Genomic DNA, 114,309 nt, shown 5'->3' with positions numbered 1-114,309 from the left:
CGAGCGCACCGCGAGAACCCGGGAACTGTTCCCGACCTGGGTCGGCGCCAACATCAGCGTGCTCCTGCTCACCATGGGCGCGAGCCTGGTGGTGGCGTACCGCCTGAACATCTGGCAGGCACTCGTGGTCGCGGTCACGGCGCCCGTCGTGTCGTACGGCCTGGTCGGACTGATCGGCATCGCGGGCAAGCGCGGCGGGGCGCCCGGTATGGCGCTGTCGCGCGCGGTGTTCGGGCAGCGCGGCAATCTACTGCCCGGAGCGTTGATCTGGGTCGCCCGCTGGGGCTGGGAGACGATCAACGCGGTGACCGGCGCCTACGCGATGCTCACCATCCTGGACCTCGCGCTGGGCATCAAGGCGAACAGCGTGCTGGACATGGTGATGCTGCTGGTCTTCGTCGTCGCGACCTTCGCGATCTCCGGGCTCGGCATCAACGCCGTGCAGAAGTGCAACAAGTACGCGACCTACTTCTTCGGCGTCTTCTCGGTCCTCGTGCTGGTGTACCTGGCCGTGCACACCGACTGGTCGAAGGTGACGGACCGCAGTGCCGGTTCCACGTCCGCGGTGATCACCGGTGTCGGCATGATCGCGGCGGGCGGCGTCAGCTGGATCCCGTCCGCGCCGGACTTCACCCGCTACCTGCCGCGCACGGCGTCGTCGAAGGCGATCGTGGGCACGGCCGTGGGCGGCGCGGGCATCGTCGTCCTGCCCATGGTGCTGATGGGCGCGGTGATGGCCGTGTCCACGCCGGACCTGGCCTCGGCCTCCGACCCGGTCTCCTTCCTCGGCGAGATCTTGCCGACCTGGATCGCGGTGCCCTATCTGCTGATCGCGCTGATCGGCATGCTGCTGATCAACTCGATGTCGATGTACTCCGCGGGCTTCACCGCGCAGACCCTCGGCTTCAAGGTGCCGCGGCACTGGGCGGTCTCGGTCAACGCCGTGATCTCGCTGGCCTTCGGCGGGGTGCTGATGCTGGTGGCGACCAGCTTCCTGGGCTCCTTCATCGCCTTCCTGTCCCTGCTCGCGGTGGCCTTCTCCGCCTGGGTCGGCGTCTTCGGCGCGGACATGCTGCGCCGCACGGAGTACGACGGCCGGGCCATGACCGACACCACCCGCACCAGCGCCTACTGGTACCGGGGTGGCTTCTCCCCCGCCGCCGTGGCCGCCTGGGCGATCGGCCTGGTGGCGGGCCTGATGTTCACCACCTCGGACTGGTTCACCGGCCCGCTGGCGAAGAACAACGTCATCGGCGAGTACGGCCTCGGCTGGGTCGCCACGATCGTCGTCTCCGGCCTGCTGTACCTGGCACTGCCGAAGCCTGCGGTGGTCACGCCGCAGGCGGCCGACAAGGCCGGGGAGCCGGAGAAGGCCGAGCAGTCCGAGGAGTCCGAGCCTCTGGCTGTCTGACGCATCGTCAGCTAACGTCCCCCTCCACCGAGTCGCACCGGAGGGGGACTTCCCATGCCCGTCACGGTCGTACGTTTCAACCTCGTCGCTCCCGGAGCCACCCCCGCGGTGCTCGCCGCCCGCTACCGGGCCGCCCTGGAGATGGCCGCGTACGCGGACGAGCACGGGATCAGCACCGTGCAGACCGAGGAGCACCACGGCGCCGACAACAACTGGCTGCCCTCGCCGTTCGCCTTCGCGGGCGCGGTGTTCGGGGCCACCCGGAACATCGCGGTGACGGTGTCGGCGGTGATCGGCCCGCTGCACGATCCGCTGCGGCTGGCCGAGGAGATCGCGGTGCTGGACCTGCTCGGCGGCGGCCGGCTGGTCACGGTGGCCGGGATCGGCTACCGGCCCGAGGAGTACGCCCTGTTCGGCGTCGACTGGCAGCGCCGGGGCCGGCTCCAGGACGAGCTGCTGGAGACCCTGCTGAAGGCGTGGACCGGCGAGGAGTTCGAGTACCGGGGCCGTACAGTACGGATCACCCCGCGCCCGTACACCGATCCGCACCCCCTGCTGCTGGTCGGCGGTTCCTCGAAGGCCGCCGCCCGCCGGGCCGCCCGGTTCGGCCTGCCGTTCTTCCCGAGCGCGCATCTGCCGGAGCTGGAGGCGTACTACAAGGAGCAGCTCACCGTCCACGGCACCGACGGCTGGACGATGATGCCCGCCGCCGAGACACCGCTGCTCCACCTCTCCGAGGACCCCGACCGGTCGTGGGCCGAGTACGGGGGGCACTTCCTGCACGAGGCGCGGACGTACGCCTCCTGGCAGTCCGGAGACATCCGCTCGGCGGTGAAGTCCACGGCCACGACGGTCGAGGAGCTGCGCGCCGAGGGCGTCTACCGGATTCTCACCCCGGAACAGTGTGTGGCCCAGGGCCTGGACAGTCTCGTCCTGCATCCGCTGGCCGGCGGGATGCCGGTGGAGGAGGGGTGGCGGAGCCTGCGGCTGCTCGCGGAGCTGGTTCTTCCGGCGCTGGGGAACTGACCTGCGGCACCCCGCACGAGATCGTCCTTTTGTGTGCCCCCAAAGACCGCTGCCCCCGCTCGGGCAGTGACCGAGCGGGGGCGGCGGACGGTACGAGGAGAAGGGCAGCGGGGACTTGGCCCGTCTCCTCGGGACGGTGGGGCCTCAGCCCATCTCCTCCAGCGACTTGCCCTTCGTCTCCTTGACGAACTTCAGGACGAACGGGACGGAGAGCGCGGCGAAGACCGTGTAGATCACGTAGGTGCCGGACAGGTTCCAGTCGGCCAGCGACGGGAAGCTCGCGGTGATGGCCCAGTTGGCGATCCACTGCGCGGCGGCGGCCACGCCCAGGGCAGCGGCGCGGATCTTGTTCGGGAACATCTCACCGAGCATGACCCAGACGACCACACCCCAGGAGAGGGCGAAGAAGAGGACGAAGATGTGCGCGGCGACAAGGGCGGTCCAGCCCTGCGTGGTCGGCAGCTTGCCGTCGACCAGGTCGTAGGAGAAGGCCCAGGCCTCCAGTGCGAGGCCGACGACCATGCCGATCGAGCCGATGAGGGCCAGCGGCTTGCGGCCGATGCGGTCCACGAAGATCATCGCGATCACGGTGCCGACGATGTTGATGATCGACGTGGTGAAGGAGTAGAAGAACGAGTCCGTCGGGTCGACACCGACCGACTGCCACAGCGTCGAGGAGTAGTAGAACGCGACGTTGATGCCGACGAACTGCTGGAAGACCGACAGGCCGATACCGATCCAGACGATCGGCTTGAAGAAGAAGCCGCCGCCGAGCAGGTCCTTGAAGGTGGACTTGTGCTCGCTCTTCATCGCGTGCTCGATCTCGGCGACACGGGCGTCCAGGTCACGGTCCTTGCCCTCGACCTCGGCGAGGATCTCGCGGGCGCGCTCACGCTTGCCGACGGAGATCAGGAAGCGCGGGGACTCGGGGATCGCGAAGGAGAGCAGGCCGTACAGGACGGCCGGGACGACCATCACGCCGAGCATGACCTGCCAGGCCTCCAGGCCCATCAGCTTGCCGCGCTGGTCACCGCCGGCGGAGTTCAGCAGGCCCCAGTTGACCAGCTGGGAGATGGCGATGCCGATGACGATCGCGGCCTGCTGGAAGGAGCCGAGGCGGCCGCGGTACGCGGGCGGGGCGACCTCGGCGATGTAGGCGGGGCCGATGACGGAGGCCATGCCGATGGCGAAGCCGCCGACGACGCGCCACAGGGCGAAGTCCCACAGCGAGAAGGGCAGTGCCGAGCCGACGGCGCTGACCGTGAACAGCAGGGCGGCGATCTGCATGACCCGGATGCGGCCGATCCGGTCGGCTATGCGGCCGGCGGTCGCGGCGCCGATGGCGCAGCCGATCAGGGCGATGGCGATGACCTGCGCAAGGGCCGCGGAGCCGATGTCGTAGCGGTCGCGGATGGCCTCGACGGCGCCGTTGATGACGGAGCTGTCGTAGCCGAAGAGGAAGCCGCCCATGGCGGCCGCCGCCGCGATGAAGATGACATGCCCGAGATGTTCGGGGTGAGCCGTCCTGGCTCCTGACTGAGGTGCCTGCGCTGTGCTGGTCACGAAAAACTCCTGGGGCCACGGCAACGCTGCCGGGTGGGGGTGAGCCCTTCAACCTGAAGGTAAAAGCAACGTTGCAGAGACTATGCCTTCAAGTTTCGAAGTCAATACCTCAAGTGATGTGACTTTTTAAGGCACAGAACGACCATTGAGTTCAAGAAGTGAAGCAAACGGGAAGCGCAGGTGAGGATAGGTGCAAGAGGCACGGGTCTAGCGAAGGCGCTGGGAGATGACCTTCGACACACCGTCGCCCTGCATGGAGACGCCGTAGAGCGCGTCGGCGACCTCCATCGTGCGCTTCTGGTGCGTGATCACGATCAGCTGCGAGGCCTCCTGCAGCTCCTGCATGATCCGGATCAGCCGCTGGAGGTTGGTGTCGTCCAGGGCGGCCTCGACCTCGTCCATGACGTAGAAGGGGCTCGGCCGGGCCTTGAAGATCGACACCAGCAGCGCCACCGCGGTCAGCGAACGCTCGCCGCCCGACAGCAGGGAGAGCCGCTTGACCTTCTTGCCCGGCGGCCGGGCCTCGACGTCCACGCCCGTGGTGAGCATGTTGTCGGGATCGGTCAGCACGAGGCGTCCCTCGCCGCCCGGGAAGAGGCGGCCGAAGACGCCCTCGAACTCCCGGGCCGTGTCCCGGTACGCCTCGGTGAAGACCTGCTCGACGCGCTCGTCCACCTCCTTCACCACCTGAAGGAGGTCGGCACGGGTCTTCTTCAGGTCCTCCAGCTGCTCGCTGAGGAACTTGTGCCGCTCCTCCAGCGCCGCGAACTCCTCCAGCGCCAGCGGATTGACCTTGCCCAGCTGCTGGTACGCCCGCTCGGCGGCCTTGAGCCGCTTCTCCTGCTCGGCCCGCGCGAAGGGCCTGGGCCGGTTGCGCGGGTGCTCGGGGTCCTCCGGCAGCTCCTCGCCCTCGGCGGGCAATGAGGGCGGCACGAGCTGGTGCGGGCCGTACTCCGTCACCAGCCCCGCCGGTTCGACGCCCAGCTCCTCCAGCGCCTTGGCCTCCAGCTGCTCGATCCGCAGCCGCTTCTCGGCGCCGAGCACCTCACCCCGGTGCACCGAGTCCGTCAGCTTGTCCAGTTCCGCCTTGAGTTCACGCCCCGCGGTGCGCGCGGCGGTCAGCTCCTGCTCCCGCGCGGCCTTGGCGGCCTCGGCGGCGGCCCGCTCCTGTTCGGCACGGGTCAGGGACACCTCGACGTGCGCGAGGAGCTGCCGGGCGCCCGAGGCGACGGCCTCGGCGACCGCGGCCTCGTGCCGCAGCCGGGCCCGCCGCTGTTCGGCACGCGCGCGTGCCTCGCGCTCCGCGCGGGCGGCCCGGTCCAGCGAGTCGGCCCGCCCGGCCAGCCCCTTGACCCGCTCCTCGTGCGTACGGACCTGAAGGCGGGCCTCCATCTCGGTCTGCCGGGCGTTGGCACCGTCGGCGGCGAGCCGGTCCCGCACCGAGGTGTCCGGCTCCTCCTCGACCGGCATCTCCTCGGCAACGGCCAGCCGTTCGGCCAGTTCCTCGGCCTCCTGTACGGCCTTCTCCAGCGCCTCCTGCGCACGTGCGGCGGCCGCAGCCGACCGCTCGGCCTCGCCGGCCGCGCCGCGCGCCTGTCCGGCGAGCCGGCCCAGCTGCTGGGCCACGCCCGACTTCTCCCGGTCGGCGGCCCGCCGCCGCTCCCCCAGCTCCTCGACGAGGGCGGCACATTCCGTGCGTCGCTCGGCGGCCGCGTGCTGCGCCTCGGTGAGTTCCTCGCACCGCACCGCCAGTTCCTCCAGCTCGGCGGCGGCCTCGTCCACGGAGGCCTGCACCTCCAGGAGGCTGGGTGCGCCGGCCGACCCGCCGTGCGCGAAGTGCGCGCCCAGCAGGTCGCCCTCCGCGGTGACGGCGGTGAGGTCGGGGCGCGCGTAGACGAGATCCTCGGCGTCTTCGAGCGCACCCACGACGACGATCCCGCGCAGCAGGCGGCGTACGGCGGGCATGAGGTCGGCCGGGCCGCGGACGAGGTCGGCGGCGAAGAGGTGCCCGGCGGGGCGGGGCTCACCGGAGGCGTGGGGCTCGGGGGCGGCCGCGGCATCCGGTGAGCGGTTCTCGCCGGGAGCTGGACCTGCGCCCGCCGGTGAGCGGTTCTCGCCGGGAGCGGCGAGCGGGCCCATCGTTGAGCCGTTCTCGCCGGGAGCGGCGAGCGGGCCTTCCAGCGCATCGGCGGCGCCGGCCGTACCGGGCGCGGTGCCCGATGCGGCCGCCGAAACGTTCGCGGCAGGGGCGGGAGGCCCTGAGTCCACCGGTGCACCGACCGCACGAGCCGCACCCGGCACAACCCCCGACCCAGCCGCCCCAGCACCCGAGGCAGGGGCAGGAGGCGACGAGTTCTCCGGTGCACCCGACAGCAGGAGTGCCGCGCGCCCTCCGTCCTGCTTGCGCAGCAGGCGGATCGCCTCGGCCGCCGATGCCGGTGTCGTCACGGCGACGGCGTCGGCCGCCGCGCCGAAAGCGGCGGCGAGTGCGGCCTCGTGGCCCGGGGTCACCGTCAGCAACTCCGCCGCAGGACCCAGTACTCCGGTGAGCCCGTCGCGGGCCCCCAGCAGTATTCCGGTGCCGTCCTTGCGGCGAAGGCCCAGCGCCAGCGCCTCGCGGCGGGCCTGGGTCGCGGCGCGCCGGCGTTCGGCCACGGTGGCCGCCTCGCGGGCCGCGCTCAACGCGGACTCGGCCTCGCCGAGCTGCCGTTTCGCCGCGTCGTGCTGCTCGGCCAGGTCCGCGTCGTCTGCGTCGAGCCCGTCCACCTCGGCCTTCAGGACCTCGTACTCCTCCTGGGCCGAGGCGGCGCGTTCCTGGGCCTCGTCTCGGGCGGCGGCCAGCCGGTCGATCTCGGCCTGGGCCGAGGCGGCGCGCGAGCGAGCCGCGTTGACCTGCCCGGAGAGGCGGGCCAGTCCTTCGCGGCGGTCGGCGATGGCGCGGGCGACGTCCTTGAGGCGGCGCTCCTCGACGGCCAGTTCCCGCTCCAGCTCGGCGCGGTGCGCGACCGTGTCGTCGAGCGCGCGCTGGGCCGCCTCCAGAGCCGCCTCCAGCTCGGCCTCCTGCTCGCGGATGCGGGCGGCCTCGCGCTCCATGTCCTCGGGGTCACGGCCGCGCCGTTCCTCGGGCGGTGCGGAGGTGGCGCTCTTGACCCGGGCGTCGGCCAGCGAGACGGTGCCGCGTACACGTTCGGCCAGCTGGGACAGCTCGTACCAGGTCTGCTGGGCGCGCTGGAGGCGCGGCGTGAGCTGCCGTACCTCGTCCTCCAACAGGGCCTCCCGCTGGAGCGCCTTCTTCAGTTCCTGCTCGGCGGCTTCCTTGCGCTCCTTGAGCGCGGCCTCGTCGGCGATCTCGGTCTTCAGGGCCTCGCGCAGTCGTACGAGGTCGTCGGCGAGGAGGCGGAGGCGGGCGTCGCGGAGGTCCGCCTGGATGACGGCGGCCCGGCGCGCGACCGCCGCCTGGCGGCCGAGCGGCTTCAGCTGGCGGCGCAGTTCGTCGGTCAGGTCCTGCACGCGCGCGAGGTTGGCCTGCATCGCGTCCAGCTTCCGCAGCGCCTTCTCCTTGCGCTTGCGGTGCTTCAGGACACCCGCGGCCTCCTCGATGAAGGCCCTGCGGCCCATCGGATCCGCGTGCAGGACGGAGTCGAGCTGCCCCTGGCCGACGATGACGTGCATCTCGCGGCCGATGCCGGAGTCGGACAGCAGGTCCTGGATGTCCAGCAGGCGGCAGGTGTCACCGTTGATCTGGTACTCGCTGCCGCCGTTGCGGAACATGATCCGCGTGATGGTGACCTCGGCGTACTCGATGGGCAGCGCCCCGTCGGAGTTGTCGATGGTCAGGGACACCTCGGCGCGGCCCAGCGGCGGGCGGCCGGTGGTGCCGGCGAAGATGACGTCCTCCATCTTGCCGCCGCGCAGCGACTTGGCGCCCTGCTCGCCCATGACCCAGCTGAGTGCGTCCACGACGTTGGACTTGCCCGAGCCGTTCGGACCGACGACACACGTGATCCCCGGTTCGAACCGGAGCGTGGTGGCCGAGGCGAACGACTTGAACCCGCGGAGGGTCAGGGCCTTGAGGTGCACGCCGCTGGACTCTACCTGCCGCCGCTATCTCACTCCACGAACACTCGCAACCCCACGGTTTCGCCGTTGAACATGCAGGGCACACCAGACGTTAAAGACGGTGAAAGGATGCACGGGGGAAAGAAAGAAGGGACGCCGAAGCGTCCCTTGCAAACTCTGACGGCTGGGTTTCAGTCGTCTGGCAACTGTGCGGTTGATAGAGGCTGCCCAACCGCTGCGACTGCTGTCGTGGAGCGATGCAGCGATCAGGTGAGCGCAGGCTCCGCCTGGTGTGCGTCGATGCTCTCCATGATCCTGTCCTGAGAGGCGGCAGCCGTCAGCTCGTCGTTCTCCGCCTGGATCCGTACGAGCTCGGACTCCAGGTCCTGGACGCGCTGCTGCAGCCGTCGCATCTCGGCGAGGAGTCGAGGGTCGGAGCCGCCGACGTAACCGAGAAGCGCCTTTGCCATGATGGATGGTCCTCCACACTGAGTGACCGACCGATGCGGTGTGGGTCGTGAGGGATTCGCACCCGCGGTGCTTGACACACTGGGTTTGCTCTGCCGTTCTTACATGCCAAACAGCTAAGGTGCGCGGGGCTTTCAGCGTCTCACCAAAAAGTTTGACGGTCAACACGATCACGCCCTGTATTGGCGGGCAAACCCGGGGCGCGCGGCCGTAGGACGGCGACGCGGCGTCTCCTGCGGGACCCTCAGGGCGTGACGATCAGCTGTATCGGTGGAGCCTCCCATGCCGCGCCCTTCTTGGCAACCACCAGCTCATTTCCGCTTCGGGCAGGTGCCCGTGGCAGGTTCCGGCAGCCCGACCTGCGGGGCTTCACGGAATCGGCTCAGCGGATGGCGAAGCCGTCGTAGCCGCCGCGGGGTGTGTCCCAGATCTCGGTGACACCGTCCACACTCCCGGGCGTGTCGCCGGCCTGGAGCCAGTCCAGCAGCCCCTCGCACCCGTCGCGTGCTCCCTCCGCGACCACCTGGACGCGGCCGTCGCCCAAATTGAGAGCAAAACCACTCAGACCGCCGATCTCCAGCGCCTTGGCCCGCGTGAACCAGCGGAAACCCACACCTTGGACGCGTCCGCGGACCCAGGCAACCAGTCGAACATCCTCGCTCATGACTGCAACCTAACGGGCCGATGTCGCGCACGACACTTCCTCCCTCGGCGGCATGCGGTACCGTCCGAACCCAATGAATCTCATATGAAACTCACTCGATCGAGTGAGTTGGTTCGACCCCCGAGGAGTCACTCACCGCCGAGGCGCCAAGGCGCCGGGTCCGCCGGGTCGACCGCGAGACGAGGAAGAAGGCAAGGACATGGGACGCCACCGACGCTCCGCCGCCGGCCGCGCCGCCACGGGCCGCGCCACGGGGGTCACACACGCGCACGGTTCCGTCACGGGCGGCGAAGACCCGCAGGACTCGTACGCGGGCGACCGCTCCCCGATGGGCATCGCGCCCTATCTGAACCCTGAGGCCTACGCCGAGAGCAACGCCAGAAGCACGGCGTACCTGTACTCGGTGGACGGCGAGTCGGGTCCGGCCGCTTCCGGCGGCAGCGGCTTCACCCCGGACGGCGGCCCCTCCCATGACCACCGGCGCAGGAAGAAGGCCGCGAAGCCGGTGCGCACGGGTCTGCTCGGGGTCTCCGCCGCCGTCGCCCTCGGCACGGTCGCGGTGGCCACGGGCGTGATGCCCGGACTGGAGAACTACCAGCTCGGCGGCAGTACGAGCACCACCGGCGCCGACCGGGTGCAGGCCGCGGACTCGCCCAGCAACACGGCCGCCGAGCAGGGCGGCACCTCGGGCCGCGCGGACACCCCGGGCGGTGGCGCCTCCACGAGCAGCGGTGCCGGCCACTCGACCTCGCCGAGCACCCCGTCCCCCTCCGCTTCCCCGTCAGCGTCCGCTTCCGCCTCGGCGTCCGGCTCGGCCTCCTCCGCGCCGGCGAAGGCGCCGTCGAAGAAGCCGAAGCCGGCCGCCACGGCCGCCAAGCCGACTCACGCCCCGAAGCACAGGGCGACCAAGGCGCCGAAGGCCGGCTCCGCACCGGTGACGGTGTCGGCGCAGGCTGCCGCCGAGGCGGAGGTGCTGAAGCTGGTCAACGAGGAGCGGGCGAAGGTGGGGTGCAGCGCGCTGGCGGCGAACTCCTCCCTGACCGGACTGGCCGAGGCCTTCAGCGACGACATGGCCGCGCGGGGCTTCTTCGACCACACCGACCCGGACGGGGCCACCCCGTGGGACCGGGCCGCCAAGGCCGGCATCACCGACCTCGGCGGCGAGAACATAGCCCGCGGCCAGGCCGACGCGGCGGCCGTGATGGAGGCCTGGATGAACAGCCCCGGCCACCGTGCCAACATCCTGAACTGCGACTTCAAGACCCTCGGAGTCGGTGTGCACCTCGGACCGGGCGGCCCTTGGTGGACGCAGGACTTCGGTTACTGAGAGAACCGCAGGTCCCTGGCGGAGCGGGCACGCAGGCACGTAAGTCCTGATGATCCGGAGCCACGGTGGGGTTCACCGACCGCCACTGGTCTCGATGTGGATCCTCGTCAGCGCAAACAGGATCAGAAGGTCGATCGTCATCACCGGGATGGCCCACGCCGGGTAGTACGGAACGAACATGAACTGGGTGATCAGGCTGATCCCTGCCGCCGCTGCGCCGGCCCCGCGACCCCAGCTCTGGTTCGTCAGGACTCCCAGGCCGGCGATGACGAGTGCCACTCCGACCACTAGGTGAATCCAGCCCCAAGCGGTCGGGTCGAACCGGTAGGCGTACCGGGACGCGGCGAACAAGGTGTCCTGTGCGATGCCCGAGGCGCCCATAAGAATGCTGAGCGGTCCACTGAGCATCATCATGGCCCCGGCGAACAAAGAGGCGCCGTTGATCGTTTCGCTGCCGTCGGGCCCCCCGTGCCCGCGCCCTGCCCTGTTGGGCATCGTTGTCATGGCCGCAGCCTTCCTGTACAGGGCGGCCAACCGTCGCACGCTGCCCGTACGAAGCCGGCCACGCTCCCCTGACAGCATCACCGTGATCCGTCGGCACCGCGACTGCAGCCCGCGTCGCCCTCACAGCATTGCCGCAGGTGGCGGAGGGTGCACCCGCACCCCTGCTGCGCTGTGCGTCCTATGCCGCGGCGCGGCCCCGGGCGAACAGCCGCGCCGTGTCCGTCACCCGGCGGCCCAGGTGCTCGGCGGTGGCGACGTCGGCCTTGTGCACGGCGTCGGGGCCCTCGTCCACGTTGGTCTGGGCGGCCGCGCCCGCGAAGACGCCGAGGCGGTTGAGGTCGTGCTCGGAACCCTCGCTGTTGTTCCAGCCGGGGAGCAGGCCGAGGTTGACCCAGTGCATGCCGTGCTGGCCGGCGAGGATCTGGAAGAACTGCAGGGTGTGCAGCTTGTCTCCGCTCTTGGAGCCGGAGTTGGTGAAGCCGGCCGCCAGCTTGTCCTGCCAGTCCTGCCCGAACCAGCGCTTGGAGGACGCCTCGGCGAAGACATGGAAGGCGCCGGACGCGGTGCCCATGTAGGTGGGCGAGCCGAAGACGATCGCGTCGGAGCGGTCGAGCGTCTCCCACTGCTCGTCGGTGATCTCGTCGACCTTGATCAGGTGCACCTCGGCACCGGCCTCGACGGCACCGGCGCGGACTGCCTCGGCGAGCACGGCGGTGTGGCCGTAACCGGAGTGGTAGGCAATGGACACGACAGGGGTGGTCACGATGATGGCTCCTCTGGATACTCGGCTAGCCGCACCCGAGCAACCCGAATAGGCAGCTCAGGAGCAGTAACCTCAGGAAAGCACTAACTTTTAGATAGTGCAATCTGCTGGCTGGCGCTGTGCTCGAGTAGGCTTGGGGATATGACCGTCATGCCCGAGGAGCAGCAGGAGCAGGACGACCTTGCGTACGACGTGTTCGCCAAGGCGTGCCCATCGCGCGGCACGCTGGAGCACGTCACGGGCCGCTGGGGCGGACTGACGCTCGGCGCGCTGTACGAGGGCTCGCTGCGCTTCAACGAACTGCGTCGCCGCGTCGACGGGGTGAGCGAGAAGATGCTGTCCCAGACCCTGCACGCGCTGGAGCGCGACGGTCTGGTGCACCGCGAGGCCCAGCCGACCAACCCGCCCCGCGTCGACTACGAACTGACTCCCCTGGGCCGCCAGGTCGCCGAGCGGCTGCTCGCCCTCATCCACTGCGTGGAGGGCTCCATGGACGATGTGCTCGCGGCCCGCGAGACGTACGACGCCCGGCAGCCGTCCTAGACCGGCCGGGCCTCGGCCCTACGACCGGCCGATGTCAGTCCTCGTCGCCGAAGCCGCGGTAGGTGCCCGAGCCGTCCGCGGCGTCCGCGAACTCGGCGAAGTCCATGTTGGCGATGACGAGGTTGGCGGAGATGTCGGCGAACCACCGCGGCGGCACCCGGAACGTCCGGCCGGGCTGGTCCCCGAGATCGACGGCCAGGAGCCGCCGCGCCGGGTCTGCCATGGTCGTCGCGTCCGCGAGGAACACGTAGAAGACCTTCTCCCGGTCCTCGGCGGCGGACTCCTCGTCGATCAGTGCCTGTACGCCGACCCCGGCGAACCGGGGATCACTCACGAAGGCGGCGGTGGAGAACTCCTCCGCCGCGTCGACCGCTGCACACACCGCCTCCCACGCGGCGTCGTCGCTGAAGTCGGTACGCAGCACCAGGGAGGTCTCGTCGCCGTCGCCGGGCAGCGCCATACGGGTTCCCCTCAGCCCTGACCGGCGTCGCGGGTCCGCGGCGGCCGCTGGCACTTCGGGCAGAAGTAGCTGGACCGGTTCATCCAGGGGCGGCGGCGCATGGGGGTGCCGCAGCGCTTGCAGGGCAGACCCTCGCGGCCGTACGCGTCCAGGGACCGGTCGAAGTAGCCCGACTCGCCGTTGACGTTGACGTACAGGCTGTCGAAGCTGGTGCCGCCGACGGCGAGGGCCTCGTTCATCACATCCCGGACGTGACCGAGGAGTCCCGCCGTGAGCGGGCGGGTGAACGTCGCGGTCGGGCGCTCGTAGTGGACGCGGGTGCGCCACAGGGCTTCGTCCGCGTAGATGTTGCCGACGCCGCTGATCAGCGACTGGTCCAGCAGGGCCCGCTTGATGGTGGTCCGCTTGCGCCGCAGGGCCTGGTGGAAGGCCTGGTCGTCGAAGAGCGGATCCAGGGGGTCGCGGGCGATGTGCGCGATGACGTCGGGCAGGCCCTCGGGGGTGTTGTCGTGCAGCGACAGACCGCCGAAGGTGCGCTGGTCCACGAAGCGCAGCTCGGTGGCCAGGTCGTCGGCGAAGCGGACGCGGATGCGCAGATGTTTCTCGTCCGGCGCCTCCTGCGGCTGCACCAGCAGCTGGCCGCTCATGCCGAGGTGGGCGAGGACGGACTGGTTCGTTTCCTCCAGCGGCAGCCACAGGTACTTGCCGCGCCGGCTGGGCGTGCCGATGTGGTGGCCCTTGAGGCGGTGCGCGAAGTCGTCGGCGCCCGCGAAGTGCCGGCGCACGGCGCGCGGGTGCAGCACCTCGACGTCGGCGACGGTGCGATGGGCGACCCACCGCTCCAGACCCCGCCGGACGACCTCGACCTCGGGCAACTCGGGCACGACGGCACTCCTTCGGGTGGCTACGGAAGAGCACGGATGAGCCGAGCGCCCGTTCCCGCCGGACGGCGGGAACGGGCGCTCGGGTGTTGCTTCAGTCAGGCGGGCGTGGACGACGTGTCGTCCTTGGCGGCCTCCTTGGCCGCCTTGGCGCGCTCGTCCGCCGCGGCCCGGATGGACCGCCAGGCGGACTCGGCGGCCTGCTGCTCCGCTTCCTTCTTGCTGCGGCCGGTGCCGGTGCCGTACGAGACGCCTCCGACGCGGGCGGCAGCAGTAAAGGTCTTCTCGTGGTCGGGGCCGGTCTCCGTGACCAGGTACTCGGGCACGCCGAGCCCCTCGATCGCGGTCAGCTCCTGGAGACTGGTCTTCCAGTCCAGGCCGGCTCCGAGGTTGGAGGACTTCTCGATCAGCGGGTCGAAGAGCCGGTGCACCAGCTCGGACGCCGCGTCGAGGCCCTGGTCGAGATAGACCGCGCCGATCACCGCTTCAAGGGTGTCGGCAAGAATGGACGCCTTGTCCCGGCCGCCCGTGCCCTCTTCACCGCGGCCGAGCCGGATGAAGGCGCCCAGGTCGAGCCCACGGCTGACCTCCGCCAACGCACGCGAGTTGACCACCGCGGCCCGCAACTTGGCCAGTTGGCCCTCGGGCAGGTCGGGGTGGGTGCGGTACAGCGTGTCCGTGACGACGAGGCCGAGCACGGAGTCCCCGAGGAACTCCAGACGCTCGTTCGTCGGCAGACCGCCGTTCTCGTACGCGTAGGAACGGTGGGTCAGCGCTCGCACCAGAAGGGCGGACTCGAGCTGGTAGCCGAGCCGCCCTTCCAGAAGCGTGTGGGACGAGGCCGTGTTGTCCGCCTTCTTCTTGGCGGGCGCGTCCGCCTTGGCGTCTTCCGCCTTCTTGGGACTGGACACAGTGCCTCTCACCAGCCCGCTCAGACTTCGAGGACCTGGCGCTTGTTGTAGGTGCCGCAAGACGGGCACGCAATGTGCTGCTGCTTGGGCTCGTGGCAGCGCTCGCACGCAACCAGGGTGGGGACCGCAGCCTTCCACTGCGACCGGCGGTGGCGCGTGTTGCTGCGCGACATCTTCCGCTTCGGAACAGCCACGGCTACTTCTCCTGCTTCTCGTCGGCGTGCGCTGATGGAAGCGCGCCGCCGCTCATCTCGTCCTTCTCGCCGTCCGTCGTCGAACCGGCGAGTCCCTGCAAAGCCGCCCAACGGATGTCGACGGCGTCGTGGTGGTGGTCCGGGTCGTCCGCGAGCCGCACTCCGCACTCGGAGCACAGACCAGGGCAGTCGTCCAGGCACACCGGCTGCATCGGCAGTGCGAGCACCACCGCATCGCGCAGCACGGTTTCGAGGTCGATCAGACCGTCCTCGACGTAGAGCCTGTCCTCGTCGTCCTCGGCGTCGTCGCCCGGTTCCGCGATCACGCGGCCCCGGTCGTCGGCGTCAGGGTACGAGAACATCTCCTGGAAGTCCGCTTCGAGCTCCAGCCCGACCGGCTCCAGACACCTTACGCACTCCCCCTCGGCCTGTGCACGGGCGGTGCCTGTGACGAGCACCCCTTCCATGACCGACTCGAGCCGGAGTTCGAGTTCCACCGGGGCGCCTTCCGGCACTCCGATGACTCCCTGGATACCGAGGTCCCTGGGGGCGTCGATCGTGCGGGTCAGGCGCTGCAGCGCGCCAGGACGCCGACCCAGCTCGTGCGTGTCGAACACGAGGGGGTTGCGGTGGTCGAGGCGAGCGTGGGGAGCCATTCCTGCTTTCGATCTTCGAACTCGGAGGGACGCCACCCGTCGGCGTTACCGGGCAGCGTTGATCGCGGACGTACGCGCGACCGAAGAGCCAGGATACTGGACCTTTCGCTCAGGGCCCAATCCGGCACCCGGCTACAGGCCCCGCCCCTGCTCGTACGCCCGCAGCTGCTCCGCGCTGATCATGCCCGTGTCGAAGAGGCTGGTCTCGTCGAGAGCGTATCCCTGCTGGTGCTGGGGCTGGTGCTGGGGCTGCTGGGGGTCGTAGGCCGCCTGCTGGGGCTCGTAGCCCTGATAGGCGTACGGGTCGGCCTGCTGGTAGCCGTACGGGTCCTGCGGGGCGTAGTCCGGCTGCTGCGGGAAGCCCCCGTACGGGTCGGGCTGCTGCTGGTAGCCGTAGGCCGGCTGCGGCTCGTACGACGGTTGCGGCTCCTGGGGCTGCTGCGGCTGGGCCGGGCGCTCGGCCGGGGTGTCGGCGAGGGCCGCGAGGTCGGCGAGGTAGTCGGCGTCGCTGGAGTGCTGGAAGGTCGTCGTGTCGTCGGCGAGCGCGCCGAGGTCGTCCGTGGCGATCCGGCCGTGCAGCTTCTGCCGGCCGCGGCCGACCGCCTCCAGGGTCTTGGCGAGGACCGCCTCGAAGGCGCCCAGCTTGGCGTCGACGTAGGCGTCGGCGTTGTGGCGCAGGGTCTCCGGGTCCTGGCTGCGCTCGGGGGCGTCCTCGTCCTCGTAGCCGTTCTCGTCCAGGCCGGGGCCGGTGCCGAGCAGCTTCTCGCGGCCGCGGCCGACCGAGCCGAGGGTCTTGGTGAGGACGACCTCGAAGTTGGCGAGCTTGGAGTCGACGTAGTCGTCGGCCTCGACGCGGACCTCCTCGGCCTCCTTGCGGGCCTCGGCGAGGATCCTGTCGCCCTCGGCCTGGGAGCGGCGGGCGATCTCGGTGTCGGAGATCAGCGAGCCACGCTCGGCATGTGCGTTCCCGATGATCCGCTCGGCCTCCACACGGGCCTGCTCGACCATCTGCTCACGGTCGCCGATCAACTCCTGCGCCTGCGCGAGGGAGCCGGGCAGGGCCAGGCGCACCTCTTCGAGGAGCGCGAGCAGCTCGGCGCGGTTGACCACGCACGAGGCCGACATGGGCATGGACCGGGCACCGGAGACCGTGGAGACGATCTCGTCGAGCTTCTTCTGGACGTCCACCTGTGCTCGCCACTCTCTACCGCTGTGTTGGAGACGGACGGGACGACTGTACGACCCTGAGGTGACCGGCGGACACCGGGTGACGGCTTGTCACCTTCCGGCGGGCTTGCCGCACTGCCCCCGTGGCGCGGTCAGCTCTTCTTCAGCCGGTCGGTCAGGACGGCCAGGACCTGCGGCGGCACCAGGTGGGAGACGTCGCCGCCCCAGGCCGCGACCTCCTTGACGAGGGAGGAAGAGAGGAAGCTGTAGGTGGGGTTGGTGGGCACGAAGAGCGTCTCGACCCCGGTGAGGCCGATGTTCATCTGGGCCATCTGGAGTTCGTAGTCGAAATCGCTGACCGCGCGCAGGCCCTTGACGATGGCCGGGATGTCGCGCTGCTTGCAGAAGTCGACGAGGAGGCCGTGGAAGGACTCGACGCGGACGTTGGCGTACTCGGCGGTGACCTCGCGGATCAGCTCGATCCGTTCCTCGATCTCGAACAGGCCCTTCTTGGACTTGTTGATCATCACCGCGACGTACACCTCGTCGTACAGACGGGAGGCGCGGGCAATGATGTCGAGGTGTCCGTTGGTGATCGGGTCGAACGACCCGGGACAGACGGCACGGCGCACTTGTGATCCCTCGCTCTCCGGTCCGGTCATCGTGCGTCTTCGCACGTAGAGGCGGCGCGACCGTACCAAAACGTTCCCTCGCCGTAGCGACGGGACCGGAGCGCCTCGAAGCCGTCCGGCCAGCGGAATTCGCCGCCTCTGGTGCTGCGCTCCACGGTGACGAGGGCTTCGTCGGCGAGCCAGCCCTCCGTGCGGAGTGTGAGCAGAATCTCCCGAAGATCGTCGTCTCCGACGGCGTACGGGGGGTCGAGGAAAACGAGGTCGTACGGTTCGCCCGGGGGCGGGGTTCTGATGATCTGTTCCGCTTTGCCTGCTCTCACCTCGGCGCCGGGCAGGCCCAGGTTCTTCACGTTCTCCCGGACGATCCTGGCCGCGCGGGCGTCGGCCTCGACCAGGAGGGTGTGGCTCGCGCCCCGGGACAGGGCCTCCAGGCCCACGGCGCCCGAGCCGGCGTACAGGTCGAGGACGCGTTCGCCGTCCAGGGGGCCGCCGAGGAGGGACTGCCAGGTGGAGAAGAGGGCCTCGCGTGCGCGATCGGAGGTCGGGCGGGTTCCGGTGCCGGGCGGTACCGAGAGGCGGCGTCCGCCGGCCGTACCGGCGATCACGCGGGTCATTTCGAGGTCCTTCTCCGTGGGCGGCTTTACGGGGTCAGTTTGGCAGGCGGCCGTTCGGGGCGCCTGGTGCCCCGGGCTCCGGGGGCGCGGCCGCCCGCACGGCTCGGGTCTCGGGGAAAGCCCGTGGGCGGCACGGGCGTGCGATGGCAGCATCACTCTGCACCGTACGGAAGACCGGGGGGTCCATGGCCAACGAGCTTGTCACCGTCTGCCTGCCGCCGGCCGCCGACTCGGATCTGCGGGCCTCCCTCGCCACGGCTCTTGCGCCCTTCGACATGAACGGGAACCACAAGCCCTATCAGGGTGAAGGGGACCAGTGGCGGATCGGGCGGCCGGGCGCGGAGTTCACGGTGGTCTCCGGGCGCGAGGACGACCCGCGCCTGGTCCGGGACCCGACGCCCTTTCGCGGCGAGCCTCGCGACCTGGTTCCCGGGTTGTGCGACGGCGGCCCCCGCGAGCTGCTCGACTTCGCGGCCATGCGGGCGCAGGCGGGCTGCCCGATCCGGTCCGTGGCCACGGACCACCTGCTGACGCTCGACGGGGTCTGGACCTGCGACTACTTCCTGACCGACTCCCTGGACATGGACTCCTGCCTCGACGGTCTTCCCCCGCACACCCTCGTGGTGCGTCTCAGGATCCACTGCTGACCGCGGGCGTCAGCCCTTGTCCAGGTACTGCTCCCGCTCCTCGTCCAGCAGGGCGTCCAGGGCCGTGCGCAGGGCGGGGAGGCCGGTCAGCTCCGGGTCGGCCGCTACGATCTGCGCCGCCTCCTCCCTCGCCTCCGCGATGACCTCCTCGTCCTCGATGACCGCCAGGACCCGGAGGCTGGAGCGCGCGCCGGACTGGGCCTGGCCGAGAACGTCGCCCTCGCGGCGCTGTTCCAGGTCGATGCGGGACAGTTCGAAGCCGTCGAGGGTGGAGGCGACGGAGTTCAGGCGCTGGCGGGCCGCGCTGGCCTCGGGCATCTCGGTGACCAGGAGGCAGAGGCCGGGGGCCGAGCCCCGGCCGACGCGGCCGCGGAGCTGGTGGAGCTGGGAGACGCCGAAGCGGTCGGCGTCCATGATCACCATGGCCGTGGCGTTGGGGACGTTGACGCCGACCTCGATGACCGTGGTGGCGACCAGGACGTCCGTTTCGCCTGCCGCGAAGCGGCGCATGACGGCGTCCTTGTCGTCGGGGTGCATACGGCCGTGCAGGACCTCGACCCCGAGACCCTGGAGGGGGCCCTTGGCCAGTTGGTCCGCCACGTCGAGGACGGCCAGGGGCGGACGCTTCTCGGCCTCGTCCTCGGGGGACTTCTTCGCCTTCTTCGGGTCGGCCGCCTCGTCGATGTCGTCACCGATCCGGGGGCAGACGACGTACGCCTGGTGGCCGTTGCCCACCTCCTCGCGCACGCGCTCCCAGGCGCGGGCCAGGAAGTGCGGTTTGTCGGCGGCCGGGACCACATGGCTGGCGATCGGGGAGCGGCCGGCCGGGAGCTGGTCCAGGACGGAGGTCTCCAGGTCGCCGAAGACGGTCATCGCGACCGTGCGCGGGATGGGGGTGGCCGTCATGACGAGCAGGTGCGGGGGCTGCCTGCCCTTGCCGCGCAGGGCGTCGCGCTGTTCCACGCCGAAGCGGTGCTGTTCGTCGACCACGACCAGGCCGAGGTCGTGGAACTGCACCTTGTCCTCGATCAGGGCGTGCGTGCCGATCACGATCCCGGCCTCTGCGGTGACGAGGTCGAGCAGCGCCTGGCGCCGGGCGGCCGCGCCCATCGAGCCGGTGAGCAGCACCACCTTGGTGGCGTGCTCGGCGCCGCCCAGCATGCCGCCCTCGGCCAGCTCGCCCATCATCTCGGTGACCGACCGGTGGTGCTGCTGGGCGAGGACCTCGGTGGGCGCGAGCATCGCGGCCTGGCCGCCCGCGTCGACCACGGCGAGCATGGCGCGCAGCGCGACAAGGGTCTTGCCGGAGCCCACCTCGCCCTGCAGCAGCCGGTGCATCGGATGCTCGGTCGCGAGGTCGTCGAAGACCTCCTTGGAGACCTTCTGCTGGCCCTCGGTGAGGGTGAAGGGCAGCCGGTCGTCGAAGGCCGTCAGGAGGCCGCTGGGCTTCGGTGTCCGGGGCACGGCCGGGAGCTGGGTGTCCGCGTACCGGCGGCGGGCCAGGGCGACCTGGAGGACGAAGGCCTCGTCCCACTTCAGGCGGGCGCGGGCGTCGGCGATGTCGGCCTTGGTGTGCGGGCGGTGGATCTTGAGCAGGGCCTCGGGGAGGGGGACCAGCCCCCGGCCCTCCCGGAGGGAGGGCGGCAGCGGGTCGAGGGCCTCCTGGGCGCTGGGCAGCACCGTCTGGACAGCCTTGCCGATCTTCCAGGACTCCAGCTTGGCGGTGGCCGGGTAGATCGGGATCAGGGCGCCGGCCCAGGTCTCGGCGGTCTCCTCGCTGTCGCCGCGCAGCAACTCATAGGCAGGATGCGCGAGTTGGAGACGGCGGTTGAAGACGGAGACCTTGCCCGCGAACATCGCGCGCGTGCCCGGCAGCAGCTCCTTGTGGGGCTTGTGAACGCCGGCGCCGAAGAAGACCAGTTGGAGCCGGCCGCTGCCGTCCGTGATGGTGACCTCCAGCCGCTGCCCCTTGCCGCGCGGGGCCTTGGCCGAGGCGAAGGTGTGCAGCCGGGCGTCGGCGACCTGGGCGACCACCGTGACGTGCTCGTCCATGGGGAGGTCGGCGAGGTGGGTGAGCTGGCCGCGCTCCTCGTATCTGCGCGGGTAGTGGTGCAGGAGGTCGCCGACGGTGTGCAGGCCGAGGTGCTCGGCCATCACCTTCGCGGTGGCGGGGCCGAGCACTGACTTCAGTGGCTGTTTCAGTGGTTCTTCCAGTGCGGGCACGAGATCCATTGCACACCACCGCACTGACAATGCCGTAGACGTGCCCCTCGGGTTCGTGGCGCCGTACCGTATCCGTGCCCGGAAGCCCCTGGTCAGGGCGGCTGTTCCGGCTCTAGGATGGCGCGCTCCGGCCATCCCCCGCGGTCACCGCCCCATCCGGGACCGCCCGACCCCGCGCCGAACCGATGCTCCCCCCACCGGCGCTGCGACGATGGACTCCCAGACCTCACAGTCATCCCAGTCACCTCATACGTTCCAGGTCGACCTGCGTGGTCTGGTGGACCTGCTCTCCCATCACCTCTACTCCAGCCCCAAGGTCTACCTGCGCGAGCTGCTGCAGAACGCGGTCGACGCCATCACCGCCCGGCGGGCCGAGGAGCCCGGCGCCCCGGCCCGGGTGCGGCTGCATGCCGCGGACGGTGCGCTGCGGGTGGAGGACAGCGGCGTCGGGCTCACCGAGTCGGACGTGCACAGCCTGCTGGCGACCATCGGCCGCAGCTCCAAGCGGGCGGACGGCCTGCAGGAGGCCCGCTCCGACTTCCTCGGCCAGTTCGGCATCGGCCTGCTGGCCTGTTTCGTGGTCGCCGAGCGGATCCGGGTGGTCAGCCGCAGCGCCCGTACGCCCGAGGCCCCGCCCGTGGAGTGGACGGCCCGCGACGACGGCTCGTACACCGTGCGCACGCTGCCGGACGCCGAGCGGCCCGAGCCGGGCACCACCGTGCACCTGGTGGCGCGGGCCGGTGCGGCCGAGTGGCTCTCGCCCGAGCGGGTCCTCACCCTGGCCCGGGACTTCGGCTCCCTGCTGCCGTACGACGTCCGGGTGGGCGAGGAGGAGGTCACGGACCTCCCCGCGCCCTGGGAGCGTTCCTATCCGAGTCCCGCCACGCGAAGGGTGGCGCTGGCCCGGCACTGCCACGAACTCTTCGGTTTCACCCCACTGGACTCGATCGACCTGGACGTGCCGCTGGCCGGGATCCGCGGGGTGGCCTATGTGCTGCCGTCGGCGGTCAGCCCGGCGCAGCGGGCCTCGCACCGCGTGCACCTGAAGGGCATGCTGCTGACCGAGCGAGCCGAACAGCTGCTGCCCGACTGGGCGTTCTTCGTGCGCTGCGTCCTGGACACCGACAGCCTGCGGCCCACGGCCTCGCGCGAGTCGCTGTACGAGGACGAGACCCTCGCGGCCGTACGGGAGGCGCTCGGCGAGCGGATCCGGTCCTGGCTGACCGGGCTCGCGGCCGGCGACCCGCACCGGCTGGCCGCGTTCCTCGCCGTGCACCACCTGGGCGTGAAGTCCCTGGCCCGGCACGACGACGACATGCTGCGCACCATGCTGCCGTGGCTGCCGTTCGAGACGACCGACGGGCAGCTGTCCCTGGAGGAGTTCGCACAGCGGCACCCGGTGGTGCACTTCACGCGGACGGTCGAGGAGTACCGGCAGGTGGCGCCGATCGCGTCGGCGCAGGGCGTCGGGGTGGTCAACGGCGGTTACACGTACGACAGCGAGCTGGTCGAGGCGCTGCCGTCGGTGCGGCCGGGGACGGTGGTCGCCGAGCTGGACGCGGACACGGTGACCGCGCACCTGGACACGGTGGACGCGGCGGAGGAGCTGGCGCTGTCCGGCTTCCTGGCGGCCGCGCGCGCGAAGCTCGATCCGCTGGGCTGTGACGTCGTCCTGCGCGCCTTCCACCCGCTGTCCGTGCCCGCACTGCACCTGGACGACCGGGCCACCCGGCACGAGCAGGCGCGGGCCGAGGCCGAGGAACAGGCCGACGACCTGTGGGCGGGCATCCTGGGCTCGCTGCGCGGCAGCGCCCCGCGCGCGCGTCTGGTGCTCAACCATCTCAACCCGCTGATCCGCAGGATCAGTTCGCTGCAGGACCCGGAACTGATCGGCACCGCCGCCGAGTCGCTGTACGGGCAGGCGCTGCTGATGGCGCAGCGGCCGCTCAGGCCGGCCGACTCGGCCCTTCTCAACCGGGCGTTCATCGGCCTCCTGGAGTGGGCCACACACGGGGGGAACGGTCGCTGATGGAGGGAATCGACGGGGGCGACGGGATGGACGGGATCACCGGCTTCGAGGCGCTGCGCCGGGCGATGGCGGACAACTCCGAGCAGCCGGAGGGTCCCGCACGCAACGCGCGCGCGGAGCAGCTGCTCGCCGAGGCCGAGAAGCTGAACATCCCGCTCGCCGTGATCGAGGCGCTCGGCCACCAGCTGAAGGTCTACAACTACAGCTCCGAGAAGGACCGGATGTTCGTCCCGTTCGCGCGGCTGCTGCGCCTGTGGGACGAGCGGCCGGAGGACTTCGACGAGTACGAGGCGCACTCGCTGCACTGGGTCTTCAAGTGGGTGTCGGCGGGCATGCTGGACCAGCCGCACATCCCGCTCGCCTCGATCGAGCAGTGGCTCGGCGAGATGGAGCACCGCTACCGGCTCGCGGGGTACTCCGAACGGGCCGTGCACAGCGCCGAGTTCAGTGTGGCCGCGCACATCGGGGACCTGGAGCGCGCGGAGCGGGCGTACACCGCCTGGCTGGCCGCGGACCGGGACCGGATGGCCGACTGCCACGCGTGCGAACTGCACGGGCAGGGCGCCTGGCAGGTCAAGGCGGGCAGCGACGCCCAGGCGCTGCAGCTGTGGCGGCCGGTGCTGGAGGGCGAGTACAGCTGCGCCCACGAGCCGCACACGGTCCTCGCCTCCTCGCTGGCCCCGCTGCTGCGGCTGGACCGTGCGGACGAGGCCCGCGCCCACCATCTGCGGGGCTTCCGCCTGGTGCGCCCCATGGAGAGCATGCGGGGCGCCTACGCGGACCACGTGGAGTTCTGCGCGCTGACCGGCAACGAGGCGCGCGGTCTGGAGCTGCTCGCCCAGCGGCCGGCGTACTTCACGGACACCGGGCATCCGCGCAGCCGACTGGACTTCCTGGCCGTGGTGACGCTGCTGACGGACCGGCTGACCGAGCTGGGGCTGGGCGAGCAGCGGGTGCCGGGCCCCGCCGGGCGGTCGTGGACGGCGCGGGAACTGGCCGCCCACACGCGCGGGGAGGCGCTGGAGCTGGCCGGGCGTTTCGACGGGCGCAACGGCACCTCGTACGTCGGCGACCGCGTCCGCGCACGCATGGCCCAGCGCCCGCTGGTGGACCGGCTGCCGCTGGGTGTCCGTACGGTGCGCTCCGCGCCGCCGCCGTCCGTGCCCCCGCCTCGGGTCCCCGAGGCTGCCGCGGCCACCGGCGAGCCGGACCTGTCCGCCCTGCTCGCCGAGGCGCGCCGGCTCTCCGACACCCTGCAGCCCCACGCCCTGGAGGCGTGGGCGGCGGTCGCCCGGGCCGCCGAAGGCGTCGAACTGGACGCGCGCGACCGCGCGGAGATCGCCGACCACGAGGCGATGGATCGCGGTCCCGAGGGCATCGCCCTCTTCGACCGGGCCGCCGCGCTGTACGCGGAGGCGGGTGACCCCGGGGAATCGCTGGCGGCACGCGCGCGTGGCGCGTACGTACGCGCACTGACGGGCGAGGTGGACGCGGCCCTGACAACGATCGGCGGGCTGTACGACGAGGTACTCGCGCTGTACGCCGAGGAGGCCACCGGAGTACGGCAGACGGCTTCGGTCGTGATGAGCCGGGCGCGGATCCTGATGCGGCGGGTGGACCAGGCCGCCGAGGAGGCGCAGAGCCCGCAGCCGCCGGCCGGGGCGGGCCCGGACACGGGTGCGCAGGGACCGCTCGCGGACGTGGAGCCCGCGGTGCGGGAGGTGTTGGCGCTCGTCGACGGGCGCGTGGGCGGCGACGTGCGGCTGGCGGCGCGGGCCGCCGAGGCGCGGGCGATGCTCGCCACGCTGGCCGAGCAGTCCGGGGAGCCCGGGCGCGCGGCGCAGCTGTTCCGGCAGGCTGCGGCCGAGTACGTGGGCGCCGGGCTGCCGTGGTTCGCGGTGGAGTACGAGGTGCAGGCCGCCGCGCTGGCGCACCAGCTCGGCGATCCGGCCGAGGCCGAGGGGGCGCTGCGGTCCGCCCTGCAGCACGGCGGAGCGTACGTGGAGGCGATCGGGCGCGCCCAGCTGCATCTCCAGCTCGCCGAGGTGATCGGCGGCCGGGGCGAGGCCGGCGAGGCGGCGGAGCACGCCCTGGAGGCCGCGCACTGGGCCGACGAGGCGGGCGAGAGCGCCACGCTGGGCGCGTGGGCGCGGCACCAGCTGGGCGGCTTCCTGCTGCGCCAGGGGCGGTGCGCGGAGGCCGCCGAGGTGCTGGAGTCGGCGCTTCCCGACCTGTCCGCCGAGACGCACGGTGACGGGGCCGTCGTCCAGGCGCAGTGGTGGCTCGGGGACTGTCTGAGTGAGCTGGGCGAGCACCGGGCGGCCGCCGAACGCCGGCTCCAGGCGGCCGAGATCGCCCGGGACTGGCCCGAGCAGCAGGACCACGCCACGCTCGCCCACCTCGCCGCCGAGTCCCTGAGCAGCGCCGAGCTGCCGGAGGAGGCGGACCGGGCCTACGCGCGCGCGGGCGAGCTGTGGCGCTCGCTCGGCAACCCGCACTTCCTGGTCCGCTCGCTGCGCGCCCGCGCCTGGCTGGCCCTGCGCGGGGAGGCCGGAACGGAGGGCGCGCGGGAGCTGATGGCGGAGGCGGTGCGGGAGTGCGAGAGCGCGCTGGAGACCGCCGGGGACCCGGCGGCCCGGGGACAGCTCGTCGCCGAACTCGGCAACACCCATCGCCAGTTCGGTGACCTGCTGGCCCGCTCGGCGGCCGAGGAGCCGGATGAGGCCGACGAGCCGGATGAGGCCGAGGATCAGGTGATCCAGGGCGCGTTCGAGGCGGCCCTGGCCCAGATGGACCGCGCTTCGGCGCTGTTCGGCACGCTCGGCGCGGACGGCCTGCACAGCCGTACCGGTGCCGAAATCGCCGCGGGCTGGCTGGAGGCCGACCTCGGCCGCTCCGCCGAGGCGGTGGCACGCGCGCGTGGTGTGCTCGCGGCCTACGAGGGTGCCGACGAGACGGACGAGACCGTCCGGGCGCGGCGGGCGGAGGCGGCGCAGATGCTCCAGCTGGACCAGGCAGGGGAATGACCTGGGGGCGGTTCACTCCACGCCGATGAGCAGCAGCGCTCCCTGCCGGCCGCCCCGGTACACGACGGTGTCCACCGCGAGGTAGGCCTCGCGTACCCGTGCCTCCAGGCGGTCGGCGACGCTCTCGGGCGCCTCGTCGCCGACGACGAGAGTGACCAGCTCGCCGCCGGCCTGGAGCATGCGGTCCAGGACGGTCTCGGCGGTGGCGGTGACGTCGGGCCCGATCACCGCCACGTCCCCGTCGATGAGGCCCAGGACGTCCCCGGCCTGGCAGATGCCGGCCGTCGTCCAGGACTGGTGCTCGGCGACGACGACCTCGGCGTACCGGGTGGCGCCCGCCGCCGAGGTCATCTGGACGACGTCCTCGTCGAACCGGCGCTCCGGCTCGTGCACGGCGAGCGCGGCGATGCCCTGGACCGCCGAGCGGGTCGGGATCAGGGCCACCCGGATGCCCTCGGCGCGGGCCTGCTCGGCCGCGGCGGCGGCCGTGTGGCGCAGCTCGGCGTCATTGGGCAGCAGGACGACCTCGCGCGCGTGGGCGCGCCGTACGGCCTGCACCAGCTCCCCGCTGGCGGGCGGCTCCCCGGGGCGCGCGAGAACGGCGGTCGCGCCGGCCTCGGTGTACAGCCCCGCCAGGCCCTCGCCGGGCACGACGGCGACGACGGCCCGCTGGGCGCGCTCGCGCGGCGGACGCTCGCCGCCGGTGTGCACGTCGCCGAGCCCGAAGTGCGTGATCCGGATCCGGTACGGCCGCCCGGCCTCGACACCCGCCTCCACGGCGGCGCCCGCGTCGTCCACGTGCACATGCACGTTCCACAGCCCGTCGCCGCCGACCACGACGAGGGAGTCCCCGAGGGTGTCGAGCCGCTCCCGCAGCCGGCCCACGGCCTCGTCGCCGGCCTCCAGGAGATAGATCACCTCGTAGGCCGGGCCGCCGTCCTCGGCGCCCTCGGCGCACAGATCCGCCTCGGAAACGGCCCCCACGCGCGCGTGAACGTCGGAAACGGCCTCGCGGACAGCTTCGGACACGGCTTCCGGCGCCTCCGGGACCTCGCGCGGTACCGCCTCGCGCACCACCTCCCCCGTGAACGCCTCCACCAGCGCCCCCAGCACCGCCACGAGCCCCCTGCCGCCGGCGTCCACCACCCCGGCCCGTGCCAGCACGGCCAGCTGGCCCGGAGTCGCCGCCAGGGCCGCGCCGGCGCCCTCGTAGGCGGCCCGTGCGACCGTCCCGCAATCCCCCTCGGTCGCCTCGGCGGCGTCCGCCGCGGCCGAGGCGACGGTCAGCACCGTGCCCTCGACGGGGTGGGCCACGGCCTCGCGGGCGGAGTCGGCGGCGTGCCGCAGGGCCAGCCGCAGCCTGGTGCCGTCGATGGGGGACGCCTCACCGGCCTCACCCTCGGCGAGTACCTGGGCCATGCCCCGCAGCAGCTGGGCGAGGATCGTCCCGGAGTTGCCCCGGGCCCCGATGAGCGCCCCGTGGGCCATCGCGCGCACCGCGTCCGCGAGGGAGGGCTCCTGCGCACCGGTTCCGTACCCGGCGAACACGGCCTCCACGGCGGTCGCCGCCGACTCCAGGGTCAGGTAGAGATTGGTCCCGGTGTCCCCGTCGGCCACGGGATAGACATTGATCGCGTCGATCTCCTCGCGCGCCCGCCCCAGTGCCCCCAGTGCCAGACCGCACCAGGTGCGCACCGCAGGAGCATCGAGAAATGTCTGCGGCACCTGCGCCACCTGCGCCTCCCTGGCTGGCTGGACGTGGACGCAGCGTAGACCCCGGAGCGGTGTGTTCCGGAAGAGGGCCGGGAGCGGGCCCCTGAGCTGCCATGGTAGTTTCGTTGTGCTGGCGCAGTCGTTGTATGCTGCTCCGGTTGCCCGATCCCGATCGGGCCATTCCCCCTGGCAACGCCACTCAAGATCTCACGTCTTATGATCTCGATCCCGGCATGCCGGGATCAACCGTAAGTGCATCTGAAGTCTTTGGAGTGACCCGTGGCTGCCAACTGCGACGTCTGCGGCAAGGGGCCGGGCTTCGGCAACAACATCTCGTTTTCGCACCGCCGTACGTCCCGTCGCTGGAACCCGAACATCCAGCGTGTGCGTACCGTGGTCGGCGGGACGCCGAAGCGCGTGAACGCCTGCACCTCGTGCATCAAGGCCGGCAAGGTCTCGCGCTGACGCACAGCTAAGCGCGCGGCCACAGCTGGTTCGCTGCACTGAGCCGGTCCACCTCCGGGTGGGCCGGCTCTTTGCTGTGCCCACCCGGATCACACCCGCCCGAGGTCAGTTCCTGAACCGCCAGCCATGATCCACCGGCCCGATCCCCGCGCCCAGGGCGAACCCTGCCTCGATCGCCCCGGTGACGTACTCCTTGGCCGCTGCCACCGCGACCGGCACGGAGAGCCCCTTCGCCAGCCCCGACGCGATCGCGGAGGCCAGCGTGCAGCCCGTGCCGTGGGTGTGCCGGTTGTCGTGGCGGGGCGCGCGCAGCAGGTACTCGTCGGTACCGTCCGTGAGCAGGTCGAGGGCGTCTCCGGGCAGGTGGCCGCCCTTGATCAGCACCCAGCGCGGCCCGTACGACAGCACGGCCACGGCGGCTCGTCGTAGATCGTCCTCCGACGCGACCCTCACCCCCGTGAGTTGCGCCACCTCGTCGAGGTTCGGGGTGGCCACGGTCGCCACCGGCAGCAGCTTCGTGCGGACCGAGTCCAGCGCGGAGGCGGCCAGCAGCGCATCGCCGTGCTTGGAGACGCCCACCGGGTCCACCACGGCGGGCGCGTCCGTGCCGGAGATCAACTCGGCGACCGCCTCGACCAGTTCGGCCGAGGCCAGCATCCCGGTCTTCACGGCCTGTACGCCGATGTCGTCCACGACGCTGCGGTACTGCGCCCGCACCGCCTCCACCGGCAGCTCCCAGGCCCCCTGCACACCCAGCGAGTTCTGCGCGGTCACGGCCGTGATCACGCTCATCCCGTGCACACCGAGCGCCAGCATCGTCTTCAGGTCGGCCTGGATGCCCGCGCCGCCGCCGGAGTCGGAGCCCGCCACCGTGAGAACCCGGGGAATCATGACTCGATGTCCCCGAAGTGGTCCCAGCCGCCCTTGCTGGTCCAAGGGGCCCCGTCGACCGTCACCTGGGGCAGCGCCGAGGGGTTGAGGACCTCGCCGATGACCTTCCAGCGCGCCGGCAGCTTGGCGTCCGGCGGGAAGGTCGCCACGATCGCGTGGTCCTCTCCCCCGGTCAGCACCCACTGCAGCGGGTCCACGCCGACGGCCTGCCCGATGTCGTGCATCTGCGTGGGGATGTCGATCGCGCCGGAGCGGATGTCGATGCGTACCTTGCTGGCCTCGGCGATGTGCCCGAGGTCGGCGATCAGCCCGTCGCTCACGTCGCACATCGCGGTCGCGCCGAGCGCGGCGGCGGCCGGGCCCGCGTGGTACGGCGGCTCGGGGCGGCGGTGGGCCTCCACGAAGGCGCGCGGGGAGCGGAAGCCGCGGGAGAGCACCGCGTACCCGGCCGCGGACCAGCCCAGCCAGCCCGTGACGGCCACGAGGTCGCCGGGCTGGGCGCCCCCGCGGGTCACCGGCTCCTGGTTGCGCAGATCACCGAGCGCGGTGATCGACACCATGATCGTGTCCCCGCGTACGACGTCCCCGCCGACCACGGAGGCACCCGCGACCTGGCACTCGTCGCGCAGCCCGTCCATCAGCTCGCTCGGCCAGGTGACCGGGAGTTCGGCCGGTACGACCAGACCGAGCAGCAGCGCGGTCGGTACGGCGCCCATCGCGGCGATGTCCGCGAGGTTCTGCGCCGCCGCCTTGCGCCCCACGTCGTAGGCCGTGGACCAGTCACGGCGGAAGTGCCGCCCCTCCAGGAGGATGTCGGTGCTCGCCACCACCCGCCGGTCGGGCGCGGCGACCACCGCGGCGTCGTCGCCGGGGCCGATCCGGACCGCCGGGGTGGTGGTGAGACGGGAGGTGAGCTCCCTGATGAGCCCGAACTCCCCTAGCTCACCGACAGTGCCCTTCATGACCCTTACTCCCCTTTTCTGTCCCTTGCTGTGCCCGGTCGCGCGTCATCAGTGTCCCCGATACGGTCGAGATGACCGTCAACTTCTGTCGTGCCTGCACCCTGGCGCGCAAGCCCGGTTCCCGCAGGTCTCCCCGCGGGGAGCGGCGACGCGATACCGTGGCGTTCCTTTTCCCCACATGATCCTCGTGGCCGCTCTGGAGGTTCCGTGGTACAGGCGTACATCCTGATCCAGACCGAGGTCGGCAAGGCGTCGACCGTCGCCGAGACGATCAGCAAGATCCCTGGAGTGATCCAGGCCGAGGACGTGACGGGTCCGTACGACGTCATCGTGCGCGCCCAGGCCGACACCGTCGACGACCTCGGTCGCATGGTGGTCGCGAAGGTCCAGCAAGTGGACGGCATCACCCGCACCCTGACCTGTCCGGTCGTGCATCTGTAGCCCCCGTCTACCCTTGGCCGGTGAACAACTTCCGTCACCGGCCCCTCGGCCTGCTCGCGCCCGCGCTGCTGATCGCGGTCGCGGGCTGCTCAACAGCAGACGACAGCGCGGCAGCGGCGGTTCCCAGCCCCGACGCGAAGACGGCGAAGGTGTGCCGGGATCTGCACCGGGTGCTGCCCGAGAAGCTTGACGGACGGGGCCGTGACGACCCCGAGCCCCGGTCCGCCTACACGGCGGGCTGGGGAAGCCCGGCGATCATACTGCGCTGCGGTGTCGTCCGGCCGCCGAAGATGGTCGACCCCAAGGTGGCCGAGGGCGGCGACGCGGACGCCCTCCCTGGCGGGGTCAACGGCGTGGACTGGCTGCTGGAGAAGCAGGGCGACGACACCTGGCGGGTCACCACGGCCAACCGCGAGGCCTATGTGCAGGTGAGCCTGCCCGAGGGAATGTCCGCACCGGACGCCACACCGGTGCTCACCGGCCTCGCCACCTCCGTGAAGAAGGCGATCCCCAAGGGGATCGCCTCCATGAGATGACAGTGACGGTACGGGTCAGCGCAGCCCGGTCGAGCGGCGCAGCGCGGCCTGCACCAGGCGGTCCACCAGCTCCGGGTAGCTGATGCCGGTGGCCTGCCACATCTGCGGGTACATCGAGATGGGCGTGAAGCCGGGCATGGTGTTGATCTCGTTGATCACGAACTCGCCGTCCTCGGTGAGGAAGAAGTCCGCGCGGACCAGGCCCTCGCAGGAGGCCGCCTCGAACGCCTCGACCGCGAGGCGCCGCACCTCGGCGGTCTCCTCGTCGGTGAGCGGCGCCGGGACGATGCCGGGCGTCGAGTCGATGTACTTGGCCTGGAAGTCGTAGTACGCGTGCGCGTCCGGCGGCGGGATCTCGGCCGGCACGGAGGCGCGCGGCCCGTCCTCGAACTCCAGGACGCCGCACTCGATCTCGCGGCCGCGCAGCGCGGCCTCCACCAGGATCTTCGGGTCGTGGCGCTGTGCCTCGGCGATCGCCTCGTCCAGGCCGGAGGGATCGTCGACCTTGGTGATGCCGATCGAGGAACCCGCGCGCGCGGGCTTCACGAACAGCGGCCAGCCGTGCTCGCCGGCGAAGTCGACGATCTTCTTGCGGGCGGCGGCACCTTTGTCCCCGTTCGGGGCGGACTGCTCCCACTCGCGGGGGCGGATCACCACGTACGGGCCGACCTTGAGTCCGAAGGAGGTGAACACCCGCTTCATGTACTCCTTGTCCTGGCCGACGGCCGAGGCGAGCACGCCCGAGCCCACGTACGGCACCCCGGACAGCTCCAGGAGGCCCTGGAGGGTGCCGTCCTCGCCGTACGGGCCGTGCAGCACCGGGAAGACCACGTCGACCTCGCCGAGGGCCTTGGGCACCGATCCGGGCTCGCTGTAGACGACCTCGCGGTTCGCGGGGTCGACGGGGAGCACCACGCCGCCCTCGCTCGACTCCGCCAGGTCCGCCACGTTGGGGGTGCGGCGGTCGGTGATGGCCATCCGCTCCGGCTCGTCGGCCGTCAGGGCCCAGCGGCCGTCGGCGGTGATACCGATCGGCAGGACGTCGTACTTCGTCCGGTCGATGGCCCTGAGGACGGCGCCGGCGGTGACCACGGAGATCCCGTGTTCGGAGCTGCGCCCGCCGAACACGACGGCCACGCGCGGCTTGCGGGACGGCTGCTCAGGGCTCTGGGGGAGGTTCTCGCTGCTCATATCGCGTTGAGAGTACCCGTTGGTAGAGCCCTGATACAGCGGCGACGGGCCGCCGAAAAAGGGCGTCGCTCAGCGTCGCTCGGGCTTCGCGCTGCGCGACATCAGCTCCTTGAGGGCGACCACCGGCGGCTTGCCCTCGTGCACGATGTCCACGACCGTCTCGGTGATCGGCATGTCGACGCCGTGCCGGCGGGCCAGATCCGCCACCGACTCGCAGGACTTGACGCCTTCGGCGGTCTGCTTGGTGACCGCGATGGTCTCCTGCAGGGTCATGCCCTTGCCGAGGTTGGTGCCGAAGGTGTGGTTGCGGGACAGCGGCGAGGAGCAGGTGGCCACCAGGTCGCCGAGGCCCGCGAGTCCGGAGAACGTCAACGGGTCGGCGCCGAGCACGACACCGAGCCGGGCGGTCTCCGCGAGGCCGCGCGTGATGAGCGAGCCCTTGGCGTTGTCGCCGAGCCCCATGCCGTCCGCGATGCCGACGGCGAGACCGATGACATTCTTCACGGCACCGCCCAGTTCGCAACCGACCACGTCCGTCTCCGTGTACGGCCGGAAGTACGGCGTGTGGCAGGCGGCCTGGAGCCGCTGGGCGACCGCCTCGTCGGTGCAGGCCACCACGGCGGCGGCGGGCATGCGCGCGGCGATCTCCCGGGCCAGGTTGGGTCCGGTGACGACGGCGATGCGGTCGGCGCCGACCTTGGCGACGTCGTCGATGACCTCGCTCATCCGCATGGCCGAGCCGAGTTCGACGCCCTTCATGAGCGAGACGAGCACGGTGCCGGGCGCGAGCAGCGGGATCCACTCGGCGAGGTTGGCGCGCAGGGTCTGGGAAGGGACGGCGAGGACGGTGAAGTCCGCGTCGCGCAGGGCCTCGGCGGCGTCCGCTGTGGCGTGCACGCTCTCCGGGAGTTCGACGCCGGGCAGGTAGTCGGGGTTGGTCCGCGTGGAGTTGACCGCCTCGGCCAGCTCGGGGCGGCGGGCCCACAGGGTGACCTCGCAGCCCGCGTCGGCGAGGACCATGCCGAAGGCGGTGCCCCACGAGCCGGTGCCCATGACGGCTGCCCGGACAGGCTTGCTCACTTGCCGCTCTCCTCTTCCGTGGCGCTCCGCGAGACTTCTGTACCGCTCCGCGAGACTTCCGTGCCTGCCTGGGCGCGGGTCTTGCGCCGCTGCTCGATCCGCTCGCGGCGCGGGTCGTAGGGCCGCTCGGGCGCCTTCTCGCCGCGGATCTCCTCCAGCTGGCGGGTGATGGCCGCCATGATGACCTCGGTGGCCTCCCTCAGGAGGTCGGCGGTCATCTCCTTGTCGTAGAAGCGCGAGAGGTCCACGGGCGGGCCCGCGAGGACATGGTGGGTCTTGCGCGGGAAGAGGTGGGGCTTCTTGGCGTAGGGCGGCAGCAGTTCGTTGCAGCCCCACTGGGCGACCGGGATCACCGGGCACTTGGTCTGCAGGGCCACGCGGGCCGCGCCGGTCTTGGCGGTCATCGGCCAGCCGTCCGGGTCGCGGGTGAGGGTGCCCTCGGGGTAGAACGCGACGCACTCGCCACGGTCCACGGCGTCGATCGCGGCCCGGAAGGCGCTGAGCGCGTCCGTGCTCTCGCGGTAGACGGGGATCTGCCCGGTACCGCGCATCGCGGCGCCGACGAATCCCTTCTTGAAAAGTCCGCTCTTCGCGAGGAATCGCGGAACCCGTCCGGTGTTGTACTGATAGTGCGCGTACGCGAAGGGGTCCACGTGGGAATTGTGGTTCACCGCGGTGATAAATCCGCCGTCGGCCGGAATGTGCTCCATTCCACGCCAGTCCCGCTTGATCAGAACCACCAGTGGCGGTTTGCAGAGGACCGCTGCGAAGCGGTACCAGAACCCGATTCTGCGGCGGGACACGCGGACACCTTCCTCTAGGACTTGCTCCGGGCCCGGGGGCCGCACAAGTGTCGCCCCAGGTTGCCGGTCTGTCGAGAACACCGTACGCCCCGCGTTCCGTCGTGCCGGATGCACCGGGTGACAATGGGCGCGACAAGGGAGGACGGTACGCCGGTGCAGTGGACCTTGGTCATCCCGCTGAAGCCTCTGGCGCGGGCCAAGAGCAGGCTCGCGGACACCGCGGGGGACGGGGTGCGGCCCGGGCTGGCCCTCGCGTTCGCGCAGGACACGGTGGCCGCGGCGCTGGCCTGTCCGGCGGTCGAGGATGTGGCGGTCGTCACGGACGACACGCTGGCCGGCCGGGAGCTGGCGGCACTGGGCGCCCGGATCGTCCCGGATGCGCCGGGAAGCGGCCTGAACGCCGCTCTGCGGCACGGCGCGGCCGTCGTACGGGACCTGTGCCCCCGTGCCGCGGTCGCGGCCCTGAACGCCGATCTCCCGGCCCTGCGCCCGCAGGAATTGTTCCGGGTACTGGACGCTGCGGCCGAATTCCCGCGCGCCTTTCTCGCGGACGCGGCCGCACTCGGCACCACCCTGCTGGCCGCGGCTCCCGGCCGGGAATTGCACCCGGCTTTCGGCACGGATTCCCGGAACCGGCACGGCACCTCCGGTGCGGCGGAACTCGCGCTCACCGGCGTCGATTCGGTACGGCAGGACGTGGACACCGGCGAGGACCTGCGCGCGGCACTGGCGCTCGGCGTGGGCCGGCACACGGCGGCGGCGAGCGCGCGGCTGCTGATTCCCGGGCAGTAGCCGGGCGGTGGGGTCACGGGCGGAGCAGTAGGCTGCCGTCATGCAGGCGACCGCATACACGTACGACCCCGAGACCCGCAGCGGGCAGGTGCTGCTCGACGACGGCACTCCGGTGCCCTTCGGTACGGCGGCGTTCGACGCGGGCGGGCTGCGGCTGCTGCGGCCCGGGCAGCGGGTGCGGATCGAGACGCAGGGCGCCGGGGACGGCCTGCGGATCACGCTGGTGACCCTGCAGACGTTCTGAGGCGTCCCGGAACACACCGCGGGCCGGGCTCCCGAGGGGAGTCCGGCCCGGCGCGTGAGTGCCCTGGCGGCCTTACGACGCCTTGCGGGCGGTGGCCTTCTTGGCGGTGGTCTTGCGTGCCGTCGACTTCTTGGCCGGGGCCTTCTTGGCGGTGACCTTCTTCGCCGGGGCCTTCTTGGCCGTCGTCTTCTTGGCGGTGGCCTTCTTCGCGGCGGCCGTGGTCTTCTTCGCGGCGGCGGTGGTCTTCTTGGCGGTGACCTTCTTCGCCGTGACCTTCTTCGCGGTGACCTTCTTCACCGGCGCCGCCTTCTTCGCGGTGACCTTCTTCGCGGCGGCCTTGGCGGTCTTCTTGGCCGCGGCCTTCTTGACCGTCGCGGCAGCGCCTCCGGTCAGGCTGCCCTTGGGCGCCTTCTTGACGGCGACCTCGCCGCCCCGCGGCAGCTTCTTCGAACCGCTGACCAGGTCCTTGAAGCCCTGGCCCGCACGGAAGCGCGGCACGGAGGTCTTCTTGACCCGAACCCGCTCTCCCGTCTGCGGGTTACGGGCGTAACGGGCGGGACGGTCCACCTTCTCGAAGGACCCGAAGCCGGTGACCGAGACCCGGTCGCCCGCGACGACCGCGCGGACGACTGCGTCCAGGACCGCGTCGACAGCATCGGCGGCCTGCTGGCGGCCGCCCATCTTGTCGGCAATCGCTTCTACGAGCTGCGCCTTGTTCACGTCTTCCCCTTCGGAGACATCGCCAGAACGAAAGTGTTCAAGCTTTTTCGCACGTTAGGCAGATATATACCGCAAATCAAACACGAAACGGGCTTATCACCCTTGTGCCGCAACGGACTCGGTTGTCACGGGCTGTTCAGCGGTCCTCGTCAGGGATCCGACCCTCGTCGAGGTCCTGGGTGAACCGCTCGAGCCGCCTTGCCGCATCGGCGAGATCGTGCTTGGCCGCGGCCGTAATGACCAGCAGCTTCCGGGTCAGCGCCATCCGTACGCCCTCCGGGACTTGCAGTGCGCGCACTCTTGCGTGCGCTTCCTTCAGTCGGACCGCGACCGCCGCATAGAGCTCGAGTTGGCCGTCGTGTTCCATGCACAGATTGTGCCATCTGGGGCGAGTTGTCGCCTGCGCAGGGTGTAACTGCCGCCTCAAATGGCCTTCCGGGCACTTGCGGAAGCCGCGGTCTCGGCACTCACGTACCCAGGCAACAGCCTTAGTAACGTGGGGAGTTGGGCGGACGTGCGGGAACGTGCAGAGCCGTTCGGGTGCAGACATGGCTGTACCCCCAATCGTGGCGATCGGGGGTACAGAAGAGGTGCTGCGGTGGCCGAAATCTGACGTGGATCAGACCTGGCCGGGATCCGGATCAGACCGGGAGCGTCCGCGGCTTGTACGAGGGCCGCTTGGTCTCGTAGGCGGCGATGTCGGCCTCGTTCTGGAGGGTGATGGAGATGTCGTCCAGGCCGTTCAGCAGCCGCCAGCGGGAGTTCTCGTCCAGCTCGAAGGAGGCGGTGACGCCCTCGGCGCGCACCTCGCGGGCCTCCAGGTCGACGGTGATCTCGGCCTGCGGGTCCCGCTCGGTCAGCTCCCACAGCGCGTCCACGACCTTCTGGTCGAGAACCACGGTGAGCAGGCCGTTCTTCAGCGAGTTGCCCCGGAAGATGTCCGCGAAGCGGGAGGAGATCACGGTCTTGAAGCCGTAGTTCTGCAGCGCCCAGACGGCGTGCTCACGGGAGGAGCCGGTGCCGAAGTCGGGGCCGGCTACCAGCACCGTGGCGCCCTGCCGCTCGGGGAGGTTGAGGACGAAGGTCTCGTCCTTGCGCCAGGCCTCGAACAGACCGTCCTCGAAGCCGTCCCGGGTCACCTTCTTGAGCCAGTGAGCAGGGATGATCTGGTCGGTGTCGACGTTGCTGCGGCGCAGCGGGACGGCCCGGCCGGTGTGGGTGGTGAAGGCTTCCATGGTTCTCAGACTCCAGCGGGCGCGGGGGCGTCGGACAGGTCGGCGGGCGAAGCCAGGTGGCCGAGGACGGCGGTCGCGGCCGCGACCTGCGGCGACACCAGGTGCGTACGGCCGCCCTTGCCCTGCCGTCCCTCGAAGTTGCGGTTGGAGGTGGACGCCGAGCGCTCACCGGGGGCCAGCTGGTCGGGGTTCATGCCCAGGCACATCGAGCAGCCCGCGTGCCGCCATTCGGCGCCGGCCTCCTTGAAGACCACGTCCAGGCCCTCGGAGACGGCCTGCAGACCGACCCGCACGGAGCCCGGGACGACCAGCATCCGTACGCCGTCGGCGACTTTGCGGTCCTTGAGGATGTCGGCGGCGGCGCGCAGGTCCTCGATACGGCCGTTGGTGCAGGAGCCTACGAAGACGGTGTCCACCTTGATGGAGCGCAGCGGCTGGCCGGCGTCCAACCCCATGTATTCCAGGGCCTTTTCGGCGGCCAGGCGCTCCGAAGCGTCTTCGTACGAAGCCGGATCGGGGACGCCGGCCGAAAGCGGCGCGCCCTGGCCGGGGTTGGTGCCCCAGGTGACGAACGGCGACAGCTCTTCGGCGTTGATGACGACCTCGGCGTCGAAGACGGCGTCCTCGTCGGTGCGCAGGGTCTTCCAGTACTCGACCGCCGCGTCCCAGTCGGCGCCCTCGGGGGCGTGCGGACGGCCCTGGAGGTAGGCGAAGGTGGTCTCGTCGGGGGCGATCATGCCCGCGCGGGCACCGGCCTCGATCGACATGTTGCAGATGGTCATGCGGGCCTCCATCGAGAGCTTCTCGATGGCGGAGCCGCGGTACTCCAGGATGTAGCCCTGGCCGCCGCCCGTGCCGATCCTGGCGATGATCGCCAGGATCAGGTCCTTGGCGGTGACGCCCTCGGGCAGCTCACCCTCGACGGTGATGGCCATGGTCCTGGGGCGGGCCAGCGGCAGCGTCTGGGTGGCCAGCACGTGCTCGACCTGGGAGGTGCCGATGCCGAACGCCAGCGCGCCGAAGGCACCGTGCGTGGAGGTGTGCGAGTCACCGCAGACGACCGTCGTACCGGGCTGGGTCAGACCCAGCTGCGGGCCGACGACGTGCACGACACCCTGCTCGACGTCGCCGAGCGGATGCAGCCGCACCCCGAACTCGGCGCAGTTCCTGCGCAGCGTCTCCAGCTGGACGCGGGAGACCGGGTCGGCGATGGGCTTGTCGATGTCGAGGGTCGGGGTGTTGTGGTCCTCGGTCGCGATGGTGAGGTCCAGGCGACGCACCGCGCGACCGTTCTGCCGCAGCCCGTCGAAGGCCTGCGGGCTGGTCACCTCGTGCAGCAGGTGCAGATCGATGAAGAGGAGGTCGGGCTCGCCCTCGGCGCGCCGGACGACGTGGTCGTCCCAGACCTTCTCCGCGAGTGTCCTACCCATCTGCGTTCCCTCCGGCCGGCGATCGTCCACCGGCCCAACTAGAGATCTTGAGGAGACGGCGCCCGCGCCCCTGTTCGGGCGTCTGCCGCCAGGCCCTTTGGTTCACGGGCCGCTGTGTGATTCCAGGGTGGCGCGTTCCACGGAAAATTGAACTTGCGTTTCACAGAGTGAGACGTGAGTATCGTTGCATGGACAACAGTAGCGGCGTCGGCGTTCTGGACAAGGCGGCCCTCGTCCTGAGCGCTCTGGAGTCCGGTCCGGCCACCCTCGCGGGTCTGGTCGGGGCCACCGGACTGGCACGACCCACGGCCCACCGCCTGGCCGTGGCCCTGGAACACCACCGCATGGTGGCACGCGACATGCAGGGCCGGTTCATCCTCGGCCCGCGCCTGTCGGAACTCGCGGCGGCGGCCGGCGAGGACCGCCTGCTCGCCACGGCGGGCCCCGTGCTCACCCACCTCCGCGATGTCACCGGCGAGAGTGCACAGCTCTACCGTCGCCAGGGTGACATGCGGATCTGTGTGGCCGCGGCGGAACGCCTGTCCGGCCTGCGGGACACGGTCCCGGTCGGCTCCACGCTGACCATGAAGGCCGGCTCCTCGGCGCAGATCCTGATGGCCTGGGAGGAGCCCGAGCGCCTGCACCGCGGCCTCCAGGGCGCCCGCTTCACGGCGACGGCCCTGTCGGGCGTCCGGCGGCGCGGCTGGGCCCAGTCCATCGGCGAGCGCGAGCCGGGCGTCGCGTCCGTCTCCGCGCCCGTACGCGGCCCCTCCAACCGCGTCGTGGCCGCGGTCTCCGTCTCCGGCCCCATCGAGCGCCTGACCCGCCACCCGGGCCGTATGCACGCCCAGGCGGTCATCGACGCGGCAGCCCGCCTCTCGGAGGCCCTGCGCCGCTCGGGCTGAGCCGGGCTGTCCGGAACACCGAGGAGGGCCTGCCTCAACGCCGCGGCAGGCCCTCCTCGCTCCCCCGCTCCCCCCTCGCCGTCAGCCGGCCTTCTCCGCCGCCGGCGCCTTCTGTGACCGGTACGCGAACCGGTCCTTGGCATACCGGCCCCGCTTCTCCAACGGCACCTGGCCGTGCGCCGCAGCCAGCCCGAACGCCGGCATGTCCCCGTAGATCGCCTCGTACGACCCCTCCGGCACGACGTACGACTCGTGCCAGATGCCCACCTGCCCCCGCAGCTTCCCGGCCCGCTCCTTCCGGTTGAGCAGCGCCCACGCCTTGTGGTGGAGGGCGTCGGGTGCGGTCGCGTAGGCGTACAGCTTCTCCTTGGACTCCCAGTACTGCACGACGTAGTACGTCCGTGGCGACGCGGTGAGCATCACCCGGCTCCGCAGCCCCCGCTCAGGGGCCCGCTCCAGCTCCCGGAGCATGCGGAACATCGCGAGCATCACAGGCAGCCACAGGTGCACGGCCCAGAAGCGGTTGATCCGCATGCCGATCAGCAGGACGACGACGTCGCCCTTCGCGTCGGCGGTCGTACGGGACACCATGACTTCCCCCTCGTTGGTGAGCGACGCTATCCAAGTACGGATGCTTGGATAGTGCCCTTATCCAAGAAGGAGCGCAAGACATGCGGCTGGCCGAGCTGAGCAGACGCAGCGGTGTGTCCACCGCGACGATCAAGTACTACCTGCGCGAAGGACTGTTGCCGCCGGGCCGCCAGATCAACACGACGACGGCGGAGTACGACGACGAGCACTTGCGCCGGCTGCGGCTGGTGCGCGCGATGATCCAGGTCGGCAGGCTCCCGGTGGCCACGGTCCGGGAGGTGCTGCGGAACGTCGACGACGAGTCCCTGGGCCGCGCGATCCGGCTGGGCGCGGCCCTGTGGGCGCTGCCGCAGGTGCCGGAGCCGGACGAGGAGGACGACTTCGTGCGGGCCGCGCACCGGGAGGCGGACGAGCTGCTGGAGACGCTGGGTTGGTCCAACGCCCGGCTGCTGACGACCATCTCGCCCGCGTACCGCTCCCTGGTGGTGGCGGTGGCCGCGTTCCGCCGGCTCGGCTACGACTGGGGCGCCGAACTGCTGGTGGCCTACGGGAAGTTGATGCACGAGGTCGCAAAGCTTGACGTGGACTTCGTGGAGACGCATCCGTCGGAGGCAGAGAGGGTGGAGACAGCGGTGCTCGGCGCCGTACTGACCGAGCCGATGCTGCAGGCGCTGCGCCGGCTGGCCCAGGAGGAGGAGTCGGGCCGACGGTACGGCTTCGAGTAGGTCCGGGTACGACGAAGGCCCCCCACCGAAGTGGAGGGCCTTCCCTGTGCGTACCCCCGACCGGATTCGAACCGGCGCTACCGCCTTGAGAGGGCGGCGTGCTAGGCCGCTACACAACGGGGGCCTGGACTCTGCGTTTCCGCAGGTCCGAGCTGGTCTACCTGGACTCGAACCAAGACTAACTGAACCAGAATCAGTCGTGCTGCCAATTACACCATAGACCAATGATGGCTTAGACCAGTCAGTACCCCCGACCGGATTCGAACCGGCGCTACCGCCTTGAGAGGGCGGCGTGCTAGGCCGCTACACAACGGGGGCCCTAGCGATCCCGACAAGATCAGGATCAGTACCCCCGACCGGATTCGAACCGGCGCTACTGCCTTGAGAGGGCAGCGTGCTAGGCCGCTACACAACGGGGGCTTTGCAGATGAGCTCTGCGAGCTGGCCTACCTGGACTCGAACCAAGACTAACTGAACCAGAATCAGTCGTGCTGCCAATTACACCATAGGCCACTGGAACTCAAGCCCCTGAGGGGATCTCGTTCTAGTTTGCTCCCCCGGGTTCCGGCCTTTCGGCCCGCTCCCCGGCGGCGCAGGAAGAACATTACCCGAAGGTGGACGGGGCTCCAAAACGAGTATCCGAGCGCACCAGCGCGGGGAGTTCGGCGAGGGTCGTGATCCGGTGGGCCGCCACGGCGTCCGCGCTCTGCGCGTACACCCCGCCGCGGTCGATCCAGACGGACAGCAGCCCGGCCTCCGCGGCGCCCCGTCCGTCGATCTCCGGGTGGTCGCCGACGTACGCCACCTCGTGCGAGGGCAGGCCCAGCGCCTCCAGGGCCGCGCGGAACGCCCCGGCCTCCGGCTTGGAGACGCCCAGCTCGGCGGCGCACAGCACGCTCTCGAAGCGGTCGCGGACACCGAGGGTGCGCAGCTTGTGTTCCTGGACCGTGAGGCTGGAGTTGGACAGCACCGCGTGCCGGTGGCTGGCGGCGAGGGCGTCCAGGGCCGGCAGCACGTCCGGGAACAGGCTCCAGGCGGCCTCGTAGTGACCGATGTAACGCCGGAACCAGGAGTCGGCCTCGGTGTCGGACAGCTCCTGCTCCAGGAAGGCCCGTACACGGTCGCGCCGCTGCCCCTCGAAGGAGACCTCCCCGGCGGAGAAGCGCGCCCACTGCCGGTCGGTGATCTCCCGCCACCGGACGAGGGCCTGCTCCGGCGTGTCGTACCCGGCGAGCAGGCCCTCCGTCGCGAGATGGGCGCGCATGCCCTCGCGATCGGCGGTCGTGTAATCGAAAAGGGTGTCGTCCACGTCCCACACGACAGCTCTGATCGTCATGGCACCGACCGTACCGCCCGCGTGCCCTCAGCCCAGGGTCGTCGTGCCGGTCAGGGTCAGGTTCCGGCCCTGGCCGTCGCGGGGCTGGGCGATGAGCTTCCAGGTGTACGTGCCGGGCACGACCCCGGCGCCGCTGTCGGTCGTACCGTCCCAGGCCGGGCGTACGGCCGCTCCTGTGGAGGCTCCGGTCAGGGTGCGCAGGACCTTGCCCGAGGCCGTGGCGAGCGTCAGGGTCCAGGTGGACGGCTTGTTCAGCTGCCACACCGGCGACCACGGCATCGACCTGCCGATGACGGACGGCGAGTAGACCTGCGCCTCCATCTGCGCGAGCGGGGAGGCGGGGACGCCGCTGGGGACGATGACCACCCGCCCGTAGGTCGCGGTGAGGTAGGCGATCTGACCGCCGAAGCGGTCCACGGCCCAGCGGCCGTTGACGGCGCCGGTGTTCTGGTCCGTCGTGGGCAGGACGGCCACGGTGCGGGTCTTCGCGGTGCCCGTGTGGACATCGGTGAGCAGGAGTTCGTGCGTGGTCCGGTTCTCGCGCACCAGGAAGCCGTCGCCGAGGCGGGCCGGGGAGGAACCGGCGGGCACCGGGATGTTCCGCTCGGCCGCCCGGTCGTAGATCCCGGCCGGGCCGGCGGAGCCGCAGCTCCAGTAGAGCCAGGTGTTGACGGCCTGGATGTCGGTGGGCGTGCACCGGGCGTCGGTGGCGACGATGGTCGTGGTCCTGCCGGCCTTCAGATCGCGGCCGGTGATCGACCCCTTGGCGCTGCCGGGCGTCCACAGGACCTGGCCCCACAGGGCAGCGGCGGTGCGGCTCCGGCTGAGCACGGTCTCGCCGGACGTGGCGCCGCGCGGGAAGTCGGCGATCTTCTGCACGCCGGGCGTACCGCCGTTGTAGAGAACGTAGCGGCCGGTGCCGCCGGCGATGCGGCCGCGGGAGTCGCCCGTCGGCACGCTCGCCGGAGTGCCGGTGTCGAGGCCGGTCTCGGCCACCGACTCCTGGCCGGAGTCGTCGGAGGTCAGGAAGGCGACCTGTCCGTCGCCGAGGGCCTCCATCTGGGGGCAGGCGGCGTCGCCCGTGAGACAGGACGGGTTGCTCAGGACGCGGCTGCGCCGGGTCTGGGGTCCGGCCGGCCGGCCGGCGGCGTCCAGTGCGAAGCCGAAGAACCGGTGGCCGTTCCCCTGTCGGCCGTCCAGGAACAGCTCGCCGCCGGCGAGAGCCAGTCCCTCCACCCGTACCCGGTCGGCCGGGATCTGGACCACCTTCTCGGTGGCGGTCCCGCCGGCCCCGGTGGGCGTGATGCGGTGGACGTTCCAGTCGAGGCTGGAGGGCCCGGCGGTGGCGAGCGCGCCGCCGTCCGGGGTCGGTGCGAGCGCTCCGGAGGAGTCCGCAAGCACGGTGGAGGTCTCGCCGGTGACCAGCGAGCGGGCGGTCAGCGCGGGCTTGGTGCCGGCCTGTACGAAGGTCGGGTTGCCGATGAGGAGTTGGTCACCGACGACGGCCACCGGCTCGGCGCCCCAGCGGGTGAGCCGGGTGGGCTCGGTGCCGGGGGCGGCGTCGGTGCGGACGTACCTCCAGTCGGCGACCAGCCAGCGGTCGTTGAAGCGGACCGGCGGGGCGGCGTCCACCCCTGTGACGTAGGTACGGAAGGCGCCGTCCCGCAGGTCCACGAGGCCCACGGAGGTCGTCCCGCCCAGGGTGTAGACGATCGCGACCCGGCGGACCGAGCCGCCCGGGACGTAGCCGGTGGGCTCGGCACCCGCGGGGAGCCCGGTCACCGGGTGGTCCGTGGTGGAGCCGTCGGCAGCGGCGCGCAGGACGTGCGGGGTGCCGGAGATGTCCTGGGTGAGCACGCTCCAGCCGGACGTGGTCGCGTAGGTCTGGCCGGCCGGGATCGTGACGGTGGCGGTCACTCCGGTGGAGCGGTGCTTCTGCGTGACCGTGGCACCGTTCCTGGTGCTGACGACGTCGGTGCCGGTGGCCAGGTCGTCCGGGCCGGCGTGCGCGGGCGGGACGAAGTCCGGGTAGCCCACCCAGGTGCCGAAGCCGGCGGCGTTCCGCGCACGCCACTGGAACCCGGACGCCCCCGTCCACAGGTAGTCGACGGCCGTCGGCTGCTCCGACCTGAGTGTGACGGTGCCGGCCGGTGGCGGCAGGACGATGGGCCCGGCCTGCGCGGGCGCGGTCGCCGCGGCGCAGGTCAGAGCCACTGCTCCGGCGACGACGACCGTGGCCAGTCTTCGCGAACGGATCACTTCGTTTCGTGAACGGGTCACGTCCCCCACCCCCTGCACAGGTTGCGCATGCACATCACGTGCACAGGGGACATCCAACGTCCGCTCAGGAAGCGGGACTTGGCCGCTGGGGTTAACTCTCGGCGACGGCTCGGTGGATGCGCGAAGGGCGGCGCCCGAACCGGACGCCGCCCTGTCTCGACCTCGCTGTACGAAGACCCGCTACGCGGAGAGCTTGGCCAGTGCCGCGTCGATGCGGGCCAGCGTCTTCTCCTTGCCCAGGATCTCCAGGGACTCGAAGAGCGGCAGGCCGACGGTGCGGCCGGTGACGGCCACTCGGACGGGAGCCTGCGCCTTGCCGAGCTTGAGGCCGTGGGCCTCGCCGGCGGCCAGGACGGCCTCCTTGAGGGACTCGGCCGAGGTCCAGTCCGCGGACTCCAGCTTCTCGCGGGCCGTGCGGAGCAGGGCGTCCGAGCCCTCCTTCATCGCCTTCGTCCAGCTCGCCTCGTCGAAAACCGGCTCGGGGAGGAACAGGAAGTCGACGTTGTCGGTGATCTCGGAGAGCACCTTCAGGCGGGTCTGCGCGTGCGGGGCGACCGCCTCCCACCTGGCCTCGTCGAAGTCCTCCGGTGCCCAGGGGGCGAACGGGGCCCTCAGCCACGGGCGGCAACGCTCGGTGAAGTCCTTCACGTCCAGCATGCGGATGTGGTCGGCGTTGATCGCCTCGCACTTCTTCAGGTCGAAACGCGCCGGGTTGGGGTTCACGTCGGCGATGTCGAAGGCCGCGACCATCTCGTCGATGCCGAAGATGTCCCTGTCGGCGGAGAGCGACCAGCCGAGCAGGGACAGGTAGTTGAGCAGGCCCTCGGACAGGAAGCCCCGCTCGCGGTAGAGGTTGAGGGACGACTCCGGGTCGCGCTTGGAGAGCTTCTTGTTGCCCTCGCCCATCACGTACGGCAGGTGGCCGAAGGCCGGGATCTGCTGGGCGATGCCCAGCTCGATCAGCGCCTTGTACAGGGCGATCTGCCGCGGGGTGGAGGAAAGCAGGTCCTCGCCGCGCAGGACGTGGGTGATCTCCATCAGGGCGTCGTCGACCGGGTTGACCAGCGTGTACAGCGGGGCGCCGTTGGCGCGCACGATGCCGTAGTCCGGGACGTTCTCCGGGGTGAAGGTCAGCTCGCCGCGGACCAGGTCCGTGAAGGTGATCGTCTCGTCCGGCATCCGGAAGCGGACGATCGGGGTACGGCCCTGGGCCTGGTACTCCTCGACCTGCTCGGCGCTCAGGTCACGGCAGTGGCCGTCGTAGCCGGAGGGCTTGCCGGCGGCGCGGGCGGCCTCGCGGCGGGTGTCCAGCTCCTCCTGGGAGCAGTAGCAACGGTACGCGTGACCGGCGTCCAGGAGCTTCTGCGCGACCTCTTTGTAGAGGTCCATGCGCTGCGACTGGCGGTACGGCGCGTGCGGGCCACCGACCTCGGGGCCCTCGTCCCAGTCGAAGCCCAGCCAGCGCATCGAGTCGAGGAGCTGGTTGTACGACTCCTCGGAGTCGCGGGCCGCGTCGGTGTCCTCGATGCGGAAGACCAGGGTGCCCTGGTGGTGCCGGGCGAACGCCCAGTTGAACAGGGCGGTGCGGACCAGGCCCACGTGGGGGTTACCGGTGGGCGAGGGGCAGAAACGTACGCGGACGGGTGCGCTAGCCACGCTTGACAACCTTGTTGGTGAGAGTGCCGATGCCTTCGATGGTGACGGCGACCTCGTCGCCGACGTTCAGGGGGCCGACCCCTGCGGGGGTGCCGGTGAGGATGACGTCGCCGGGAAGCAGGGTCATGGCCTCGGAGATGTTGACGATCAGGTCCTCGATGGGATGGATCATCTCGCTCGTACGGCCCAGCTGGCGCTGTTCACCGTTGACCGTGAGCTGGACGGTCAGGTCGTTGGCGCGCTCGAGGTCCAGGTCCGTCTCCACCCAGGGGCCGAGCGGGCAGGAGGTGTCGAAGCCCTTGGCCCGGGCCCACTGCTTCTCGCGCTTCTGCACGTCGCGGGCGGTGACGTCGTTGGCGCAGGTGTAGCCCAAGATCACGTCCTTGACGCGCTCGCGCGGGACCTCGCGGCACATGCGGCCGATGACGACGGCCAGCTCGGCCTCGTGGTGCAGCTCCTGCGAGAAGGGCGGGTACTGGATCTCGTCCCCGGGGCCGATCACCGAGGTGGACGGCTTGAAGAAGGCGAACGGGGCGTCGGGCACCTCGTTGCCCAGCTCCTTGGCGTGGTCGGCGTAGTTGCGGCCGAACGCCACGACCTTGTTGGGGAGGACCGGCGGGAGCAGTCTGACCTTGCTCAGCGGCACCTTCGTCCCGGACAGCTCGTAGTCCGCGAACGGGATGCCCTTGATGATGTCGAGGACGAGTTCGTCCTGCTTGTCGCCCTCGACCGCGCCGAAGGCTACGTTCCCGTCGATGGAGAACCTGGCGATGCGCACGGGATCCTTGCGCCCCTCACTGAGTACCGGCGTACTGACGCCCCAGGTTAACCGGTCGGGCCGCCCGGCGTTCGGGCAGTGGGGCGTGGCGGGCGGGGCTTGCCGGCCCCGGAAGCCGTCCTGTCGGAATGCCGAATTCGGGCGTTTTCAGTTCCGGGACAAAGAGAGCGCGACCGGGAAGACCGTCGCGGTGCGCGATCTCCGGGCCGCGCTCCGAGGGTGCGGTGCCTGCTCGGCTACTCGCCGGCAGCGGCCGCCGCGCCCACCGGGACCTCCATCAGGACGGTGCGCCTCGGGTTGGCCGTCTGGGCAGGGAGGTCGGCGGAGTGCTCCGGCAGCTCCGGCGTCTGCAGTTCCTCGGCGTCCTCGAGGTGGGCCAGAGTCGTGCGCCGCGGGTTGGCTATGTTGCGGAACATCATCGTCGTCTTCACCGTTGTCGTCCTGTGGCCTCGTGTCGAGTGGGGTTGGCAGAGTCGCCGGTCTTGTAAAGCGCCAGGCTAAACATCCAATTCCCCGCCGCAGCCGTGAACTCCCCATGATCTGTATGTGAGTTTGCTCACGAATCCATGGGCAAACCGGTCAATTCCGACCAGCACCTCTCCCCAACGAAACGGACATTGGCTCACTGAAGCCATCATTCCGCTCCTGATCATGGCGACTGGGACACCTGACACCGCAGGGCGACTCGGACAGATACGCCCGTTTTGCTCGGGATCATCTTCCACAGCAGGTAACTCACGCCTCACAGCCCGTCACGTAGGTCACAGCTCGGGACACGGCCCTTGTTGGAGATCCGGCACTGTGCTGGAATTCCACGGACCGCCGCGGGATCGAGCCGGCGCGCAGGGGCGCAACGCAGCGCCGAGTGGCGGTGAGATGGGGGGAACCTGCGCCGGTCACTCCGACCAACGGGGGGCGTATTCAGGGCGCTCTCCAAGACGCCGACACCGTGTCCCTCCGTTAGCGCGGGGGGGTGCCTGGTCCAGAGGTTGCGACGCTAGTGCAGGGACGTTTCAAGAGGGATGGCAGCGCTTCGGCGGAGCCGGAGCCGCACGGCGGGACTGGCCCGATAAAAGGCAGTTCCTCGCCCCAGCACGCCCAGAACCAGGGCCCGGCCCCGTCCGGAGACGGCGGTGCGCGCCCCGGGCGCTCCCGCACGTCCTCCCTGGCGGGTCCCCCCAAGGCCGGGACCACCACGCCGGACGTGAAGTCCGTCAAGACCCCCACCGGCCCGGGTGCACGGGTGGCCCTGCGCAACTGGCGCATCTCCACGCGTCTGGTGTCGCTGCTCGCGCTCCCCGTGGTCGCGGCCACCTCGCTGGGCGCACTGCGCATCAACCAGAACCTGGACGACATCCAGCAGCTCGACAACATGAAGCTGCTGACGGACATGACCAAGCAGGCCACCGAGCTGGCCGCCGCGCTCCAGGAGGAGCGCGACCAGTCCGCCGGTCCGCTGGCCCACGGTGTGACGACGATCTACGAGGTCAAGGGCTACCAGGACAAGACCGACCGGGCCCGCGAGAACTTCCTCAACGCCTCCGAGGAGATCGACGAGGCGAGCAAGGACGGCAACCTCCAGGGTGTCCGCGACACCCTGGTGAGCCTCGCCAACCAGCTGGACGACCTGGCCAAGATCCGCCGGACCGCCTACCAGTCGAAGCAGAACTCGACGCAGACGGTCGAGTCGTACCACCGGCTGATCACCCAGCTGGTCGACCTCTCCCAGGCCATGGCCGAGGCGTCCAGCAACCCGGAGATGATCACGCGCACCCGCGCCCTGGCGGCGTTCTCCACCGCCAAGGAGTACGCCTCGGTGCAGCGCGCCGTCATCGCAGCGGCCCTGACCTCCAGCAACACCACCAAGGGCACGCTCTCCGAGAACGACCGCCTCTACGGCGAGTCGGCGTACGAGAGCGAAGGGTCCGAGATCGCGATCTTCCGCAAGATCTACAGCGCCCAGAACCCGGACGAACTCCTCAAGCCGATCGAGGAGGGCAACCCGACCATCCAGTCCGCGGACCTGTACGCCAAGCGCACCTTCGAGTCCCGCGACGGCCTCGACGGGCTGCCGGCGCGCTCCTACAAGGACTGGGTGGACGACAGCTCGACCAAGATCGAGCAGATGAAGAAGATCGAGCACACGCTGCTCGAGGACATGGAGCAGAAGGCCCGCGAGCTGCGCAGCGCCTCCGAGCGCGACGCGATCGTCTCCGGTGTACTGATCCTCATCGTCCTCGGCATCTCGCTCGTCGGCGCGTTCGTCGTGGCCCGGTCCATGATCCGCTCGCTGCGCCGTCTGCAGGAGACCGCGACGAAGGTCGCCCAGGACCGCCTGCCCGAGCTGGTCAAGCAGCTGTCCGAGTCCGACCCGCAGGACGTCGACACGTCCGTGGAGTCGGTCGGTGTGCACTCCCGGGACGAGATCGGCCAGGTGGCCGCGGCCTTCGACGACGTGCACCGCGAGGCGGTCCGCCTCGCCGCCGAGCAGGCCCTGCTGCGGGGCAACGTCAACGCGATGTTCACCAACCTCTCGCGCCGCTCCCAGGGTCTGATCCAGCGCCAGCTGTCGCTGATCTCCGAGCTGGAGTCCCGCGAGGCCGACCCGGACCAGCTGTCCTCGCTGTTCAAGCTCGACCACCTCGCGACGCGTATGCGCCGTAACGGTGAAAACCTCCTGGTTCTCGCGGGTGAAGAGCCCGGCCGTCGCTGGACCCGCCCGGTCCCGCTGGTCGACGTGCTCCGCGCCGCCGCCTCCGAGGTGGAGCAGTACGAGCGCATCGAGCTGGCCGCGGTCCCGACGACCGAGGTCGCCGGCCGCGTGGTCAACGACCTCGTGCACCTGCTCGCCGAGCTGCTCGAGAACGCGACCTCCTTCTCCTCGCCGCAGACCAAGGTCAAGGTCACCGGTCACGCGCTGCCCGACGGCCGTGTGCTGATCGAGATCCACGACACCGGTATCGGCCTCTCCCCCGAGGACCTCGCGGCGATCAACGAGCGGCTCGCCTCGCCGCCCACCGTGGACGTGTCGGTCTCCCGCCGCATGGGTCTGTTCGTGGTCGGTCGTCTGTCGCAGCGGCATGGCATCCGCATCCAGCTGCGCCCGTCCGACTCCGGTGGTACGACCGCGCTGGTCATGCTTCCCGTCGACGTCGCCCAGGGCGGTAAGAAGCCCGCTCCGGGCAAGCCGGGCGCTCCCGTGTCGACCGGCGGTCCGGCCGCTGCGCAGGCCGCGGCCGGCGCTGCCGCCGCCCGCCGCAACAACGGCGGTGCCCAGGGCGGCGCCCTCGGCAGTGCGCCGGCCGGTGGCGGACGTCTCGGTGCCGGTCCCGCCCCGCGGGGCCAGGTCGGTGCCGCCCAGGGTCCCCGGGCCGCGTTGCCCGGCGCCGGCCAGGGCGGTCGTCCGGGCGCGCCGGGTGGCGCGCGTGGTCCGCAGGGTCCGGGCACCTCGCAGCAGGGCCGTCCGGCCGGTGCGGGTGCGGGCGGCTTCGGCGGCCAGGCTCCGGGTGCCCCGCAGGGCATGCACGGCGCGGGTCCCGGCGGGGCTCAGCAGGACGCCTTCGGCGGTCGCGGACCGGTTCCCCCGCGCGGTGGCGCGGGCGCGTCCGACCAGAGCCGTCAGCCCCAGCTGCCGCCGCGCGGCGGCCCGCGGGCGGAACTGCCCGGCGGCAACCCGCCCTCGCGCACCCCGGACTGGAGCGACAACGCCCAGGCCCCGATGTCGCGCGCCTCGCTGGACACCCCGCGCGGCCATGACGAGCAGGACCCGACGCAGACCGCGCGCATGCCGCGCATCGACGACCGGCAGGGTCCCGGTTCGACCTCGGAGATACCCCGGGTCGACGCGCAGCAGGGCCCGGCCGCCACGGGCCAGTTCCCGCGCCAGGACCTGAACGGCGCGGGCTCCGCGGGCACGGGCCAGTTCGCCCGTCCCGGCGCCGACAGCCTCCAGCAGACCGGTCAGTTCGAGCGCCCCGCCGCCCCGCAGGGCAACGGCCAGTACGGTCAGCAGGACAACGGCCAGCAGGGCAACAGCGGCCCGTACGTCCGCTCCGACGTGTTCGGCACGACGCCGCCCGGGCAGCAGGACCCGCAGAGCACGGGCCAGTTCGCGGCCCCGCAGGCGTACGGCACCGGCTACGACGGCAGCTCCACCGGACAGCACGCGCTGCCCGGCCTCCCGGGTCAGGGCCCGCAGCAGACCGGCCAGTTCGAGCGCCCGCAGCCGGGCGGCCGCGGTGACTTCGGCGCCCAGCGTCCGCCGGCCCCGCAGCGTCCGGCCCGCCAGGAGCCGGAGGCACTGCCGCCGGCCTCGGGTCCGGGCGACGGCCGTACCCCGTTGTACGACACGCTCGAGACCAACTGGTTCCACGGCAGCCAGCAGGAGCGGCCGGACAACACTCCGGCAGCGGCTCCGGCACCGGCTCCGCAGCAGCAGGCGCCCGCGCCCGCTCCCCAGCGCTCCCCCGCCACCGGCTCCTGGCGCACCTCGCCCAACGACGAACTCGTCCGGCAGGCGGAACGCGTACGGCAGCCCGCGGCGGGCGGTGTCACCACCTCCGGCCTGCCGCGCCGGGTGCCCCGGGCGAACCTCGTCCCGGGCACGGCACAGCAGCAACAGCACCAAAGCGGTCCGCAGGTCTCCCGTGCGCCCGATGACGTACGCGGCCGGTTGACCAATCTCCGTCGGGGTATCGCTCAGGGCCGTCAGGCCGGCAGCGGCCAGACCGGCAGCTACCCGAGCCCCACTCACCAGCAGGAGCGTTAGTTGAGTCCGATGAGCCAGGCGGCACAGAACCTGAACTGGTTGATCACCAACTTCGTGGACAACACCCCTGGGGTGTCACACACGGTGGTGGTCTCCGCCGACGGCCTTCTGCTGGCGATGTCCGAAGGTTTCCCGCGGGATCGCGCCGACCAGCTGGCGGCCGTCGCGTCCGGGTTGACCTCCCTCACGGCCGGGGCGTCCCGGATCTTCGAGGGCGGCGACGTGGCGCAGACGGTCGTCGAGATGGAGCGCGGTTTCCTCTTCCTGATGTCCGTTTCGGACGGGTCGTCCCTCGCCGTCCTGGCCCACCCGGAGTGCGACATCGGCCTCGTCGGCTACGAGATGGCACTGCTCGTCGACCGCGCGGGTGCGGTTCTCACCCCGGACCTGCGCGCCGAACTCCAAGGCAGTCTGCTCCACTGACCGGCCCCGGCACCACCCACCTCACGAAAACACCGTCCGGCCGCCACAATCCCCCCACGGCCCCGTCAGACGGCTTGACTGACCGACTTGCTGTCCCGCCCGGAGGATTCATGACCCCGCCCACCGCCTCTCATGATCCGTACGCGGAGCCGTACGGGGACGAGGGCGACCAGCCGCTGGTACGTCCGTACGCGATGACCGGCGGCCGGACCCGGCCGCGCTACCAGCTCGCCATCGAGGCTCTGATCAGCACCACGGCCGACCCGGCAGCGCTGATGGGACTGCTCCCGGAGCACCAGCGCATCTGCCACCTCTGCCGTGAGGTCAAGTCGGTCGCGGAGGTGTCGGCGCTGCTGGCCATGCCGCTCGGCGTGGCCCGGATCCTGGTGGCCGACCTCGCCGAGGCCGGCCTGGTCGCCATCCACCAGCCGGGTGGCGACGAGAACAACGGTGGCGCACCGGACGTGACGCTGCTCGAAAGGGTGCTCAGTGGACTTCGCAAGCTCTGACGCGGGCCGGGCCACCACCTCGGCAAAGATCGTGGTGGCGGGCGGCTTCGGCGTGGGCAAGACCACGTTCGTCGGCGCGGTCTCGGAGATCAACCCGCTGCGCACGGAGGCCGTCATGACGTCCGCCTCGGCGGGCATCGACGACCTGACCCACACCGGGGACAAGACGACCACGACGGTCGCCATGGACTTCGGCCGTATCACCCTGGACCAGGACCTGATCCTGTACCTGTTCGGTACGCCGGGCCAGGACCGCTTCTGGTTCATGTGGGACGACCTGGTGCGCGGCGCGATCGGCGCCGTGGTCCTGGTCGACACCCGCCGTCTCGCCGACTGCTTCCCGGCCGTTGACTACTTCGAGAACAGCGGCCTGCCCTTCGTCATCGCCCTCAACGGCTTCGACGGCCACCAGCCGTACGCCCCCGATGAAGTGCGTGAAGCCCTGCAGATCGGCCCGGACGCGCCGATCATCACGACCGACGCCCGTCATCGCGCGGACGCCAAGAGTGCGCTGATCACGCTGGTGGAGCACGCTCTGATGGCCCGCCTGCGGTAGCACTCAAGTGCGACGTGCCGTACGGCAGTTGTCGTAAACCCCCTCGGAGCCGACTGTGGCCTTTGACACGGTCGGCTCCGGTGTTCATAACAGTTCGGCAGAGGAATCGCGCGGCTTCACCACGCGACGCGGTCGAGCGGTATCACTGCGCTCACAATCGCCCCGCAATTTGACTGGGCTCGCTCCTTATGACCGTTTTATCTGGGGCTTACAAGAGGGCCCCTCAGGGGTTTCCGGTGTTTGGAAGTGCGCTGGTCCACGTGCTGGAATGCCTGAACTGCCCAATAGTCAATGACGTACTCAGTACTCGATGACGAACGGGGCTCTGTGAGACTGCGGCACGACGAAGGTGCCGACCGCCGAGAGGTTGTTGGTCGAGTGAGGCGAAGCAAGAACGGTCCCGAGCCGTCGGCACGGGGCAACTTCACCCCGCCGCCGCGCGCTGCGGCGCCCACCCCTGTGCCCGGTTCGGAGCCGGCGGCCGCACCCGCGAAGAGCGGCGGCCGTTTCTCCCCGCGCAACTGGCGCGTGCCGACCCGGCTGAACGCGATTCTGCTCATACCCGTGGCGGTGGGCCTCGTCATGGGCGGCTTCCAGGTGAAGAGCTCGATCGACACCTGGCAGGAGGCCCAGGACGCGGAGCACACCGCCCGTCTGGTGCGTGCCGCCCTCACCTACGCCGACGCCCTCGAGACCGAGCGCGACGTCACGGCTGCGCCGATCCTGCTGAACACCGACAAGGACGTCGTCACCAAGGCCCGTAAGACGACGGACCAGGCCGCCGACGCCTTCGACGTGGCCGCGCAGAGCATGCCGGACAAGCCCGGTCTGAAGCGCCGGCTGCTGCTGTTCCGCAAGGCCGAGCCGAAGCTGGCGACGCTGCGCCAGATCGCGTACACCAACAAGCCCACCGGCGTGCAGACCGAAGAGGGCTACGTCGAGGTCAGCCACCCCCTGATGGAGTTCGCCAACGAGCTCGGTCTGGGCACCGGCAACATCACCTCCTACGGCCGTACCGTGTACGCCATCTCGCTCACCAAGGCGGCGCTGTCGCTGGAGCGGTCGATCGGCACGCACCTGCTGGTCAAGCCCGGCCCGGACGCCCCGAACCTGGCGACCCAGCGCGTGTCCCTGTCCTCGTACGCCTACCTGGAGCGCATCGCTCTGGAGGAGTACCTCGGCGGTGGCACCGACGCCGATGCGCAGAAGCTCGCCGACGCGCAGAAGAAGATGAAGACGGACGGTGAGGCTCAGGCCGCGGAGGCCAAGCAGAGCAGCCCGAACTACATCCCCCCGCCGTCCAACCCGACCGCCATGGTCTCGGCGCTGGCGACCCTGAAGGACACCAGCCCCCTCACGCGTCAGGCGCTCGCCGCCAAGGGCATCACCGCCAAGAACTGGTTCGCGGTCAACACGCTCAAGTACGACGCCTACCGGCAGATCGAGTCGGACCTCGCCGACAAGGCCGTGAGCGAGGCCTCCGGCATCGCCGACGACGCCAAGACCTCCGCGATCATCACCGGCGCCGTGGTCGTCGTCGCCCTGCTCCTCGCGTTCATCCTGGCCGGTGCCGTGGCCCGCCAGATGAGCCGCTCGATGCGCCAACTGCGCAACGCCGCCTTCGGCATCGCCGAGCAGCGCCTGCCGATGCTGGTCGACCAGCTCTCGCGCACCGACCCGGGCCGCGTGGACACCCGCGTCCAGCCCATCCCGATCACCACCCGCGACGAGATCGGCGAGGTCGCGCGCGCCTTCGACCAGGTCCACCGCGAGGCCGTCCGGCTCGCCGCCGAGCAGGCCCTGCTGCGGGGCAACATCAACGCGATCTTCACCAACCTCTCGCGCCGCAACCAGGCGCTGATCGAGGGCCAGCTGACCCTGATCACCGACCTCGAGAACAACGAGGCCGACCCGGACCAGCTGGAGAACCTCTTCCGCCTGGACCACCTCGCGACCCGTATGCGCCGCAACGGCGAGAACCTCCTGGTCCTCGCCGGCGAGGAGCCCGGCCGCCGCTGGGACCAGCCGGTCCCGCTGGTCGACGTCCTGCGCGCCGCCTCCTCCGAGGTGGAGCAGTACGAGCGCATCGAGCTGTCCGGCGTCCCGGAGGCCGAGATCCACGGCCGCGCGGTCACCGACCTCGTGCACCTGCTCGCCGAGCTGCTGGAGAACGCGACGACGTTCTCCTCCCCGCAGACCAAGGTTCGCGTCACGGCCACCCGTCTCCCCGACGGTCGGATCATGATCGAGATCCACGACAAGGGCATCGGCCTGACCGCCGAGGACTTCGCGGACATCAACCACAAGCTGGCCAACCCGCCGACCGTGGACGCCGCGATCTCCCAGCGCATGGGCCTGTTCGTGGTCGGCCGGCTGTCCGACCGGCACGGCATCCGCGTCCAGCTGCGTCCCTCGGGCGAGCAGGCGGGTACGACCTCCCTGGTCATGCTGCCGGACGCGATCACGCACGGCGGTGGCGCGGAGATGCCGCTGGACCGCGAGGAGTTCACCGTCTCCCAGATCATCCCGGACCAGCAGTTCCAGGGTGAGAGCTTCGGCCAGGTGGCGCCCATGCGCACCGCCGCCGAGCTGGGCTTCGACGACAGCCGCTACTCCGAGGTCCCCGACGACCTCCGCGACCTGGACCCGGTGGGCCGCTCGCTGATGCGCGAGGGACGCCGCGCGGCCCTGGAAGCCCAGAACCACGGCCAGCAGCCGGGTCAGCCGCAGCAGGAGACCCCCGAGCAGCGCTCGTTCCGGGACGGGTACGACGCACAGCCCGGCTACGACGGCGGCAGCACGGGCTACACCGAGCAGTCGGCGTACCAGGAGCAGTCGCAGCAGGCGTACGCGGGTCAGACGTACGAGGAGCAGCAGCACACCTCGTACGAGGAGCCGTACGAGAAGTCGTACGACGACCAGTACTACTCGCCGAACGGCGGCCTGCCGCAGAACGACGGCTTCGCCTCGAACGGCGGCGGCTACCCCGAGCCCGCGTATGCGGAGCCGGCGCAGGAGGAGCACGCGCCCGCGCACACCTCCGCGTCCGACGGATTCGGCTCCTACGAGGGCCAGTCCTACCAGGACGACTGGCCGCAGCAGCCGCAGCAGGACGGTTTCCAGAACGGCTATCCCGCCCAGTACGCTCCGGAAGCGGAATCGTCGCAGGCCGGTGACGCAGGTGAGCGGAACCGCGTAGGCTTCGACCGTCCGGGACCGGCCTCTCCCGCCGCCCACAAGCTGACCGACGCCGGGCTGCCCCGCCGCGGATCCGTCGCGAGCGGTTCCAACGGCTCCGGTGCCCCCAGCGGCCCGGCGCGCGTGCAGCAGGAAAAGCCGGCTCCCGCACCGGGCAACTCCCCGGGGCAGAACGGCGACAACGACTGGCGCTCGGCGAACGACGAGCGGTGGCAGCAGGCCTCGCAGCTCCGGAAGCCCAAGGCGGGCGGGGTCACCTCCTCCGGCCTGCCGCGGCGGGTACCCAAGGCCAACCTGGTCGAGGGCACCGCCGAGAGCACCCCTCAGGGAGGCCCACAGGTCTCCCGCGCCCCGGAGGACGTCCGGGGCAGGCTGAGCAACCTGCGTCGAGGCGTCCAGCGCGGACGCAACGCAGGCAGTGAAACGAACGGCCAGGGCTTCGGTCCTGACAGCACCTACAACCAGGAGCGTTAGTGTGAGCCCGATGAGCCAGGCGGCACAGAACCTGAACTGGTTGATCACCAACTTCGTGGACAACACCCCGGGGGTGTCCCACACGGTGGTGGTCTCCGCCGACGGACTCCTTCTGGCGATGTCCGAAGGCTTCCCCCGCGACCGCGCCGATCAGCTCGCGGCCGTCGCCTCCGGTCTGACGTCCCTGACGGCAGGCGCCTCCCGCATCTTCGAGGGCGGCAGCGTGAACCAGACGGTTGTGGAGATGGAGCGGGGATTCCTCTTCATCATGTCCGTATCCGACGGTTCCTCGCTCGCGGTTCTGGCACACCCGGAGGCGGACATCGGCCTCATCGGGTACGAGATGGCCCTTCTGGTGGACCGCGCGGGCACGGTCCTCACCCCGGATCTCCGCGCGGAACTCCAGGGAAGCCTTCTCAACTAACAGACGAACGGTGCGTTTACGCGTCCCGGGGCCGTAAGGTTTCGGGACGCGGCTCCACACGGATGGGTGCCCGGCAAGGTCGGAGGAGGAGAAAGTGGCAACACCCCCAGGCGGTTCGTCTTCGGGCAACTGGTCGTACGGCCCTGCCCAGGGCCAGGACGACGGTTCGGCGAACCGGTACAACTTCCCCTCCGCCCCGAGCCACCGGCAGCCGTACGCGCCGCAGGGCCCCGGCCCGTCGCCGTACGACCAGCCACCGGCTCCGCGTATCCAGCCGGTCCAGCCCCAGCGCCGCCCCGAGCCGGCGCCGGCTACGGCATCGAACAACCCCCTGGTGCGTCCGTACGCCATGACCGGCGGCCGGACCCGCCCGCGCTACCAGCTCGCCATCGAGGCACTGGTGCACACCACCGCCGCTCCGCACCAGATGCAGGGCCAGTTGCCCGAGCATCAGCGGATCTGCAACCTGTGCCGGGAGATCAAGTCGGTGGCCGAGGTCTCGGCCCTGCTCACGATCCCCCTCGGCGTGGCCAGGATCCTCGTCGCCGACTTGGCGGAGGCGGGCCTGGTCGCCATCCATCAGCCCGGCGGCAACGAGAACGCCGGTGGCCAGCCAGCCGTGACACTGCTCGAAAGGGTGCTCAGTGGACTTCGCAAGCTCTAGCGGCGGTCCTTCCCGCTCCACCACCTCCGCGAAGATCGTGGTGGCGGGCGGCTTCGGCGTGGGTAAGACCACGTTCGTCGGCGCCGTCTCGGAGATCAACCCGCTGCGCACAGAGGCCGTCATGACGTCCGCGTCGGCCGGTATCGACGACCTCACCCACACCGGAGACAAGACGACCACGACGGTCGCCATGGACTTCGGCCGTATCACCCTGGACCAGGACCTGATCCTGTACCTGTTCGGTACGCCGGGCCAGGACCGCTTCTGGTTCATGTGGGACGACCTGGTGCGCGGCGCCATCGGCGCGATCGTCCTGGTCGACACCCGCCGTCTCGCCGACTGCTTCCCCGCGGTCGACTACTTCGAGAACAGCGGCCTGCCCTTCGTCATCGCCCTCAACGGCTTCGACGGCAGCCAGCCCTACAACCCGGACGAGGTCCGCGAGGCGCTGCAGATCGGCCCCGACACCCCGATCATCACGACCGACGCCCGCCACCGTGCGGACGCCAAGTCGGCCCTGATCACGCTGGTGGAGCACGCCCTGATGGCGCGCCTGCGGTAGGACGCGGACGCCCGCACATCTTGACGACGGCCCCTGAACCGTGCGGTTCAGGGGCCGAGTTGCGTTCGGGCTCAGCTTGCGCAGTACGGCATGGTGCGCACGTGTCCGCCGACGTTCTCGTCGTCGGTGCCGAGCAGGGCCTGCGCGGACCCCGGCACGCACTCCACGGCCTCGATCTTGTACCCCGGGAACCTGCCGAGCAGGGTCGCAGAGGCCGCGAGCGTGATCCGTACCTGGCCGGTGGACGACACGGTCACCCGGCCCGCGTCGGTCACCGCGGAGTCGAACGGCCCGTCATCACCGGCGTCCGCCGCCGAACTCACCAGGATGCGGCCGGAGTCGGGCACCGAGATGTCGGAGATGTGCCGCGTCTCGCCGCCGGTCGGGTACGGCGCCCGGTAGGCCCGCCGGGTGACGGTGCCGAACTGCGGCTGTCCCCAGCGGGCGAAGGTGAGCGGCGCCGAGTACAGCGTCGCGGGGCGGTCTGCGCCCGCTCCCCGGTCGGCCCACAGCGCGATCAGGCTGCCGCTTCGGGACACGAGTGCGAAGCTCTCGTAGTCGTCGCCCCGGCCGATGGCGGGCAGCGGCGCGTAGTCGGCCACGGTGGCCGTGCGGCCGGAGACCCGCAGGCGGTACACGATGCCCCGGGCGGCGAGTGCCAGGTACTCCCCCGGCATCCCGGGGATCGCCTCGATCGCCTCCAGGTCGGACGGCTCGGCCCCGGTCCAGGTCATCGGGGTGACGTCGTCCGGGCCGCTCTCCCGGTGGATGAGCCGGGACAGGCGGGGCTGCCCGGTGGCCTTGTTGTCGTGCACGATCAGCGTGCTCACCCCGCGGCCGTCTGCGGCGGGGCCTTCGTACGCGAGTCCGCTGACGCCGCTGCGGGCGTCGGAACCGACCTTCTGCCAGCCGTCGGCCGCACCGGCCGGGGCGGTGCCCAGCACGGTCAGCAGCGCGGCCGCCGCGACGATCCGGACCGTGTGCCGCAACGTCGAGAGTTTCATGGGTGGTCGGGTCCCTTCCCTGTACGGCCGACGCGCGGTCACGCGTCGGCGACAGGTTAGGGATCTTGTTCTGCGACCCCCAACGGCCGATTGGTCCGAATGCCGGAGCGCGCAGGGGGACTTGGTAGGCGTACGACGCAACGGCCCCGCCCTCCCGGAGGAGTGGCGGGGCCGTGGTCACGTGTGAGAACTCAGTGCCAGCTGTGCGGTGCTCGGAAGCCGGGCTCGCGCTCCAGCCGGCGCCAGCCGGCCTTCGCTCGGCCGCGGTGCGCCGGGGCGGCCGGCCGGGCGGCCGCGCGGGCCAGGAGGACGGCCGTGATGGCGGCGACTTCCTCGGGGTCGGCGTGGCCCTTCTCGACGCGGATGTCAGGCGTGTTCATGGATGTCAGTCTCCGTGAGAGAGAGGTCCGCGGGGTTGCCGCGGCGGGTCCGCTCGGTTACTGCGGGGGGTTGCCGTGCTTACGGGAGGGCAGGTCGGCGTGCTTGGACTGCAGCATCGCCAGAGACTTGACCAGGACCTCGCGGGTCTCGGCGGGGTCGATGACGTCGTCCACCAGGCCGCGCTCCGCCGCGTAGTACGGATGCATCAGCTCGGCCTTGTACTCCTTGACCATCTTCTGCCGCATCGCCTCGGGGTCCTCGGCCTCGGCGATCTGACGGCGGAAGATGACGTTGGCGGCGCCCTCGGCACCCATCACGGCGATCTCGTTGGTGGGCCAGGCGTAGGTGAGGTCGGCGCCGATCGACTGGGAGTCCATGACGATGTAGGCACCTCCGTACGCCTTGCGCAGGATGAGCGAAATCCTCGGCACGGTCGCGTTGCAGTAGGCGTACAGCAGCTTCGCGCCGTGCCGGATGATTCCGCCGTGCTCCTGGTCGACACCGGGCAGGAACCCCGGTACGTCCAGGAAGGTCACGATCGGGACATTGAAAGCGTCACACATCTGGACAAAGCGCGCAGCTTTTTCGCTCGCCTCGATGTCCAGGACACCGGCCAGGACCTGGGGCTGGTTGGCGATGATGCCGACCACCTGGCCGTCCAGACGGGCGAGCGCGCAGATGATGTTCCGCGCCCAGCGCTCGTGGACCTCCAGGTACTCGCCGTCGTCGACGATCTCCTCGATGACCTTGGCCATGTCGTACGGCCGGTTGCCGTCCGCCGGGACCAGGTCGAGGAGGACGTCGCTGCGGCGGTCCACCGGGTCACCGGAGTCCACCCGGGGCGGGTTCTCGCGGTTGTTCTGCGGCAGGAGCGAGAGGAGGTAGCGCACCTCGGCGATGCAGGTCTCCTCGTCGTCGTACGCGAAGTGGCAGACGCCGCTGGTCTCCGCGTGGACGTCCGCGCCGCCCAGGCCGTTCTGGGTGATCTCCTCGCCCGTCACCGCCTTGACCACGTCGGGACCGGTGATGAACATCTGGGAGGTCTCGCGGACCATGAAGACGAAGTCCGTCAGGGCCGGGGAGTACGCCGCGCCGCCCGCGCACGGGCCGAGCATCACCGAGATCTGCGGGATGACACCGCTCGCCTTGGTGTTGCGCTGGAAGATGCCGCCATAGCCGGCGAGCGCCGAGACGCCCTCCTGGATACGGGCGCCGGCGCCGTCGTTCAAGGAGACCAGGGGCGCTCCGGCCGCGATGGCCATGTCCATGATCTTGTGGATCTTCGTGGCGTGGGCCTCGCCCAGCGCGCCGCCGAAGATCCGGAAGTCGTGGGCGTAGACGAAGACCGTGCGGCCCTCCACCGTGCCCCAGCCGGTGATGACACCGTCGGTGTACGGCTTCTTCGCCTCCAGGCCGAACCCGGTCGCCCGGTGCCGGCGCAGTTGCTCGACCTCCTGGAAGGATCCCGGGTCCAGGAGCAGCTCGATCCGCTCCCGCGCCGTCAGCTTGCCCTTGGCGTGCTGCGCCTCGGTCGCCTTCTCGCTGGGGCCCGCGACGGCCTGCGCACGGATCTCGTGCAGCTCGGCGACCCGTCCGCGCGCGTCCGTCGGCTCACCGGTCGGCTCACCCGTCGTCTCTTCCAAAACGGTCATGTAGCGACCATACGAAGGACACCAAGGAAAGCGAGCCGTCGACTCCGTACAGTCTCCAGCCCGTTTTCCTGGTACCACTGAACAGAACCACAGAGCCTTGCAGCCCTTCCGACTGCTCAGAGGGCTTCGGCGTTGTGGGGAGCCCACAAAGGCGTCACCTGAGAGCCACCTCACATACATGGGTGGAACATGCCATCCCTGGAGTGACACGGAGCCTCAGACGGCGGTCCGCCGAGAGGACCTCCACGGTGTCGTCGGCCCGCAGGACCGAGCGCACGGGGCGGTCCCAGACGATCTCCAGCGGTGCGCCCGTGCGGGGCGGCTCGCTGACACAGAGCCTAGCGGTGCGGCCCCGGCGCCGGACGAGCACGCTCGCTCCGGCGGAGGCGGTCAGCTCGCCCACCGTACCGGCCTCCCAGAAGGCGGCGGCGGTCAGACCGAGCGAGGGAACGGCGACAGCCTGACGGCGGACGTCGTTGGCGAGCACGCGCAGCCAGTGGCGGTCGGCGGCCCGGGCGGCGACCTCCTCGCGGGCGGCGCCGGGCATCAGGACGTAGACGTACGTGACGTCGGCCGGATCGGTGCCGTGGTCGAGCCAGAGGGTCTGCCAGCGACGGGTGCGCCGCTCGGTCGTACTGCTGGCGTTGATGTCGGACCAGGCGCCGGTGCGGTCCTCACGAAGCGTGCGCAGGGCGCCGCCGCAGGGCAGGATCCAGCCGCCGTGGCCCTCCAGATGGGTCCAGCCGGGGCCGCGGTGCAGGGCCTGGGTGCCGCTCTCGCCGAGGTTGCGGTTGTCCACCACCGTCTCGACGGGGACGCCGTCCGCGCAGCTGATCCCGGCGCCGAGGCAGACGATCGCGTCGGCGAGGAAGAACCAGGACTTTCGGGCCCGGAGCGTCGAGCCGAGCCCCTTCAGATGCTGGCCGACCACCGCGAACTCACCGTCGGTCGTCCCGCCGACCCAGCGGACATCGGGCTTCGGGGCGCCCCACTCGCCGCCGGCCCGGTCCGGCAGGCGCCTGGTCGACACCGTGGTGCCGGGCAGGCGGTACCAGTCCACGGTCGGCCAGAACCAGTCTGTGTACTGATCGGACCGATCGCACCGAGCGGACCGATCAGACCGGCCGCTCGTCCCGGCCGGCCACCAGGTGAGCATCCCGGAGCCGGTGTGCCAGCCGCGCGGGTTCTCGCCGTTGCCGCACTCGTAGTGCGCGATGCGGTCACTGGCCAGGGAGAGTGCGGCGGTGAAGCGGGGGCGCCGGTGGACGGCCCGGTCCATGGCCGGAAAGAGCCGGTGCCCGAGGGGTTCCGGGCTCGCGGGTACGGCCGACTCGGCCACGGCGTGCAGCCGGGCGAGGTCGGCGATCCCGAACTGCTCCGCCGTCAGGAGCGGTGTCACGGTGTCCCGTTCGATCCAGCCCTTGATCCGGCCGTACCACCGCTCCCGTTCCCCCTCGCTCGCACCGCCCGCGAGCAGGGCGACGGCCGCGATCAGGCCCTGGCCGTGGTAGTGGTCGCTGCGCATGACGTGCAGGTCGTCGTCGCGCAGGCAACCCCGGCTGATGGCACGGCCGTTGACGCAGTCCATCACCAACCCGTCGTGGATCAGCGGTGCGTAGGCGTGCTCGACGCTGCCCAGGATGTTCTGCCGGGCCGGGTCGGTCACCTCCCAGGGCGAGCCGGCGAGCAGGGCGAACAGCCGCCCGAGGCCGTCGAGCAGGACCTGTCCGTACGTCCCGGAGTAGGCGACCCAGGTGTGCTGGACGAAGGAGCCGTCGGCGTAGAGGCCGTCGCCCCGGGTGACGTACGGGAAGACCGGTGCCAGGGCGTCCCGGGCGAGCGCGACGCGGTCGCCGGCCCGGCCGAGGATGCCGCGCAGGGCGACGGAGCGGCACAGGTCGACGCGGTTGGCGCCGGTGGAGGTGCCGGAGTAGTCGGTGAGCATCGCGTCGGGGATGAAGTGGTCGACGGCGGCACAGGCGGCCGCGACACGGTCCGCGCCGAGCCGGTCGTACAGGGCGGCCGTGACGTCCATGAGCAGCCGGGGGCTGCCGATCTGCCATTCCCACCAGTTGCCGTAGCGGGTGGTGGCCGGGTTGTAGACGGTGGCGGCGAGGTGGTCGAGGCCGCGCAGCACGTCGGCGAGGAGGGTGTCGTCACCGGTGGAGCCGGTGCCGGGCTGGACGTAGGCCTGGGCCATGGTCCATAGGCGGCCGTAGCTGAACGTGATGCCGGAGGGCGGGTCGAAGGGATGGCCGGGCCACAGGGAGGCGGGCGCGGGGGCCATGGTGGCCCGGAAGTCCCGTGCCAGTGACCCGAGCCGGCCGAGGCGGGAGGCGTACGGTTCGGCGGCCGCGTCGTACCCCGTGCCGAGGGCGATGTCGAGCCAGCGGCGGCGGAGGGTGTCGTAGGGATCGGCGGCTGGGGCCCCGTGGGCCGGGGGTGCCAGGGCAGCGGTGAGGGCGGCGGCCAGCAGGAGCACGCGCCGCGTCGGTCCGGTCGTACCCATGTCGCTGGTCACCGCCCCGGGTTCAGCAACCGCCGCAGTTGTAGTAGAGGACGTCCCAGTGGTTGCCCTCGTCGGCGTAGATGTTGCCGGAGCCGGACCTGTACTGCGGTGCGCCGTCGCCGCGCAGGCCGATGTAGGTGAAGTTGTTCTTGATGTACGACGTGACGCAGGTGTTCTTGCCGTAGTCGAGCTTGTAGCCGTTCCAGTGGGAGTACGTGCCGGAGGCGTGGCCGGTTTCCGTGCCGCCGGTGATGTTGAGGGCGCAGCCACTGGCCCGCTTGAGGGTCTGGGCGCCCTGCGCGGTGGCGAGGTTCAGCTGCTCGAAGGACGTACAGGTGGCGTTGTTCCGGTCGGAGCAGTTGCCCGAGGACGACCAGGTGATGCCGACGTCGCGGAACATCTGGGTGGCGGTGGCGTGGCTGATCTTGGTGACGGCGAAGGCGTCGGTGGCGGTGCCGACGACGGCGACGCCGGGGGCGACGACGAGGGCGAGCGCGGTCAGTACGGAGCGGACCTTCATGACCTTCGTGGCCTTCATGGGGACCCTTCCCTGCGGATGGCCGTGCTTCCTGTGGGTCGGCTGAGCAGGTGGTGCACGCAGATGGTGCCCGAGCGCTCCGCGCGTCCGCCAGAGGGCGTGCCCGGTTACTCCGTGCAACGATGACAACACACTGCGGATGATGTTGAAAATTGAACGGAATGGGTCTACCGTCGGGAGCGTTCGATTCGTTGAACATTAAACCGAGTACCCGACGCGGCTTCCCACCGGAGCTGCGCCCGTCCCCAAGGAGCACCTCATGGGCATCTTCGGCCGCAAGGACAGCACCCCCGCCGCCGCGGCGCCGACCGCCGTCAACCCCGACCTGGCCGCACTGACCGGCGACTACACGCTCGACCCGGCGCACACCACGATCGGCTTCGTGGCGCGCCACGCGATGGTCACCAACGTCAAGGGCAGCTTCCTGGACTTCAGCGGCAGCCTGCACCTGGACGGAGAGGACCCCGCCAAGTCCACCGCCACGATCGACGTCCAGATGGAGAGCGTGGAGACCGGCAACGCCGACCGTGACGGTCACCTGAAGTCCGCGGACTTCTTCAAGACCGACGAGTTCCCGGCGATGACCTTCCGCTCCACCAAGGCGGAGGCCCTGGGCGGCGACGACTACCGCATCACCGGTGACCTCTCCATCCTCGGCGTGACCAAGGCGATCACCATCGACCTGGAGTTCAACGGCGCCGCGAAGGACCCGTTCGGCAACGAGCGCGTCGGCTTCGAGGGCAGGACCGAGATCCTGCGCTCCGAGTGGGGCCTGACCTGGAACGCGGCGCTGGAGACCGGCGGCTTCCTGGTCTCCGACAAGATCAAGCTGAACTTCGACATCTCGGCGATCAAGAACGCGTGACCCTCGCGCATCCTGAGCACGCCCGCCCTCCGCTCCCCCGAAAAGAGAGGGCGGGCGCTCGCGCGTCCTGCCAGGATGGCGCCATGTCATCGGACTACGAGCAGGACGCACAGACCGACTGGGTCCACCTCACCTCGTACGAGAACCTGCCGGGGTGCCCCCGGCCCCCCGTCGTCCTCTTCGCCTGACTGCGGGAGCGCGGCATCGACTGGATGCCGTTCGCGTCGGAGGAGGTGCGGGTCGACCTCATGTGCCGCATGGACGAGGACGGGCACTGGCACGGCACCCTCGGCCTGAACGTGGACGCCCGGGCGCTGTGGCGGCTCGGGCTGCATCCGGACCAGCCGGCCTCCGTCGTCGACGCGCCTCCCCCGCCCGCCTGGTGGCACGCCGCCGGTGAACGTTACGCCCGCCGCTACGGCCGCTGAACCGGCAGCAGGAACCAGGACGCCGCGGGACGGGAGACCGAGGGCTGATCGCCGTGCGGCAGAATCCGCGCGGCGTCGCGTCTCAGAAGCCTCCGCCGAAGTCCCCTCCGCCGCCCCCGCCGCCGTCGAAACCGCCTCCGTCGCCGAATCCGCCGCCGAAGTCCCCGGGGTCGAAGTCCGCTCCGGACACGTCGCCGCCCTCGTAGCCGCCGCTGCCGAAGTCGCCGTAACCGGTGCCGTAGTCGGCCCCGTACGACGGTGTGGCCATCACGCTGCCGAGCAGGGTGCCGACGAGCAGGCCGGGCAGGATGCCGCCGCCGAAGTAGCCGCCCGCCCAGGGGCCGTAGGCCGGGCCCGCGTCCCAGTAGGGGCGGCGGCCGTAGTCGGTGTCGACCTCGCGGATCACCGGGTCCCGGCCGTCGGCCAGACGGGTGGCGTCGGCCGCGCAGACCGGGACCTCGCGGGCGGCGCCGCCGGGCGGGGTCCAGGCGGCGTCGGTGACGGAAGGGCCGTGGCGCGGGTCGAAGAAGCAGGGCGGGCGGCGCTCCGGAAGGGCCCGTCCCTCCCGGCGGGCGGCCAGTTGGGCGAGGGAGAAGCGGCCGTCCTCCAGCGCCTCGGTGACCGGGCGGACGTCCTCCGGTCTGCGGGCCTCGACCATGTACTGCTTGGCCTTCTCGTAGGCGTCCAGGGCCCGCTCGTAGTCGGCGCGCATGGCGTCGTCGGCGCCCGCCTCGGCCGGGTGGAAGTCCAGCCGGTCGAGTTCCTCGCCGAAGGCGGTGATGTCCTCGTCCACGACCACCCGCAGACGGTCCAGGGCGGCCCGCTGCTCCTCGGCGTGGCGGCGGCGGTTGCGGCGGACCAGGGCGTAGGCGCCCGCGCCGCCGGCCACCACGACCGCGCCCGCGGTGATCAGTGCCGTACCGGACACTCCCCCGCCCGAGCCGGAGGAGCCCCAAGATGCTGGGGCGTGGCCGCCCATGTTGGCCAGGGCGTGGTCGGTGAAGTCGGTGAGCTGGGTCTTGGTGCTCTCGCCCTGGACGCTGGTGACGAGGTTCTGCACGGCGCTGCGCGAGAGCACCGAGGAGTCGGCGCGGGCGTCGAAGCGGTCGCCCAGGCGTACGGCGTACAGGCCGGTGACGCCGGTGGCCGTGCGCAGGTCGGAGAAGAGGTTCCGGGTCGGGTAGCCGGCCGGCAGGACCGCGATGAACAGGGGTTTGTTCGCGCCCTTGATCTGTCGGGCGAGCGTCCCGGCGTCGGCGTCGGACAACTGGGCGGAGGCCGCCGGGTCGACGTAGACCGGGCTCTTGCGGAGGGCCTCGGCGATCGTGGAGACGCTGGTGGCCGCCATCGCGCCAGGGGTCAGCACGGTCACGATCACGAGCGTGAGGGCGGCCAGTAGCAGGGCTGGGAGGCTTCGGGTCCGCAGGACGGCCTTCATCCTTCGAAACTACCCGAAACCTCCCAGAAGGGGGCATGCCTTGAGGTCAGGCGAATGGGCTCAGGCCGCTGCCCGGTACGCCTGCGTCAGCTTCTGCACCGCCTTGCCGTACCTGCCGGTCAGCAGCAGATGGTCCGCGTCGGCGAAGGGCCCCGCCACCGCCTCCGTGATCCGCTGCCCCACCTTCTGCTGGACGATCAGCCGCGCCTCGGCGACCAGCTCCCGCCCGGTCCGGTCGGCCCCCGCCCGGTCGGCCGCGGTCGCCGCCAGGGCGAGCGCGCGCAGGGCCGTCGCGCCGCCCCGCGGGACCTGGGTGAGGGTGGTGAGGCCCCAGCCGTAGGGGAACTGGGGGTCGTACGACGCGTCTCCGACGTTGATCGGCAGCTGGGACTCGGACCTGGGCCAGGTGACCGGGAGCTGTCCGGTGAACGGGCGCCTGCCGTAGAGGACGTCGGCCACGCCCTCGCCCTCGGTGCCGGGCAGCCACGAGGCCACGAGCGCGTCGATCCCGCCGAGCCGGTCGCCGACCAGCTGCGGACGCCCGGAGACGATCAGCACCGCACACTTCATGGCCGCGCACACCTTGTCCACGGCGGCCCGGTCGGCGGCGGACAGCTGGAGCGAGTGACCGTTGCCGACGTCGCCGACGCCCTCGGCGTACGGGGTCTCGCCGACGACGACCACGCCGGCGTCGTAGCCGTCGGTCGGTGCGGAGGCGTCCTTGGAGTACGTGACGTTCCCGCCCGCCTCGCGCATGCCCTGGAGGATGGTCGTGCCCTTGGTGATGTTCCCGGAGGAGCCCTGCCAGGTGACGGTCCAGCCGCCGGTCTGGTTGCCGATGTCGTCGGCGTTGGACCCGGCGACGTAGACCTTCTCGCTCTTCTTCAGGGGCAGCAGCCCTCCGGTGTTCTTCAGCAGCACCTGGGACTCGGCGGCGGCCTGGCGGGCCACGGCCCGGTGCGCCGGGGAGCCGATCGCGGCGGCACCGGTCGTGTCGGCGTACGGGTGCTCGAAGAGGCCGAGCCGGAACTTCTGGTTCAGGATGCGGGAGACGGCGTCGTCGATCCGCTGCTCACTGATCCGGCCGGCCTTCACCTCGTCGACGAGGGTGCCGGTGAAATTCTTGTAGCTGTACGGGACCATCATCATGTCCAGTCCAGCATTGACCGACGTACGGACGTGCGACGCGTAGTCGCCGGGGAGCTGGTCGATGGCGTTCCAGTCGCTGATGACGAAGCCGTCGAAGCCCATGCGGTCCTTGAGGACCCCGTTGATCATGTCGGCCCGGGCGTGCATCTTCACCGGGCCCTGCCCGTCGCCGAGCACGTCCAGGGAGGAGTACGACGGCATGACCGTACCGACGCCCCGGTCCACGGCCGTCTCGAACGGGGCCAGGTGGACGGCCTCCAGCTGCTGCCGGGTGACCTTGGTGACGCCCTGGTCGATCTTGTACGTGCCGGTGGTCGAGGAGCCGTACTCGGTGCCGCCGTCGCCCACGAAGTGCTTGGCGGTGGCGAGCACCTTGTCGCCCCGGCTCAGGTCCTTGCCGTTCGCGCGCCCCTGGAGGCCCTGGACGACGGTCTCCATGGCCTCGACCAGCGCGGGGTCCTCGCCGAAGGACTCGTAGGAGCGGCCCCAGCGCTCGTCGCGCGAGACGCACAGGCAGGGTGCGAAGTCCCAGGGGACGCCGGTGGCCCGGACCTCGGCGGCCGTCACCGCACCGGCCTTCTCGGCGAGCCGGGAGTCACGGGTGGCGCCGATGCCGATGTTGTGCGGCATGACCGTGGCACCGACCAGGTTGTTGTGACCGTGGACCGCGTCGACGCCGTAGATCAGCGGGATCTGGAAGCGGGTCGCCTGCGCACGCAGCTGGAAGCCGTCGATCATCTTCGCCCAGGCCTCGGGGGTGTTGGGCGTGGGGGTCGAGCCGCCGCCGGAGAGCAGTGAGCCGAGGCCGTAGGCGGCGATGTCGCCCTGGTTCGTCAGGGCGCCGCGCTCGGCCTGGGTCATCTGGCCGGCCTTCTCCTCCAGGGACATGCGGCCGACCAGATCCGCGACCCGCTTCTTCACGGTCAACCGGGTGTCCAGGTACGGCAGTCCGTGCGCGTCGATGACGATCTGCGGGGTCTCGGCGGGGGCCTTGGCGCCGGTCACCGTGAGCTTGAGGGGGACGGCCTCGGCGGACTCGGCGGCCTTGTCCCTGAGGGTGGGCACGTCGATGGTCCGGGAGGCGCCGGAGGCGGTGCCGGCCGGGAAGGTGAGGGCGCCGGAGACCGGGGTGTAGTCCTTGCCGGGGCCGGCGGTGCCGTCCCCCGTGGCGTAGGTGACGGTGACCGGGTCGTCGAGGGGCTGCGCGCCGGTGGTGCCCACGGTGACCTCGACGGTGGCCGTGCCGCCCTCCTCGACCGGGTAGACGGCCGCGTCGGTGGTGACGGAGGCGCGCAGCGACTGGTCGGCCTTGCCGTACAACTCGACGCCGTCCATGGCGAAGTGGCCCTTGACGCCGACCGGGAGTGTGACCGCGTACCCCCACATCTGCGTCAGGCCGAGGACGTGGTCGATGCCGCCGACGGGCTGGTAGTCCGTGCGGTAGACGAAGTCGGTGAAGGGGATCTCGATCTGTTTCCAGCCGGTGAAGTCGTCGGTGAAGGAGGTCGTCCAGAGTTCCGAGGCCTCGCCGTTCGCACCGCCGTCCTTGATCTCGAGGGGGATCTTCCCGCCGTTGTTCTGGCCGTCCCACCAGAAGCGGATGCCGCGGTGGGCGGACCAGTCGTGGGCGGCCTCGCCGGCGGCGAAGTCGTGGGTGAAGCCGCCGTAGCCGCTGATGTCGTAACTGCCGGCGAGGACCTTGGCGCCCTCGGGGGCGTCGGAGCGGTCGGCCAGCTGGAGGGCCGGCGGATCGTCCGTGTCGCTTCCCCAGGTGAAGATGCCCTCGGCGGGCTGGGAGGCGAAGGGGACCTCGCCCTCGAAGCGGTCGACAGGGGTTGGTGCGGGTTCGTCGGCGGCCCGTGAGACGGCCGGCGACAGTAGTGCGGCGAACAGGGCGGTGCAGACGAGCAGGGCGGTTCTTGGCATGGACCTTCCCTCGACTCTCTGGTTCACTCGGGCTCCCACGGTTCACTCATGACTTAGATCACGTCGTGAGTTAACTAACGGCTCGCAGACCCGTCAAGACGTACCGTCAGGAAGGGCTACGCATCCATGAGGAGAACCCCCCGCGCACTCCGGCTGCTGCTGGCCGGTCTGCTCTCCGCGGCCGGCATCACCGCGGCCACCGTCCCCGCACACGCCGCGGGCGAACAGGTCACCGCCTGGCTGACCACCACCGACGACGCCGGCGGCCGCCACGTGGTCCGCGGCCTGCAGGCCCAGACACCGTTCGCCTTCCAGGCGGGCGCCGGCGGCAGCGGCGAGAACATCACCGTCGACGAGAACACCCGCTACCAGACCTTCACCGGAGGCGGCGCGTCCTTCACCGACACCGCGGCCTGGCTGATGAACAGCAGCGGGGCACTGTCCCAGGCCACCCGGGACGCGACCATGCGCAAGCTGTTCTCGCCGACGGACGGCATCGGGCTGTCGTTCCTGCGCAATCCGATGGGCGCCTCGGACCTGGCGCGGTACGGGTACACGTACGACGACGTGCCGGCCGGACAGACCGATCCGTCGCTCTCCCGGTTCTCCGTCGCCCACGATCTCGCGGACGTCGTCCCGCTGACGAAGCAGGCGCTCCAGCTGAACCCGTCGCTCACGGTGATGGCCTCGCCGTGGACGGCACCGGCCTGGATGAAGGACAGCGGCTCGCTCAACGGGGGCTGGCTGAAGGCCGAGGACTACGGCGCCTACGCCTCCTACTTCGTGAAGTACCTCCAGGCGTACCGCGACCAGGGCGTCGACGTCTCGTACGTCACCGCGCAGAACGAGCCGACCTGCTGCTCGGGCTATCCGTCGATGAGCTGGAACGCCGGCGGGCTGGCGTACTTCACCAAGAGCGAGCTGCTGCCCAAGCTGCAGGCGGCGGGACTGTCGACCAAGGTGCTCGCGCACGACTGGAACTGGGACGTCTACGACTCCTACGCGGCCCAGACCGTGGACGACGCGGTGGTCCGCAGCCACCCCAACTTCGGCGGGATCGCCTGGCACGGCTACGGCGGTGACGTCACCAAGCAGACCTCCGTGCACAGCCAGTACCCGACGCTGGACGCCTTCGGCACCGAGCACTCCGGCGGCACCTGGATCGCCGACCAGCAGCGCGAGGACATGAACAACATCGTCGACTACACCCGCAACTGGGCGAAGTCGGTGACCAAGTGGTCGCTGGCCGTGGACCAGAACATGGGCCCGCACAACGGCGGTTGCGGGACCTGCACGGGGCTGATCACCGTGCACAACGGGGACGGCGCGAGCGGGAGCGTCGACTACACGGTCGAGTACTACACGATGGGCCACCTCACGAAGTTCGTCCGCCCGGGCGCCCAGCGGATCGCCTCGACGGCCTCCTCGTCCGTGCCGAACGTGGCGTGGCGCAACCCGGACGGGTCCAAGGCGCTGATCGCGTACAACGACTCGACGACGGCCAGGACGGTGACCGTCAACTGGGGTTCACAGCACGCCACTTACGCGCTGCCCGGCAAGACGTCGGCCACCTTCACCTGGTCGGGGACCCAGTCCGGCGGGGGCAGTCGGAGCGGGTCCTTCGTGGGCCTCGGGGGCAAGTGCCTGGACGTGGCGGGCGGTGCGAGCGCGAACGGTTCGGCGGTGCAGCTCTACGACTGCAACGGGAGCGCGGCGCAGAAGTGGACGGTGCAGGCGGACGGGTCCGTTCAGGCGCTCGGCAAGTGCCTGGACGTGACGTCCGGGTCGACGGCGGACGGGGCGAAGGTTCAGTTGTACGACTGCAACGGAACCGGTGCGCAACGGTGGTCGTACAACGCGTCTACGGGGGACGTGGTGAACACGGCGGCGAACCGGTGTCTGGACGTCACGGACAACTCGTCGGCGAACGGGGCCAGGGCGCAGATCTGGTCGTGCACCGGGGCTGCCAACCAGAAGTGGAAGCTGCAATAGGGGGAGCCGAACCCGCAGGGGGACTGGGCTGAAACGCGCCGCCCCTCGCCCCCGACCACCAGGGGGCTCCGCCCCCTGGAACGCCGGCCGGGGCCGGTGCTCGGTGTGGTGGCTGAGGGGCGGTGGTTCAGTGGGTGCGGGACGATGAGGGGGACCGGCACGCCGCCGGACGCCCACGCCCGACGTTTCCGATCTGGAGTGCGACATGACCACAGCGCGGGACCTGCTGATCGTCGCCCTGGACGTGCCGTCCACCCGGACCGTGGCCCAGGGGGACCTCTCGCTCGCCCTCGCGGGAGCTGAGGTGCTCGACCTCCTCGAAGCCCAGGCCCTGACCCTCCGGGGCGATCACCTCGTCCCCTCCGCCGAGCGCGTCACCGGTGACCGTCTGCTGGACGAGGCTCAGACCCGGCTCGTGCGGCAGGAACCGTACGAGACCGTCGAGGACTGGCTGTGGCGCCGGGGGCGCGGGCTGGCCTCGGCCTACGCCGACGCCCTGGAGAAGGAGGAGGGGCAGGGCACCGGGAAGCCGCACCACTGGCTGCCCTGGCGCACCGAGCGCACCGCACCCACCGACTCGCCGGCATGGCGCCACGCGAGCGACCGCTGGAACGCGCACGAACCCGTCCTCGTGGACCTCGCGGCGGCACTCGGTATCCAGGACGCGCCGCCGGCCGAACGAACGGACCCCGACGCCACCCCCGACCCGGACACGCTGGAGACCGTCCTGGCCGCCGTCGGCGACGCCCTCACGGAACTGGAGGCCGTACGGCAGCGGCGGCGCATCGAGGAGGACGCGTTCGACAACGTCTGGCGTGCTCCCTGAGGCGGACTACTCGGCCGGCTCGACCCCGGCCCGCAGCAGACCGTAGGTGTAGGCGTCCTCCAGGGCCTGCCAGGAGGCGGCGATGACGTTCTCCGCCACACCGACCGTGGACCACTCGCCCGAGCCGTCGGAGGTGGAGATCAGAACGCGGGTGGTGGACGAGGTGCCGTGCACGCCCTCCAGGATGCGGACCTTGTAGTCCACCAGGTCCAGCTTGGCGAGCTGGGGGTAGATCTTCTCCAGAGCGACGCGCAGCGCCCGGTCCAGGGCGTTGACCGGGCCGTTGCCCTCCGCCGTCGCCACGATGCGCTCGCTCTTGGCCCAGAGTTTCACCGTGGCCTCGTTGGCGTGGCTGCCGTCGGGGCGGTCCTCGACGATGGCCCGCCAGGACTCGACCTCGAAGTACTTCAGGGGCCTGCCCTCGACCTCGGCGCGCAGGAGGAGTTCGAAGGAGGCGTCCGCGGCCTCGTAGGTGTAGCCCTTGAGCTCGCGCTCCTTGACGCGCTCGACCACGCGGCCGACCAGTTCGCGGTCGCCGCCCAGGTCGATGCCGAGTTCCTTGCCCTTCAGCTCGACGGAGGCGCGGCCCGCCATGTCGGAGACCAGCATGCGCATGGTGTTGCCGACCTGCTCGGGGTCGATGTGCTGGTACAGGTCCGGGTCGACCTTGATCGCGGAGGCGTGCAGGCCGGCCTTGTGCGCGAAGGCGGAGACGCCGACGTACGGCTGGTGCGTGGAGGGGGTGAGGTTCACGACCTCGGCGATGGCGTGGGAGATGCGCGTCATCTCGCGGAGCCGGCCCTCCGGCAGCACCTTCTTGCCGTACTTCAGCTCCAGGGCCGCGACCACCGGGAAGAGGTTGGCGTTGCCGACGCGCTCGCCGTAGCCGTTCGCCGTGCACTGAACGTGGGTCGCGCCCGCGTCCACCGCGGCCAGCGTGTTCGCGACCGCGCAGCCGGTGTCGTCCTGGGCGTGGATGCCGAGCCGGGCGCCGGTGTCGGCGAGGACTGTGGAGACGACCGCCTGTACCTGGGCGGGGAGCATGCCCCCGTTGGTGTCGCAGAGGATGACGACGTCCGCGCCGGCCTCCGAGGCCGTGCGGACGACCGCCTTCGCGTACTCCGGGTCGGCGCGGTAGCCGTCGAAGAAGTGCTCGCAGTCCACGAACACCCGGCGGCCCTGCTCACGCAGGTAGGACACGGTGTCCCGGACCATTTCCAGGTTCTCGTCGAGCGTGGTGCGCAGGGCCAGCTCCACGTGCCGGTCGTGCGACTTGGCGACCAGCGTGATCACCGGGGCACCCGAGTCCAGGAGCGCCTTGACCTGCGGGTCGTCGGCGGCCCTGGCGCCGGCGCGGCGGGTGGCGCCGAAGGCGACCAGCTGAGCGTTGCGGAAGTCGATCTCCTGCTGGGCGCGGGCGAAGAACTCGGTGTCCCGCGGGTTCGCGCCGGGCCAGCCGCCCTCGATGAAGCCCACGCCGAAGTCGTCCAGGTGCCGTGCGATGGCGAGCTTGTCCGCGACGGTGAGGTTGATGCCCTCGCGCTGCGCGCCGTCGCGCAGCGTGGTGTCGAAGACGTGGAACGAGTCGTCGAGCTCGCTGGTTGCCGTCTCGGTCATGGTCTCAAGGCTCCTGATTGTGGATCTTCGGTCTTACCGGAATGACCGGCTCCACCGTCCCCCCAATGGTCCCTCGCGCTCCGCTCCCGGCTGCAGGTGGGCCGGAAAACGAAAAAACCCCTCGCGGGTGCGAGAGGTCTGCGCGCGGGTCGAGGACGACGGTGGCCACCCGTACCTGGTCGTACGTGGTGGTCACTGCGGACCGGCGCGCCTGCTGCCAATAATCGTGGCGAACGAGAGCACGGAGGCAGTCTGGCACAGCGCTGCCCCGGCTCACCGACTGTCTCAGGATGCGGTCGTCAGGCGTCCGGCGTGAGAAGCGACTCCGCGAGGAACTCACGGACGTGGTCGATCACCTGCTCCCGGCCCGTGCCGCGCAGACCGACGGCGACATGGATGGAGAAGCCGTCCAGCAGGGCGCGCAGCCGGGCCGCGAAGCGGTCGGCGTCGACCGGGCGGAACTCGCCGCGCGAGACGCCCTCGGCGAGCAGCGCGACCAGGTCGCGGTGCCAGGCGCCCTCGATGGCGGCCTGCCGCTCACGGGCCACAGCGTCGGCGGCAGCGCTCTGCGAGCGGTTCCAGACCTCCAGCCACAGCGTCCAGTGCGGGTCGCGGTGGCCCTCGGGGACGTACAGGTCGACGTACGCCTCCAGGCGCTCACGGGCGGAGCCAGGGCGGGTGAGCAGGCGGCTGCGCTCGGCGCCCAGCCTGCCCTCGCTCCACTCCAGGGTCTGCAGCAGCAGCTCGTCCTTGGAGCGGAAGTAGTACAGCAGATGGCCGCTGCTCATCCCGACCTCGCGGCCGAGCCCCGCCATGGTGAGCTTCTCCAGACCGCGCTCGGCGATCATGTCCATGGCGGCGACGAGAACCTCCTCGCGCGGCGGCGCGTTCCTGCGCGCACGGGCCGCACCGGCCATCTGCTGCTCCTGTGTGTGTCAGACCTTCGGCTGTTGCTGGGTGATGCAGTGGATGCCACCACCACCGGAGAAGATCGTACGGGCGTCCACCAGGGTCACCGTGCGCTCCGGGAAGAGACGGCGGAAGATCCCGGCGGCGATCTCGTCGCGCGGGTCGTCGAAGCCGCACAACACGACCCCGCCGTTGCAGAGGTAGTGGTTGATGTACGAGTAGTCGGCCCAGTGGCCGTCGGCCTCCAGAGCGGTCGGGGCGGGCACCTCGACGACCTCCAGGGCGCGGCCGCGGGCGTCGGTCGCCGACCTCAGGATGCCTATGACCTCCTTGGTGACCTCGTGGTCGGGGTGGGCCGGGTCCGGCTGGTGGTGGGCGACGACCACACCGGGGCGGGCGAAGGCGGCGACGATGTCGACGTGGCCGAGGGTGCCGAAGCCGTAGGGCGGGTAGTCGCCGGTGAGGCCGCGCGGCAGCCAGATCGCCTTCTTGGTGCCGAGGTGGGCGTGGATCTCCGCCTCGACCTGCTCCTTCGTCCAGTCCGGGTTGCGCTCGGGGCCGAGCTGAACGGTCTCGGTGAGCAGCACGGTGCCCTCGCCGTCGACGTGGATCGCGCCGCCCTCGTTGACGAGGTTCGAGGCGTACGTCTGCGCGCCCGCGAGGTCGGACACGTACGCGCCGATCTTCGAGTCGTGTTCCCAGCGGGCCCAGTCCTGGGCGCCCCAGCCGTTGAACGTCCAGTCCACGGCGGCCAGTCGGCCCCGGCCGTCGGTGAGGAAGGTGGGGCCGATGTCCCGCATCCAGGCGTCGTCCAGCTCGCGCTCGACGGTGTCGACGTCCGGGCCGAGCAGCGCCTGGGCCTCCATGGCCTGGCCCGGGCCGCACACGACGGTCACGGGCTCGAAGCGGCGCACCGCGCGGGCGACCGACGCCCAGGCCACGCGGGAGGCGGCCAGGTCCTCGGGGTCGTCGAAGGTGGGGTTGGGACCCGGCCACGCCATCCAGGTGCGCTCGTGCGGGGTCCACTCGGCGGGCATGCGGAAGCCGTCGGCTGCGGGGGTGGTCATGGTGCGGGTCCTTAGAGGAAGTAGAGGCGGTTGAGGGAGACGGACTCGGCGGGCTCGGAGCGCAGCGGGTCACCGTCGAGGGTGACCAGGCCGGTGCGCCGGTCGACGTCGACCGCTCCGGTACGGGAGTTCAGGCGCAGGTCGGCCGGGCCGATGCCCCGGGTGCCGCGCACGGCGACCCTTCTGCGCCGGGTGGGCATCGTGTCGCCCCCCTGGTCCACGGCGGCCTGGGCGACGAAGGCGACGGAGATCTCGGCGGGCGTGGCACCGTGCGCGCCGAACTGCGGGCCCAGCACGAGGGGTTCGCAGGTGTCGGTGGCCGCGTTGGGGTCGCCGGTCACGCCGTACGCCGGGAAGCCGGACTTGAGGACCAGCTGCGGCTTGGCGCCGAAGTACTCCGGGCGCCACAGCACGATGTCGGCGAGCTTGCCGGCCTCGATCGAGCCGACCTCGTGCGCGAGGCCGTGCGCGATCGCGGGGTTGATGGTCAGCTTGGCCATGTAGCGCAGGACGCGGGCGTTGTCGTCGCCCTCCCCGTCGCCCTCCATCGGGCCCAGCTCGGCCTTCATCTTGCCGGCCATGGCGAAGGTGCGGCGGACCGTCTCGCCCGCGCGGCCCATGCCCTGCGCGTCGGAGGAGGTGATGCCGATCGCGCCCAGGTCGTGCAGCACGTCCTCGGCGCCCATCGTGCCGGCCCGGATGCGGTCGCGGGCCATGGCCGCGTCGCCGGGCAGGTCGGTCTTCAGGTCGTGGACGGAGACGATCATGCCGTAGTGCTCGGCGACCGCGTCCCGGCCGAAGGGCAGGGTGGGGTTGGTGGAGGAGCCGATGACGTTCGGGACACCTGCCATCTTCAGCACGTTGGGCACGTGTCCGCCGCCACAGCCCTCGATGTGGAAGGCGTGGATGGTGCGCCCTTCGAGGACACGCAGGGTGTCCTCGACCGAGAGGCACTCGTTCAGCCCGTCGCTGTGCAGGGCGACCTGGACGTCGTGCTCCTCGGCGACGCGAAGAGCCGTGTCCAGCGCCCGCGTGTGGGCGCCCATGTCCTCGTGGACCTTGAAGCCGGAGGCGCCGCCCTCCGCGAGGGCTTCGACCAGCGGGGCGCTGTGCGAGGACGAACCCCGGCCCAGGAAGCCGATGTTGACCGGCCAGGCGTCGAAGGCACTGAACGCGTGCTTGAGCGCCCAGGGCGAGTTGACGCCGACGCCCCACACCGGGCCGAACTCCTGCCCGATGACGGTGGTCACGCCGGAGGCGAGGGAGGCCTCCATGATGCGCGGCGACAGCAGATGGACGTGGGTGTCGACGGAACCGGCGGTGGCGATGAGCCCCTCGCCGGACACGATGGACGTACCCGTGCCGACGACGACGTCGACACCGTCCAGGGTGTCCGGGTTCCCGGCCCGCCCGATCGCACAGATGCGCCCCTCGCGGATGCCGATGGACACCTTGCGGATGCCCTGCACCGCGTCGATCACGACGACGTTGCTGATCACGACGTCACAGGTCTCGCGGACGGCGGCGGCCTTCAGGTGCAGCCCGTCACGGGCGGTCTTGCCGAACCCGGCGAGGAACTCGTCACCGTGCTTCTGGGCGTCCGACTCGACCCGGATCACCAGGCCGGAGTCGCCGAGCCGGATGCGGTCGCCGGCGCGGGGGCCGTGCGTGGCCGCATAGGCGTAGGGGTCGATGTGGATCGACTCGTTGATCTCGCGTCCTTTCGAGCGGCTCATCGTTCGCCTCCTTCCGGCGTGATTCCCAGATATCCGCAGGCAGCGGCCCTGCGCAGTGCCTCTTCCTTCGCGCCGGGCGCGTCCAGCGGCCCGTCGACCAGACCGGCGAAGCCGATCGCGATCCGGGCGCCGCCGATCGGGACCAGCCCGATCTCCGCGCTCTCGCCCGGCCCGAACCGCACCGAGGACCCGGCGGGTACGGCGAGCCGCATGCCGTAGGCCTGCTCGCGTACGAAGTCCAGCCGCGGGTTGGCCTCGAAGAAGTGGAAGTGGGAGGTGACGGAGACCGGCACGGTCGCGGTGTTGGTGACCGTGAGCCGGACGGCCGGCTCGGGCTCGGTGTGCTCGGGGCCCGGCAGCAGCGCGCCCGGACCCTCCTCGCCGGCGCCCGCGCCGATGGGGTCGGAGACCACCGCGAGCCGGGAGCCGTCGTCGAAGACGGCCTCGACATGCACCTCGGTGACGACGTCGGCGACGCCCGGCAGCACGTCCTCGGGTCCGAGGACCGACCGGGCCGCCTCGATGGCCTGCGCGAGCCGCCTGCCGTCCCGTGCGGCCTCGCAGACGGTGTCGGCGATCAGCGCGGTGGCTTCGGGCACGTTCAGCCTGAGACCGCGCGCCCGGCGGGCCCGGGCCAGCTCGGCGGCTCCGAAGAGCAGCAGCCGGTCACGCTCCGTGGGGGTCAGTCTCACGACGCGGCACCTCCTTGCCTTCCCTACGTTTGAGCATCACTCTAAACGCACTATTCACGAAACTGAAGCATTGACCTACGGCCTGGGTTCACGTCACATTGAACGTCGCTCAAACTTACAGAGGCGGCCGTCGAAGGAGACCCAGCCATGCCGATCGAACAGCGCGGTGTCGACACCATCCCGGACGAGGAGCGGACCAGCGGTCCACGAGACCTGGTCTCGATCCTGCTCGGCTCCAACCTCTGCCTCGGGGTGATCATCTTCGGCTGGCTGCCGCCGTCCTTCGGGCTCGGCTGGTGGGCGTCGGTGAGCGCGATCGTGGCGGGCACGGTGATCGGCACGCTCTTCACGGCCCCGCTGGCGCTGGTCTCCCTGCGCACCGCGACCAACCTGTCCACCTCCTCCGGCGCCCAGTTCGGTGTCCGGGGCCGGCTGGTCGGCTCGGTCGTCGGCCTGCTGCTGGCTCTCGGCTACACCGCCCTGACCGTGTGGATCGGCGGCGACGTGATGCTGGGCGTGCTCGGCCGGCTGTTCGGGCTGCCCGCGGACGGGTTGTCGTACGCCGCCGTCTACGGGCTGCTCGCGGCGGCGACGGTCGCGGGCGCGGTGTACGGCTACCGGGTACTGCTCGCCATGTCCAAGGTGCTGGCCATCGGCATGACCGCCCTGCTGGTCCTCGGGATCTTCGCCTACGCCCCGCACTTCACGACCTCGGCGCTGCCGGGGGCGGGCGGCTACCTGCTCGGCTCCTTCTGGCCGACCTGGTTCCTGGCGGCGGTGGCGGCAGGCCTGTCCGGCCCGATCGCCTTCATCACCCTGCTCGGCGACTACACCCGCTACATCTCCCCCGCCCGTCACACCGGCCGGCGTGTCCTGCACGCCACCTGGCTGGGCCTGGTCCTGGGCCTGCTGGTGCCGCAGCTGTTCGGCACCTTCACGGCGTACGCGGCCCGCGCGGCCACCGACTACGCCGGTCCCCTGGTGTCCGCCTCCCCCGCCTGGTACCTGGTCCCGCTGCTGCTGTCCGCCACCGCGGGCTCGGTCGGCAACGCCGGCCTGATGCTGTACTCCATGGGCCTGGACCTGGACGCGATCCTGCCCCGCGCCTCCCGCGCCCGCGCCACCTACACGGTCGCCGTCGTCGCCACGGCCTGCGTCTTCGTCGGCCACTACGCCTGGAACGCCCAGTCCGCGATGACGTCCTTCGTGCTCCTGCTCACCGCGATCGGCACCCCGTGGGCGGTCATCACCCTCATCGGTTTCGTCCGCTGCCGCGGCGTGTACGACGCCGACGCCCTGCAGGTCTTCAACCGCCGCTCACGGGGCGGCGTCTACTGGTTCCGGGCGGGCTGGAACATCCGCGCCACGGTCTCCTGGGCGGCCGGCGCGGCGGTCGGCCTGCTGGCGGTGTCCCTGCCGTCGTACGAGGGCCCGCTGCTGCGGCTCACCGGCGGGGTGGACTGCAGCTTCCTGCTGTCGGGGGCGGTCGGGGGGCTGGTGTACCTGCTGCTGACGGTCGGCCGGGAACAGGCGAGGGCCGCCGCGGAACTCGATCACGAGTCCGAGGCGGCCCTGAGCGCGTAGCGCAAAAGGGGGGCGCGGGGCTGTGTCCGATATGCAGCTGCCGCCGCGTGGGCGCGACCAGCCACGACGGCGCAGCAGACGACAGCCGGCCGATCGCGGCAGTCCCCGCCGAACCGTCAGCCGATACGGTGCATCCAGCCGTGCTTGTCCTCAGCAGTACCGCGCTGGATGTCGAGCAGAGCCTGGCGGAGCCGGACCGTGACCTCGCCGGGCTCTCCGCCCGACTGCTTCCACTCGGCGCTTGCGCGCTTCACCGTGCCGACCGGGGTGATCACGGCCGCGGTGCCGCAGGCGAAGACCTCGGTGAGGGTGCCGTTCTCGGCGTCGCGCTGCCACTGCTCGACGGAGACGCGGCCCTCCTCGGACTCGTAGCCGAGGTCACGGGCGACGGCCAGCAGGGAGTCACGGGTGACGCCCTCCAGGATCGAGCCGGTCAGGGTCGGCGTGATGATCTTGTCTCCGTAGACGAAGTACAGGTTCATGCCGCCGAGTTCCTCGACCCACTGGTGCTCGACCGCGTCCAGGTAGCAGACCTGGTCGCAGCCCTTGGCGGCGGCCTCGGCCTGGGCGAGCAGGGAGGCGGCGTAGTTGCCGCCGGTCTTCGCGTCGCCCATGCCGCCGGGGACGGCGCGGACGCGGTCCTCGGAGACCCAGATCGACACCGGCTTCACGCCGCCCGGGAAGTAGGCGCCGGCCGGGGAGGCGATGACGAGGAAGAGGTACTCGTTGGCCGGCTTGACGCCGAGACCGACCTCGGTGGCGATCATGAACGGGCGCAGGTAGAGGGACTCCTCGCCGCCGTGCGCGGGCACCCAGTCCGTGTCCTGCTGGACCAGGGCGTCGCAGGCCTCGATGAACGTCTCGACCGGCAGCTCGGGCATGGCCAGGCGCTTGGCGGAGCGCTGGAAGCGCTTGGCGTTCTGGTCGGGGCGGAACATGGCGACCGAGCCGTCGGGCTGACGGTAGGCCTTCAGGCCCTCGAAGATCTCCTGGGCGTAGTGCAGGACGTTGGTGGCCGGGTCGAGGGGGATCGGCGCGTACGGAACGAGCTGGCCGTCGTGCCAGCCGCGGCCCTCGGTCCACTTGATCGTCACCATGTGGTCGGTGAAGTGTCGGCCGAATCCGGGGCTGGCCAGGATCGCCTCGCGCTCCGCGGCGGCGAGCGGATGGGCGGACGGCTTGAGCTCGATCGTGGGCGTCGTCATGAGTGGGTGTCCTTCACCGGTTGTAGTGGCGGCCGCAGTACACGCCCGCACGACCGGTGGCCAGTGGTAGGACGTCCGAGCATTCCCTCATAGCGCGGCTCCGCGTTCGATTATCGCGCGGGGCTGCGGGTGGAAGGAATCGGGGTGAATGCGGCCCAGGGTTGATGGTGGCACCCGGCGACCGCATAGGAAAAGCCGCCGGGTGCGGATGCGACCCGGCGGCTTGGGCGGGGCGATGGGGGTGCCCCCACGCCCTTCAGGCAATGAGGGAGGGTCAGCCGGCTACTCGTGCGGCGAGCGCGTCGCCGATCTCGGAGGTGGAGCGGGCCGGCTTGCCGGCGCGGTCGGTGAGGTCGGCGGCGACGGCCGTGTCGATGCGGTCGGCCTCGGCGTCGTAGCCGAGGTGGCGCAGCAGCAGGGCGACCGAGAGGACCGTGGCGGTCGGGTCGGCCTTGCCCTGGCCGGCGATGTCCGGGGCCGAGCCGTGGACCGGCTCGAACATGGACGGGAACTCGCGGCTCGGGTTGATGTTGCCGGAGGCGGCGACGCCGATGCCGCCGGAGACGGCCGCGGCGAGGTCGGTGATGATGTCGCCGAAGAGGTTGTCGGTGACGATCACGTCGAACCGCTCGGGCTGGGTCACCAGGAAGATGGTGGCCGCGTCGACGTGGATGTAGTCGGTGGTGACCTCGGGGTACTCCTCGGCCACCTTGTTGAAGATGTTCGTCCACAGGTGCCCGGCGAAGGTCAGCACGTTGTTCTTGTGGACCAGCGTGAGCTTCTTGCGCGGGCGGGCCTGGGCGCGCTCGAAGGCGTCGCGGACCACGCGCTCGACGCCGAAGGCCGTGTTGACGGAGACCTCGGTGGCGACCTCGTGCTCGGTGCCCTTGCGGATCGTGCCGCCGTTGCCCGTGTACGGGCCCTCGGTGCCCTCGCGGACGACGACGAAGTCGATCTCCGGCTGGCCGGCCAGCGGGGTCGCGACACCCGGGAGCAGCTTCGACGGCCGCAGGTTGACGTGGTGGTCGAAGGCGAAGCGGAGCTTGAGCAGGAAGCCGCGCTCGAGCACGCCGGACGGGACCGACGGGTCGCCGATGGCGCCGAGCAGGATGGCCTCGTGCTGCTTCAGCGCGTCGAGGTCGGCGTCGGTGAGGGTCTCACCGGTGGCGTGGTAGCGCTTGGCGCCGAAGTCGTAGTCCTTGGTCTCCAGCTTCACATCCTGCGGCAGGACGGCGGAGAGGACCTTCAGACCCTCGGCCACGACCTCCTGGCCGATGCCGTCACCGGGGATCACTGCGAGATTGATGCTGCGAGACATGTCGGCACCCTACTCCTCGTCCCAGGGGATGACATGCTCTGTCCGTCATACGGACACCCGTACGGGTCGTCGGCGTCACCCCGTCGGCTGGCGTTCACCCCTGCGTGGCACAGGTGTCGGTCCCCGGTGGCATCTTCCCCGACATGGAGACCCCCGACTTCGGCATTCCGCGGCGGCTCGCGGAGCGGATGAGCATGGCCGAACAGTACGAGTACCTGCACACCCGGCTGGTGCGCCGCCGCACCCTGGTGACGGCCGGCGCGGTGGCGGGCGGCCTGCTGACCGGCTGCTCCGGCGGCTCCGGTGCAGCGGGGCACCCGGCCCCGGCCGCCTCGCGGGTGTCCGGCTCGGTGGTCCGCCCCTTCGGCCGCCATCTGGCCTTCGGCGCCGACCCGAAGACGCAGATGCGGGTCTCCTGGCAGGTGCCGTTCGCGGTGAAGCGGCCGTACGTGCGCGTCGGGCTGCGCCCCGACGACCTCGGCCGGCAGGTCGAGGCCGAGGTGCGCAACCTGCACACGCCCGGGCTGCAAGGGGTGCGGCCGGCGGTCGAGCAGTACTACGTGCACGCGGCCCTGGACGGCCTGAGGCCCGGCACGACGTACTACTACGGCATCGGCCACGACGGCTGGGACCCGGCCGCTCCCGCTCACCGGGCCGCCGTCGCCTCCTTCCGTACGGCACCCGCGACCGCGGAGCGCTTCGTCTTCACGGCCTTCGGCGACCAGGGCGTGGGCCAGGCCGCTGACGCGAGCGACCACCTCGTGCAGCGCCAGAACCCCGCCTTCCACCTGCACGCGGGCGACATCTGCTACGCGGACGTCAACGGCGCGGGACAGACCTCGGACGGCTACGACCCGACGTTCTGGGACCAGTTCCTGAAGCAGAACGAGCCGGTCGCCCGGTCGGTGCCGTGGATGGTGACGACCGGCAACCACGACATGGAGGCCTGGTACTCGCCGGACGGCTACGGCGGCCAGCTGGCCCGGTTCTCGCTGCCGGACAGCGGCTTCGACCCGCACGGGACGCCGGGCGCCTACGCCTTCACCTACGGCAACACCGCCTTCGTGGCGCTGGACGCCAACGACGTGTCGTACGAGATCCCCGCCAACTTCGGGCACAGCGGCGGCCGGCAGACCAAGTGGCTGGACGCGACGCTGGGCGAGCTGCGCGCGGCGAAGGGCGTGGACTTCCTGGTCGTCTTCTTCCACCACTGCGCGTACTCCACCTCGCAGCACGCCTCGGACGGCGGGGTGCGGGCGGAGTGGCTGCCCCTGTTCGCCAGGCACCAGGTGGACCTGGTGATCAACGGGCACAACCACGTCTACGAGCGCACGGACGCGATCAAGGACGGACAGGTGGGCCGGGCGGTGCCGGTCGGCGGCTCCACCGACCCCGCGCGGGACGGGATCGTGTACGTCACCGCGGGCGGCGGCGGCCGGGACCTGTATTCCTTCCCCTCCGGCGTCAGGGACAGCTACGAGGGTCACGTCACCCGGCACGACGCGGTGGAGACCTTCCACTGGGCCAAGGACAAGGAGCGGGCGCCGGAGTCGGCCCCGTGGTCCCGGGTGCGGTACACCGGCTTCTCGCTGCTCGCGGTGGAGGCGCGGCCGGGTCCGTCACCGCGGCTCACGGTGTCGGCGCTGGCGCAGGACGGGCGCCGGATCGACCACTTCGAGGTGCGGCGCGGCGGGTGAGACCGCGCCGCACCCCACGGGGTCTCCCCCGCCCGAGCGAAGCCGGGCGGGGGAGGGTGCGGCTCCCGGATCAGTGGCGGCTCAGTGGCCGGTCTCGCCGCCGTTGTCACGGCGGTCGAGGGCGCGCTGGAGGGCGGCTGCGGCGTTCTTGCGGTCGGACTCGCTCGTGCGGGACACGTGGCGGACTCGGCGGCGGATGGTCGTCTCGGCCATGGGAAATCGACTCCTTCGGCAACAACGGAGTGCGGATGAGGGGTTACGAGACGCCGGGGGCGGGGGGCGGGCCGCAGGGGTTGCCTGCTCGGGCCCGGCTCACGACCGCCATTCGCTTGATCGAGCGAGACGTTCGGCTCCTACAAAACTAAGGGAGCAGGCCGCGCCTGTCTGCACAATTACTCGGACTTCCTACTATCTGAGACGGTGGAACGTGTCACACCGCCGTGACCTGCGGCTTCGACGCACGCGGGTGAAGGGAGCGCAGTTCCCGGACGAGCGCCCGAACGGCGGAGGCCGCGGCCAGTTCCGGGGTGGTGACGTAGCCCACCGAGCGGTACGGCCGCTCGGGTCCGAGGTCGGTGACCGCCACGGAGGGCGGGACCGCGGCCAGGGAGAGCGCGGGCATGATCGCCATACCGAGGCCGCTGCTCACCATCGACAGCACCGCCCCGTCGTCCTCGGCGCGCACGGTCGCAGCCGGGATCCAGTCCTGGGCGGCCCACCAGTCGCGGGTGTAGGAGCCGCAGTTCTCCATCCAGTCGACGAGCGGGAGGGTGCGCGGGGCCGGGTGTCCGGCGGGGTGCACCAGGGAGTACGGCTCCTCCAGCAGGACGTCGCCGACCATCCCGGCGGGCACGGGCGAGCCGTCGCCGAGGGTCGCGATCCCTAGATCGGCCCGCCCTTCGGCGACCTCGCCCGCGGTGCCGGGGCCCAGTTCCCGTACGACGGTGACGCTCACCTCGACACCCGGGTGCCGCAGCGCGAGCCGCTCCAGGGCGGGCGGCAGCAGATGCAGGGCCGCGCTGCGGAAGGCGGCGATGCGCAGCGGTCCGGTGATCTCGCCGGTGTCCGCACCCCGGGCGTCGGCGGTCAGTGCCTGGAGCATCCGCAGCACGCGACGCGCGTGGGCCGCCGCCCGCTCCCCCGCGGGCGTCGGCCGGGCACCGAACCGGCCGCGCTCGAAGAGGACGACGCCCAGCTTGCGTTCGATGCCGCGCACTGCGTGGGAGACGGCGGACTGGGTGGCCCCGAGCCGGACGGCCGCGGCCGAGAAGGCGCCCTCCTCGGCCACGGCGACCAGAGTCCTCAGCTCCTGCGGGGCAAGGTCGGCTGCTGTCATCCGGGACTCCCACCTGCTGCCATGAGGGCGGCTCATGGATCGCCGCGTTCCATGAGCCCAACCCTCTGCCCGGCCCCGGCATTCCTGCCTACGGTCGCCTGCCATGACCGAGATCGCGCTCACCGTGCAGCAGACCGCCCGCCCGCCCGGCTTCCCGACCCCCCGCCACTTCCGCTTCGCCGAGTCCCCCGTACCCGAACCGGCCCCCGGCACGGCCCTGCTGGAGAACCTGTACTGGTCCGTGGACCCCTACCACCGCGAAATGATGGACGGCGACTTCGCGTTGAACGCCCCGCTGGAGGGCCGCACCCTCGGCCGGGTCGTCGCCTCCCGCACCCCGGCGCTCCCCGAGGGCGAGATCGTCTTCCACCGGCAGGGCTGGCGCACCCACTCCGTGGTGAGCCCCGAGGAGGTCCGGCGGCTCCCGCACCACCCCGGCGTGCCGCTGTCGGCGTACCTGAGCGTGCTGGGCGGCACGGGCCTGACCGCGTACATCGCCCTGACCCGGATCGCCCGGCTGCGCGAGGGCGACGACGTGTTCGTCTCCGGCGCGGCGGGCGGGGTCGGCACGGCCACGGGCCGCTTCGCCCGGCTGCTGGGCGCGGGCCGGCTGATCGGCAGCGCGGGTTCGGAGGAAAAGGTCAAGTACCTCACGGACCAGGTCGGTTACGACACCGCCTTCGACTACCACGCCGCCCCGGTCCCCGAACTCCTCACCGCGGCCGCCCCCGACGGCATCGACGTCTTCGTCGACAACGTCGGCGGCGACCACCTCGGCGCGGCGATCGGTGCGCTGCGCGAGCGGGGCCGGGTGGTGCGGGTCGGCACGATCAGCCAGTACAACACCCCGGACGCCCCGCCGGTCGTGTTCGACCACGCGGACGTCGTGGAGAAGCGCCTGCGTATCGAGGGCTTCCTGGTGAGCGACTACCGCGACGCGCAGGAGGAGTTGTACGACTTCGCCGTGCCGCACCTGCGCAGCGGGGCGCTCGCGCCGGACGAGACGGTGGTCGACGGGTTCGAGCTGATCGTGGAGGCGTTCCTGCTGATGCTGCGGGGCGGCAACACGGGGAAGATCCTGATCCGCAAGGTCTGATGCAGGCCCTGCCGAACCGTCACACCACGTCCCCGTCACGCCAGTCGAAAACCAGCTCGTGGTCCGGATCGAGCGGGCCGGCGAGGGCGGGCCGCAGATAGACGTCCCCTTCCTCCTCCGGCAGACGGATGATCCCGTCCGGCGAGAGGGCGTGCACGCGCCCGCTCCACTGCTGCCAGCCGCGGGCCGTGTACAGCGGGGCGCCGTCCTCGCTCGCGGAGAGCGCCCCGAGGTCGTAGGCCCGGTCGACGATCCGCTCCAGCGCCCCCATCACCTGCCCGCCCAGTCCGGTCCGGCGTACGTCGGCCCGCACCGCGACGGCCTCCACGTATCCGGCGCGCAGCCAGCGCCCGCGGTGGCGTATCCGCCGCATCACGACGGAGCCGTGCGCGGCGAGCCCGGCACCGTCATGGACCAGGGCGTGCAGGCCACCGAGCCCGTGGTCCCAGTCCTCGTCGGAGAAGCCCCCCTCGAACGCCTCGTCCAGCAGGGCGCGGGCGGCGCGGAGGTCGGCGGGGTCGAGGTCGGCGGTGTGGGCGACGTGCGGTCGGAGGGGCATGAGATCAGGCTAGAGCGCGCCCGCCACCGCTTTCCGGAAACCGTCCGGGTCCTCCGACCACGGCAGGTGGCCCGCGTCCGGGAGGATCACCCGGCGGGCGTGGGGCAGGGCCTCGGCGAGGGAGTCGACGGCGGTGCGGGGGCGGATGTCCCGGGCGCCGTCGACGATCAGCACCGGCACGTCGAGGGCCCGGCAGGCGGTGGCCAGCTCGGGGGTGCCCCAGACCCGCTCGCGTTCCTCGTTGAGCGCCCTGCTGCAGGCATGGTTGATCCCGAACCACGGGTCGGCCATGCGCCCGGCCGGCTCCAGCGCCCGCTCACGGTCCTCGAACTCCACGGACCACTGGAGGACCGCCCGCTCCCGCTCCTCGTCCGCCGTGCGCTCGCTGCGGTCGGTCAGCTCCCGCCAGCGGGAGAGCCGTTCGGGGTGGTCGGCGAGGCGGGTGCGGAAGGTGTGGTGGTATCCGGGGTGCCAGTCGGCGTCCGGACCGATGCCCGTGCCCGAGACGTACACCAGCGCGCTCACCCGGTCCGGATGCGCCAGCGCATGGCTCAGCGCCAGCTGCGCGCCCCAGGAGTGGCCGAGCAGTGCCATCCGCTCCAGCCCGAAGTGCCGTCGTACGGCCTCGAGATCCGCCACGAACCGCTCGCTCGTCCACGGCCCGTCGCAGCGCTCCGAGCGCCCGCAGCCGCGCTGGTCCCAGCGGATCACCGGGGTGACGTCCGCGAGCAGCCCGGCCACCTCGCCGAACATGTCCCACAGGCCCGGCCCGCCGTGGCACAGCACGAGCGGGTCACCCGCGCCGCCCGAGCGCTGCGCCCACAGCCGTACCCCGTCGTCCGCCGTCACCGTCATGGGTCCAGTGTGGCGGACGGGGAGTTGGAAACGGGCCGGGAGGCCTGCTCGGATGTCAGGCTTCCCGGCCCGTAGCTGGGGGGCTGGTCAGCCCATGTGCGGGTACGTGTAGTCGGTCGGCGGGACCAGCGTCTCCTTGATGGCGCGGGTCAGGGTCCAGCGCAGCAGGTTCTGCGGGGCGCCGGCCTTGTCGTTGGTGCCGGAGGCGCGGCCGCCGCCGAAGGGCTGCTGGCCGACGACGGCGCCGGTCGACTTGTCGTTGATGTAGAAGTTGCCGGCCGCGTAGCGGAGCTTCTCCATCGTGTGGGCGGCCGCGGCACGGTCGTTGGAGATGACCGCGCCGGTCAGGGCGTAGTCGGAGACCGACTCCATCTGGGCCAGCATCTCGTCGTACTTGTCGTCCTCGTAGACGTACACACCGAGGACCGGGCCGAAGTACTCCGTCCGGAAGATCTCGTTCTCCGGGTCGGTGGACTCGATGACGGTCGGGCGGACGAAGTAGCCGACCGCGTCGTCGTAGCTGCCGCCCGCGACGATCGAGCAGGTCGGGTCCTCCTTGGCGCGGTCGATGGCGGCCTTGTTCTTGGCGAAGGCACGGTCGTCGATCACGGCGCCGACGAAGTTCGACAGGTCGGTGACGTCACCCATGGTCAGGTAGTCGACCTCGGCCGCGAACTCCTCCTTGAAGCCGGAGTTCCAGATGGAGGCCGGGACGTAGGCGCGGGAGGTCGCGCTGCACTTCTGGCCCTGGTACTCGAAGGCACCGCGGGTCAGGGCGGTCTTCAGGATCGCGCGGTCGGCGCTCGGGTGCGCGACCAGGAAGTCCTTGCCACCGGTCTCGCCGACCAGGCGCGGGTAGGTGCGGTACTTCTCGATGTTGTTGCCGACCGTCTTCCACAGGTACTGGAAGGTCTTGGTCGAGCCGGTGAAGTGGATGCCCGCGAGGTCTCGGTGCTCCAGCGCGACCTTGGAGACCTCGATGCCGTCACCGGTGACGAGGTTGATGACGCCCTTGGGCAGACCGGCCTCCTCCAGGAGCTGCATCAGCAGCACGGCGGCGTGGGTCTGCGTCGGGGACGGCTTCCAGACCACCACGTTGCCCATGAGGGCGGGCGCGGTGGGCAGGTTGCCCGCGATGGCGCTGAAGTTGAACGGCGTGATCGCGTAGACGAAGCCCTCCAGCGGGCGGTGGTCCATGCGGTTCCACACGCCCGGGGAGTTCGCCGGGGGCTGCTCGGCGAGGATCTGGCGCGCGTAGTGGACGTTGAAGCGCCAGAAGTCGACCAGCTCGCAGGGGGTGTCGATCTCGGCCTGCTGGACGGTCTTGGACTGGCCGAGCATGGTGGAGGCGGCGATGGTCTCGCGCCACGGGCCGGCCAGCAGCTCGGCCGCGCGCAGGATGATCGCCGCGCGGTCGTCGAAGGACATGGCGCGCCAGGCCGGCGCGGCGGCCAGGGCCGCGTCGACGGCGTCCTGGGCGTCCTGCTGGGTGGCGTTGCGGAGCGTGCCGATGACGGCCTTGTGGTTGTGCGGCTGCACGACCTGGAACGGCTCGCCGCCGCCCATGCGCTTCTCGCCGCCGATGGTCATCGGCAGGTCGATCGGGTTCTCGGCCAGCTCCTTGAGCCTGGTCTCGAGGCGGGCGCGCTCGGGCGAGCCGGGGGCGTAGCCGTGCACCGGCTCGTTGACGGGGGTGGGGACCTGGGTCACAGCGTCCATGGGTTACCTCTTCCGAGTGATTCCCGGGCTTCAGCCGGGCGTAGCTGAAGCGGTTGCGTATGGTGAGCAGCGGTCAGGGCTTGACCGTCACGCACTCGCCGCGGCGAGTTCGCGAGAAGCCCCTCGAGGGCGGAGTCACGAGATCCGTAACTCCTTTCCGGATCCGGGTCCGGCTCAGCCGGCCACGGGGCGGCGGCTGTCGATTTCCGAGCACTGCTCGGCGACGGACAGCCGCGGCTCATCCAGCGCATCACCCCTTGCTGATCATCGAGCGGACGAAGAACCGCAGGTTGGCCGGCTTCTCCGCGAGACGGCGCATGAAGTAGCCGTACCAGTCGGTGCCGTAGGCGGTGTAGACGCGCATGCGGTGGCCCTCGGCGGCCAGCCGCAGGTGCTCCTCGCCGCGGATGCCGTAGAGCATCTGGAACTCGTACTCGTCCAGTTTGCGCCCGGCCTGGTGCGCCAGCTCCTGGGCGATGGCGATGAGACGCGGGTCGTGGGACCCGATCATCGGGTAGCCCTCGCCCTCCATCAGCGTCTTCAGGATGCGCACGTAGGCCTTGTCGATCTCGTGCTTCTGCTGGTAGGCGACCTCGGCGGGCTCCTTGTAGGCGCCCTTCACGAGGCGGACGCGGCTGCCGGCCGCGGCGAGGCGGCGGGCGTCGGCCTCGGTGCGGAAGAGGTAGGCCTGGATGACGCAGCCGGTCTGCGGGAAGTCCTTCCGCAGCTCCTCGTGGATGGCGAACATCGAGTCCAGGGTGGTGTGGTCCTCGGCGTCGAGCGTGACGGTCGTACCGATGGCGGCGGCGGCCTCGACGACCGGCCGGACGTTGGCGAGGGCCAGCTCGTGGCCGCCCGGAAATGCAGGGGCGGGCCCGGAGAGCCCTCGGTCGAGGGCGGTGGTGGGCGACGGGAGGGACTGTCCGAACATGGACAGCTTGACGGACATCTCGACCTTCTCGCCCAGCTCCAGCTCGCGCAGCCGGTCGATCAGCTCCAGGTAGGCGTCCCGGGCGGCGCCGGCCTGCTCGGGAGTGGTGATGTCCTCGCCGACGACGTCCATCGTCAGCTCCAGGCCCTGGGCCGTCAGGTCCTTGATGATCGGGACGATGTCGGCCACGGTCTCGCCGGGGATGAAGCGGTCGACGACCTGCTTGGTCACGGGGGCCGCCGAGATCAGGCGACGCATCCGGTCGCTGCGCGACGCGGCGAGAATCACGGGACCCAGCACGGGGCACCTCCACAACAAAAGCACCAGAAGACGGCCGACACCCCACGATTCGGGTACGGCACGGAGAACCACCGTGAAACCTAAGGATCTCTCCGATCGTCGGCCATCGACAGCTGTCACGCATCCGTGCCCTGGATCTCAGACAGATGTATGAAGACGGCGCGGAAATGCGCGAGAATGCCCGAGTGGCGGCGGATTACAAAGGTGACTACCAGGAGCTGGTGGACGAGATCTCGGAGCTGCTGGGGGCGCCCGCGACCCTGGAGAACCGGGACTTCGAACTGATCGCCTTCGGGGCGTACGACAGCGAGGGCGACCTGGATCCCTCGGCGCTGGACCCGGTGCGCACCCGCTCGATCCTGACCCGGCGCTCCACGGCGACGGTGCGCACGTGGTTCGAGGGCTTCGGCATCACGCGCGCGACGGGACCGGTGCGGATCCCGCCGACGCCCGAGGCCGGTGTCTACCGCGGCCGCATCTGCCTGCCGGTACGCCATCGAGGTGTCGTCCTCGGCTACGTCTGGCTCCTGGACGACGATCCCGGTCCGACGGACGCGCAGCTGGCCGCCGCCATGGGGGTGACGGTCCGGATCGGAGCGCTGCTCGCGGACGAGGCGCAGGCGGGGGCCGGTCTGAGCCGGGAGCTGCGGGCGGTGCTGACCGCGGAGCGCGGCTGGCAGCGGGACATGGCGGTGGTGGAGCTGCGCACCGCCCTCGGCCCGCGCGCGGACGGCCCCCACACGATGGTCTGTGTCGCTCCCTGGCCCTCCGCGGACCCGGAGGAAGCCCCGTCCCCGCGTACGGTGCCGCACGCCACCGCCCTGTGCACGCTGCCATGGGGGACAACCGGTCAGAGCCTCGCGATCCTGGTGCGGCTGCGCTCGGCGGATGTGCCCGCACCCGCGCTGACGGCGGCCGCACGGCTGCTGAAGGAGGCGGAGGGGACTCGGGGACGCCCGGCCACGGCCGCCGCCGGAGTCGGCGAACCCCGCACCGGCCTCGCCGAGCTGGGCGCCGTCTGGCAGGAGGCCTCCGCCGCCGCGCGGGCCGCGCTGGCCGAGCCGCGGTTCGGGCCCGTCGCCGAGTGGGGGCGCATCGGGCCGTACCGGCTGCTGACCGCGCTGCCCCCGGAGTCCGTCCACGATCCCGTGGTCGGCCCGCTTCTCTCTCCCGCGCACCAGGAGCTGGCCCGCACCGCCGAGGTCTACCTGGACCGCGCGGGTCAGGCCGGCCGCGCCGCCGCCGAGCTGGGCATCCACCGGCAGACCCTCTACTACCGGCTGTCCCGCGTGGAACAGCTGACGGGTCTCGACCTGGACGACGGCGAGGACCGGCTGCTGCTGCACATGGCGCTGAAGGGGGCTCGGCTGTAGGACAGCCGAGCCCCTCAGGGCATCAGCGGCACTGTCCGGACCGGGGACCTTGCACGGTGTTGCCGCTGTGGTCCAGGGCCGGCTCGTTGCCGCCGCAGTACAGCGGGCCGTCGACCTGGTTGCCCTCGAACGCGGGCGTGTCCTCACCGGGCAGCAGCCCGCTGCCGCTGTTGTCGGTGATCCGCACCGCGCCGGTCACCGTGTTCCCGTCGGCCCCGACGCCGCCGGTGTTGGCGTCCAGGGTGAGGGGACCCCGCACGACGTTGCCCGGACAGGCCGTCGCAGCGCCGCCGATCCGCACGAAGCCGCCGCTGCGCCTGACCGTGAGCGGCCCGGCGAGGGTGGACCGGCAGACACTGAGGGCCAGGGCTCCGTCGGCGGTGACGGGTCCGTTGATCCGGGCGTCCGAGACGGCGAGCGAGCCGCCGGGCTGCACGGTGACCTTGCCGTCCTGGCTTCCGCCGGAGGCGATGCAGATCGCCTGGCCGGCGGCGACGGTCAGGACGCCGTGGTGGTCCGTGTCGAGGCAGGGCCGGCTGAACCCGACCGTGAGATCCGCGGGCCTGTCGGTCGTGCTCGGGGTGAAGTCGGGATCGCCGTCGTAGGTCGCGGTGATCGCATGGGAGCCGGGCCGCAGCCCGCTGGTGGTGAAGCGGGCCCGGCCGTTGCCCAGCGGCACGGTCGCCAGCGGGGTCGGGCCGTCGGAGAAGGTCACCGTGCCGCCGGGGGTACCCGTGTTCGCCGGGTCGACGGCTGCGGTGAGGGTGACGGGGTGACCGAACAACGGGGTGGAGGTGTCCGGGGAGAGCGAGACGGAGGTGCCGTAGCGGAAGGAGACGATCGCCTTGCCGGCACCGTGGTTGACGCCTTGCAGGAGCTGGACCCCGGACGCGTCCGGTGTCGCGTAGCTGCTGCCGCCGCCCCCGCCGGCCCCGTACAGGTTGCCGGGGTTTCCGCCGCCGGAGCCGCCTCCGCCGCCGAAGTAACCACCGCCGCCACCACCACCGCCGTTGCCGCCCCGGGCACCGTTGCCGCCGGGGCCTCCGCTGCCGGGGTTGGGCAGACCGGTGTTGGGGTCGGTGTCGCTGCCGACGCCTCCGGGGCCGCCGAGGGCGGAGTTGGGGCTGCCGGTCCCGGGCGCGCTCCGGCCTCCCCCGCCGCCGGCGACGCCGGACCCGTCAGGGCCGCCTCCCTGGCCGCCGTCCTGGCCGGCCGGTCCTCCGCCGTCCCCTCCCCGCAGCAGGGGGCCGCCGTTGCCCGCGCCTCCGCCGCCGCCGGCCACCAGGACCCGGTCCGCCGAGCCGAAGCCGCCCACCCGCACATCGGAGGCGCCGCCGCCGGAACCGCCACCGCCGTGGGCTCCCCCGCCGCCGGATCCGTGGCCGAATCCGCCGGGCCGGGCGAACTCGCCGTGCCGGGAGGTGCCCGGGACGCCGGCGGCTCCCACGGTGATCTGGAGCCGGTCGCCCGCGGTGACGGCCAGCCGTGCCCGGGTCTCACCGCCGAGTCCGCCCGGTGCTCCGGTGTTCGGCGGGTTGGGGGCGACGAAGCCGGCCGCGCCGCCGCCCTCGGCGCCGTACAGGTCGACGGTGAGGGCGCTCACCCCGTCCGGCACGGTGAAGGTGTCCGTACCGGACCCGCTGTACGTGCAGGTGGGCGGGGCGGTGGTGAACAGTCCGCCGGCGCCGCAGGGCGACGCGGCGGCGGAGTCGGCGGGACCGTCCGGTACGGCGGCCCCGGCCGGCAGTGGCGCGAGGACCGCCACGACGAGGCCGGCCGCGCCGAGGGCGGGCAGGAGCTTGGTACGCAGGAGGCTCAACGGGGTTCCCTCTGGGAGGAGTCGGATCGGCGGGGGAGGCGGCGCGGCTCAGACCCCGTCGTCGGCGCAGAGCGCCCAGACGTCGGAGTAGGTGCTCGGCGAGCTGCCGCCGCCGGTGTGCGTGGAGGCGGTCCAGTACGCGGCCGTAGTGGTGCCGTCGCCGACCGGGGCGCCCCCGTGGTCGCTGGGGTAACTGCCGTTGAGGTGGTCGCCGACGGAGCCGGGACCGGTGAAGTCGGTCGTGGTGACGCTGCCTCCGCTGATCGCGGCGCCGCCGCTGACGAGCTTGCCGTCACCCCCGCCGCAGCCGACGGTCACGGTCTGCCCGCTGGTGGCGGCGGTGGGGCCACTGACCTCGCTGTAGCGCACCTTGACGGTGGTACCGCTGATGTCGATGCCGTTGCCGCTGCAGATGGCGTAGGCGTAGGTGGTGTTGTTGCTGTTGCCGCCACCGCCGTTCCAGCCGACCGCACTCCAGGAGTCGGGGTTGGTCTCGCCGTCGGCCGCGGCCTTCTGACCGAAGTCGTGCGCGGAGTTGTTGAAGGTGGGGAAGCTCGCGGTCGGCTTGAGGCTGCCGATACTCGCGGGCGTGCTGCGGGCGCCGCCGCCGAGCAGGCGGGTGTTCGCGGGGCAGGTGGCGGTGACCAGGCCGACCGTCCCGCTCGTGGTCGGGCCGGCGATCTTGTTCATCACCACCTGGGTGTGGTTGATGACGTTGCTGCTGAAGCACAGGGCGTACGGGGTGCTGGAGAAGGAGGCGTTGACCGCTCCCCCGCTGCCGCCGATGCCGAGCCAGTGGGTGACGTCGGTGCCGACCACGCCGGTGGAGCCGGTGTACTCGGTGCTGCCGTCGGGGCTGGGCGAAGTGCCGTTGATCTTGTTGCCGTTGGACGAGGTGCCGGTGCCGATGGCCTGGTCGATGCCGCCGCCGGAGATCAGGCCGCTGGTGCAGGCGGCCTGCGTGGTGATCTCGGAGAAGGTGGCGGCCGGTCCGGCGGTGGCGCCGGGGGTCTTCACCGTGACACCCACGGTGTTGGCGTAGGCGACGCCCGGCACGGCCAGGGCGAGCGCGGCGCCGATGGCGCATGTCTTCGCTGCGGCAAGTCGCCGCACCAGTCTTGTCCTCATCGAGTTCTCCCTCGGTGAAGGCCGCTGCCGCGGCCGAGTGGGAACGCAGGGACGATCGGCGTTGTGGCCGTCGGGTCACGTGCGCTGGGGGCGACGGGTGAACTGCTCACAGATCAGGGCACGGTGGCCACGCGTGGGCCGACTCCGCTCCCCGTACTCGGTGATCTTCTGGATCACTGATGAGTGGTCGCCTACGGGGAGCGCCCGGATGCCGCGGCAGCGGCGTCTCCCAGGTGTTCCGGGCGCCCTCTGTCCGCTTGGAGCATGCGGACTCTAACAGCCGTACAGGCCCGCATCTACGGCTTCCACTCACGGAAATCCCTTGCAGATGCGGCTTTCTCATTTCCCCCGGCCACGCCTCGGACGAACCCCCCACACGACGCCCGCGGAACCGGTCTCGACTCGTGTGATGCTCCAGCGGGGTCAGCCCTTCGCGGCCGCCTCCAGGATCTGGCGCAGACCCTCGGTGAGCGCGTCCCCGTCGGGTGCGGTCTTCGGATCGAACGTCCACTGGGCGATGAGTCCGGTCATCAGCGTCAGATAGAACCGGCCGAGCGTGTCCGCCGTCCCGTCCGAGACCTCCCCCTCGGGCACGCCCATCAGCAGCGCCACCAGCCCGCGCCCACCCTCCCTCTGGGCGCGAGCCAAGTGCTCGCGCACCTCGGGCAGTTCGATGGTCATGACCTCCATGCTCAACCGCCACACCGAGCCCGGCCCCCGCATGGTGGCGACGATGTTCGACCACACCCAGCGGAAGCGCTCCAGCGAACCGGGCGCACCCTCCACCTCCGGGCCGCCCCCTTCGAAGGCGTCGGACACGTTCTCCACGAGCGCCACGTAGGCCTGCGCGAGCAGCGCGTCCTTCGAGCCGTAGTGGTAGCCGATCGAGGCCAGGTTGGTCCCCGACGCCTTCACGATGTCCCGCGCGGTCGTCCGCGCGAAGCCCTTCTCCAGCAGGCAGCGCTTGGCGCCTTCCAGCAGATCTTCACGGTGTCCCATGCGGACCACCCTACCTCCGATCCATACAACCGTCCTAGACGCGTGACTTATACAAGCGTTCTAGACAATCGTTTAAGACGTCCGTACAGTTCTCGGCATGACGAACTCGACGAGCACCAACTCCCCTGCCGGGCGCGCCGGTCGCCGCGAATGGACCGCGCTCTGCGTGCTGATGCTTCCGCTGCTGCTGGTGTCCATGGACGTCTCGGTCCTCTACTTCGCCGTCCCGGCGATCAGCGCGGACCTGGAGCCGAGCGGCACCCAGCAGCTGTGGATCTTCGACATGTACGGCTTCGTCCTGGCCGGCCTGCTGATGACGATGGGCTCACTGGGCGACCGCATCGGCCGGCGCCGGCTGCTCCTGTTCGGCGCCGCCGCCTTCGGCGCCGCATCCCTGGTCGCCGCCTACGCGAGCAGCGCCGAGACCCTGATCGCGGCCCGCGCGGTCCTCGGCATCGGCGGGGCGACCCTGATGCCGTCGACCATGGCTCTGGTCCGCACGATGTTCACCGACCCCGCCCAGCGGGCGAAGGCGATCGGCATCTGGTCCGGCGTGATGACCGGCGGCATCGCCCTCGGCTCCGTGCTCAGCGGCGTTCTGGTCCAGTTCTTCTGGTGGGGCTCGGTCTTCCTGGTCAACCTGCCCGCGATGGTGCTGCTGCTGGTCCTCGGCCCGATCCTGCTGCCCGAGTCGAAGAACCCGGAGCCCGGCCGCTTCGACTTCCTGAGCGTGCCGCTGTCCATGGCTGCGGTGCTCCCCGTGATCTACGGCCTCAAGGAGATCCCGTCCGAGGGCTGGCACCCGCAGTACGTCGTCTCGGTCACCGTCGGCCTGCTCTTCGCGGCCCTCTTCGTCCACCGCCAGCGCACGGCCGCCTCGCCGATGATCTCGCCGGCCCTCTTCCGCGGCCGCGGCTTCGCCCCCGCGGTGGTCCTGAACCTCGTCTCCGCGTTCGCGATGATGGGTTCGGCGTTCTTCACCACGCAGTACCTCCAGTCGGTGCTCGGCAAGAGCGCGATGGAGGCGGCCCTGTGGGCGCTGCTGCCGTCGGTGCCGATCGGGATGGCCGCCCCGGTGGCCACGGCCCTGGTCCAGAAGGGCGTGAACCGCGCCTACGTGGTCACCGCGGGCTTCGCCGTCGGCGCGGCGGGCTACGGCATGCTGGCCCTGGCCGGCACCGACTCCCTCTGGCTCGTCCTCGCCGCCTGCGGCGTCCTGGCCTCCGGCATCGTCATGGTCATGTCGCAGATGACCGACCTGGCCATGGGAGCCGCCCCGGTGGAGCAGGCGGGCGCCGCCTCCTCGCTGCTGGAGACGGGAACGGAGTTCGGCGGCGCGCTGGGCATGGCGGTCCTCGGCTCCATCGGCACGGCGATCTACCGCCACGAGATGCCGGCCTCGGCCCCGGCCGAGGCCCACGAGACCCTGGGCGGCGCACTTGCCGTCGCCGGACGGGTGCCGGGGCGTACGGGAGACGCCCTGGCGACGGCGGCCCGGGAGGCGTTCACCTCCGGCATGCACGGCGCGGCCCTCGCGGGGACGGCCGTCCTGGCCCTCGCGGCGATCGTGGCGACGACGACCCTGCGCCGGATCCACATACGGGAGACGCCGGCACCGGAGACCGAGAAGGCCCTGGTCTGAGACACCTCACCGCACGGAAAAGCGCCGGACGGGCTGGATCACCAGCTCGCCCGGCGCTTTCGAGATCAGCCCGTCCGGCGTTTGAGGACCAGGCCGTTCAGGCCGAAACAGGGGGTCTGGGGGGCGGCAGCCCCCCAGTGACGGCAACCTCAGACCAGGTTCACCGAGCGGGCGGACGTCGCCCCGATCTCCTCCGCGACCTCGGCCAGGACGACAGGGTCCACCGTGTCGTCGACGGTCAGCACCGCCAGCGCCTCCCCGCCCACCGCGGCGCGGGCGACCTGCATGCCGGCGATGTTGATGCCCGCCTCGCCGAGGATGCGGCCCACGGTGCCGACGACACCGGGACGGTCCTCGTAGCGCAGGACGACCATGTGGTCGGCGAGCGCGAGGTCGACGTCGTAGTCACCGACCGCGACGATCTTCTGGAGGTGCTTGGGGCCGGCCAGCGTGCCGGAGACCGACACCTCCTCGCCGCCCGCGAGCGTGCCGCGCACGGTCACCACGTTGCGGTGGTCGCTGGCCTCGGAGCTGGTGGTCAGGCGCACCTCGACGCCGCGCTCCTGCGCGAACAGCGGCGCGTTGACGTACGACACCGTCTCGTCGACGACGTCCTCGAAGACACCCTTGAGCGCGGACAGCTCCAGCACCTTCACGTCGTGCTGGGTGATCTCGCCGTAGACCTCGACGTCGAGGCGGACCGCGACCTCGCCCGCGAGCGCGGTGAAGATGCGGCCGAGGCGCTCGGCGAGCGGCAGACCCGGCTTGACGTCCTCGGCGATGACACCGCCCTGGACGTTCACCGCGTCCGGAACCAGTTCACCCGCGAGCGCGAGGCGCACCGACCTGGCGACCGCGATGCCCGCCTTCTCCTGCGCCTCGTCCGTCGAGGCGCCGAGGTGCGGCGTGGCCACGACCTGGTCGAACTCGAAGAGCGGGGAGTCCGTGCAGGGCTCCTTCGCGTACACGTCGAGTCCGGCACCGGCGACCCGGCCCTCCTTGAGGGCGGAGTACAGCGCCTCCTCGTCGACGATCCCGCCACGGGCCGCGTTGACGATGCGCACGCTGGGCTTGACCTTGCGCAGCGCCTCGTCGCCGATCAGGCCGAGGGTCTCGGGCGTCTTGGGCAGGTGAACGGTGATGAAGTCGGAGACCTCGAGCAGCTCGTCCAGGGAGAGCACCTTGACGCCCATCTGCGCGGCCCGCGCGGGCTGCACGTAGGGGTCGTAGGCGACGACCTTCATGCCGAAGGCGGACATGCGCTGCGCGACGAGGGCACCGATGCGGCCCAGGCCCACGACGCCCAGCGTCTTCTCGGCCAGCTCGACACCCGTGTACTTGCTGCGCTTCCACTCGCCGATCTTCAGCGCGGCGTTGGCCTGCGGGATGTTGCGCGCGGTGGCGAGAAGCAGACCGCAGGCCAGCTCGGCGGCCGTGACGATGTTGGAGGTCGGGGCGTTGACGACCATCACGCCGGCCTTGGTGGCGGCGGAGACGTCGACGTTGTCGAGGCCGACGCCGGCGCGCGCGACGACCTTGAGCTTCTTGGCGGCGGCAACGGCCTCCGCGTCGACCTTGGTGGCAGAACGGATCAGGATCGCGTCGACTTCGGCGATGGCGGGGAGCAGTTCGGCTCGGTCGGCTCCGTTGCAGTGCCGGATCTCGAAGTCCGGGCCGAGCGCGTCGACGGTCGCGGGCGACAGCTCTTCAGCGATGAGTACGACAGGTTTCGAGCTCACGTGAGGTCCTCACTAGTCCAATGCGTGCGGACGGCCGTCCCGACGGCCGCAGGCGGAGGAGGGGGGCTAGCCGCGGAAGACGCACGACGCTGTGGGCCTGACGCGTATGTTGTGCAGCAGTGTAGTGGCGCCGCCGAGAGCGTCTTGCGCCTCTGCGGAAGGATCACCCGTCCGGGGCTGGACGGAGTGGCCAAAGGGGGTCGGAGCAGTCTGCCCCGACCCCCTGACACGAGGCTTACGCCTCCTCGCTCACCCAGCTCATCAGCTTGCGCAGCTGCTTGCCGGTGGTCTCCAGCAGGTGCTCGGAGTCCTGGGTCTTGTACTCGTTGTACTTCTTCAGACCGCCGTGGTACTCGTCCATCCAGTTCTGGGCGAAGGTGCCGTCCTGGATCTCGGCGAGAACCTGCTTCATCTCGGCCTTGGTGGCGTCCGTGATGATGCGCGGGCCGGTCACGTAGTCGCCCCACTCGGCGGTCTCGGAGACGGACCAGCGCATCTTCTCCAGGCCGCCCTCGTACATGAGGTCGACGATCAGCTTCAGCTCGTGCAGGCACTCGAAGTAGGCGATCTCCGGCTGGTAGCCCGCCTCGACCAGGGTCTCGAAGCCGGCCTTGACCAGGGCGGAGGTGCCGCCGCACAGCACGGCCTGCTCGCCGAACAGGTCGGTCTCGGTCTCCTCGGTGAAGGTCGTCTTGATGACACCCGCGCGGGTGCCGCCGATGGCCTTGGCGTACGACAGGGCCAGCGGGAAGGCGTTGCCGGTGGCGTCCTGCTCGACGGCGGCGATCGCCGGAACGCCACGGCCCTCCTCGTACTGGCGGCGCACCAGGTGGCCCGGACCCTTGGGGGCGACCAGGGCGACGTCGACGCCGGCCGGGGGCTTGATGAAGCCGAAGCGGATGTTGAAGCCATGGGCGAAGAACAGCGCGTCGCCGTCCTTCAGGTTCGGGGCGATGGACTCCTCGTAGACCTGCGCCTGGATCGGGTCCGGGATGAGGATCATGATGACGTCGGCCTCGGCGGCGGCCTCGGCCGGAGTCGCCACGCGCAGGCCCTGCTCCTCGGCCTTGGCCTTGGACTTGGAGCCCTCGTGCAGACCGACGCGGACGTCGACACCCGAGTCGCGCAGCGACAGCGCGTGGGCGTGGCCCTGGCTGCCGTATCCGATGACCGCGACCTTGCGGCCCTGGATGATGGACAGGTCGGCGTCGGCGTCGTAGAACAGCTCGGCCACTTTGGGTTCTCTCCTTGGTGTGCAGATTGTGCGTCCCACCGTATGACGGTGAGGGGAAGGGAAGTCTCAGGATCTCGGCATACGGGCGGACGGTGCGCGCCGGCCGCCCGTATTCAGCCTTACGCAGATCGGTCGAGAGCGCGCAGCGAGCGGTCCGTGATCGAACGGGCGCCGCGGCCGATCGCGATCGTGCCGGACTGGACCAGCTCCTTGATGCCGAACGGCTCCAGCATCTTGAGCATGGCGGACAGCTTCTCGTTGGATCCGGTGGCCTCGATGGTGACGGCCTCCGGGGAGACGTCGACCGTCTTGGCGCGGAACAGCTGGACGATCTCCACGATCTGGGAGCGCGTCTCGTTGTCGGCGCGCACCTTCACCAGAACGAGTTCGCGCTGAACCGCCTGGCCGGGCTCCAGCTCCACGATCTTCAGTACGTTGACGAGCTTGTTGAGCTGCTTGGTGACCTGCTCCAGCGGCAGGTCCTCGACGCCCACCACGATGGTGATGCGCGAGATGTCGGGGTGCTCCGTGACGCCGACCGCGAGCGAGTCGATGTTGAAGCCGCGGCGGGAGAACAGAGCGGCGATCCGGGCGAGGATGCCCGGCGTGTTCTCCACCAGGACGGAGAGCGTGTGCTTGGACATGTCGGGTTGCTCTTCCTTGCCAGTCGTCGTCAGTCGTCTTCGTTGTCGCCGAAGTCGGGGCGGACGTCCCGGGCGGCCATGATCTCGTCGTTGGAGGTGCCGGCGGCGACCATCGGCCACACCATCGCGTCCTCGTGGACGATGAAGTCGATGACGACCGGGCGGTCGTTGATGGAGTTCGCCTCTTCGATGACCTTGTCCAGGTCCTCCGGCCGCTCGCAGCGGATGGCGTGGCAGCCCATGGCCTCCGACAGCTTCACGAAGTCGGGGACGCGGGTGCCGGCGCTCGGCTGCTTGCCGTCCGCCTCGGGGCCGCTGTGCAGCACGGTGTTGGAGTAGCGCTGGTTGTAGAAGAGGGTCTGCCACTGGCGGACCATCCCGAGGGCGCCGTTGTTGATGATGGCGACCTTGATCGGGATGTTGTTCAGGGCGCAGGTGGTCAGTTCCTGATTGGTCATCTGGAAGCAGCCGTCGCCGTCGACCGCCCAGACGGTCGTGTCCGGCGCGCCGGCCTTGGCGCCCATGGCGGCCGGGACGGCGTAGCCCATCGTTCCGGCGCCGCCGGAGTTCAGCCAGGTGGCGGGCTTGTCGTACTGGATGAAGTGCGCGGCCCACATCTGGTGCTGGCCGACGCCCGCCGCGAAGATCGTGCCCTCCGGGGCGAGCTGCCCGATGCGCTCGATGACCTGCTGCGGGGAGAGCGAGCCGTCCTCGGGCTGGTCGTAGCCGAGCGGGTAGGTCTCGCGCCAGCGGTTGAGGTCGCTCCACCAGGCGGTGTAGTCGCCCTTGTGGCCCTCGCTGTGCTCCTTCTGCACGGCCTGGACCAGATCGGCGATGACCTCGCGGGCGTCACCGACGATCGGCACGTCGGCGGCGCGGTTCTTGCCGATCTCGGCCGGGTCGATGTCGGCGTGGACGATCTTGGCGTACGGGGCGAAGCTGTCCAGCTTGCCGGTGACGCGGTCGTCGAAGCGGGCTCCGAGGGCGACGATCAGGTCGGCCTTCTGCAGCGCGGTGACGGCGGTGACCGCACCGTGCATGCCCGGCATTCCCACGTGCAGCGGGTGGCTGTCGGGGAACGCGCCGAGCGCCATCAGGGTGGTGGTGACGGGTGCTCCGGTGAGTTCGGCGAGGACCTTCAGCTCGGCGGTGGCCTGCGCCTTGAGGACGCCGCCGCCGACGTAGAGGACGGGCCGCTTGGCGGCGGTGATCAGCTTGGCGGCCTCGCGGATCTGCTTGGCGTGCGGCTTGGTCACCGGGCGGTAGCCGGGCAGGTCCATGACGGGCGGCCAGGAGAAGGTGGTCTTCGCCTGGAGGGCGTCCTTGGAGATGTCGACCAGGACCGGGCCCGGGCGGCCGGTGGAGGCGATGTGGAACGCCTGCGCGATGACCCGCGGGATGTCCTCGGCCTTGGTGACGAGGAAGTTGTGCTTGGTGATCGGCATGGTGATGCCGACGATGTCCGCCTCCTGGAAGGCGTCCGTGCCGATCGACTTCGAGGCGACCTGACCGGTGATCGCGACCAGCGGCACGGAGTCCATGTGCGCGTCGGCGATCGGCGTGACCAGGTTGGTGGCGCCGGGACCGCTCGTGGCCATGCAGACACCGACCTTGCCGGTGGCCTGCGCGTAGCCGGTCGCGGCGTGGCCGGCGCCCTGCTCGTGCCGCACCAGCACGTGGCGGACCCGAGTGGAGTCCATCAGCGGGTCGTACGCCGGCAGGATCGCACCGCCGGGAATGCCGAATACCGTCTCAGCGCCGACCTCCTCGAGGGAGCGGATGAGGGACTGCGCGCCCGTGACGTGTTCGACGGGGGCGGACTGATGTCCTCCGGATCGGGGCCGCGGCTGCGGATGGGCCCCGGTGGCCTGCTCGGTCATCGGCATTCTCTTCTCGATGCTGAGGGTTTTTGCGAGGTTTGGGCGGAGTTCAAGGGCTGCACGAAAGGCGCTCGTGCAACAAAAAACCCCTCGTGCCGTAGGGCAAGCGAGGGGAGCGCGCCGGGGAGGTCGCTGGGGTTTCCGGATCGTCGTCCGGTGGGTCCCAGCTCAGCCGACGCGCTGTCCAAGTACGAGAATTCGGGTGCGCATGGCACTGACCCTCCCCCCGGCACGCACCACGTGTCAAGTGGGTGGGACGGGAGTCTCATTATGTGAACGAAGGGCACTGCCACCTCCGAAGACGGCGGGCACACCTCCGGTGTACACCCCCGAACCCCCGCCCGCGAACGCCGGCTCGGCCGGTGCATGCGGGACCGGATAGTGGCCGGATCCGAGCGCCCTGCGCAGCCGGTACTCGTCCAGCGCCCCCGCGAACGCCATGCCCTGCCCGTGGGTGCAGCCCATCGCGCGCAGCGCGATCACCTGTTCCGGCAGGTCCACGCCCTCGGCGACGGACTGGAGCCCGAGATCGCCGGCGATCCGGAGCAGCCCGCCGGTGATCTTGTGCAGCCGCGCGGACTCCACGACGCCCTCGACCAGACCGCGGTCGAGCCTGAGGACGTCCACGGGCAGCCGCCTGAGGGCCGTGATCGCCGCGTGACCGCCGCCGAAACCGTCGAGCGCGATCCGCACCCCGAGGCGGCTGAGCGCGGTCAGACGCCGCTCCAGCTCGTCCAGCGAGGTCCTGGCGTCGGTGTCGCACAGCTCGATGACCAGCGCGCCGGGCGGCAGCCCGTGCCGGGTCAGCAGAGCCTCCACGGAGCCGAGCGGCAGGGAGGAGCGGTCCAGCAGCCGCCGGGCGCTCATCCGGACGGCCACCGGCACCACGGTCCCGGTGACGGCCCGCTCGGCGGCCTGTCCCACGGCCTCCTCGAGGATCCAGCGGTCCAGCTCCGCGGTCTTGTCGCCGTCCTCGGTCACCCGCAGGAACTCGGCCGGGGTGAACAGCACCCCCTGGGAGGAGCGCCAGCGCGCCTGCGCCGAGACCGATGTGATCCGGCCGTTCTCCAGGCAGACCACCGGCTGGTGCAGCAGCGCGAACTCGCCGTCGTGCAGCGCGGCACGCAGCCGAGTGGCCAGCTCCGCCTTGCGTACGACGTCCTGCTGCATCTGCGGCTTGTACAGCTCGACGCGGCCCTTCCCGGCCGATTTCGCCCGGTACATCGCGAGGTCGGCGTTGCGCAGCAACTCGCCCGCGCCGAGGCCCTGCTCGGCGAAGGCGACACCGATGGAGGCGTTGACCCGGACATCGTTGCCGTCGATGGCGTAGGGGTGGGAGAGGGTCACCCTGAGGCGGTCGGCGAGCTCCAGGATGTTCCGCTCCCGGGCGGCACTGTCATGGGTGCCGTCCCCGACGATCAGAGCCGCGAACTCGTCGCCGCCCAGCCGGGACGCGGTGTCGCCGTGCCGGACCGCGTCCTGGAGTCTGCGGGCGGCCTGGACGAGCAGCTCGTCCCCCGCCTGGTGCCCGATCGTGTCGTTGACGGCCTTGAAGCCGTCCAGGTCGATGAAGAGCACGGCCGTGCCGCGCAGGGCGGCGCCCCGGTCGGTGGCACGGCGGCCGGACAGGGCCTGCTGGACGCGCTGGGTGAACAGCGCGCGGTTGGGCAGGTCGGTGAGCGGGTCGTGCTCGGCATTGTGCTGCAACTGGGCCTGCAGCCGCACGCGTTCGGTCACGTCCCGGCTGTTGAAGATCAGGCCGCCGTGATGCCGGTTGACGGTCGACTCGACGTTGAGCCAGCCTCTCCCACTCGCGGCTTCGCTCGAGCGGGAGGTGCCCCCATCGCCGGACCGGAAGCGGCACTCGATGCGCGTAGTGGGTTCCTCGAGCGGGCTGGCGGCGAGGAAGCGGCGCACCTCGTGCACCACGCAGCCCAGGTCCTCCGGGTGGATGAGACCGGCCAGCTCGGTACCCACCAGCTCCTCCGCGGGCCGTCCGTAGACCCCGGCGGCGGCCGGGGAGACGTACCGGAGGATGCCGTTGGGCGCGGCGATCATGATGACGTCGCTGGAGCCCTGCACCAGGGAGCGGAAGTGGTTCTCCTTCTGCGCCAGTTCCTGGGTGAGGGTGATGTTGTCCAGCAGCATGATGCCCTGGCGGATGACGAGCGCCAGTACGACGGCGCCCGCGGTGATCAGCACCACGTGGTCGGGCCTGCGGCCGTTGAGGACGTTGTACAGGATGCCCAGCGTGCACACGGCTGCGGCGAGGTACGGGGTGAGCGCGGCGAGGGAGCCGCTGAGCGGCCGTCCGGAGGGGTACCGGGTGTGATCGCCGCCGGGCGCGGGCAGCGGCACGTACGGATGGCCCGTGGTGCGCTGTCCGGGCACGTGCTCGTGGATCACGCGCGTGTGCCCGTCCGGTACGTGCCGTTCGCCGTCCTGCGCTCCCGGGCGCCGGGGGGCGGCCCAGGGGGCGTAGGCGAGCAGCAGCGAACCGGCGAACCAGCCCGCGTCCAGCAGTTGCCCGGAGTGGTAACTGCTGTGCAGCAGCGGCGAGGTGAACAGCGCGTCGCACATCACGGTCAGGGCGAGCGCGCCGATCGCGGTGTTGACCGCCGTGCGGTTGCCCGGGGAGCGGCGGAAGTGGAGCGCGAGCACCATGCTGACGAGCGCGATGTCGAGCAGCGGGTACGCCAGGGACAGCGCGGTGTGCGCCACGCTCGGTCCGTCGAACCGGGCCGCCTGGGCGAGCGCGAGGCTCCAGGACAGGGTGAGCAGCGAGCCGCCGATCAGCCAGGCGTCCAGCGCCAGGCAGATCCAGCCCGCCCGCGTCACGGGCCGTTTGGCGAGGACCAGCAGACCCACGATGGCGGGCGGCGCGAAGCACAGGAAGAACAGGTCGGCGTAGCTCGGGCTGGGCACGGGCCGGTCCAGGACGACCTCGTACCACCCCCAGACCGCGTTGCCCAGGGACGCCATCGCCGAGGAGAGCGCGAACAGCAGCCAGGCCGGGCGGAAGCGGACCCGCGGGCTGCGGGCGTAGAGGAAGCAGGAGACGGCGGCGGCACCCGCCGCGGCACTCAGTCCGAAGTCGCCCATGACCAGCGCGAGCCGGCCCGAGCCCCAGTCGCACATGGACCCGATGACGTAGGCGCCGCAGACCAGGGCGAGGACGAGCTGGTGGACGAGCCGCGATCCGTCACCGACGGCCGGCGCACGGGGCGGCAGCGGCGCTCCCGGCGGGTGCGGTGCCCGCACCGTGCCGTCCAGGGTGGTCGTCACGGAGGGCGGCGCATTCACCGGGGCCTCCCGGTTCGCGCCGCTCCCGGTGCCCGTGGGTCCCGGTGCGCGTTCTTCCTGCGGCCGCCCGGCCTGCGGTGGTGACTTTGATGGCTCGTGTGGTGGCCGCGTCTGCGCGCCCCCGTGCCCCAGGGTCGCCGTCGGCGGCTCCGCCGCGTCGGATCGTTCGTCCATAGGCCGTGCATCGCCCGTCGCCCCCCTCACAAATCTGCAATGTCCATCCCCGGCGCCCAGCGTCAGCGGCGCAGCCCCTGTCGGGACGATACACCAGGATCGTCACTCAGGGACATAACTTCTCTACGCTCCGTGACGGGCCACGTCAATACGGGCACGCCTCGCGTCCGGAGGATTGCGGAGGGTACCGGAAGCGGATTACGTCCCTGTTGTGAGGATCACGTTCCGCAGGGGCTCGTGGTTCACGAAGCGGTTCAACTGGTCCACCAGCAGCCGCTTTGCGCGCGGCAGAAAGGCCGAGGTGGGCCCGCCCACGTGCGGGCTGATGAGCACGCCGGGCGCCTGCCACAAGGGATGTCCCGCAGGCAGCGGCTCTGGGTCCGTGACGTCCAGGGCCGCGGTGATGCGCCCCTTCTCCAGCTCCACGAGCAGCGCCTCGGTGTCCACGACGGGTCCGCGGGCGACGTTGACCAGCAGCGCTCCGTCCTTCATCAGACGCAGGAAGTCTGCGTCCACCAGGCCCCGGGTGTCCTCCGTCAAGGGCGTGGAGAGGATCACGACATCGGCTTCCGGAAGCAGAGAGGGCAATTCGGTGAGCGGGTGCACCAGACCGCGCGCCGTGGTGCGCTGGGAGCGCGCCACGCGCGCCACCCGCGCGAGCTCGAAGGGCGCGAGCCGGTCTTCGATGGCGGCTCCGATGGCGCCGTACCCGACGATGAGGACGGTCCGGTCGGCGAGGGCGGGGTGGAACGCGCTCTGCCAGATCCCCTCCTGCTGAGCCCGGACGAACTGGGGGATGCCGCGCAGCGAGGCCAGGGTCAGGGTCAGCGCGAGTTCGGCCGTGCTCGCCTCGTGCACACCGCGCGCGTTGCACAGCTGGACGCCCGGCACGATCGACGACAGCCGGGCGGTGACGTCGTCGACGCCCGCCGTGAGCGTCTGGATGACCTGAACGCCGGTCAGGTGCTCCAGCGGGCGCACCTTGACCGGCCACCGCTTCATGTAGGGCACCACGTACACGACACAGTCGGCGGGGTCGCCGGGAAACTCCTGGTCGCCGCTCTCGCCACCGTCCCAGAACAGGTACCGGAGCCCCTCGGGAAGCCCCTCGATCTCCTCCGGCGGGATGGGAAGCCATACGTCTGCAGTCATGGCAGGAGGCTATGTCAGCCGTACAGGTGTGCAGAGGTTAGGTTGGGTGCCCAGGAGAGGGAGGTTCACGAGCAGGTGGAGCGCAGGACGATCGGCGCGGGGGCACTCGCGGTGGGGGCCGTCGGACTCGGGTGCATGCCGATGAGCTGGGCGTACAGCGGCTCGCGGCAGCGGGGCGACGCATCGCTCAGAGCGGTGCACCGGGCGCTGGACCTGGGCTCGACCCTCCTGGACACGGCGGACATGTACGGCCCGTTCACCAACGAGCTGCTGCTGGGGCGGGTGTTGAAGGAGCGGCGCCGGGACGCCTTCGTGTCGACGAAGGTGGGACTGCTCGTGGGCGAGCAGCACATCGTGGCCAACGGCCGCCCGGGGTACGTGAGGCGGGCCTGCGACGCCTCGCTGCGACGCCTGCAGACGGACGTGATCGACCTCTACCAGCTGCACCGCGCCGACCCCGAGGTCCCCGTCGAGGAGACGTGGGGCGCGATGGCCGAGCTGGTGCGGGCCGGAAAGGTACGGGCGCTCGGCGTGTGCGCGGTGGGTGCGCGCGGTGGCCGCCGCTCCGGGTCCCGGCTGCACGATGCGACCCTGCGCCAGCTCCAGCGGATCCAGCAGGTCTTCCCGGTGAGCGCGGTCCAGGCGGAGCTGTCGGCGTGGTCGCCGGAGGCGCTGGACTCGCTGCTGCCGTGGTGCGCGGCGCGGGGTGTGGGCTTCCTGGCGGCGATGCCCCTGGGAAACGGCTTCCTGACCGGCACGCTCACCCCGGGCGAGGGCTTCGAGCCGGACGACGTGCGCGCCCGCCACCCCCGTTTCACGGCCGAGATGATGGCCGCCAACCAGCCGATCGTCGCGGGGCTGCGCCGGATCGCCCGCCGGCACGGCGAGGACGTCACCGCGGCCCAGGTGGCCGTGGCCTGGGTGCTCGCCCAGGGCCGGCATGTGATCGCGTTGCCCGGCACCAAGCAGGAGCGCTGGGCGGAGCAGAACGCGGCGGCGGCCGCGCTGCGGCTGACCGCACAGGACCTGGCGGAGGTGGCCGGCCTGCCGGCGGCACAGGGATCCTGGGACTGAGCGGTTGCGCATGCGGTTCTCGCGGACCGGGAACCCGGGTGGGGCGAGCGGTGTATGAGAGGGAGAGGCTGTCGTCGGACTGCCGCTGTCGAAGGGACCATGATCGTGCAACGTCGAGCTGTGACGGCCGTGTTGGCCGCGTCCGCGCTCCTGCTGACGGCGGGCTGCTCCTCCGGCGGCGGTGGCTCGCCCGCCGGGCGCGGGAGTACGACGTCACCGGGTGCTGCCGCCTCCTCCGCCCGGGCCACCGAGTCGGCTCCTCCGGCCAAGGGCTCCGTGAAGGTGCTGCGCACGGTGGCCGAGGGCCTGAAGACGCCGTGGGGCCTGGCACCGCTCCCCGGCGGCGGCCTCCTGGTCTCCTCCCGTGACGACGGCACGATCACCCGGATCGACGAGACGACGGGCAGGAAGACCGAGTTGGGCACGGTCTCCGGGGTGTCCGCGGCCGGCGAGGGCGGCCTGCTGGGCATCGCCCTGTCACCCGACTACGCCTCGGACCACATGATCTACGCCTACTTCACCTCGGCCTCGGACAACCGCATCGTCCGGATGCTGTACGACGAGCAGAAGCCGGCCGGCGAGCAACTGGGTGCACCCGACACCGTCTTCAAGGGCATCCCCAAGGGAATCATCCACAACGGTGGCCGGATCGCCTTCGGTCCCGACCGGATGCTCTACGCGGGCACGGGCGAGAGCGGTGACCGTGGCCTTTCCCAGGACAAGAAGTCGCTGGGCGGCAAGATTCTCCGGCTGACCCCGGAGGGCGAACCGGCGCCGGGCAACCCGTTCCCCGACTCCCCGGTGTACTCGTACGGCCACCGAAACGTCCAGGGCCTGGCCTGGGACTCCAGGCAGCGCCTGTTCGCCTCGGAGTTCGGCCAGGACACGTGGGACGAGCTGAACGCGATCAAGCCGGGCGACGACTACGGCTGGCCGGACGCCGAGGGCAGGTCCTCCGACGCCCGCTACCACAACCCGATAGCGGAGTGGCACACCGACGAGGCCTCCCCCAGCGGCATCGCCTACGTCGACGGCGTCGTCTGGATGGCCGGCCTCAAGGGCCGGCGCCTGTGGCGCATCCCTCTCCAGGGCACCGAGGCCTCGGCGGCCCCCCAGCCGTTCCTCGAGGGTGAGTACGGCCGCCTGCGCACGGTGGTCGCGGCGGGCGGCGACAAGGTGTGGCTGGTCACAAGCAACACGGACGGCCGCGGGACGCCGAAGAAGGGCGACGACCGGGTGCTGGAGGTGGAGGTGAAGTAGCTCCGCGGCTCACTCCTCGTCCCCGGGTTCCGCTTCGGCCGACGGCGGCTCGGGCCGACGTACGACGACCTTCCCCGAGGCCAGGTCGATGGGGCCGCGACCGGGATCGTTGTCCCCGATGTCCTCCCGGGTCAGTTCCAGGCGCTTCTGCTCGTCGTGGGTGTGCTTGCGGCCGGGCGCGAACAGTTCCTCGAAGGTGTTGAACACGGCGTCTCCCCCCTGCCGGTTTCCTCCAGCGTACGACTCAGCCCGCCGTCGGGGCAGCGAGCGTGTCGGCCGGGAACAACCCCAGTCGATGCGCCATCGCCGCCGCCTCGCCCCGGCCCGCGACGCCGAGTTTGGACAGGATGTTGGAGACGTGGACGCTCGCGGTCTTCGGCGAGATGAAGAGTTCCTCGGCTATCTGGCGGTTGGTGCGGCCGGCCGAGACCAGGCGGAGCACGTCCCGCTCCCGGCTGGTGAGGCCGAGGCTCTCGGCCGGGTCGGCGGGCGTGCGGGCCTGCCGTGGGGCATGGGCGAGGGGGAGGCGGGCACGCTGGGCGAGCCGGGCGACGGCGTCGGCGAGCGGGCGGGCGCCGAGATGGCCGGCGACCGCCCCGGCCAGGCGGAGCAGTTCCGTGGCGCGGTCGCGTTCGCCGTCCCCGCCGGCCTCTTCGAGCAGGATCTGGGCGAGGCGGCGGCGGACGCGGGCGAGGTCGTAGGGGCGGTCCAGGCACTCGAAGTCGGTGACCAGGTCCGACCAGATCGCGGCGGTGTCGGTGCCGCGGGCACGGTGCAGTTCGGCACGGGTCCAGCGCTCGTAGGCGTGCCAGAGCGGCGCGCCGGTGGTGAGCTTCCGAGCGGCTTCGGCGAGCCGGTCGAGGACGTCGGCGCGGCCGTCGGCCCCCGCGGGCAGGGCGCGGGCGTCCGCCTCGGTGGTGGCGGCGGCCAGCAGCAGGGGCCAGCCGTAGCGCTGGGTACCGGGCGGGAAGCCGACCTCCAGGGCACGCTCCAGCTCGACGCGGGCGTCGAGGAGCCGGCCTTCCTCGGCGGCGACGCCGATGGCGATCCGGGCCATCGGCAGCAACTGCTGGGGCATCGGATCGTGGGTGCCGTAGTGGGCGTGGGCGATGGCGAGTTGGCGGGCGGCCTCGGCGGCGTCGCCCCGGGCCAGGGCGATGTGGGCCAGGCGCAGGGCACCGGAACCCCGGGGCTTGGCGCTGCCCACGGAGCCCAGGGCACCCGCCGCTGCTTCGGCGGCCTCGTCCCACTGACCCAGCGCGTACAGCGAGTCGGAGAGGTTGCCCCAGATCCACTGCTCGGAGTCGACCTGGCCGAACCTGCGGGCGAAGGCGATGCCCTTGCGCAGGATCGGCACGGCCTCGCGGGAGCGGCCGACCGACTCCAGCTCGGAGGGCAGATTCACATAGGCCCGGCCCACGACGTGCGTCACGCCCTCCTGGAGTGCGGCCTCCATGACCCGGGCCGTCTCCGCCAGCCCGGCCTCGACGTCACCCGCGTCGACCATCAGGCAGCCGAGGGTGATGCGCGCGTTGAGCTCGATCTCGCGGGCGCCCACCATCCGCGCGTACTCCACGGCCCGTTCCGCGGCGGCGAAGGCCTCCGGGCCGGGCCGGTGCAGCATGGACCAGCCGGCGACATTGGCCAGCACGTCGGCGTGCACCTCCGAGGGCGGCAGGCCGCGCACCAGGTCCTGGGCGTTGGCCAGTTCCTGCCAGCCGTCGCCCCGGGCCAGTGCCTGGACCAGCCGGGAGCGCTGTACCCAGAACCAGGCGGCACGCAGCAGGTCCTCCTCGTCCTGGAGAAGCCGCAGCGCCTTCTTGGTGATCTTCAGGGCGCGTTCGCGCTCTCCGCAGAAGCGGCCCGCGACCGCCGCCTCCGCCATCAGGTCGAGGTAGCGCAGCGGGGTGGTGGCCGGATCGCAGCCGCACGGAGGGTAGACGTCGGCGTAGTCGACGGGGCGCAGGGCGGCGCGGACCTCCTCGGGGGCGGTGTCCCACAGCTCCATCGCCCGCTCCAGGAGCCGCAGTTGCTCGCTGTAGGCGTGCCGGCGGCGCGCCACGACGGAGGCGTCGAGGACGGCGGGTAGGGCCTTGGCGGCGTCATGGGCCTGGTACCAGTAGTTGGCCAGACGCGTCACGCGCGCGTCGGCCGGGACCAGCCCCGGATCGCTCTCCAGGGCCTCGGCGTAACGCCGGTTGAGCCGGGAGCGTTCGCCGGGCAGCAGGTCGTCGGCGACGGCCTCGCGGACCAGCGAGTGCCGAAAGCGGTAGCCGTCGCCGGCGGGCGCGGCGGTGAGGATGTTGGCGCCCACGGCGGCCCGCAGCGCCTCGATGAGGTCGTCCTCGGCGAGCTGGGCCACGGCGGCCAGCAGCCGGTGCTCGACGGTGGAGCCGCCCTCGGCGACGATCCGGGCGACCCGCTGGGCGCTCTCGGGCAGCGTCTCGACGCGGACCAGGAGCAGGTCGCGCAGGGAGTCGGTGAGGCCGGTGCAGCAGCCCTCGCAAGAGGCGACGGCGAGTTCCTCGACGAAGAAGGCGTTGCCGTCGGAGCGTTCGAAGATCTCGTCGACCTGGTCCGGGTCGGGTTCGGTGGCGAGGATGCCGGCGATCTGGCGGGCGACCTCCTCGCGGGTGAAGCGGGCGAGCTCCAGGCGGCGGACGGTGCGCAGCCGGTCGAGTTCGGCGAGCAGGGGGCGCAGCGGGTGGCGGCGGTGGATGTCGTCGGCGCGGTAGGTGGCCAGGATGAGGAGGCGGCCGGTGCGCAGGGTGCGGAAGAGGTACGCGAGGAGGTGGCGGGTGGAGGCGTCGGCCCAGTGCAGGTCCTCCAGGACCAGCACGACCGTGTGCGCGGCGGCGACCCGCTCCAGCAGCCGGGCGGTCAGCTCGAACAGGCGGGCCGTGCCCTGCTCGTCGTGGCGGCTGGAGGTGGCCTCCCCCAGCTCGGGGAGCAGTCGGGCCAGTTCCTCCTCCTGGCCGGCGCCGGCGGCGGCGAACTCCTCGGGCAGGGTGTCGCGCAGGGCGCGCAGCGCGGTGGAGAAGGGGGCGAAGGGCAGTCCGTCGGCGCCGATCTCCACGCAGCCGCCCACGGCGACGACGACACTGCGGCGGCAGGCGCCCTCGCCGAACTCCTCGACGAGCCGGGTCTTGCCGACTCCCGCCTCACCGCCGAGCAGCAGCGCCTGCGGCTCTCCCGCGGCGGCTCGGGCGAGCGCGTCGTTCAGGGTGTGCAACTCGTCGGTGCGGCCTACGAACACGGGACTGACGGATCTGGTCTCCACGGACCCGAGCATCGCACGGGGCTCGGACAAGGACGCACCCGTTTTCCACAGCTCCGGTGCGATGGTCGTACGAACCTGGGGCGGAGGGCGGCCGACCCCCGTGCTAAGGGGCGCAAATTGGTAGGGACGAGCCCTGTAGGTGGGTGCGTTTGTTTTTCA

95 protein-coding genes and 5 tRNA genes (1 of these 100 only partly in view) are annotated in these 114,309 nt (G+C 71.1%); 33 read left to right on the top strand and 67 right to left on the bottom strand.

The window, feature by feature from the left end:
• Together ABZ471_RS02275 and ABZ471_RS02270 are read left to right on the top strand one after the other, a co-directional pair.
• A protein-coding gene (locus tag ABZ471_RS02275; RefSeq protein WP_359061461.1) for a cytosine permease crosses the window boundary here: on the top strand, positions 1-1,411 show its 3' portion. It extends 65 nt beyond the left edge of the window; the window shows 1,411 of its 1,476 coding nt (coding positions 66-1,476); its start codon lies beyond the left edge, outside the window; it ends in the stop codon at positions 1,409-1,411.
• A gap of 54 nt (positions 1,412-1,465) precedes the next feature.
• Complete coding sequence (locus ABZ471_RS02270) at positions 1,466-2,437, top strand: LLM class flavin-dependent oxidoreductase (RefSeq protein WP_359061459.1); 972 nt, start codon at positions 1,466-1,468, stop codon at positions 2,435-2,437.
• A 144-nt stretch (positions 2,438-2,581) separates the two neighbouring features.
• Here the strand turns inward: ABZ471_RS02270 and ABZ471_RS02265 are convergent, their stop codons facing one another.
• From ABZ471_RS02265 to ABZ471_RS02250, 4 genes are all read right to left on the bottom strand, one after another.
• The gene (locus ABZ471_RS02265) at positions 2,582-4,000 is read right to left on the bottom strand and encodes a sugar porter family MFS transporter (protein WP_359061457.1); all 1,419 of its coding nucleotides are present in this window, start codon (positions 3,998-4,000) and stop codon (positions 2,582-2,584) included.
• A gap of 207 nt (positions 4,001-4,207) precedes the next feature.
• Positions 4,208-8,080: an AAA family ATPase gene (locus ABZ471_RS02260; protein ID WP_359061455.1), complete on the bottom strand. Its 3,873-nt coding sequence runs from the start codon at positions 8,078-8,080 to the stop codon at positions 4,208-4,210.
• A gap of 245 nt (positions 8,081-8,325) precedes the next feature.
• Positions 8,326-8,529 (bottom strand): hypothetical protein, encoded by a 204-nt coding sequence (locus ABZ471_RS02255; protein ID WP_359061453.1) that lies wholly within the window; start codon positions 8,527-8,529, stop codon positions 8,326-8,328.
• 380 nt (positions 8,530-8,909) lie between these two features.
• A complete protein-coding gene (locus ABZ471_RS02250) occupies positions 8,910-9,191 on the bottom strand; it encodes an acylphosphatase (protein ID WP_359061451.1) in 282 nt (93 codons plus the stop codon).
• Positions 9,192-9,390: 199 nt separating this feature from the next.
• Between ABZ471_RS02250 and ABZ471_RS02245 the strand changes: the two genes are divergently transcribed.
• Positions 9,391-10,518 carry a CAP domain-containing protein gene (locus ABZ471_RS02245; protein ID WP_359061449.1) on the top strand — a complete coding sequence of 376 codons (1,128 nt, stop codon included), beginning with the start codon at positions 9,391-9,393 and terminating at the stop codon, positions 10,516-10,518.
• A 72-nt stretch (positions 10,519-10,590) separates the two neighbouring features.
• Here ABZ471_RS02245 and ABZ471_RS02240 read toward each other — a convergent pair whose 3' ends face one another.
• On the bottom strand, positions 10,591-11,022 hold the full coding sequence (locus ABZ471_RS02240) for a hypothetical protein (protein WP_359061447.1): 432 nt from the start codon (positions 11,020-11,022) through the stop codon (positions 10,591-10,593).
• Between the two features lie 178 nt (positions 11,023-11,200).
• Positions 11,201-11,785 (bottom strand): flavodoxin family protein, encoded by a 585-nt coding sequence (locus ABZ471_RS02235; protein WP_359061445.1) that lies wholly within the window; start codon positions 11,783-11,785, stop codon positions 11,201-11,203.
• Positions 11,786-11,926: 141 nt separating this feature from the next.
• Between ABZ471_RS02235 and ABZ471_RS02230 the strand changes: the two genes are divergently transcribed.
• Positions 11,927-12,328 (top strand): helix-turn-helix domain-containing protein, encoded by a 402-nt coding sequence (locus ABZ471_RS02230; protein WP_359061443.1) that lies wholly within the window; start codon positions 11,927-11,929, stop codon positions 12,326-12,328.
• Positions 12,329-12,362: 34 nt separating this feature from the next.
• Here the strand turns inward: ABZ471_RS02230 and ABZ471_RS02225 are convergent, their stop codons facing one another.
• The 8 genes from ABZ471_RS02225 to rsmD form a co-directional block, all read right to left on the bottom strand.
• The gene (locus ABZ471_RS02225) at positions 12,363-12,788 is read right to left on the bottom strand and encodes a hypothetical protein (RefSeq protein ID WP_359061441.1); all 426 of its coding nucleotides are present in this window, start codon (positions 12,786-12,788) and stop codon (positions 12,363-12,365) included.
• Between the two features lie 11 nt (positions 12,789-12,799).
• Complete coding sequence (gene mutM, locus ABZ471_RS02220; protein WP_359061439.1) at positions 12,800-13,672, bottom strand: bifunctional DNA-formamidopyrimidine glycosylase/DNA-(apurinic or apyrimidinic site) lyase; 873 nt, start codon at positions 13,670-13,672, stop codon at positions 12,800-12,802.
• 95 nt (positions 13,673-13,767) lie between these two features.
• Complete coding sequence (gene rnc / locus ABZ471_RS02215; RefSeq protein ID WP_359061437.1) at positions 13,768-14,592, bottom strand: ribonuclease III; 825 nt, start codon at positions 14,590-14,592, stop codon at positions 13,768-13,770.
• Between the two features lie 8 nt (positions 14,593-14,600).
• Positions 14,601-14,774 (bottom strand): 50S ribosomal protein L32, encoded by a 174-nt coding sequence (gene rpmF, locus ABZ471_RS02210; protein WP_003951102.1) that lies wholly within the window; start codon positions 14,772-14,774, stop codon positions 14,601-14,603.
• A 2-nt stretch (positions 14,775-14,776) separates the two neighbouring features.
• On the bottom strand, positions 14,777-15,430 hold the full coding sequence (locus ABZ471_RS02205; protein ID WP_359061435.1) for a YceD family protein: 654 nt from the start codon (positions 15,428-15,430) through the stop codon (positions 14,777-14,779).
• 132 nt (positions 15,431-15,562) lie between these two features.
• Complete coding sequence (locus ABZ471_RS02200; RefSeq protein WP_359061433.1) at positions 15,563-16,618, bottom strand: cell division initiation protein; 1,056 nt, start codon at positions 16,616-16,618, stop codon at positions 15,563-15,565.
• 131 nt (positions 16,619-16,749) lie between these two features.
• Entirely contained in the window at positions 16,750-17,229 is a 480-nt protein-coding gene (gene coaD, locus ABZ471_RS02195; RefSeq protein WP_359061431.1) for a pantetheine-phosphate adenylyltransferase, read from the bottom strand.
• 26 nt (positions 17,230-17,255) lie between these two features.
• Entirely contained in the window at positions 17,256-17,996 is a 741-nt protein-coding gene (gene rsmD, locus ABZ471_RS02190; protein WP_359061429.1) for a 16S rRNA (guanine(966)-N(2))-methyltransferase RsmD, read from the bottom strand.
• 32 nt (positions 17,997-18,028) lie between these two features.
• Between rsmD and ABZ471_RS02185 the strand changes: the two genes are divergently transcribed.
• Positions 18,029-18,490 (top strand): hypothetical protein, encoded by a 462-nt coding sequence (locus ABZ471_RS02185; protein WP_359061427.1) that lies wholly within the window; start codon positions 18,029-18,031, stop codon positions 18,488-18,490.
• A gap of 9 nt (positions 18,491-18,499) precedes the next feature.
• Here ABZ471_RS02185 and recG read toward each other — a convergent pair whose 3' ends face one another.
• Complete coding sequence (gene recG, locus ABZ471_RS02180; protein WP_359061425.1) at positions 18,500-20,722, bottom strand: ATP-dependent DNA helicase RecG; 2,223 nt, start codon at positions 20,720-20,722, stop codon at positions 18,500-18,502.
• 202 nt (positions 20,723-20,924) lie between these two features.
• Between recG and ABZ471_RS02175 the strand changes: the two genes are divergently transcribed.
• Together ABZ471_RS02175 and ABZ471_RS02170 are read left to right on the top strand one after the other, a co-directional pair.
• Positions 20,925-22,742, top strand: coding sequence for an HSP90 family protein (locus ABZ471_RS02175; protein WP_359061423.1), 1,818 nt, complete (start codon positions 20,925-20,927; stop codon positions 22,740-22,742).
• Between the two features lie 26 nt (positions 22,743-22,768).
• A complete protein-coding gene (locus tag ABZ471_RS02170) occupies positions 22,769-25,768 on the top strand; it encodes a tetratricopeptide repeat protein (protein ID WP_359061796.1) in 3,000 nt (999 codons plus the stop codon).
• Between the two features lie 12 nt (positions 25,769-25,780).
• On the opposite strand, the gene ABZ471_RS02165 is transcribed toward ABZ471_RS02170, so the two are convergent.
• Positions 25,781-27,502: a DAK2 domain-containing protein gene (locus ABZ471_RS02165; RefSeq protein WP_359061421.1), complete on the bottom strand. Its 1,722-nt coding sequence runs from the start codon at positions 27,500-27,502 to the stop codon at positions 25,781-25,783.
• A 258-nt stretch (positions 27,503-27,760) separates the two neighbouring features.
• Here ABZ471_RS02165 and rpmB point away from each other — a divergent pair, with 258 nt between their 5' ends.
• Positions 27,761-27,946 (top strand): 50S ribosomal protein L28, encoded by a 186-nt coding sequence (rpmB, locus tag ABZ471_RS02160; RefSeq protein WP_009190838.1) that lies wholly within the window; start codon positions 27,761-27,763, stop codon positions 27,944-27,946.
• A 105-nt stretch (positions 27,947-28,051) separates the two neighbouring features.
• Here rpmB and thiD read toward each other — a convergent pair whose 3' ends face one another.
• Entirely contained in the window at positions 28,052-28,837 is a 786-nt protein-coding gene (gene thiD, locus ABZ471_RS02155) for a bifunctional hydroxymethylpyrimidine kinase/phosphomethylpyrimidine kinase (RefSeq protein WP_359061419.1), read from the bottom strand.
• Complete coding sequence (locus ABZ471_RS02150) at positions 28,834-29,799, bottom strand: thiamine-phosphate kinase (RefSeq protein WP_359061417.1); 966 nt, start codon at positions 29,797-29,799, stop codon at positions 28,834-28,836. The genes thiD and ABZ471_RS02150 overlap by 4 nt, the downstream gene beginning before the upstream one ends.
• Positions 29,800-30,006: 207 nt before the next feature.
• On the opposite strand from ABZ471_RS02150, the gene ABZ471_RS02145 reads away from it, so the two are divergent.
• Positions 30,007-30,240: an Lrp/AsnC ligand binding domain-containing protein gene (locus ABZ471_RS02145; RefSeq protein ID WP_003997603.1), complete on the top strand. Its 234-nt coding sequence runs from the start codon at positions 30,007-30,009 to the stop codon at positions 30,238-30,240.
• Positions 30,241-30,260: 20 nt separating this feature from the next.
• A complete protein-coding gene (locus tag ABZ471_RS02140) occupies positions 30,261-30,776 on the top strand; it encodes a DUF3515 domain-containing protein (protein WP_359061416.1) in 516 nt (171 codons plus the stop codon).
• Positions 30,777-30,791: 15 nt separating this feature from the next.
• On the opposite strand, the gene ABZ471_RS02135 is transcribed toward ABZ471_RS02140, so the two are convergent.
• From ABZ471_RS02135 to ABZ471_RS02125, 3 genes are all read right to left on the bottom strand, one after another.
• Positions 30,792-31,967 carry a D-alanine--D-alanine ligase family protein gene (locus ABZ471_RS02135; protein ID WP_359061414.1) on the bottom strand — a complete coding sequence of 392 codons (1,176 nt, stop codon included), beginning with the start codon at positions 31,965-31,967 and terminating at the stop codon, positions 30,792-30,794.
• 69 nt (positions 31,968-32,036) lie between these two features.
• Positions 32,037-33,047, bottom strand: a complete 1,011-nt coding sequence (locus tag ABZ471_RS02130) for an NAD(P)H-dependent glycerol-3-phosphate dehydrogenase (RefSeq protein ID WP_359061412.1) — start codon at positions 33,045-33,047, stop codon at positions 32,037-32,039.
• Positions 33,044-33,850, bottom strand: coding sequence for a lysophospholipid acyltransferase family protein (locus ABZ471_RS02125; protein ID WP_359061410.1), 807 nt, complete (start codon positions 33,848-33,850; stop codon positions 33,044-33,046). Before ABZ471_RS02125 ends, ABZ471_RS02130 begins: the two co-directional genes overlap by 4 nt.
• A gap of 153 nt (positions 33,851-34,003) precedes the next feature.
• On the opposite strand from ABZ471_RS02125, the gene cofC reads away from it, so the two are divergent.
• Positions 34,004-34,642, top strand: a complete 639-nt coding sequence (cofC, locus tag ABZ471_RS02120; protein ID WP_359061408.1) for a 2-phospho-L-lactate guanylyltransferase — start codon at positions 34,004-34,006, stop codon at positions 34,640-34,642.
• A gap of 40 nt (positions 34,643-34,682) precedes the next feature.
• Complete coding sequence (locus tag ABZ471_RS02115; protein WP_359061406.1) at positions 34,683-34,886, top strand: hypothetical protein; 204 nt, start codon at positions 34,683-34,685, stop codon at positions 34,884-34,886.
• Positions 34,887-34,958: 72 nt separating this feature from the next.
• On the opposite strand, the gene ABZ471_RS02110 is transcribed toward ABZ471_RS02115, so the two are convergent.
• From ABZ471_RS02110 to leuC, 4 genes are all read right to left on the bottom strand, one after another.
• Complete coding sequence (locus ABZ471_RS02110; protein WP_359061404.1) at positions 34,959-35,606, bottom strand: HU family DNA-binding protein; 648 nt, start codon at positions 35,604-35,606, stop codon at positions 34,959-34,961.
• Positions 35,607-35,742: 136 nt separating this feature from the next.
• On the bottom strand, positions 35,743-35,973 hold the full coding sequence (locus ABZ471_RS02105; RefSeq protein WP_359061402.1) for a hypothetical protein: 231 nt from the start codon (positions 35,971-35,973) through the stop codon (positions 35,743-35,745).
• A gap of 274 nt (positions 35,974-36,247) precedes the next feature.
• Positions 36,248-36,841, bottom strand: coding sequence for a 3-isopropylmalate dehydratase small subunit (leuD, locus tag ABZ471_RS02100; protein WP_359061400.1), 594 nt, complete (start codon positions 36,839-36,841; stop codon positions 36,248-36,250).
• 5 nt (positions 36,842-36,846) lie between these two features.
• A complete protein-coding gene (gene leuC, locus ABZ471_RS02095) occupies positions 36,847-38,271 on the bottom strand; it encodes a 3-isopropylmalate dehydratase large subunit (protein ID WP_359061398.1) in 1,425 nt (474 codons plus the stop codon).
• 188 nt (positions 38,272-38,459) lie between these two features.
• Here leuC and ndgR point away from each other — a divergent pair, with 188 nt between their 5' ends.
• Positions 38,460-39,176, top strand: coding sequence for an IclR family transcriptional regulator NdgR (ndgR, locus tag ABZ471_RS02090; protein WP_053762813.1), 717 nt, complete (start codon positions 38,460-38,462; stop codon positions 39,174-39,176).
• A gap of 81 nt (positions 39,177-39,257) precedes the next feature.
• Here ndgR and ABZ471_RS02085 read toward each other — a convergent pair whose 3' ends face one another.
• Positions 39,258-39,767: a DUF4188 domain-containing protein gene (locus ABZ471_RS02085; RefSeq protein WP_359061396.1), complete on the bottom strand. Its 510-nt coding sequence runs from the start codon at positions 39,765-39,767 to the stop codon at positions 39,258-39,260.
• 80 nt (positions 39,768-39,847) lie between these two features.
• Here ABZ471_RS02085 and ABZ471_RS02080 point away from each other — a divergent pair, with 80 nt between their 5' ends.
• Complete coding sequence (locus ABZ471_RS02080; RefSeq protein ID WP_359061394.1) at positions 39,848-40,492, top strand: MerR family transcriptional regulator; 645 nt, start codon at positions 39,848-39,850, stop codon at positions 40,490-40,492.
• Positions 40,493-40,543: 51 nt separating this feature from the next.
• Here ABZ471_RS02080 and ABZ471_RS02075 read toward each other — a convergent pair.
• The 10 genes from ABZ471_RS02075 to ABZ471_RS02030 all read right to left on the bottom strand — a co-directional run bounded on the left by ABZ471_RS02075 (position 40,544) and on the right by ABZ471_RS02030 (position 46,973).
• A tRNA-Glu gene (locus ABZ471_RS02075) sits at positions 40,544-40,616 on the bottom strand.
• Positions 40,617-40,644: 28 nt separating this feature from the next.
• A tRNA-Gln gene (locus ABZ471_RS02070) sits at positions 40,645-40,716 on the bottom strand.
• A 21-nt stretch (positions 40,717-40,737) separates the two neighbouring features.
• Positions 40,738-40,810 (bottom strand) — tRNA-Glu (locus ABZ471_RS02065).
• A 29-nt stretch (positions 40,811-40,839) separates the two neighbouring features.
• A tRNA-Glu gene (locus ABZ471_RS02060) sits at positions 40,840-40,912 on the bottom strand.
• Positions 40,913-40,933: 21 nt separating this feature from the next.
• A tRNA-Gln gene (locus ABZ471_RS02055) sits at positions 40,934-41,005 on the bottom strand.
• 91 nt (positions 41,006-41,096) lie between these two features.
• Positions 41,097-41,828 (bottom strand): HAD family hydrolase, encoded by a 732-nt coding sequence (locus tag ABZ471_RS02050; RefSeq protein ID WP_359061392.1) that lies wholly within the window; start codon positions 41,826-41,828, stop codon positions 41,097-41,099.
• A gap of 27 nt (positions 41,829-41,855) precedes the next feature.
• Entirely contained in the window at positions 41,856-44,108 is a 2,253-nt protein-coding gene (locus ABZ471_RS02045; protein ID WP_359061390.1) for a FlgD immunoglobulin-like domain containing protein, read from the bottom strand.
• 180 nt (positions 44,109-44,288) lie between these two features.
• Positions 44,289-45,773 carry a glutamate--tRNA ligase gene (gltX, locus tag ABZ471_RS02040; protein ID WP_359061388.1) on the bottom strand — a complete coding sequence of 495 codons (1,485 nt, stop codon included), beginning with the start codon at positions 45,771-45,773 and terminating at the stop codon, positions 44,289-44,291.
• Entirely contained in the window at positions 45,757-46,542 is a 786-nt protein-coding gene (locus tag ABZ471_RS02035; protein WP_359061386.1) for a fumarylacetoacetate hydrolase family protein, read from the bottom strand. Before ABZ471_RS02035 ends, gltX begins: the two co-directional genes overlap by 17 nt.
• 236 nt (positions 46,543-46,778) lie before the next feature.
• On the bottom strand, positions 46,779-46,973 hold the full coding sequence (locus ABZ471_RS02030) for a hypothetical protein (protein WP_359061384.1): 195 nt from the start codon (positions 46,971-46,973) through the stop codon (positions 46,779-46,781).
• Positions 46,974-47,542: 569 nt separating this feature from the next.
• On the opposite strand from ABZ471_RS02030, the gene ABZ471_RS02025 reads away from it, so the two are divergent.
• The 8 genes from ABZ471_RS02025 to ABZ471_RS01990 all read left to right on the top strand — a co-directional run bounded on the left by ABZ471_RS02025 (position 47,543) and on the right by ABZ471_RS01990 (position 58,120).
• Positions 47,543-51,310, top strand: a complete 3,768-nt coding sequence (locus ABZ471_RS02025) for a nitrate- and nitrite sensing domain-containing protein (RefSeq protein WP_359061382.1) — start codon at positions 47,543-47,545, stop codon at positions 51,308-51,310.
• A gap of 9 nt (positions 51,311-51,319) precedes the next feature.
• Positions 51,320-51,733, top strand: coding sequence for a roadblock/LC7 domain-containing protein (locus ABZ471_RS02020; protein ID WP_005479910.1), 414 nt, complete (start codon positions 51,320-51,322; stop codon positions 51,731-51,733).
• A 110-nt stretch (positions 51,734-51,843) separates the two neighbouring features.
• Positions 51,844-52,242, top strand: coding sequence for a DUF742 domain-containing protein (locus ABZ471_RS02015; protein WP_019058642.1), 399 nt, complete (start codon positions 51,844-51,846; stop codon positions 52,240-52,242).
• Positions 52,223-52,798, top strand: coding sequence for an ATP/GTP-binding protein (locus ABZ471_RS02010; RefSeq protein WP_359061379.1), 576 nt, complete (start codon positions 52,223-52,225; stop codon positions 52,796-52,798). The genes ABZ471_RS02015 and ABZ471_RS02010 overlap by 20 nt, the downstream gene beginning before the upstream one ends.
• 378 nt (positions 52,799-53,176) lie before the next feature.
• Positions 53,177-56,470: a nitrate- and nitrite sensing domain-containing protein gene (locus ABZ471_RS02005; RefSeq protein WP_359061377.1), complete on the top strand. Its 3,294-nt coding sequence runs from the start codon at positions 53,177-53,179 to the stop codon at positions 56,468-56,470.
• Positions 56,471-56,480: 10 nt separating this feature from the next.
• Positions 56,481-56,894 (top strand): roadblock/LC7 domain-containing protein, encoded by a 414-nt coding sequence (locus ABZ471_RS02000; RefSeq protein ID WP_005479603.1) that lies wholly within the window; start codon positions 56,481-56,483, stop codon positions 56,892-56,894.
• A gap of 94 nt (positions 56,895-56,988) precedes the next feature.
• Positions 56,989-57,558, top strand: a complete 570-nt coding sequence (locus ABZ471_RS01995) for a DUF742 domain-containing protein (RefSeq protein ID WP_359061375.1) — start codon at positions 56,989-56,991, stop codon at positions 57,556-57,558.
• The gene (locus ABZ471_RS01990; protein ID WP_006375305.1) at positions 57,539-58,120 is read left to right on the top strand and encodes an ATP/GTP-binding protein; all 582 of its coding nucleotides are present in this window, start codon (positions 57,539-57,541) and stop codon (positions 58,118-58,120) included. Before ABZ471_RS01995 ends, ABZ471_RS01990 begins: the two co-directional genes overlap by 20 nt.
• Positions 58,121-58,191: 71 nt before the next feature.
• On the opposite strand, the gene ABZ471_RS01985 is transcribed toward ABZ471_RS01990, so the two are convergent.
• The 5 genes from ABZ471_RS01985 to ABZ471_RS01965 all read right to left on the bottom strand — a co-directional run bounded on the left by ABZ471_RS01985 (position 58,192) and on the right by ABZ471_RS01965 (position 64,186).
• A complete protein-coding gene (locus ABZ471_RS01985; RefSeq protein ID WP_359061372.1) occupies positions 58,192-59,124 on the bottom strand; it encodes a hypothetical protein in 933 nt (310 codons plus the stop codon).
• A gap of 191 nt (positions 59,125-59,315) precedes the next feature.
• The gene (locus ABZ471_RS01980) at positions 59,316-59,504 is read right to left on the bottom strand and encodes an acyl-CoA carboxylase subunit epsilon (protein WP_359061370.1); all 189 of its coding nucleotides are present in this window, start codon (positions 59,502-59,504) and stop codon (positions 59,316-59,318) included.
• A 57-nt stretch (positions 59,505-59,561) separates the two neighbouring features.
• Positions 59,562-61,157 (bottom strand): acyl-CoA carboxylase subunit beta, encoded by a 1,596-nt coding sequence (locus ABZ471_RS01975; RefSeq protein ID WP_359061368.1) that lies wholly within the window; start codon positions 61,155-61,157, stop codon positions 59,562-59,564.
• Between the two features lie 154 nt (positions 61,158-61,311).
• Complete coding sequence (locus ABZ471_RS01970; RefSeq protein WP_359061794.1) at positions 61,312-63,666, bottom strand: polysaccharide lyase 8 family protein; 2,355 nt, start codon at positions 63,664-63,666, stop codon at positions 61,312-61,314.
• 22 nt (positions 63,667-63,688) lie between these two features.
• On the bottom strand, positions 63,689-64,186 hold the full coding sequence (locus tag ABZ471_RS01965) for a hypothetical protein (RefSeq protein ID WP_359061792.1): 498 nt from the start codon (positions 64,184-64,186) through the stop codon (positions 63,689-63,691).
• A 277-nt stretch (positions 64,187-64,463) separates the two neighbouring features.
• On the opposite strand from ABZ471_RS01965, the gene ABZ471_RS01960 reads away from it, so the two are divergent.
• Positions 64,464-65,069, top strand: a complete 606-nt coding sequence (locus ABZ471_RS01960; RefSeq protein WP_359061366.1) for a YceI family protein — start codon at positions 64,464-64,466, stop codon at positions 65,067-65,069.
• Between the two features lie 212 nt (positions 65,070-65,281).
• Positions 65,282-65,497 (top strand): hypothetical protein, encoded by a 216-nt coding sequence (locus ABZ471_RS01955; RefSeq protein WP_359061364.1) that lies wholly within the window; start codon positions 65,282-65,284, stop codon positions 65,495-65,497.
• 82 nt (positions 65,498-65,579) lie between these two features.
• Here ABZ471_RS01955 and ABZ471_RS01950 read toward each other — a convergent pair whose 3' ends face one another.
• Positions 65,580-66,935 (bottom strand): hypothetical protein, encoded by a 1,356-nt coding sequence (locus ABZ471_RS01950; RefSeq protein WP_359061362.1) that lies wholly within the window; start codon positions 66,933-66,935, stop codon positions 65,580-65,582.
• 60 nt (positions 66,936-66,995) lie between these two features.
• A complete protein-coding gene (locus tag ABZ471_RS01945; protein ID WP_359061360.1) occupies positions 66,996-70,010 on the bottom strand; it encodes a glycoside hydrolase family 3 N-terminal domain-containing protein in 3,015 nt (1,004 codons plus the stop codon).
• 126 nt (positions 70,011-70,136) lie between these two features.
• On the opposite strand from ABZ471_RS01945, the gene ABZ471_RS01940 reads away from it, so the two are divergent.
• Together ABZ471_RS01940 and ABZ471_RS01935 are read left to right on the top strand one after the other, a co-directional pair.
• A complete protein-coding gene (locus ABZ471_RS01940) occupies positions 70,137-72,002 on the top strand; it encodes a ricin-type beta-trefoil lectin domain protein (protein WP_359061358.1) in 1,866 nt (621 codons plus the stop codon).
• A 205-nt stretch (positions 72,003-72,207) separates the two neighbouring features.
• Positions 72,208-72,828 carry a GPP34 family phosphoprotein gene (locus ABZ471_RS01935; protein ID WP_359061356.1) on the top strand — a complete coding sequence of 207 codons (621 nt, stop codon included), beginning with the start codon at positions 72,208-72,210 and terminating at the stop codon, positions 72,826-72,828.
• A gap of 6 nt (positions 72,829-72,834) precedes the next feature.
• On the opposite strand, the gene cimA is transcribed toward ABZ471_RS01935, so the two are convergent.
• The 5 genes from cimA to ureA form a co-directional block, all read right to left on the bottom strand.
• A complete protein-coding gene (cimA, locus tag ABZ471_RS01930) occupies positions 72,835-74,445 on the bottom strand; it encodes a citramalate synthase (RefSeq protein ID WP_359061354.1) in 1,611 nt (536 codons plus the stop codon).
• Positions 74,446-74,744: 299 nt separating this feature from the next.
• Positions 74,745-75,362, bottom strand: coding sequence for a TetR/AcrR family transcriptional regulator (locus tag ABZ471_RS01925; protein WP_359061352.1), 618 nt, complete (start codon positions 75,360-75,362; stop codon positions 74,745-74,747).
• Between the two features lie 18 nt (positions 75,363-75,380).
• The gene (locus tag ABZ471_RS01920) at positions 75,381-76,421 is read right to left on the bottom strand and encodes an agmatine deiminase family protein (RefSeq protein WP_359061350.1); all 1,041 of its coding nucleotides are present in this window, start codon (positions 76,419-76,421) and stop codon (positions 75,381-75,383) included.
• Positions 76,422-76,432: 11 nt separating this feature from the next.
• The gene (locus tag ABZ471_RS01915; protein WP_359061348.1) at positions 76,433-78,157 is read right to left on the bottom strand and encodes an urease subunit alpha; all 1,725 of its coding nucleotides are present in this window, start codon (positions 78,155-78,157) and stop codon (positions 76,433-76,435) included.
• Positions 78,154-78,849: an urease subunit gamma gene (gene ureA / locus ABZ471_RS01910; protein WP_359061346.1), complete on the bottom strand. Its 696-nt coding sequence runs from the start codon at positions 78,847-78,849 to the stop codon at positions 78,154-78,156. The genes ABZ471_RS01915 and ureA overlap by 4 nt, the downstream gene beginning before the upstream one ends.
• Positions 78,850-78,996: 147 nt before the next feature.
• On the opposite strand from ureA, the gene ABZ471_RS01905 reads away from it, so the two are divergent.
• The gene (locus tag ABZ471_RS01905) at positions 78,997-80,433 is read left to right on the top strand and encodes a cytosine permease (protein ID WP_359061344.1); all 1,437 of its coding nucleotides are present in this window, start codon (positions 78,997-78,999) and stop codon (positions 80,431-80,433) included.
• A gap of 116 nt (positions 80,434-80,549) precedes the next feature.
• On the opposite strand, the gene ABZ471_RS01900 is transcribed toward ABZ471_RS01905, so the two are convergent.
• Positions 80,550-81,638, bottom strand: a complete 1,089-nt coding sequence (locus ABZ471_RS01900) for a branched-chain amino acid aminotransferase (RefSeq protein WP_359061342.1) — start codon at positions 81,636-81,638, stop codon at positions 80,550-80,552.
• A gap of 274 nt (positions 81,639-81,912) precedes the next feature.
• On the bottom strand, positions 81,913-82,956 hold the full coding sequence (locus tag ABZ471_RS01895; RefSeq protein WP_359061340.1) for a 3-isopropylmalate dehydrogenase: 1,044 nt from the start codon (positions 82,954-82,956) through the stop codon (positions 81,913-81,915).
• A 143-nt stretch (positions 82,957-83,099) separates the two neighbouring features.
• Between ABZ471_RS01895 and ABZ471_RS01890 the strand changes: the two genes are divergently transcribed.
• Positions 83,100-84,653: a metallophosphoesterase family protein gene (locus ABZ471_RS01890; RefSeq protein WP_359061338.1), complete on the top strand. Its 1,554-nt coding sequence runs from the start codon at positions 83,100-83,102 to the stop codon at positions 84,651-84,653.
• An 81-nt stretch (positions 84,654-84,734) separates the two neighbouring features.
• Here the strand turns inward: ABZ471_RS01890 and ABZ471_RS01885 are convergent, their stop codons facing one another.
• Both ABZ471_RS01885 and ABZ471_RS01880 read right to left on the bottom strand, forming a co-directional pair.
• The gene (locus ABZ471_RS01885; RefSeq protein WP_359061336.1) at positions 84,735-84,866 is read right to left on the bottom strand and encodes a hypothetical protein; all 132 of its coding nucleotides are present in this window, start codon (positions 84,864-84,866) and stop codon (positions 84,735-84,737) included.
• A 217-nt stretch (positions 84,867-85,083) separates the two neighbouring features.
• Entirely contained in the window at positions 85,084-85,989 is a 906-nt protein-coding gene (locus tag ABZ471_RS01880) for a LysR family transcriptional regulator (RefSeq protein WP_359061334.1), read from the bottom strand.
• Positions 85,990-86,092: 103 nt separating this feature from the next.
• Between ABZ471_RS01880 and ABZ471_RS01875 the strand changes: the two genes are divergently transcribed.
• Positions 86,093-87,085 (top strand): NADP-dependent oxidoreductase, encoded by a 993-nt coding sequence (locus tag ABZ471_RS01875; protein WP_359061332.1) that lies wholly within the window; start codon positions 86,093-86,095, stop codon positions 87,083-87,085.
• Between the two features lie 19 nt (positions 87,086-87,104).
• Here ABZ471_RS01875 and ABZ471_RS01870 read toward each other — a convergent pair whose 3' ends face one another.
• The 4 genes from ABZ471_RS01870 to ABZ471_RS01855 all read right to left on the bottom strand — a co-directional run bounded on the left by ABZ471_RS01870 (position 87,105) and on the right by ABZ471_RS01855 (position 91,449).
• On the bottom strand, positions 87,105-87,644 hold the full coding sequence (locus ABZ471_RS01870; RefSeq protein WP_359061331.1) for a GNAT family N-acetyltransferase: 540 nt from the start codon (positions 87,642-87,644) through the stop codon (positions 87,105-87,107).
• Positions 87,645-87,653: 9 nt separating this feature from the next.
• The gene (locus ABZ471_RS01865; RefSeq protein ID WP_359061329.1) at positions 87,654-88,499 is read right to left on the bottom strand and encodes an alpha/beta fold hydrolase; all 846 of its coding nucleotides are present in this window, start codon (positions 88,497-88,499) and stop codon (positions 87,654-87,656) included.
• Positions 88,500-88,586: 87 nt separating this feature from the next.
• Positions 88,587-90,218 carry an L-glutamate gamma-semialdehyde dehydrogenase gene (gene pruA, locus ABZ471_RS01860; RefSeq protein ID WP_359061327.1) on the bottom strand — a complete coding sequence of 544 codons (1,632 nt, stop codon included), beginning with the start codon at positions 90,216-90,218 and terminating at the stop codon, positions 88,587-88,589.
• A gap of 250 nt (positions 90,219-90,468) precedes the next feature.
• Positions 90,469-91,449: a proline dehydrogenase family protein gene (locus ABZ471_RS01855; RefSeq protein ID WP_359061325.1), complete on the bottom strand. Its 981-nt coding sequence runs from the start codon at positions 91,447-91,449 to the stop codon at positions 90,469-90,471.
• Between the two features lie 167 nt (positions 91,450-91,616).
• On the opposite strand from ABZ471_RS01855, the gene ABZ471_RS01850 reads away from it, so the two are divergent.
• On the top strand, positions 91,617-92,822 hold the full coding sequence (locus tag ABZ471_RS01850) for a helix-turn-helix domain-containing protein (RefSeq protein WP_359061323.1): 1,206 nt from the start codon (positions 91,617-91,619) through the stop codon (positions 92,820-92,822).
• A gap of 22 nt (positions 92,823-92,844) precedes the next feature.
• Here ABZ471_RS01850 and ABZ471_RS01845 read toward each other — a convergent pair whose 3' ends face one another.
• From ABZ471_RS01845 to ABZ471_RS01835, 3 genes are all read right to left on the bottom strand, one after another.
• On the bottom strand, positions 92,845-94,641 hold the full coding sequence (locus ABZ471_RS01845) for an Ig-like domain-containing protein (RefSeq protein ID WP_359061321.1): 1,797 nt from the start codon (positions 94,639-94,641) through the stop codon (positions 92,845-92,847).
• 48 nt (positions 94,642-94,689) lie between these two features.
• Positions 94,690-95,769: a hypothetical protein gene (locus ABZ471_RS01840; protein ID WP_359061319.1), complete on the bottom strand. Its 1,080-nt coding sequence runs from the start codon at positions 95,767-95,769 to the stop codon at positions 94,690-94,692.
• Positions 95,770-96,192: 423 nt separating this feature from the next.
• Complete coding sequence (locus ABZ471_RS01835; protein WP_359061317.1) at positions 96,193-96,768, bottom strand: TetR/AcrR family transcriptional regulator; 576 nt, start codon at positions 96,766-96,768, stop codon at positions 96,193-96,195.
• Positions 96,769-96,865: 97 nt separating this feature from the next.
• Between ABZ471_RS01835 and ABZ471_RS01830 the strand changes: the two genes are divergently transcribed.
• Positions 96,866-98,410 carry an MFS transporter gene (locus ABZ471_RS01830; protein WP_359061315.1) on the top strand — a complete coding sequence of 515 codons (1,545 nt, stop codon included), beginning with the start codon at positions 96,866-96,868 and terminating at the stop codon, positions 98,408-98,410.
• Positions 98,411-98,559: 149 nt separating this feature from the next.
• On the opposite strand, the gene serA is transcribed toward ABZ471_RS01830, so the two are convergent.
• The 6 genes from serA to ABZ471_RS01800 all read right to left on the bottom strand — a co-directional run bounded on the left by serA (position 98,560) and on the right by ABZ471_RS01800 (position 108,536).
• Complete coding sequence (serA, locus tag ABZ471_RS01825) at positions 98,560-100,149, bottom strand: phosphoglycerate dehydrogenase (RefSeq protein WP_359061313.1); 1,590 nt, start codon at positions 100,147-100,149, stop codon at positions 98,560-98,562.
• Between the two features lie 235 nt (positions 100,150-100,384).
• Positions 100,385-101,383 (bottom strand): ketol-acid reductoisomerase, encoded by a 999-nt coding sequence (gene ilvC / locus ABZ471_RS01820; RefSeq protein ID WP_359061311.1) that lies wholly within the window; start codon positions 101,381-101,383, stop codon positions 100,385-100,387.
• A 119-nt stretch (positions 101,384-101,502) separates the two neighbouring features.
• Positions 101,503-102,027, bottom strand: coding sequence for an acetolactate synthase small subunit (ilvN, locus tag ABZ471_RS01815; RefSeq protein ID WP_359061309.1), 525 nt, complete (start codon positions 102,025-102,027; stop codon positions 101,503-101,505).
• Positions 102,028-102,056: 29 nt separating this feature from the next.
• Complete coding sequence (locus tag ABZ471_RS01810; RefSeq protein WP_359061307.1) at positions 102,057-103,907, bottom strand: acetolactate synthase large subunit; 1,851 nt, start codon at positions 103,905-103,907, stop codon at positions 102,057-102,059.
• A 243-nt stretch (positions 103,908-104,150) separates the two neighbouring features.
• Entirely contained in the window at positions 104,151-107,210 is a 3,060-nt protein-coding gene (locus tag ABZ471_RS01805; protein WP_359061305.1) for an EAL domain-containing protein, read from the bottom strand.
• Positions 107,211-107,582: 372 nt separating this feature from the next.
• Complete coding sequence (locus ABZ471_RS01800) at positions 107,583-108,536, bottom strand: 2-hydroxyacid dehydrogenase (RefSeq protein ID WP_359061303.1); 954 nt, start codon at positions 108,534-108,536, stop codon at positions 107,583-107,585.
• A 75-nt stretch (positions 108,537-108,611) separates the two neighbouring features.
• Between ABZ471_RS01800 and ABZ471_RS01795 the strand changes: the two genes are divergently transcribed.
• Positions 108,612-109,610, top strand: coding sequence for an aldo/keto reductase (locus ABZ471_RS01795; RefSeq protein ID WP_359061301.1), 999 nt, complete (start codon positions 108,612-108,614; stop codon positions 109,608-109,610).
• A gap of 99 nt (positions 109,611-109,709) precedes the next feature.
• Positions 109,710-110,870 carry a PQQ-dependent sugar dehydrogenase gene (locus ABZ471_RS01790; RefSeq protein ID WP_359061299.1) on the top strand — a complete coding sequence of 387 codons (1,161 nt, stop codon included), beginning with the start codon at positions 109,710-109,712 and terminating at the stop codon, positions 110,868-110,870.
• Positions 110,871-110,879: 9 nt separating this feature from the next.
• Here the strand turns inward: ABZ471_RS01790 and ABZ471_RS01785 are convergent, their stop codons facing one another.
• Complete coding sequence (locus ABZ471_RS01785) at positions 110,880-111,077, bottom strand: DUF6191 domain-containing protein (protein ID WP_359061297.1); 198 nt, start codon at positions 111,075-111,077, stop codon at positions 110,880-110,882.
• Between the two features lie 37 nt (positions 111,078-111,114).
• Positions 111,115-114,162, bottom strand: coding sequence for an AAA family ATPase (locus ABZ471_RS01780; RefSeq protein WP_359061790.1), 3,048 nt, complete (start codon positions 114,160-114,162; stop codon positions 111,115-111,117).
• Between the last annotated feature and the right edge of the window lie 147 nt (positions 114,163-114,309).

This window comes from Streptomyces sp. NPDC005728 (assembly GCF_040630895.1).
GTDB lineage: Bacteria > Actinomycetota > Actinomycetes > Streptomycetales > Streptomycetaceae > Streptomyces.
Note: the sequence above shows the minus strand (reverse complement) of the source record. Positions and strands in the feature narration are given on the sequence as shown.

Bases quoted from the DNA above. Each gene is read 5' to 3' on its own strand.
- ABZ471_RS02270 (WP_359061459.1), top strand. From the start codon at position 1,466: ATGCCCGTCACGGTCGTACGTTTCAACCTCGTCGCTCCCGGAGCCACC.
- ABZ471_RS02255 (WP_359061453.1), bottom strand. From the start codon at position 8,529: ATGGCAAAGGCGCTTCTCGGTTACGTCGGCGGCTCCGACCCTCGACTC.
- ABZ471_RS02250 (WP_359061451.1), bottom strand. From the start codon at position 9,191: ATGAGCGAGGATGTTCGACTGGTTGCCTGGGTCCGCGGACGCGTCCAA.
- ABZ471_RS02245 (WP_359061449.1), top strand. From the start codon at position 9,391: ATGGGACGCCACCGACGCTCCGCCGCCGGCCGCGCCGCCACGGGCCGC.
- ABZ471_RS02240 (WP_359061447.1), bottom strand. From the start codon at position 11,022: ATGACAACGATGCCCAACAGGGCAGGGCGCGGGCACGGGGGGCCCGAC.
- ABZ471_RS02230 (WP_359061443.1), top strand. From the start codon at position 11,927: ATGACCGTCATGCCCGAGGAGCAGCAGGAGCAGGACGACCTTGCGTAC.
- ABZ471_RS02225 (WP_359061441.1), bottom strand. From the start codon at position 12,788: ATGGCGCTGCCCGGCGACGGCGACGAGACCTCCCTGGTGCTGCGTACC.
- ABZ471_RS02205 (WP_359061435.1), bottom strand. From the start codon at position 15,430: ATGGCTCCCCACGCTCGCCTCGACCACCGCAACCCCCTCGTGTTCGAC.
- rsmD (WP_359061429.1), bottom strand. From the start codon at position 17,996: ATGCTGCCATCGCACGCCCGTGCCGCCCACGGGCTTTCCCCGAGACCC.
- ABZ471_RS02185 (WP_359061427.1), top strand. From the start codon at position 18,029: ATGGCCAACGAGCTTGTCACCGTCTGCCTGCCGCCGGCCGCCGACTCG.
- recG (WP_359061425.1), bottom strand. From the start codon at position 20,722: ATGGATCTCGTGCCCGCACTGGAAGAACCACTGAAACAGCCACTGAAG.
- ABZ471_RS02175 (WP_359061423.1), top strand. From the start codon at position 20,925: ATGGACTCCCAGACCTCACAGTCATCCCAGTCACCTCATACGTTCCAG.
- ABZ471_RS02170 (WP_359061796.1), top strand. From the start codon at position 22,769: ATGGACGGGATCACCGGCTTCGAGGCGCTGCGCCGGGCGATGGCGGAC.
- thiD (WP_359061419.1), bottom strand. From the start codon at position 28,837: ATGATTCCCCGGGTTCTCACGGTGGCGGGCTCCGACTCCGGCGGCGGC.
- ABZ471_RS02150 (WP_359061417.1), bottom strand. From the start codon at position 29,799: ATGAAGGGCACTGTCGGTGAGCTAGGGGAGTTCGGGCTCATCAGGGAG.
- ABZ471_RS02135 (WP_359061414.1), bottom strand. From the start codon at position 31,967: ATGAGCAGCGAGAACCTCCCCCAGAGCCCTGAGCAGCCGTCCCGCAAG.
- ABZ471_RS02115 (WP_359061406.1), top strand. From the start codon at position 34,683: ATGCAGGCGACCGCATACACGTACGACCCCGAGACCCGCAGCGGGCAG.
- ABZ471_RS02105 (WP_359061402.1), bottom strand. From the start codon at position 35,973: ATGGAACACGACGGCCAACTCGAGCTCTATGCGGCGGTCGCGGTCCGA.
- leuD (WP_359061400.1), bottom strand. From the start codon at position 36,841: ATGGAAGCCTTCACCACCCACACCGGCCGGGCCGTCCCGCTGCGCCGC.
- leuC (WP_359061398.1), bottom strand. From the start codon at position 38,271: ATGGGTAGGACACTCGCGGAGAAGGTCTGGGACGACCACGTCGTCCGG.
- ndgR (WP_053762813.1), top strand. From the start codon at position 38,460: ATGGACAACAGTAGCGGCGTCGGCGTTCTGGACAAGGCGGCCCTCGTC.
- ABZ471_RS02085 (WP_359061396.1), bottom strand. From the start codon at position 39,767: ATGGTGTCCCGTACGACCGCCGACGCGAAGGGCGACGTCGTCGTCCTG.
- ABZ471_RS02080 (WP_359061394.1), top strand. From the start codon at position 39,848: ATGCGGCTGGCCGAGCTGAGCAGACGCAGCGGTGTGTCCACCGCGACG.
- ABZ471_RS02050 (WP_359061392.1), bottom strand. From the start codon at position 41,828: ATGACGATCAGAGCTGTCGTGTGGGACGTGGACGACACCCTTTTCGAT.
- ABZ471_RS02020 (WP_005479910.1), top strand. From the start codon at position 51,320: ATGAGCCAGGCGGCACAGAACCTGAACTGGTTGATCACCAACTTCGTG.
- ABZ471_RS02015 (WP_019058642.1), top strand. From the start codon at position 51,844: ATGACCCCGCCCACCGCCTCTCATGATCCGTACGCGGAGCCGTACGGG.
- ABZ471_RS02000 (WP_005479603.1), top strand. From the start codon at position 56,481: ATGAGCCAGGCGGCACAGAACCTGAACTGGTTGATCACCAACTTCGTG.
- ABZ471_RS01985 (WP_359061372.1), bottom strand. From the start codon at position 59,124: ATGAAACTCTCGACGTTGCGGCACACGGTCCGGATCGTCGCGGCGGCC.
- ABZ471_RS01980 (WP_359061370.1), bottom strand. From the start codon at position 59,504: ATGAACACGCCTGACATCCGCGTCGAGAAGGGCCACGCCGACCCCGAG.
- ABZ471_RS01975 (WP_359061368.1), bottom strand. From the start codon at position 61,157: ATGACCGTTTTGGAAGAGACGACGGGTGAGCCGACCGGTGAGCCGACG.
- ABZ471_RS01970 (WP_359061794.1), bottom strand. From the start codon at position 63,666: ATGGGTACGACCGGACCGACGCGGCGCGTGCTCCTGCTGGCCGCCGCC.
- ABZ471_RS01965 (WP_359061792.1), bottom strand. From the start codon at position 64,186: ATGAAGGTCCGCTCCGTACTGACCGCGCTCGCCCTCGTCGTCGCCCCC.
- ABZ471_RS01960 (WP_359061366.1), top strand. From the start codon at position 64,464: ATGGGCATCTTCGGCCGCAAGGACAGCACCCCCGCCGCCGCGGCGCCG.
- ABZ471_RS01955 (WP_359061364.1), top strand. From the start codon at position 65,282: ATGCCGTTCGCGTCGGAGGAGGTGCGGGTCGACCTCATGTGCCGCATG.
- ABZ471_RS01950 (WP_359061362.1), bottom strand. From the start codon at position 66,935: ATGAAGGCCGTCCTGCGGACCCGAAGCCTCCCAGCCCTGCTACTGGCC.
- ABZ471_RS01945 (WP_359061360.1), bottom strand. From the start codon at position 70,010: ATGCCAAGAACCGCCCTGCTCGTCTGCACCGCCCTGTTCGCCGCACTA.
- ABZ471_RS01940 (WP_359061358.1), top strand. From the start codon at position 70,137: ATGAGGAGAACCCCCCGCGCACTCCGGCTGCTGCTGGCCGGTCTGCTC.
- ABZ471_RS01935 (WP_359061356.1), top strand. From the start codon at position 72,208: ATGACCACAGCGCGGGACCTGCTGATCGTCGCCCTGGACGTGCCGTCC.
- cimA (WP_359061354.1), bottom strand. From the start codon at position 74,445: ATGACCGAGACGGCAACCAGCGAGCTCGACGACTCGTTCCACGTCTTC.
- ABZ471_RS01925 (WP_359061352.1), bottom strand. From the start codon at position 75,362: ATGGCCGGTGCGGCCCGTGCGCGCAGGAACGCGCCGCCGCGCGAGGAG.
- ABZ471_RS01920 (WP_359061350.1), bottom strand. From the start codon at position 76,421: ATGACCACCCCCGCAGCCGACGGCTTCCGCATGCCCGCCGAGTGGACC.
- ABZ471_RS01915 (WP_359061348.1), bottom strand. From the start codon at position 78,157: ATGAGCCGCTCGAAAGGACGCGAGATCAACGAGTCGATCCACATCGAC.
- ABZ471_RS01905 (WP_359061344.1), top strand. From the start codon at position 78,997: ATGCCGATCGAACAGCGCGGTGTCGACACCATCCCGGACGAGGAGCGG.
- ABZ471_RS01900 (WP_359061342.1), bottom strand. From the start codon at position 81,638: ATGACGACGCCCACGATCGAGCTCAAGCCGTCCGCCCATCCGCTCGCC.
- ABZ471_RS01895 (WP_359061340.1), bottom strand. From the start codon at position 82,956: ATGTCTCGCAGCATCAATCTCGCAGTGATCCCCGGTGACGGCATCGGC.
- ABZ471_RS01890 (WP_359061338.1), top strand. From the start codon at position 83,100: ATGGAGACCCCCGACTTCGGCATTCCGCGGCGGCTCGCGGAGCGGATG.
- ABZ471_RS01885 (WP_359061336.1), bottom strand. From the start codon at position 84,866: ATGGCCGAGACGACCATCCGCCGCCGAGTCCGCCACGTGTCCCGCACG.
- ABZ471_RS01880 (WP_359061334.1), bottom strand. From the start codon at position 85,989: ATGACAGCAGCCGACCTTGCCCCGCAGGAGCTGAGGACTCTGGTCGCC.
- ABZ471_RS01875 (WP_359061332.1), top strand. From the start codon at position 86,093: ATGACCGAGATCGCGCTCACCGTGCAGCAGACCGCCCGCCCGCCCGGC.
- ABZ471_RS01870 (WP_359061331.1), bottom strand. From the start codon at position 87,644: ATGCCCCTCCGACCGCACGTCGCCCACACCGCCGACCTCGACCCCGCC.
- ABZ471_RS01865 (WP_359061329.1), bottom strand. From the start codon at position 88,499: ATGACGGTGACGGCGGACGACGGGGTACGGCTGTGGGCGCAGCGCTCG.
- pruA (WP_359061327.1), bottom strand. From the start codon at position 90,218: ATGGACGCTGTGACCCAGGTCCCCACCCCCGTCAACGAGCCGGTGCAC.
- ABZ471_RS01850 (WP_359061323.1), top strand. From the start codon at position 91,617: ATGCGCGAGAATGCCCGAGTGGCGGCGGATTACAAAGGTGACTACCAG.
- ABZ471_RS01840 (WP_359061319.1), bottom strand. From the start codon at position 95,769: ATGAGGACAAGACTGGTGCGGCGACTTGCCGCAGCGAAGACATGCGCC.
- ABZ471_RS01835 (WP_359061317.1), bottom strand. From the start codon at position 96,768: ATGGGACACCGTGAAGATCTGCTGGAAGGCGCCAAGCGCTGCCTGCTG.
- ABZ471_RS01830 (WP_359061315.1), top strand. From the start codon at position 96,866: ATGACGAACTCGACGAGCACCAACTCCCCTGCCGGGCGCGCCGGTCGC.
- ilvN (WP_359061309.1), bottom strand. From the start codon at position 102,027: ATGTCCAAGCACACGCTCTCCGTCCTGGTGGAGAACACGCCGGGCATC.
- ABZ471_RS01810 (WP_359061307.1), bottom strand. From the start codon at position 103,907: ATGACCGAGCAGGCCACCGGGGCCCATCCGCAGCCGCGGCCCCGATCC.
- ABZ471_RS01800 (WP_359061303.1), bottom strand. From the start codon at position 108,536: ATGACTGCAGACGTATGGCTTCCCATCCCGCCGGAGGAGATCGAGGGG.
- ABZ471_RS01790 (WP_359061299.1), top strand. From the start codon at position 109,710: ATGATCGTGCAACGTCGAGCTGTGACGGCCGTGTTGGCCGCGTCCGCG.
- ABZ471_RS01780 (WP_359061790.1), bottom strand. From the start codon at position 114,162: ATGCTCGGGTCCGTGGAGACCAGATCCGTCAGTCCCGTGTTCGTAGGC.